The 115,343-nt window shown below is 29.2% G+C and carries 95 protein-coding genes and 9 pseudogenes (2 of these 104 running past the window's edge); 8 read left to right on the top strand and 96 right to left on the bottom strand.

The genetic code is table 11. The annotated features are described in order from the left end of the window. The 52 genes and pseudogenes from I6H46_RS06025 to I6H46_RS05775 all read right to left on the bottom strand — a co-directional run. Nucleotides 1-773 carry the 5' portion of a sensor histidine kinase gene (locus I6H46_RS06025; protein WP_019118536.1) on the bottom strand. 136 nt of this gene lie to the left of the window's left edge, so 773 of the gene's 909 nt are visible here — the first part of the coding sequence; the start codon lies at nt 771-773; its stop codon lies beyond the left edge, outside the window. 3 nt (nt 774-776) lie between these two features. Then, nucleotides 777-1,475 (bottom strand): response regulator transcription factor, encoded by a 699-nt coding sequence (locus I6H46_RS06020; RefSeq protein ID WP_004835594.1) that lies wholly within the window; start codon nt 1,473-1,475, stop codon nt 777-779. A gap of 20 nt (nt 1,476-1,495) precedes the next feature. Next, nucleotides 1,496-1,708, bottom strand: coding sequence for a helix-turn-helix domain-containing protein (locus I6H46_RS06015; RefSeq protein ID WP_004838415.1), 213 nt, complete (start codon nt 1,706-1,708; stop codon nt 1,496-1,498). Nucleotides 1,709-2,031: 323 nt separating this feature from the next. After that, complete coding sequence (locus tag I6H46_RS06010; protein ID WP_200225595.1) at nt 2,032-2,691, bottom strand: DNA-binding protein; 660 nt, start codon at nt 2,689-2,691, stop codon at nt 2,032-2,034. 43 nt (nt 2,692-2,734) lie between these two features. Further along, nucleotides 2,735-8,572 (bottom strand): annotated as a pseudogene (locus tag I6H46_RS06005) (helicase-related protein); the annotation flags it as partial. Between the two features lie 1,888 nt (nt 8,573-10,460). Further along, nucleotides 10,461-11,279 (bottom strand): hypothetical protein, encoded by an 819-nt coding sequence (locus I6H46_RS09795; protein ID WP_234287272.1) that lies wholly within the window; start codon nt 11,277-11,279, stop codon nt 10,461-10,463. A gap of 95 nt (nt 11,280-11,374) precedes the next feature. Then, the gene (locus I6H46_RS09790; RefSeq protein ID WP_234287271.1) at nt 11,375-11,614 is read right to left on the bottom strand and encodes a hypothetical protein; all 240 of its coding nucleotides are present in this window, start codon (nt 11,612-11,614) and stop codon (nt 11,375-11,377) included. Between the two features lie 712 nt (nt 11,615-12,326). Continuing rightward, nucleotides 12,327-12,668: a hypothetical protein gene (locus I6H46_RS09785; RefSeq protein ID WP_234287270.1), complete on the bottom strand. Its 342-nt coding sequence runs from the start codon at nt 12,666-12,668 to the stop codon at nt 12,327-12,329. A 35-nt stretch (nt 12,669-12,703) separates the two neighbouring features. Beyond that, complete coding sequence (locus I6H46_RS05995) at nt 12,704-13,666, bottom strand: DNA cytosine methyltransferase (protein WP_200225593.1); 963 nt, start codon at nt 13,664-13,666, stop codon at nt 12,704-12,706. After that, nucleotides 13,659-15,380, bottom strand: a complete 1,722-nt coding sequence (locus I6H46_RS05990) for a DNA topoisomerase 3 (RefSeq protein ID WP_019118541.1) — start codon at nt 15,378-15,380, stop codon at nt 13,659-13,661. The genes I6H46_RS05995 and I6H46_RS05990 overlap by 8 nt, the downstream gene beginning before the upstream one ends. A 62-nt stretch (nt 15,381-15,442) precedes the next feature. Beyond that, complete coding sequence (locus I6H46_RS05985; RefSeq protein ID WP_200225590.1) at nt 15,443-16,309, bottom strand: CD1107 family mobile element protein; 867 nt, start codon at nt 16,307-16,309, stop codon at nt 15,443-15,445. A gap of 14 nt (nt 16,310-16,323) precedes the next feature. Continuing rightward, nucleotides 16,324-18,675 carry a leucine-rich repeat protein gene (locus tag I6H46_RS05980; RefSeq protein ID WP_200225587.1) on the bottom strand — a complete coding sequence of 784 codons (2,352 nt, stop codon included), beginning with the start codon at nt 18,673-18,675 and terminating at the stop codon, nt 16,324-16,326. Further along, nucleotides 18,662-18,901: a hypothetical protein gene (locus I6H46_RS05975; RefSeq protein WP_001080402.1), complete on the bottom strand. Its 240-nt coding sequence runs from the start codon at nt 18,899-18,901 to the stop codon at nt 18,662-18,664. Before I6H46_RS05975 ends, I6H46_RS05980 begins: the two co-directional genes overlap by 14 nt. Nucleotides 18,902-18,915: 14 nt before the next feature. Beyond that, complete coding sequence (locus tag I6H46_RS05970) at nt 18,916-21,495, bottom strand: C40 family peptidase (protein ID WP_019118545.1); 2,580 nt, start codon at nt 21,493-21,495, stop codon at nt 18,916-18,918. Between the two features lie 7 nt (nt 21,496-21,502). Beyond that, nucleotides 21,503-23,905, bottom strand: coding sequence for a VirB4-like conjugal transfer ATPase, CD1110 family (locus I6H46_RS05965; RefSeq protein WP_407648126.1), 2,403 nt, complete (start codon nt 23,903-23,905; stop codon nt 21,503-21,505). Then, nucleotides 23,817-24,227 (bottom strand): PrgI family protein, encoded by a 411-nt coding sequence (locus I6H46_RS05960; RefSeq protein WP_004812226.1) that lies wholly within the window; start codon nt 24,225-24,227, stop codon nt 23,817-23,819. Before I6H46_RS05960 ends, I6H46_RS05965 begins: the two co-directional genes overlap by 89 nt. Before the next feature lies 1 nt (nt 24,228). After that, nucleotides 24,229-24,519, bottom strand: coding sequence for a hypothetical protein (locus tag I6H46_RS05955; protein WP_000914151.1), 291 nt, complete (start codon nt 24,517-24,519; stop codon nt 24,229-24,231). 9 nt (nt 24,520-24,528) lie between these two features. Further along, entirely contained in the window at nt 24,529-25,392 is an 864-nt protein-coding gene (locus I6H46_RS05950; protein ID WP_000466917.1) for a VirB6/TrbL-like conjugal transfer protein, CD1112 family, read from the bottom strand. A gap of 10 nt (nt 25,393-25,402) precedes the next feature. Beyond that, the gene (locus tag I6H46_RS05945) at nt 25,403-25,618 is read right to left on the bottom strand and encodes a Maff2 family mobile element protein (protein ID WP_012797151.1); all 216 of its coding nucleotides are present in this window, start codon (nt 25,616-25,618) and stop codon (nt 25,403-25,405) included. Between the two features lies 1 nt (nt 25,619). Further along, the gene (locus I6H46_RS05940; protein WP_200225584.1) at nt 25,620-25,931 is read right to left on the bottom strand and encodes a single-stranded DNA-binding protein; all 312 of its coding nucleotides are present in this window, start codon (nt 25,929-25,931) and stop codon (nt 25,620-25,622) included. A gap of 191 nt (nt 25,932-26,122) precedes the next feature. Continuing rightward, a complete protein-coding gene (locus tag I6H46_RS05935) occupies nt 26,123-26,398 on the bottom strand; it encodes a hypothetical protein (RefSeq protein ID WP_019118563.1) in 276 nt (91 codons plus the stop codon). An 18-nt stretch (nt 26,399-26,416) separates the two neighbouring features. Next, nucleotides 26,417-27,232: pseudogene (locus I6H46_RS05930) on the bottom strand (VirD4-like conjugal transfer protein, CD1115 family); the annotation flags it as partial. Nucleotides 27,233-27,243: 11 nt separating this feature from the next. Then, nucleotides 27,244-27,429: a transposon-encoded TnpW family protein gene (locus I6H46_RS05925; protein WP_002842105.1), complete on the bottom strand. Its 186-nt coding sequence runs from the start codon at nt 27,427-27,429 to the stop codon at nt 27,244-27,246. Between the two features lie 109 nt (nt 27,430-27,538). Further along, nucleotides 27,539-28,545 (bottom strand): annotated as a pseudogene (locus I6H46_RS05920) (ORF6N domain-containing protein). A 71-nt stretch (nt 28,546-28,616) separates the two neighbouring features. Further along, a complete protein-coding gene (locus tag I6H46_RS05915) occupies nt 28,617-28,940 on the bottom strand; it encodes a hypothetical protein (RefSeq protein ID WP_004830093.1) in 324 nt (107 codons plus the stop codon). 132 nt (nt 28,941-29,072) lie between these two features. Further along, a pseudogene (locus tag I6H46_RS05905) lies at nt 29,073-29,863 on the bottom strand (phage replisome organizer N-terminal domain-containing protein). A 2-nt stretch (nt 29,864-29,865) separates the two neighbouring features. Beyond that, nucleotides 29,866-31,514: pseudogene (gene mobQ, locus I6H46_RS05900) on the bottom strand (MobQ family relaxase). Between the two features lie 242 nt (nt 31,515-31,756). Continuing rightward, nucleotides 31,757-32,086: a DUF3847 domain-containing protein gene (locus tag I6H46_RS05895; protein ID WP_009346081.1), complete on the bottom strand. Its 330-nt coding sequence runs from the start codon at nt 32,084-32,086 to the stop codon at nt 31,757-31,759. Between the two features lie 83 nt (nt 32,087-32,169). Further along, nucleotides 32,170-32,586: a sigma factor-like helix-turn-helix DNA-binding protein gene (locus I6H46_RS05890; RefSeq protein ID WP_001074477.1), complete on the bottom strand. Its 417-nt coding sequence runs from the start codon at nt 32,584-32,586 to the stop codon at nt 32,170-32,172. 265 nt (nt 32,587-32,851) lie between these two features. Continuing rightward, nucleotides 32,852-33,436, bottom strand: a pseudogene (locus I6H46_RS05885) (MptD family putative ECF transporter S component). Nucleotides 33,437-33,446: 10 nt separating this feature from the next. Then, nucleotides 33,447-34,151, bottom strand: a complete 705-nt coding sequence (locus I6H46_RS05880) for an energy-coupling factor transporter transmembrane component T (RefSeq protein ID WP_025194627.1) — start codon at nt 34,149-34,151, stop codon at nt 33,447-33,449. A gap of 1 nt (nt 34,152) precedes the next feature. Further along, complete coding sequence (locus I6H46_RS05875; RefSeq protein ID WP_002842626.1) at nt 34,153-35,658, bottom strand: ABC transporter ATP-binding protein; 1,506 nt, start codon at nt 35,656-35,658, stop codon at nt 34,153-34,155. A gap of 2 nt (nt 35,659-35,660) precedes the next feature. After that, nucleotides 35,661-37,370 (bottom strand): ABC transporter ATP-binding protein, encoded by a 1,710-nt coding sequence (locus I6H46_RS05870; protein WP_004838399.1) that lies wholly within the window; start codon nt 37,368-37,370, stop codon nt 35,661-35,663. Further along, complete coding sequence (locus tag I6H46_RS05865; RefSeq protein WP_002842637.1) at nt 37,363-39,102, bottom strand: ABC transporter ATP-binding protein; 1,740 nt, start codon at nt 39,100-39,102, stop codon at nt 37,363-37,365. The genes I6H46_RS05870 and I6H46_RS05865 overlap by 8 nt, the downstream gene beginning before the upstream one ends. Nucleotides 39,103-39,242: 140 nt before the next feature. Next, on the bottom strand, nt 39,243-39,761 hold the full coding sequence (locus I6H46_RS05860; protein WP_000708365.1) for a ClbS/DfsB family four-helix bundle protein: 519 nt from the start codon (nt 39,759-39,761) through the stop codon (nt 39,243-39,245). Nucleotides 39,762-39,811: 50 nt separating this feature from the next. Then, nucleotides 39,812-40,384, bottom strand: a complete 573-nt coding sequence (locus I6H46_RS05855) for a TetR/AcrR family transcriptional regulator (protein WP_000079884.1) — start codon at nt 40,382-40,384, stop codon at nt 39,812-39,814. 75 nt (nt 40,385-40,459) lie between these two features. Then, nucleotides 40,460-42,298 carry a recombinase family protein gene (locus tag I6H46_RS05850; RefSeq protein WP_001243447.1) on the bottom strand — a complete coding sequence of 613 codons (1,839 nt, stop codon included), beginning with the start codon at nt 42,296-42,298 and terminating at the stop codon, nt 40,460-40,462. Nucleotides 42,299-42,394: 96 nt separating this feature from the next. Continuing rightward, nucleotides 42,395-43,390: pseudogene (locus I6H46_RS05845) on the bottom strand (type IV secretory system conjugative DNA transfer family protein); the annotation flags it as partial. Next, nucleotides 43,383-44,117, bottom strand: a complete 735-nt coding sequence (locus I6H46_RS05840; RefSeq protein ID WP_019118579.1) for a phage antirepressor Ant — start codon at nt 44,115-44,117, stop codon at nt 43,383-43,385. The gene I6H46_RS05840 and the pseudogene I6H46_RS05845, both read right to left, overlap by 8 nt. Beyond that, nucleotides 44,114-44,599, bottom strand: coding sequence for a PcfB family protein (locus I6H46_RS05835; protein ID WP_000606600.1), 486 nt, complete (start codon nt 44,597-44,599; stop codon nt 44,114-44,116). Before I6H46_RS05835 ends, I6H46_RS05840 begins: the two co-directional genes overlap by 4 nt. Then, nucleotides 44,592-45,419 carry an ATP-binding protein gene (locus tag I6H46_RS05830; protein ID WP_200225575.1) on the bottom strand — a complete coding sequence of 276 codons (828 nt, stop codon included), beginning with the start codon at nt 45,417-45,419 and terminating at the stop codon, nt 44,592-44,594. The genes I6H46_RS05835 and I6H46_RS05830 overlap by 8 nt, the downstream gene beginning before the upstream one ends. Continuing rightward, entirely contained in the window at nt 45,416-46,189 is a 774-nt protein-coding gene (locus tag I6H46_RS05825; protein WP_200225573.1) for a replication initiator protein A, read from the bottom strand. The genes I6H46_RS05830 and I6H46_RS05825 overlap by 4 nt, the downstream gene beginning before the upstream one ends. Nucleotides 46,190-46,273: 84 nt before the next feature. Next, nucleotides 46,274-46,555, bottom strand: coding sequence for a CD1845 family protein (locus I6H46_RS05820; protein ID WP_001267200.1), 282 nt, complete (start codon nt 46,553-46,555; stop codon nt 46,274-46,276). 63 nt (nt 46,556-46,618) lie between these two features. Continuing rightward, nucleotides 46,619-48,532 carry a lysine--tRNA ligase gene (gene lysS, locus I6H46_RS05815; RefSeq protein WP_200225571.1) on the bottom strand — a complete coding sequence of 638 codons (1,914 nt, stop codon included), beginning with the start codon at nt 48,530-48,532 and terminating at the stop codon, nt 46,619-46,621. Nucleotides 48,533-48,540: 8 nt separating this feature from the next. Further along, complete coding sequence (greA, locus tag I6H46_RS05810; RefSeq protein ID WP_019118023.1) at nt 48,541-49,014, bottom strand: transcription elongation factor GreA; 474 nt, start codon at nt 49,012-49,014, stop codon at nt 48,541-48,543. 4 nt (nt 49,015-49,018) lie between these two features. Then, nucleotides 49,019-49,984: a tRNA dihydrouridine synthase DusB gene (gene dusB / locus I6H46_RS05805; protein WP_200225569.1), complete on the bottom strand. Its 966-nt coding sequence runs from the start codon at nt 49,982-49,984 to the stop codon at nt 49,019-49,021. After that, nucleotides 49,962-50,753 carry a type III pantothenate kinase gene (locus tag I6H46_RS05800; RefSeq protein WP_004838390.1) on the bottom strand — a complete coding sequence of 264 codons (792 nt, stop codon included), beginning with the start codon at nt 50,751-50,753 and terminating at the stop codon, nt 49,962-49,964. The genes dusB and I6H46_RS05800 overlap by 23 nt, the downstream gene beginning before the upstream one ends. 72 nt (nt 50,754-50,825) lie before the next feature. After that, a complete protein-coding gene (locus I6H46_RS05795; protein WP_004838389.1) occupies nt 50,826-51,317 on the bottom strand; it encodes a DUF5673 domain-containing protein in 492 nt (163 codons plus the stop codon). A 100-nt stretch (nt 51,318-51,417) separates the two neighbouring features. Further along, nucleotides 51,418-51,969, bottom strand: a complete 552-nt coding sequence (hpt, locus tag I6H46_RS05790; protein WP_019118025.1) for a hypoxanthine phosphoribosyltransferase — start codon at nt 51,967-51,969, stop codon at nt 51,418-51,420. Next, complete coding sequence (tilS, locus tag I6H46_RS05785) at nt 51,966-53,354, bottom strand: tRNA lysidine(34) synthetase TilS (RefSeq protein WP_019118026.1); 1,389 nt, start codon at nt 53,352-53,354, stop codon at nt 51,966-51,968. The genes hpt and tilS overlap by 4 nt, the downstream gene beginning before the upstream one ends. Further along, on the bottom strand, nt 53,326-53,643 hold the full coding sequence (locus I6H46_RS05780) for an FtsB family cell division protein (protein ID WP_019118027.1): 318 nt from the start codon (nt 53,641-53,643) through the stop codon (nt 53,326-53,328). Before I6H46_RS05780 ends, tilS begins: the two co-directional genes overlap by 29 nt. Then, on the bottom strand, nt 53,636-53,881 hold the full coding sequence (locus I6H46_RS05775) for an RNA-binding S4 domain-containing protein (RefSeq protein WP_004838385.1): 246 nt from the start codon (nt 53,879-53,881) through the stop codon (nt 53,636-53,638). The genes I6H46_RS05780 and I6H46_RS05775 overlap by 8 nt, the downstream gene beginning before the upstream one ends. Nucleotides 53,882-53,982: 101 nt before the next feature. Between I6H46_RS05775 and I6H46_RS05770 the strand changes: the two genes are divergently transcribed. Next, nucleotides 53,983-55,026 carry a DNA polymerase IV gene (locus tag I6H46_RS05770; RefSeq protein WP_019118028.1) on the top strand — a complete coding sequence of 348 codons (1,044 nt, stop codon included), beginning with the start codon at nt 53,983-53,985 and terminating at the stop codon, nt 55,024-55,026. 66 nt (nt 55,027-55,092) lie between these two features. On the opposite strand, the gene recA is transcribed toward I6H46_RS05770, so the two are convergent. The 20 genes and pseudogenes from recA to I6H46_RS05670 form a co-directional block, all read right to left on the bottom strand. Continuing rightward, on the bottom strand, nt 55,093-56,163 hold the full coding sequence (recA, locus tag I6H46_RS05765) for a recombinase RecA (RefSeq protein WP_200225567.1): 1,071 nt from the start codon (nt 56,161-56,163) through the stop codon (nt 55,093-55,095). Nucleotides 56,164-56,236: 73 nt separating this feature from the next. Then, nucleotides 56,237-56,767: a CDP-diacylglycerol--glycerol-3-phosphate 3-phosphatidyltransferase gene (pgsA, locus tag I6H46_RS05760; RefSeq protein WP_004838382.1), complete on the bottom strand. Its 531-nt coding sequence runs from the start codon at nt 56,765-56,767 to the stop codon at nt 56,237-56,239. Between the two features lies 1 nt (nt 56,768). Beyond that, a complete protein-coding gene (locus tag I6H46_RS05755) occupies nt 56,769-59,030 on the bottom strand; it encodes a DNA translocase FtsK (RefSeq protein WP_200225564.1) in 2,262 nt (753 codons plus the stop codon). A gap of 188 nt (nt 59,031-59,218) precedes the next feature. Beyond that, nucleotides 59,219-61,327 (bottom strand): polyribonucleotide nucleotidyltransferase, encoded by a 2,109-nt coding sequence (locus I6H46_RS05750; protein ID WP_019118031.1) that lies wholly within the window; start codon nt 61,325-61,327, stop codon nt 59,219-59,221. A gap of 48 nt (nt 61,328-61,375) precedes the next feature. Beyond that, on the bottom strand, nt 61,376-61,642 hold the full coding sequence (gene rpsO / locus I6H46_RS05745; RefSeq protein ID WP_004838379.1) for a 30S ribosomal protein S15: 267 nt from the start codon (nt 61,640-61,642) through the stop codon (nt 61,376-61,378). A 161-nt stretch (nt 61,643-61,803) separates the two neighbouring features. Then, on the bottom strand, nt 61,804-62,319 hold the full coding sequence (locus tag I6H46_RS05740) for a YbaK/EbsC family protein (RefSeq protein ID WP_019118032.1): 516 nt from the start codon (nt 62,317-62,319) through the stop codon (nt 61,804-61,806). Between the two features lie 103 nt (nt 62,320-62,422). Continuing rightward, complete coding sequence (locus tag I6H46_RS05735; RefSeq protein WP_019118033.1) at nt 62,423-63,364, bottom strand: bifunctional riboflavin kinase/FAD synthetase; 942 nt, start codon at nt 63,362-63,364, stop codon at nt 62,423-62,425. Further along, nucleotides 63,354-64,238 (bottom strand): tRNA pseudouridine(55) synthase TruB, encoded by an 885-nt coding sequence (gene truB / locus I6H46_RS05730; RefSeq protein WP_019118034.1) that lies wholly within the window; start codon nt 64,236-64,238, stop codon nt 63,354-63,356. The genes I6H46_RS05735 and truB overlap by 11 nt, the downstream gene beginning before the upstream one ends. After that, nucleotides 64,231-65,211 carry a DHH family phosphoesterase gene (locus I6H46_RS05725; RefSeq protein ID WP_019118035.1) on the bottom strand — a complete coding sequence of 327 codons (981 nt, stop codon included), beginning with the start codon at nt 65,209-65,211 and terminating at the stop codon, nt 64,231-64,233. The genes truB and I6H46_RS05725 overlap by 8 nt, the downstream gene beginning before the upstream one ends. Further along, nucleotides 65,189-65,572, bottom strand: a complete 384-nt coding sequence (gene rbfA / locus I6H46_RS05720; RefSeq protein WP_004838374.1) for a 30S ribosome-binding factor RbfA — start codon at nt 65,570-65,572, stop codon at nt 65,189-65,191. Before rbfA ends, I6H46_RS05725 begins: the two co-directional genes overlap by 23 nt. A 1-nt stretch (nt 65,573) precedes the next feature. Further along, nucleotides 65,574-67,694: pseudogene (infB, locus tag I6H46_RS05715) on the bottom strand (translation initiation factor IF-2). 13 nt (nt 67,695-67,707) lie between these two features. Next, nucleotides 67,708-67,965: an RNase P modulator RnpM gene (gene rnpM, locus I6H46_RS05710; RefSeq protein WP_019118037.1), complete on the bottom strand. Its 258-nt coding sequence runs from the start codon at nt 67,963-67,965 to the stop codon at nt 67,708-67,710. 24 nt (nt 67,966-67,989) lie between these two features. Beyond that, entirely contained in the window at nt 67,990-69,237 is a 1,248-nt protein-coding gene (nusA, locus tag I6H46_RS05705) for a transcription termination factor NusA (protein ID WP_019118038.1), read from the bottom strand. Between the two features lie 8 nt (nt 69,238-69,245). Continuing rightward, complete coding sequence (locus I6H46_RS05700; protein WP_019118039.1) at nt 69,246-69,686, bottom strand: ribosome maturation factor RimP; 441 nt, start codon at nt 69,684-69,686, stop codon at nt 69,246-69,248. 171 nt (nt 69,687-69,857) lie between these two features. Next, a complete protein-coding gene (locus I6H46_RS05695) occupies nt 69,858-70,760 on the bottom strand; it encodes a DMT family transporter (protein WP_019118040.1) in 903 nt (300 codons plus the stop codon). A gap of 215 nt (nt 70,761-70,975) precedes the next feature. Then, entirely contained in the window at nt 70,976-75,172 is a 4,197-nt protein-coding gene (locus tag I6H46_RS05690) for a PolC-type DNA polymerase III (protein ID WP_200225562.1), read from the bottom strand. Then, the gene (gene ispG / locus I6H46_RS05685; protein ID WP_019118042.1) at nt 75,153-76,211 is read right to left on the bottom strand and encodes a flavodoxin-dependent (E)-4-hydroxy-3-methylbut-2-enyl-diphosphate synthase; all 1,059 of its coding nucleotides are present in this window, start codon (nt 76,209-76,211) and stop codon (nt 75,153-75,155) included. The genes I6H46_RS05690 and ispG overlap by 20 nt, the downstream gene beginning before the upstream one ends. An 11-nt stretch (nt 76,212-76,222) precedes the next feature. Further along, nucleotides 76,223-77,236 (bottom strand): M50 family metallopeptidase, encoded by a 1,014-nt coding sequence (locus I6H46_RS05680; RefSeq protein WP_019118043.1) that lies wholly within the window; start codon nt 77,234-77,236, stop codon nt 76,223-76,225. Nucleotides 77,237-77,248: 12 nt separating this feature from the next. Beyond that, entirely contained in the window at nt 77,249-78,025 is a 777-nt protein-coding gene (locus I6H46_RS05675) for a phosphatidate cytidylyltransferase (RefSeq protein ID WP_019118044.1), read from the bottom strand. After that, entirely contained in the window at nt 78,012-78,716 is a 705-nt protein-coding gene (locus tag I6H46_RS05670; protein WP_019118045.1) for an isoprenyl transferase, read from the bottom strand. The genes I6H46_RS05675 and I6H46_RS05670 overlap by 14 nt, the downstream gene beginning before the upstream one ends. Before the next feature lie 137 nt (nt 78,717-78,853). Between I6H46_RS05670 and I6H46_RS05665 the strand changes: the two genes are divergently transcribed. Genes I6H46_RS05665 through I6H46_RS05655 form a run of 3 tightly spaced genes read left to right on the top strand, consistent with a single transcriptional unit; the run spans nt 78,854 to nt 82,360 of the window. Continuing rightward, entirely contained in the window at nt 78,854-79,753 is a 900-nt protein-coding gene (locus tag I6H46_RS05665; protein WP_019118046.1) for an RluA family pseudouridine synthase, read from the top strand. Between the two features lies 1 nt (nt 79,754). Further along, a complete protein-coding gene (locus I6H46_RS05660) occupies nt 79,755-81,284 on the top strand; it encodes a YifB family Mg chelatase-like AAA ATPase (protein WP_019118047.1) in 1,530 nt (509 codons plus the stop codon). Further along, nucleotides 81,284-82,360 (top strand): GspE/PulE family protein, encoded by a 1,077-nt coding sequence (locus tag I6H46_RS05655; RefSeq protein ID WP_234287269.1) that lies wholly within the window; start codon nt 81,284-81,286, stop codon nt 82,358-82,360. Before I6H46_RS05660 ends, I6H46_RS05655 begins: the two co-directional genes overlap by 1 nt. Nucleotides 82,361-82,528: 168 nt before the next feature. Here the strand turns inward: I6H46_RS05655 and mnmA are convergent, their stop codons facing one another. From mnmA to I6H46_RS05610, 9 genes are all read right to left on the bottom strand, one after another. After that, a complete protein-coding gene (mnmA, locus tag I6H46_RS05650) occupies nt 82,529-83,638 on the bottom strand; it encodes a tRNA 2-thiouridine(34) synthase MnmA (RefSeq protein WP_019118050.1) in 1,110 nt (369 codons plus the stop codon). Then, nucleotides 83,622-84,707: a cysteine desulfurase family protein gene (locus I6H46_RS05645; RefSeq protein WP_200225560.1), complete on the bottom strand. Its 1,086-nt coding sequence runs from the start codon at nt 84,705-84,707 to the stop codon at nt 83,622-83,624. Before I6H46_RS05645 ends, mnmA begins: the two co-directional genes overlap by 17 nt. Before the next feature lie 43 nt (nt 84,708-84,750). Further along, nucleotides 84,751-84,972, bottom strand: coding sequence for a YdbC family protein (locus I6H46_RS05640; RefSeq protein WP_004838352.1), 222 nt, complete (start codon nt 84,970-84,972; stop codon nt 84,751-84,753). 8 nt (nt 84,973-84,980) lie between these two features. Next, the gene (locus I6H46_RS05635) at nt 84,981-85,412 is read right to left on the bottom strand and encodes a hypothetical protein (protein ID WP_019118052.1); all 432 of its coding nucleotides are present in this window, start codon (nt 85,410-85,412) and stop codon (nt 84,981-84,983) included. A gap of 132 nt (nt 85,413-85,544) precedes the next feature. After that, a complete protein-coding gene (gene msrA, locus I6H46_RS05630) occupies nt 85,545-86,030 on the bottom strand; it encodes a peptide-methionine (S)-S-oxide reductase MsrA (protein ID WP_019118053.1) in 486 nt (161 codons plus the stop codon). Next, a complete protein-coding gene (locus tag I6H46_RS05625; RefSeq protein ID WP_200225559.1) occupies nt 86,027-86,500 on the bottom strand; it encodes a threonine/serine exporter family protein in 474 nt (157 codons plus the stop codon). The genes msrA and I6H46_RS05625 overlap by 4 nt, the downstream gene beginning before the upstream one ends. 9 nt (nt 86,501-86,509) lie before the next feature. Beyond that, nucleotides 86,510-87,277, bottom strand: coding sequence for a threonine/serine exporter family protein (locus I6H46_RS05620; protein WP_200225557.1), 768 nt, complete (start codon nt 87,275-87,277; stop codon nt 86,510-86,512). A gap of 63 nt (nt 87,278-87,340) precedes the next feature. Continuing rightward, the gene (locus tag I6H46_RS05615) at nt 87,341-88,105 is read right to left on the bottom strand and encodes a J domain-containing protein (RefSeq protein ID WP_200225555.1); all 765 of its coding nucleotides are present in this window, start codon (nt 88,103-88,105) and stop codon (nt 87,341-87,343) included. Between the two features lie 51 nt (nt 88,106-88,156). After that, a complete protein-coding gene (locus tag I6H46_RS05610; RefSeq protein WP_019118057.1) occupies nt 88,157-89,926 on the bottom strand; it encodes an ABC transporter ATP-binding protein in 1,770 nt (589 codons plus the stop codon). Between the two features lie 116 nt (nt 89,927-90,042). On the opposite strand from I6H46_RS05610, the gene I6H46_RS05605 reads away from it, so the two are divergent. After that, a complete protein-coding gene (locus tag I6H46_RS05605) occupies nt 90,043-90,885 on the top strand; it encodes a sulfide/dihydroorotate dehydrogenase-like FAD/NAD-binding protein (RefSeq protein ID WP_019118058.1) in 843 nt (280 codons plus the stop codon). Further along, nucleotides 90,872-92,263, top strand: a complete 1,392-nt coding sequence (gltA, locus tag I6H46_RS05600; protein ID WP_019118059.1) for an NADPH-dependent glutamate synthase — start codon at nt 90,872-90,874, stop codon at nt 92,261-92,263. The genes I6H46_RS05605 and gltA overlap by 14 nt, the downstream gene beginning before the upstream one ends. Nucleotides 92,264-92,425: 162 nt before the next feature. On the opposite strand, the gene I6H46_RS05595 is transcribed toward gltA, so the two are convergent. The 4 genes from I6H46_RS05595 to pdxR form a co-directional block, all read right to left on the bottom strand. Beyond that, on the bottom strand, nt 92,426-94,732 hold the full coding sequence (locus I6H46_RS05595; RefSeq protein ID WP_200225553.1) for a hypothetical protein: 2,307 nt from the start codon (nt 94,730-94,732) through the stop codon (nt 92,426-92,428). A gap of 9 nt (nt 94,733-94,741) precedes the next feature. Then, on the bottom strand, nt 94,742-96,796 hold the full coding sequence (locus I6H46_RS05590) for an efflux RND transporter permease subunit (protein ID WP_019118060.1): 2,055 nt from the start codon (nt 96,794-96,796) through the stop codon (nt 94,742-94,744). Then, complete coding sequence (locus I6H46_RS05585) at nt 96,793-97,386, bottom strand: TetR/AcrR family transcriptional regulator (protein ID WP_019118061.1); 594 nt, start codon at nt 97,384-97,386, stop codon at nt 96,793-96,795. The genes I6H46_RS05590 and I6H46_RS05585 overlap by 4 nt, the downstream gene beginning before the upstream one ends. A 157-nt stretch (nt 97,387-97,543) precedes the next feature. Next, entirely contained in the window at nt 97,544-98,929 is a 1,386-nt protein-coding gene (gene pdxR / locus I6H46_RS05580) for a MocR-like pyridoxine biosynthesis transcription factor PdxR (protein ID WP_019118062.1), read from the bottom strand. Nucleotides 98,930-99,018: 89 nt separating this feature from the next. Between pdxR and pdxS the strand changes: the two genes are divergently transcribed. Further along, nucleotides 99,019-99,870 (top strand): pyridoxal 5'-phosphate synthase lyase subunit PdxS, encoded by an 852-nt coding sequence (gene pdxS / locus I6H46_RS05575; RefSeq protein WP_019118063.1) that lies wholly within the window; start codon nt 99,019-99,021, stop codon nt 99,868-99,870. A 67-nt stretch (nt 99,871-99,937) separates the two neighbouring features. Here the strand turns inward: pdxS and I6H46_RS05570 are convergent, their stop codons facing one another. Further along, nucleotides 99,938-100,777 carry an aldo/keto reductase gene (locus tag I6H46_RS05570; protein ID WP_200225552.1) on the bottom strand — a complete coding sequence of 280 codons (840 nt, stop codon included), beginning with the start codon at nt 100,775-100,777 and terminating at the stop codon, nt 99,938-99,940. 51 nt (nt 100,778-100,828) lie between these two features. Here I6H46_RS05570 and ymfI point away from each other — a divergent pair, with 51 nt between their 5' ends. Continuing rightward, nucleotides 100,829-101,557, top strand: a complete 729-nt coding sequence (gene ymfI, locus I6H46_RS05565; protein WP_019118065.1) for an elongation factor P 5-aminopentanone reductase — start codon at nt 100,829-100,831, stop codon at nt 101,555-101,557. Here ymfI and I6H46_RS05560 read toward each other — a convergent pair. The 10 genes and pseudogenes from I6H46_RS05560 to I6H46_RS05515 all read right to left on the bottom strand — a co-directional run. Continuing rightward, complete coding sequence (locus I6H46_RS05560; protein WP_019118066.1) at nt 101,538-104,933, bottom strand: UvrD-helicase domain-containing protein; 3,396 nt, start codon at nt 104,931-104,933, stop codon at nt 101,538-101,540. The two genes, ymfI and I6H46_RS05560, sit on opposite strands and share 20 nt — an antisense overlap. Next, a complete protein-coding gene (locus I6H46_RS05555; protein ID WP_200225550.1) occupies nt 104,926-108,285 on the bottom strand; it encodes a PD-(D/E)XK nuclease family protein in 3,360 nt (1,119 codons plus the stop codon). The genes I6H46_RS05560 and I6H46_RS05555 overlap by 8 nt, the downstream gene beginning before the upstream one ends. Next, nucleotides 108,282-109,427 carry an SbcC/MukB-like Walker B domain-containing protein gene (locus tag I6H46_RS05550; protein WP_200225548.1) on the bottom strand — a complete coding sequence of 382 codons (1,146 nt, stop codon included), beginning with the start codon at nt 109,425-109,427 and terminating at the stop codon, nt 108,282-108,284. Before I6H46_RS05550 ends, I6H46_RS05555 begins: the two co-directional genes overlap by 4 nt. A 68-nt stretch (nt 109,428-109,495) precedes the next feature. After that, on the bottom strand, nt 109,496-110,041 hold the full coding sequence (locus I6H46_RS05545) for a hypothetical protein (RefSeq protein WP_200225546.1): 546 nt from the start codon (nt 110,039-110,041) through the stop codon (nt 109,496-109,498). 99 nt (nt 110,042-110,140) lie between these two features. After that, nucleotides 110,141-111,343 carry an AAA family ATPase gene (locus I6H46_RS05540; protein ID WP_200225544.1) on the bottom strand — a complete coding sequence of 401 codons (1,203 nt, stop codon included), beginning with the start codon at nt 111,341-111,343 and terminating at the stop codon, nt 110,141-110,143. Further along, nucleotides 111,340-112,433, bottom strand: a pseudogene (locus I6H46_RS05535) (exonuclease SbcCD subunit D). The gene I6H46_RS05540 and the pseudogene I6H46_RS05535 overlap by 4 nt, the downstream one beginning before the upstream one ends. Then, a complete protein-coding gene (locus I6H46_RS05530) occupies nt 112,430-113,152 on the bottom strand; it encodes a YaaA family protein (protein ID WP_019118068.1) in 723 nt (240 codons plus the stop codon). Before I6H46_RS05530 ends, I6H46_RS05535 begins: the two are co-directional and overlap by 4 nt. A 73-nt stretch (nt 113,153-113,225) precedes the next feature. After that, a complete protein-coding gene (locus I6H46_RS05525) occupies nt 113,226-114,020 on the bottom strand; it encodes a metal ABC transporter permease (RefSeq protein WP_019118069.1) in 795 nt (264 codons plus the stop codon). Further along, the gene (locus I6H46_RS05520; RefSeq protein WP_026074046.1) at nt 114,013-114,678 is read right to left on the bottom strand and encodes a metal ABC transporter ATP-binding protein; all 666 of its coding nucleotides are present in this window, start codon (nt 114,676-114,678) and stop codon (nt 114,013-114,015) included. Before I6H46_RS05520 ends, I6H46_RS05525 begins: the two co-directional genes overlap by 8 nt. Then, nucleotides 114,679-115,343 carry the 3' portion of a metal ABC transporter substrate-binding protein gene (locus I6H46_RS05515; RefSeq protein ID WP_019118071.1) on the bottom strand. Its footprint extends 448 nt past the window's final position, so the window shows 665 of its 1,113 coding nt (coding positions 449-1,113); its start codon lies beyond the right edge, outside the window — the gene reads right to left on this strand; the stop codon is at nt 114,679-114,681.

The following is a 115,343-nucleotide window of genomic DNA, read 5'->3' as shown; positions in this document are numbered from 1 at the left end:
TCTGCCTGATACATCCTATCAAATATATATGGTAAGTCCTTTTCACTTATACCATTTCCATTATCTAAAATCATCAAAGTAGCTTTTGTATCCGATTCTTCTAATTTCAAGTGTACTCTATCACAATTACTGTGAATAATAATATTGTTTATAATATTGTTTAAGCTCCTAAAATAGGCATTTTCATCTATCTTTATATAGAATTCCTGTTCCGGAATTTCAATTTCATAACTTATATGTTTTTCTTCAAAAATAGGAATCCAGTCGCTTATCACATTTCTTGTTAATTCATTCAGGTCTTTATCTACAAAAGAAAACTTCCATTCTCCTGAATCCAACTTTACCCAATCAAAGAGTTTTTCTACAAAATCCTTCAAGTAATGTGCCTTACTTAAAGAAATTTTTATATATTCTTCCTTCTCATCTCCCGTAACAATTCCCTCTTGCACTGCTTCCAAATACCCGACCATAGATGCTAAAGGAGTTTTCACATCATGAGACAAACTTGTCATAAGTGATTTATACGCCTGTTCTGACTGCTTTTGTTCTATTAGCTTGTTCTGACTTTGTAGAGTTATCTCATTTATATCATGACAGATCTTTTCTGTAGTTTCATTTTTCTTAATTAAAATTCTGCGATTGTAATCACCATTTTTTATATCAACGAGTACTTCCTGAATACTGTTTATTTCTTTTTTTATGTTGGTAATTTTTTTTAACAAACAAAAAATTACAAATATCAATAATAAGATTATGATGATTTTTACATCCATATATCATACCCCCTTACTAAAACGATAACCCACGCCCCTAACTGTCAAAATATAAGTTGGTTCTTCAGGGTTAGGCTCTATTTTTTTTCGAAGCTTACTGATAAAAGACATGATATTACTATCATCAAAAAGATAATCTTCTTCCCAAACATTCGTATATATTTGTTTTTTTGTAAAAATCCTCCCTTTATTAGACGCAAGAAAATACAATAAATCAAATTCTTTATTTGTTAATTCTATGTTATTATCACTTATTTTTACAATTCTATTTTCCTTATCTATTTGCATACCATCTATTGTGAGTATATCAGACTGGTCTGTGCTTTTCTGATTGAAATCTATATATCTACGAACCATAGCTTCAACTCTTGCCTTAAGTTCATTTATATTAAATGGCTTTGTCAAATAGTCATCAGCACCTTGTTTAAGTCCATAAATTTTTGAATCATCATCAGACTTCGCAGTCAGCATTAAAACCGGAATAGTGCATTCTTCCCTTATCATCTCCAGAACTTGAAACCCATCAAAATCAGGAAGCATAATATCTAATAAAATCAGACACAAATTATTTGCATTTCGTATTTTCTTATATCCGTCTAATCCATTATTGGCAATATCAACAGAATATCCATCAGTACTTAAACACTTTTTAATTAAATTACATAATGCAATATCATCATCTATAATTATTATCTCTCTCATATCTCATAACTCCATACTTCTTATTCAATATAATTATCATCAAAGGAAAATACATCATTCGGTGTACAATCTAAAGACTTACATATTTTTTCTAAGTTTTTAAGTGTTATAGGCTTATTTTTTCCCATCTGTGCCATAACATTAGTGGTAATCCCTGCCATAACTATTACATCTGTTTTCTTCAAACTTTTCTTCGCCAATAGTATCCATAATGGTTTATAATTCAATGCCATACTAATCCTCTTTTCTTTGTAACGATTTTCGGAGTAATTATATCACTTTTATTGATTATATTCAATTTTTATTTGATTTTTAAAAGATTGTTTACAACCATTTTTTACATTTTGTCTTTATACAGATTTAATAAACTGAACAAAAAAAGAATACCCTTATGCGAGAGTATTCTTCCTCAAAAAAACAATGGACGATCTTTACAGGATACGAAAAAACTAGGAATTTATATGGGCAAGGATATGGAGAGATAGTGTTCTCTCCTCTTTTTTCCTCCAAACAAAAAAAGAGTCGGTGCAGTACTAAGACCACACCGACCATAAGTTTATCTTTCAGCTTCTTTTGATGTTTCTTTCTTTTCTTTAGGCTTTCCCTTATCTTCAGTCTGATATTTTTTGATTTCTCCAAGCACAGACTCTTTCTTTTTTTCTTGTCCTTTCATTTGTTCTTTTGCTTTTAAAAGCTTATAAAACAAAATACGGACATTCTTATGTTCCTTTCCGTTGTTGTCAATGCTTGTTTTTACTTGACCAAATATTTTAACAAAATCTCCTTGTTTTAAGTTCTCTAAATCTTTTGTCTTATCTCCATAGGCTGAACAATTGGTATAAACTTTATTCCCATCGTCATCTTTTGAAACAATTGAAAAGTTGCTTACCTTGAACTTTTCTCCATTAGCATTTTCTCTTTCAAGATTTTCTACTTTTCCAGCTATATTGCCAACGAGATTTATAAGATCGTCTTTTTCTTCAATATCACTGACATTTTCAACAATCTTACCTTGTTCTTTCATATCATCAATCATATAGTCAAAGTCATCACTTAGTAGACCTGTTGTGTCATTGTTCATATATAAAACATAGACTTCTTCAAGTGCCTTTTCATCATTGACACCTTTTTCTATGCTCACAAGTGCTTTTATAAAATCCTTGTAGTTATCATTCATCATTTCTTCTAAGTTTTCTCTAATATCTTTGTATTCCATAATTTCCTCCTTGTATTAAATAAGGAGAGCTTTTAGCCCTCCTCTATCGTTCTTGTCCTTTTTTACTTTTTTCTTGATTTCTATCTTTTTCTTCTTCTGATTTTAATTTTGATATTTGTCCCAATATTGATGGTTTCTCTTCTCTTGCGTGAAGATTATCCTCTACATCATAAGTTGATTCAAAGTAATCACTATCTTTAAAATCATTGTCATACCTATCTGGTATTCCATCATTGTCAAGATCTTTTGCTAGTGGATCATAGAAGTTTCCATCATCATCTATTTCTAGTCCTAGTGCTTGTTTTAAATCTTCTTCATCTACTGATACCAGATCATCAAAACTTGACATCTTTATGGCTTCAGTCATATCTTTAAGAGCTTGTGAATTGGATATATCTTCTTCTACAAAAGATTCTGTTCTAATAGCTACATTATCTACATACTGAGTCCATGTTTTTTCTTCCAAATTTACCTCATATTGAATAGAGTGCTTCCCATCAGGTGTTTCTGTATAAGCAAGTCCTATATGGCTTAAATCAGGGTATAGTTTGTCAAAGTCTTCATAACTATTAGATTCTGAAAACTCGTAGTTAGAATAATCGACTATCGCCCTCTTTAAATTTTCTAATAATGGTGATTGGTTTTCTAATTCTTCGACTTCTCCCATATCTAAAAGTTTATTAATCTCAGCTAGTCTTAGTATCTTATCCCTTAACTCATCTGCTCTTTCAAATGGTTTTGTCAATTCTACTTTGGCATTTTCTAAAGATTCTTTATAGTTTTGAAGATTTTGATTTAATCTTTCAAGTCTTGCAGGCATTTTTTCAATGGCATTATCAAGCCTTGTTATATTACCATCAGTAGAGTTTGAAAACTCTCCGAAGTATTCGGCTTTTCCTAAAAGTTTAAAGGTATGAGTATTAGTCATAAAGTTATATGAAACTTGTAAGTCTAAATTTCTATATTTACCAATAACCTTGCTATCATTTATCTTTACCTTTTTTATTTCTTCTAATAGCTTCTCTCCAGCTTCTTTCTTATCTAAAATTTTATTTGTCCCAAGACTGATTGAAGTGAATTTACTATCTCCTTCTCCTAATTTCTCAACACTTGCAATATCTTCTTTAACTGCTTGTATTTCCATTTCAGTTTTTAAAATACTTTGAGGATAAATTTTATTTACCTTATCTTCAAGCTTATATTTATTAGACTTGTAGTTTGATTCCAACATTTTTAGTTTTGTAACTTCGTTATCTAAATCCATCTTTTCTTTAATTAAAGGATTACCAGTAGCTAAAGCCTTAATTTCTGAATAAGATAGACTTGCCTCATCAACATCTTCAGCAACACGCACAGGTGTCTTGCTTGTCATTATTTGTGATATGAATTTCTGCTTATTCTCTATTGTCTGCCACAAATAAGAATCAAAGGTATTCTCTGTGACATATCTAAAGATATTTACCTTATCATTATCATTACCTTGACGAACAATTCTACCACTTCTTTGCTCTAGGTCAGACGGTCTCCATGGGACGTCTAAATCGTGTAAGGCTATTAATTTGTTTTGTACATTTGTACCTGCTCCCATTTTTTGAGTAGAGCCTAATAATACTCTTACTTCTCCTCTCCTTACTTTGGAGAATAATTCGTCTTTTTGTTTGTCTGTATCTGCTTCGTGGATAAAGGCTATTTCATCTTTTGGTATTCCCATATTCACTAGCTTATTTCTAATATCATCATAGATATTAAATTCTCCATCTCCTTTTGGTGTGGACATATCCGAAAATACTAATTGAGTCGATGAATTTTCTTTTGTCTTATCCCAGATCGAAAAGATATTTTTAACGCATACATTAACCTTTGAATTAGGATCATCGGGAAGTAGTGGATTTATTAATCTTTGGTCAAGAGCAAGTTTTTTACCATCATTTGTAATCTTTAACATATTATCTTCTGTTGGCTCGACCTGGTTATTTCTAACTGCGTCAGCTCTTTCTGAAATAGCTTCTAATATTTCTTTTTGTTCCTCAGTAGGTTTCGTTTTAATAACTTCAAAATTTGCTTCTGGCACTGGCAAATTTAACATATCTGAAGTCTTTATATCTGCTACTTCTTTAAACATAGACATCAACTCTGGCAAGTTATAAAACTTTGAAAATCTTGTCTTTTGCCTATATCCTGTGCCTTCTGGAGATAATTCAAAGGTGTTTTCTGTTTCTCCAAAAGTAGAAGCCCAAGCGTCAAAATGTTCTAATCCCCTTGCCTTTAAATCATCATACTGAAGGTATCTTTGCATGGTATAAAGCTCTGTCATTGAATTTGATATTGGTGTACCAGTAGCAAATACAACGCCCTTTCCATCTGTCATTTCATCCATATACCTACATTTCATATACATATCCGAAGACTTAAAGGCTTCACTTTGACCGATACCCGCAACATTTCTCATCTTGGTATGCAAGAATAAGTTTTTGTAATTATGAGCTTCGTCTATAAATAACTTATCTACTCCTAGTTCTTCAAAGGTTATTACATCGTCTTTTTTAAAGTCATCATTTAATTTTTCAAGTCTTACCAAGAGTTTCTTCTTTGTCTTTTCCAGTTGTTTTACTGTGAAATTTTCTCCTCTATTTCTTTTGTTCTCATCAATAAAGGAAACTATATCATCTATTTGGTCTTGTATATGCCTTACCTGGTATTCCTTGGACATTGGTATTTTTTCAAATTGAGAGTGTCCTATGATGACTGCATCATATTCTCCTGTTGCAATCCTACCAATAAATCTTTTCCTATTTTTTGGTTGAAAGTCTTTTTTATCTGCCACCATAATATTTGCTGACGGATATAATTGCATAAACTCTCTCCCGATTTGAGTGATTAGATGGTTAGGAACTACAAATAATGATTTACTTGCAAGTCCTAACTTTTTAGATTCCATAGCAGAAGCTACCATTTCAAAAGTTTTTCCTGCTCCTACTACATGGGCAAGTAGTGTATTTCCACCATAAAGAGTCCTTGCAATGGCATTTTTCTGATGTTCTCGAAGTCTGATTTCAGTATTCATTCCATCAAAAGTTAAGTTAGAACCATCAAATTCTCTATTCCTAATTGAATTGAATTTTTCATTGTAAATTTTTTCTAGCCTATATCTTCTATCAGGATCTTCAAATATCCAATTCTTAAATTCTTCTTTAATCAGCTCTTGCTTTTGACTTGCAAGCATAGTTTCTTTTTTGTTTAATACAGAAGTCTTAGAACCATCATCATTTATTACTTGGTCAAATACCTTTGTATCTTTTAGATTAAGAGCATTTTCAATTAGCTTATAGGCATTCACTCTACTTGTACCATAAGTCATGTTAGCAAGGTCATTAGTCGAGTCAACACTTTTACCTTCAATATTCCATTCACTTGTATGTGGCGAAAACCTAACATTTATATTCCACCTATCATAACCTGGCGTTTTTAAAAGATTAAAAGTAAAGTCTTCTATATCTTTTTGAGGTATCCAAGTTGCTCCTAACCTTACATTTATATCAGAAGCAGTGAGTTCTTCAGGCATAACTTCTTGTAATTTTTCTCTTTGATATTTGAGCTTGCCTAACTCGTTTAATAATGTATCTTTCTTTTCAGAAGGTGCTAAATCTATTACATTTTCAATTTCTCCTATATATGAATTGAGATAACCAATCTTTTCTCTAATATTGCCACTTAGATACTCATCAGCCGATACATATGAAAAGTGAAAGGGATCGTCATTATTAAAGTTTTCAAAGGGCATTCTGTTATTTATTAGGTCTGTGTCCTTAATATCTAAAAAAATCTCGCCCTCAAGCTCACCAATTAAAGTATCCCTATCTTTATTAGTGATAGATTCCATATATTCAAAATCTACATATCCTTTTTGTGAAACTGATAAAACTAAAGCTTCAAGAGAAGTATCTACATGGTCTACTACCTTTGCCTTTGTTATTGTTCTTTTTGAGAATATATCACTCTTAGCTTTGAAATTATCCTCATCATCAAGTATTTCTATTGATGAAACCAAAGAAAAGTTTGAGTCTTCCTTTAAGGCTCTAGTGTTTGATAAGGAGTTAATAAAGCCATGTTTCTTTGAAAAGTTATCATAGACCTCATTTAACTTTGCTTGTGACTCTTCTATTTCTTCGTCTGAAAAATCGTCCTTTTGCTTTTCTATTACATCTTTTAAAGCATTCATTACATCAAGATAATCTTTTATCTTTTCTTTATTTTTATCTGATATATTCTGCTTAATTAATACTGAGTTTTCTCTTAGGTAGACTTCTTCATCAATGATGGTATAGGAAAAATTCTTAACATCATCTGTTGCTGGAAGACTTAATTCTTCATCTTCCAATAGCTCGACTTCTTCATATTTTGAGTTTGAAGATATTTCCTTACTTGCAAGATCCATTAAATCTTTTAGATTTTCGTCTTCTTTTTCATCACAAGTAATAGTATTTCCAAATCTTCCAGATATTTCTTTCATATCCCCTAATACCATCTGAGGATTATCTACAAAGTATTTATTGTAGGTCAAACCTTTATTATCAGTTGCTAGATGAATCCAATCGTCATCTCTTTCTATAACTGAATCTCTCTTTTTTAAGAAAATAATATCTGAAGTAACTTCTGTGCCAGCAAGTCCTTTAAATGTTGTATTAGGAAGCCTCATAGCTCCTAAAAACTCACATCTTGCATTAATATATTTTCTAACGGATTCATCTTTTTTATCCATAGTTCCAGATGAGGTTATAAAGGCAATAATTCCTCCATTCCTTACCTTATCTATTGACTTTGCAAAAAAATAATCGTGAATCAGAAAATTATTTCTGTTATATTCACGATCGTTAACTTTAAAATCTCCAAAGGGAACATTTCCTATTACCAAGTCAAAGAAATTATTTGAGAAGTTTGTTTCTTCAAAGCCTTTAATTTGAATATTAGCTTCAGGATAAAGTTCTCTTGCTATTCTTCCGCTTAGACTATCTTTTTCTACTCCATAGACTTTAGAGCCTTGTATTTCACTTGGCATATTACCAATGAAGTTACCAACTCCTGCAGCTGGTTCAAGAATATTTCCAGTCTTAAAACCCATATCTGTTAGAGTCTTATATATTCCATCCATTACCTCTCTAGGTGTATAAAACGATGTTAAGGTAGACTCTTTAGCATTTAAATACTCTTCATTTGTTAGATTTTCTTTTAAAATGTTTCTTGCTTCAAGCCATTGCCCTCCCTTTTCTTCATCGAAGACATCGGCAAGACCTCCCCAACCCAGATAATCAGCCAGATATGCTTGTTCATACTCTCTTGGACTCCTATTTTCATTTTCAAGTCTTTTTAGCATTTTAATAGCTTTGATATTTTTATCTAGTCTTTCTGATGGTGTAAGGTATTCTGAGTAGATATGATTTTTCAAGTCATAATTTCTAGCAAAACTTAGTCTTTCCTTATTAGGTTCATAGCCTAGATTCTTTAAATCTTCTTTACCCCTCAATAAGTTTTCGGCTGCTTCTCTTGGAACATTGTATCTATCCATCATTTGGTCAATTTCAAGATTGTGGTTATCTATAAAGCTTTCTTGCTCTACTTGTCTTTCAATTTGTTTTTCATGCTCAGATAATTTGTATATCTCATAATTTCCACTATCTAAAAGGTCATCAATCTTTCTACTTTCTTCAAATGTTTCACCCTTATATAAAGGATATTCTTCCCCATTAATTTCTACTTTAGTTCCAGTTTCAATCAAGTTAATTCCATCAAAGATCTTCTCATCTTCTAAAATAAATTCTTTTCCAACTTTTACTGCTAGTTTTTCTGATGTTTGACTTAGATTTTCAAAGATTTCTTCAAGGTATGAATCGTTTCTATATGGAATTACTTCCGAACCCCTAATCATACCTCCCATGTATTCCATATTATCTCTAATGGTTACAGTTTTAAGTCCTCCACTTAGTTCATCAAAATCTGTAATTGTAAAGTCCTTATCTTTATATCTAACCTGATCGCCTATCTTAAATTTAGGCTCTATCTTTTCCTTAATTTCTTCTTGTAGAAATTTTTCCTCACTTAGGGCAACTTGTTCTTCTAAATATGAAAATTCACGCTCATTTACTTCTTCACCATCACCAAGATCAATCCTATAGTGTTCGACAACTTCGCCGTCTACATAGTGGTCAAAATAGAATTTGAAATATCCGATATAATCATCTGTCATTTCTCCAAATTCATTTTCTCCAAGAGTTTGATTATGGTCTTTAACATCTATATCTTTTTGTCTTAGGACATTTATTAATTCTTTGGTTACTATCTGTCCACTATAATCAGGAACTAATTCGTGGTTTTCATTAAATTCTACAATCCAATAATCTTTTCTATCTTCAGTGTTTTTGCCATCAAAAAAAGAAGCTTCATCAGCTTCCTTTTCTTGGCTTATTTCATTTTCTAAGCTTCCACGTATTCCTTGATTGCCATTCTCTTCACTGTTGCCATCAAGTTGTTCATCTGTCCTTGGTATTGCTCTGGATTCTCTCTCATCATCTTCTCTGTCAATCCTTGTGCTTTCATCATCTTGACTTTCTCTCTCTTGATAAAGTCCACTGCCTGATTCTGAATTTCCTTCAGGTGGTTCAAAAGTGTTTTCTCCTCGTACATTTTCTGAAGTTTCTTCCAGTTCTCCATGTCCTCGCTCCCTACTAGGTAAGACAGTCTTAGAACTGCGTATGTTGGATTCGGAAATCTCTCCATAAATTCCAGATCCTTCTCCATCATGTCCAAGGTTTTCTCTTCGATCTTCATCGCTATTTCCTCTGTCGCTTCCATCTGTGAAAACTCGTCCATCTCTACTTCTTGACCTATCATCTCGTCTATATAAATCATCTTGACCTCCTCTATCTTCATTTATATTTTCTATATCTCTATTATAGTCGGCACCGGCCCTTTCTGTCAGCAGCCTAGCACGATCCATTTCCTTAGATTTTTCTATTGTGCTATCTATAATATCTTCGCTAACCCTTGATATTACAAGACCTATCTGTTCTAAAGAAATTGTATTTATCCTAGAAAAATTATTTTTTAAATTTTCCATATCCATAGGATAGACTGTATTAAACCTATTAGCTACCGCATAGGATATTGAGTCTCTAATAAATTTTTCAAAGCTAAGTCTATCCTCTATATCTATCCTCAAATCAGCAAGAGCCAATTTAATGTATTCATCTCCATAAATTCGACTTAAAGAAAATATATTTTCATTAAGTGAATCACTAGATTCAAATGAAAAATCTCTTATTATTTCTTTTAAAGCCTCGTTATGGTTTTCGTGGTCAAACTGCCATAAGCTAACCTCATTAATATTCCTATTCATTGATGTGGTCTGACTAATATCAAAAATGTATGAAACTTTTTTGTTTATATCACTTCCAACTAAAATTGGAATACCCTTTTGCCCCCTCATAACAACTCTACCAAAATATTTCTTCCACATATCAAAGGTCGCACAAGCTCTAGCTTCAGGTTCCTTGTTATATATACTTAACTGGCTTGAAAAATCATATTTCTGATTATTGCCTATAACTTTTAATAGCTTTAAATATTCTTTTTCATCTTGTAACACTTCATACTTTATAGCTTCTTGTATATTCTTAAAATCATTTACTTGCATTCTCTACCTCCTTTTTAGAGTAATAAAAAAGACGATAGATTTTAAATAATCTACCGTCTTTAATGTAATATAATTAAATGACCTATATTAATTTTTTAAGTTTTTTATATAAGTTCAATAATTCGTTAATATCCATATCCATTATAGGCTCATACATAAAAGAGTTTATATGAATATTTTCTGGAGTCATTATATTAACTTCATTAACAATATTAATTTGTTCTTCATTCGCAATCTGCTTATATGCATCAAATAATACCCTGGTCATATTATTAGTTTTATCTACATGATTCAGAAATTCCGCTTTATCTCCTGTTTTCAAATTATTTTTCACTTTCCAATTGAGCATCCCATTATAATTATTAATTTTATCTAACATTATTTCCTCAGCTTTAAGTCTACAAGCCATTGATAATAAAACTTTATGCTCGAGTAAATTTAAGTTATTACTTAAGTTTTCAGTAGTTTCATAAAGCTTTTCTATAACCAGATCATCCTCTTTAAATTCACTTGGTATATCAAATTTCCCTAAATATTCTTTATATACTTTCCCTAAAGTTTTAAAAGTAATAGTTCCTGAATTATCTTTATTGTGTAGTAAATTAGTTAATAGCTCATAATCGCTATCATAATAATTTGAATCATTAACATATTTATCATAACTATATTCAATTAGATTCCTAACAAATGGTATAAGTGCAAATAAAGAATATTTATCTGGTTTACTTTTCCATGTTATAAAAGGTTGCTTTTGATATTTTTCTTCTATCAAATTTAAATCCTGTTTGTTTTCAACGATAAATCTAGATTTACGAGGTACATTGAGTCTAGAAGAAATTGTTCTATAAAAATCAAAATTATGAGATAAAATTATCATTCTAAAATTATCAATTGTTGCCATTTCATACAAATATTCTACAATAGCATACTTATTTTTATAATCAAAAGAATCTGCTATATCGTCTACTATAAATAGGATTTCATTGCTTTCTTTTCTTATTTTTCTATGTCAAATATTATATTTAACAAATATAAAGATCTTTTTTCTCCTTGACTTAACACGTCTAATTTTTCTAAATTTGATCTATCTAAGCTTGCTTGATTTTCACCCTTCTCAAATATAAACTCCACACGTGGGAGGTTTTCTCCTATTATCGCTCCCTTTAAATTTGATATTTTCATCTTATATGGAACAGTAAACCTATCTTCAAATATTTCTAAAGAACGATTCCACAATGTATTGTCTATATTGAGATTTTTAACATTCTCCTCTAATTCTTTATATATCTCTAATAAATCATCAAAAGATTTCTTTTCTTTCTTTATATAGGAAGTCCATAATTCTTTTTTAAATTGTCTAAATTTTCTATTTTTAAAAACTCTATTAGCTCAGGATTATTTTCTATTGTATCTCTTAATAATATGCCTTTTGTATCACTTAGTAACTTTTCTATCTGTTGAAACTCTGGAATATCTTTAATTTTCCCTTCTATTTCATATAATTTCTCTTGTAGTTCATCATTATTACCAATTACTATGCTATTATTTAAATTAAGTTTATTATCTCTTACAAAAAATTATCTGAATCTAAATTTTTTGCAACGTTTTTCAATTTTGGAAATGTGAACTTACCTTTTTCAAAAAAAGTATAACTACTGTATATAGTTTCAGCAGCTTCACAAAACTCTTTTATTTTATTTTGAAAACTACTGTCCTTTATTTTTTTAATTACACTATTATCAAAATTGTCGAGTATTTAACATTAGGTAAATACGTTTTATTTTCAACTTCACCTAATTCTTTCAAGCTTAATAAAAAGCTTTTTCACTTAAATTCATTTCAGAAACTATTGTAGGCTCTAATTCATAAATTTTTCTTCCTTGTTGTGTTTTTTCAATTTTTAGTCCTGAATATTGCACTAACTTTTTTAAAAAATTATTTTTTTGCTTTAATAAAGTTGTGATAGATTTTTTGTTTTTTCGTCTACTAATAAATCCGCTATACTATTAGATTCATAATAATTTTCAAAGCTTTTTATTACAAACACTTGCTCTTTTCTTATATCTTGTCCATCTACGCTAACATTAACTTCTGCTTTTATATCGAATATTTCATCACGTATTTCGTCAGCTTTACCATCTTGAATTTTCTTAAAAGTTTTTGCAAAAGAAGTTTTCATTAATCCATTTTTTGCATATACTGTAATCACATTTGTATTTGTAAAATCGAATTCATGGTTAAACTCATCTATTCCATAACAATTCTTTAATTTACATTCTAGAATATCCATATCATGCCCTCCAGTCTTTTATTTTATTATATCATTTACAATAATAAGTTTGCACTAACATGCATTAGTGAACTAATAATGCACATTAAAACATCAACCACAATAGAATTGCCGGCCTGCTTATATAGTTTACTTGAAGTACAATTTTTTCTTCTTGGATGCACTTCTTCTAATTTATCCATATCACTATCATCAAAACCCATGAGTCTTAAACATTCTCTTTCTGTTAAATACCTATATTTACCATTTCCAATATCTATTATTCCTGAATTAGGAACTCTCATCTGTTTTGTAGAAATAGTATAAGAAAAATCTTTAATCACTTTGAGTCGCCCTCTAAAACTATTATCTATGCCTTTATTTAAAGATTTCAGCATATAAGGTTGGGTCATTGTATAAAGTTCACTTACATCCTTTTCTAAAAAATCACTTAGTGGTCTTGTTTCTTTCCTCTCCAATTTATTAAAAGAAAAGTTATTTGCTCCAAGACATGAAACAACAAATATCCTCTCCCTTTTTTGAGGTATCCCAAAGTCCATTGCATTTAAGATTTCATACTTGCTTTCATATCCAAGGTCTTCTAGATCCTTTAGATAAATAAAAAAGGAGTCCCTCATATTTCTATCAAGGACTCCCTTTACATTTTCCCAAATTATCCATTTAGGTTTTTCTTTCATTTCTTTAATTATTCTAATGGTTTCAAATAGTAGGCTTGATCTAGTTCCTGAATTCTTTACTCCTCCTTGCTTTTTTCCTATTCTTGAAAAGTCTTGGCAAGGACTTCCATGCATAATTAAGTCTATCTTTTCATTAGGACCTTTATATCCTACTACTGATTTTGGCTTATAATCTTCTCCATAAAGTGCGTTGTATGATTTAACACAAGCCTTATCTATTTCTACATAATCAACAACTTCATAAGGTATCTTTAAATTAACAAAAGCCTTTCTAATAGCACCTATGCCACCGAAAAGCTCTAGTATTTTTACCTTATTCATTTAGATTATTCTTGTACCTATCTACAAGCTCCCTTATACTATCTTCTATTTCTCTTAAAAAGTCTTCTTTATCAACTTCGCCAGAGCTAATATTTGCAAGTTTCATTTCCCATTCAGATGTTGTTTCTGCCGACTTAAACTTATCCTCTACAATTGATACAAGCCTATTGCCTTTTTCTGTTACAAGTAAATTTTTCTTATCTCTTCTTATAAGGTCCTTATGGATAAGATTTTCAATAATTCCTGCTCTTGTAGCTGGTGTTCCTAAGCCTTTTCTCTCTACTTCTATATCTTTATCCAAGGATTCTACTCCTGCATTCTCCATAGCCTTTAAAAGTGTATTTTCATTATAATGACTTGGAGCTTTGGTAAATTTCTCCGATATATTTTTAGAAGTTAGCTTAATTTTATCTCCAGTCTTTACATCTGGTAATTCATTTTCTTGTCTTTCCTTTCCATAAGCCTTTAGGTACTTTGTATAACCTTCATCGATTATAGTCTTGCCACTTGCATTGAAGTTAAACTTGTCATATTCATATCTGATTTTTCTACTAGATTCCTTTAAGTTATCCGAGCATGAAGCAAGTAATTTATCCTTAATTAGATTATAGATTTTGCTTTCTTTATCAGATAAATCTTTGGATTTTCCAATGCCTGATATAGTAGGAATAATTGCATAGTGGTCTGTAACTTTAGATGAATTAAAAATAGACTTGAAATTTGATTCATTGATTTTAAAATCTTTTTCAAGTCCTTCTAATAATTCTTTCATAGTATTAACCATGTCATCGGTTAAATATCTACTATCTGTTCTTGGATATGTGATTAGCTTCTTTTCATATAAAGCTTGTGCCAGATTTAAAGTGTCATTTGCTGAATATCCAAAATATTTATTTGCTTCTCTTTGTAAGGTAGTGAGATCATAAGGCTTATCTGGTTTTATAATTATTTCTTTATCTTCTACCTCTGTAATAACTATTTCATCTTCTAGCAAGTTTAAAAGTTGCTCTGCAACTTCAATTCTATCAATCCTATCTGATACAAGCTTCAATCCTCCATAAGATAGGTCAACTGTATAATATTTTTGCTTCTTAAATAGGTTTATTTCACTATCCCTTTTAGCTATCAAATATAGAGTTGGTGTTTGTACTCTACCAACTGAATATGTTTCCTTGTAAATGCAAGAATAAAGCCTACTTAAATTCATTCCTACCAGCCAATCAGCAATTGCTCTTGCACTTGCTGATCTATATAAGTCTTCAAAGTTTTCCCCGTCTTTAAGATTTCTAAAGCCATCTTTAATAGCTTTGTTTTCCATTGAAGATATCCAAAGTCTTTGAATCTTCTTCTTACATTTAGCTTGATTATATACAAGCCTGAAGATAAGTTCTCCTTCTCTTCCAGCATCACAAGCATTTATAACTGTGTCGATGTTCTTATCGTTTAAAAGTTTTTTCAAAACTCCATATTGTTTTTTAGTGTTTTTAGATACTTCATAAATATATTCCTCTGGGATTATAGGAAGAGTGTCTATTGTCCATTTCTTCCATTTTTCGTCTATCTTATCTGGACTTGCCATTTGAATTAAATGACCTACACACCAAGAAACAATGTATCCATTCCCCTCATAATATCCGTTTTTTCTTGTTCTTGCTCCAATTACTTTTGCAATTGTAACTGCTACACTTGGCTTTTCTGCTATTACTAATTTCATTCATACCTCCATAAATAAAAAAAGAGCGAAAGATTTCTCTCTCGCTCAAGCTTTTAAAATTATTATAATAGTTCATCGTCATCATCATCATCTAGTGATTCTTCATTACTTTCTTCATTGTCAGATTCATCTTCTGACTCACTAATATAATCCTCATCATCTTCTTCAAAGTCTTCCAACATTTTATCTTCCTTAGCTTTGACTACTTTAAAATAATATCCTGCTCCTACAACTCCTCCAATTACAAGTGCAACAATTAGAAATGAACCTATCCCGCTTTTCTTTTCTTCTTTTACTGGAACAGTCTTAGGTTCTTCTTTTTTTACTTCTTCTTTCTTAGGCTCTTCAACCTTTATAGTATTTTTATCTTCTGATTCTATCATATTAAGTAGGTCTTGTTCTCCTACTTCTGTCAATAGCCTTACATTATCTTGGTTTGATGAGTGATCCACTATTAAGTGCATAGTTTTTCCACTTTTAGTTTGAAATGTTAAAAATTGTCTTACATCTACTGGATTTTCTTTATCTTTTTCTGTATCTCCACTTGGTGTAATATCTTTTCCATTCTTATCTACATTTTCAATTACTGAACCTCTTGCCTTATTTTCCCCAGTCGCAAGATTATTTACTGCCTTTGTATTACCACCTTTTACAAGTGGTGTTTTCTTAGGAGGATTATTTGAATGCTTATTTGCTTCACTTGTATTTCCTGGTATTCTTGGAACATCTTGATAAGGAATCTCTTCTTTTGATGGTGTAAAAACATCATCTTTCAACATTTTTTCAAATTCTTCTTTTTGTGGTTCATAGATTGATTCGTTTTGACTTTCTATTTGCCCTTCATTTGTCATTGCAAATGTAGTTGCTGGTACTGTAAATGTAAAAAGGAGTAACGCTATGGCTACTCCTCGTTTAATGCTCATATTCATTTTTCTATCCTTTCTTATTTTACATTTTTAAATACATAGACTGCTTTTCTAGCATTGTCCCATTCTATTGTTTGGTTTTTACCATCTTTAATATCTCCATGACTTGCTCCAAAAGCTTTAGCAATATTTGAAATTGAAGCATGAATTCTTCCATTTATAATCACTGGCTTAACATCTGAATTGTAGACCTTTCCATCTGAATCTTTCATAACACCAGTATCAATATTTAGTCTTAATGTCTTTTTAGCTAGGATATTATTCTCTTTATTGGAGAAAATAGCTTCACGAGTAGAGTTGTCATACTCAACATTAAAACCTAGAGTATAGGCAATATATCTTACTGGAATCATAGTTCTTCCTTGGTCTACATAAGTCTTCACATCCATATAGACTGTTGTCTTACCATCTTTGTTGATAATGTTATAAAAGTTTTTATCTACTTGAAAAACTGCAAATTCTTTTTCATCTTTAACTTGTTTTTTATCTCGTCTTTCTTCTTGCTTTTTCATCTTGTTAAGATCAAATTGATTTAGAATGTTCTTGTCATCAGCTTTCAAAAGTTCGTCCCACTTCTTATCTTGAGATTTCTTATCTTCTTTCTTCTCTTTGTTTTCTTTTTGGAGTTTTAGAAGTTCATCTAATTTCTTAGATAAGTCTTGGTTTAGATTTTTGTCTTTTTCATCTTTAGATTGTTTTTCAAGTTCTTCTTTCGATTTTTTATTTACTTCCTCGATTAACTTCTTTGCTTCTTCGATTTTCTTATCTAATTCTTCTTTTAGCTTTTTAATTTCTTCTTCAGAAGCTTTTTGTTTTTCTTCTAGTTCTTTAATCTTCTCTTCTAATTCTTTTTTTGTATTTTCAGAAGATTCTTTTAAACTATCAATAGCCTTTTGAAGCTCTTCAATTTTCTTACAGCATTCTGACTTAGAATTTTCTGTCTCTTTCTTTTTAGACTCGAGGTCTTTTATCTTAGCATCTTTTTCATCAAGAGTTTTTTCTAAGTCCTTAATTTTATTATCTTTATCCTCAATTACTTTAGTCTTCTTTGCAAGCTCCCCTTCTAAAGACTCAAGCTTTTCTTGCATTTCTTTGGTTTTATTTTCGTTTTTATCGGTCTTTTCTTTCTCAGCTTCTAACTCCCATTTTGTAGATGAATAATCCTCTTTTAGTTTTGCATTTTCATCTTGCAATCTTTTTAATTCATCTTTAAGCTGAGTAATTTCTGCTATTAGTTCATCATTATTAGAATTTTTAAGATCCTCAATTTCTTTATTCAATTGAGCAATCTTATTATCTTTATCTCTAATCTCTTCTTCTAACTTAGATTTTTCTTGTTTTAAGTTCTCTCCATTATCTTTGCAAGATTCTAACTTTTTCTTTAATTCATCTATCTTTGATTGGTCTTCTTGTTTCTTATCATTTAAGTCTTTGATCTGATTTTCTAAATCATTAATATTTTTAGTTAAATCATCAATCTTATTGTCCTTTTCATCAATATCTTGACCTGTTAAATCAGTTTGAGTATCAATGGAATATTTATTTGGATTGTAAATAGTCATCTTTCCTTGATACATATCATTGTTATAATCAAATTCAAGTTCTACACTATCTACATTCTTATCAAAGACAAACTCTCCATTTTCATACCTCAATCCATTAGGAATAGATTTGAATCCTTGATTTCCCTTGAAACCAAAATGATTTTCGTAAAATGGATTTTGTTTTGGTCTATATTCAACTTCTTGATTATGGAATACTCCCTTACTGTTAATATTTGGATTGCCTAAAACTTTTATAGTGTGCAATTTATTTCTTGAAAAAGCGTATTGTTCAATTGTCTTCACAGACTTCGGTATAGTTATTTCTTGGAGGTTATTTCTTTCAAAAGTATTATGTTCAATATTTACCAAAGTATCAGGTAAAGTCACTTCTCTAAGTCCACAATTGAAAAATGCTAAACCACCAAGATAAGTTAGACTATTTGATAGTTTTACCTCGTCTATACTTGCATCGTAAAAGGCAGCATAGCCTAAATGCTTAACAGAATCAGGAATAATTACTTTATCCCAATGTTTGCCACGTCCAAATTCTCTTTTAAATCTAAGTTCATCGTTTGAATGACTTAAAGAATAATTTCCATTTATAGACTTCGTTCCTTCAGGAAATACTAGAATATTTGTCTTTTCTTTCTTTTCTAAGCCCTTATCACTAAAAGCGATTATATTTCCCTCAGAGGAATACATAAAATCATCTTCCGTCCAAGTAACATCAGACTTTGCAAATACACTTGTATGCACAGTTGATGTTAAAACTAATAAAAGAGCCATAAAAAAGGCTCTTAGTTTGTTCGTATTAAATTTCTTCATTATGAATGTTCTCCTTTTCTTTTAATTTTTCTTCTCTTTTTCTATCATTGATTTTCTCCATTAATTCTTCCAAGCTAATATTGTTCCTCCTAAGAGTTACAATTATTTCTTCATTTTCAACTTGTATTTCTTCATCGCAAATTTCCTTGTATTTTGCATTTAAATCTTTTAATTTCTCTTCTATTTTTTTCTTTTTGTTCCTAATACTTATAAGTTTTCTGTTCACATAATATCTCCCTTCTATCTTGGTCTTCCAAAACCATAAAAGTGTGATTTCCAATATTTTGAATTTATTGATGTGTATTGAATTGGATCTCCTGCGTGAATCATCATTCCGTTACCTGCGTATATTCCTACATGAGATATTGGAGTTCCACTGTTATATGTTGAGTGGAAAAATATAATATCTCCAGGTTGAGCTTCACTTGGACTTACTGGATTACAATAGTCTTTGTATATTCTCCATGCAGTTGTTCTTGGCATTCTTTTTACACCAGACTTTGTAAATGACCAACATACAAATCCTGAGCAGTCAAAGTTAGATGGTCCACTTGCTCCAAACACATATCTTTTGCCTATATGTTTTTCTGCTTCATTAAATAAGGCTTTGGCAGTAGCTGAATCAAAAGCAAGACCAGGATTTCCAAAGTTTGGATTATCTACTATTTCTCCTAAGTCCCCACTACCTGATCCAAAAACATCTCCCATATTTCCTTTAGCTTCAAGAAGAGCTTCATAATGAACTACATTGTCTGGATAATCTTTAAATATTTCCCTAACAACTTCATCCATTTCTTTTTTCTTTAAAGTTACAATTAACTTTTTATATTCGTACTCTTCTTTTTCATAGCTAGTATAAGGATTGCCACGACTATCATATCTAGTTCTTGCTACTGTTCTTGTTCTAATCTCAATTTCTTCTTTAAAATCAAGCTTATACATCTTATCGAAAAGTTCTTTTAAAATTCCTTTTACTTCAGATGCTGATTTTACTTCTCCACATCTTGAAGTTATATAGGATAAAAGTTCATGGGTATTATGACCAATTTTTCCTTCTTTGTTTATGATATATTCGTCATATCCAGGATGACTTGTTTTTACACTTTCGATTTGTGATTGTAGGTCATATTCCATTGATGAAAATTCTTGATTAACTTCACTTAGAACTGTGTCTTGTGATAGGTATGTTGTTGTCATTACTGAGTTTACTGAATTGCTTAGTCCACTCATACCAACACTTCCACCACCAACCATGATTGATAGCATAAGACCTAGTCCTATTACTAAAAATAGAATTATCTTACTTTTTCTTACTATTAGTTCTTTAGAAGCCTTACCTAAACTTAAAATAGCTTTTTTAACCCTATCTACAAGTCTTGTTTCGTGCTTTTTAGCTATCATGCTTTTCATTTGTTTTCTTTGGTAAAACTTCTTAAATCTATTTTTCTTTATATAGGAGTCTGACTTTTTTAAATCTTCCAATCCACTTTTAAACTCCAACTTGCTTTTTCTCTTTCTTATTTTCTTATCAAGTTTAGATAGCTTTTTTAAGGACTTTTTCTTTTTATCTAGCTTATACTTCCTTATTCCATGCTGGAGTTTAGAGCTTACATTAGCGACTTTTTCTCCAGATTCTACACCAGTATTATCAGATCCTGAACTTAGATAATCTCTCACTAACTCTGATGACTTAGCTCCAGATAATAAAACCCCAGAAGATAGGCTTCCTTTAGTTTTATTCTTTAAGATATTATCCTTTAGCTTACTTTTAGACTTTTCAAGCTCTCCAATCTTTTTATCTGAGATAAAATCTTTAACATCTTGTGATTTCTTAGAATCTTTCGGTGTAGCTTTCTTAGATTCATTTTTTAAGTTATCAATTTTCTTTCGAGTGAATTTATCACTTTCATAATTTTTTCTCTTGTAGTAAGTCTTCTTTTTATTAACTTTCTTTTGTTCTGAAGTTTTAAGGCTTGTTTCTTTTTCATCTTTTATAAATTCTTGATTATTGTCTTTAAACTCAGGATTATCAAAAGTCTTATCTGTATCAACTCCGCTTAGCTTATTTTCTTTATCTATTTCATTAGAAATTTTTTCCTTATCCCTAAACTTCTTTTCTTGATAAAGCTTCTGCTTTTGCTTTTTATCGATACTAGTATTACTCTCGTTATTGCTTACTTCATCTTTAACAAGCTTATCTTTTCTATATACTCTCTTGCTTTTCTTTGCTTCGATAGGTTTATCTTCGCTTGTGTAGATTCGCTTAGACTCTTTCTCGTTGATTTTGTCTTGGAATTTATCCTTACTATGGATAAGTTTATCCTCATAATTTTTAAGAACTTGTCTTTTACTTGATGGCTTCTTATTGCTTATTACTTCAGAGTTAGCTGGAATATCATCTGTTGTTAATTTATTAGAATTAATATTTCTACTGTTTTCACTACCAAAATTCACCTTTTTGAAGTCTACATCTAACTCTTCATCAAGTTTAAAGCTTTCATCTGTCCTTATTTCAAGATTAGTTTGTTTTGTTTCTCCAGCCTTATCCTTATTATTTAAAACTTCTTTTCTGATTCTTTCCTTGTTTTTAGCCTTCTGAAAATCTTTTAGTTTATCTTGTTTTTGATCTTTAGCTAATATATTCTCATGGATAAGTTTAGATTCTTTTTCTGAAATTTTATCTCCGAACCTATCCTTAGTCTTAATAATCTTATTGGTATAATCATCTGAATGAACAAGTTTACTATCTATATTCTTTTCAGGAGCGTCCCTATTTCGGATAATTTTCTTTTGAAAATCTTTTTTTAGTTTTTTATCCATATCACACCTACTTAGCTTCTTCTGGTTTTGTTGTCATCAGCTTATATAGCATGGTGTCTTTAGGGAATTTATCTATAAAGGGAACAATGGTATTTCCAAAGAATAATAGTCCCTCACCTGCGTTTGAATTAGTAATATAGTTTAACTGATAAGGCGATATTTTTAATTTCTTAGCAAGAATATCCCTATCTCCAGATGCTTGATTTAACATTAGAACAAAGTCTGTATTATCAAAGATATTTTCAATTTCCTGACTTGTTAAAAGGTCTTTTACGTTTTGAGTTATACCTGTTGGAATACCGCCCCATTTTCTAAATCTTTTCCAGATTTCTACTGAATATGAAGCAGTTTGTGGGTCTTTTAATAAAAGATGGAACTCATCTATATAGTATCTAGTAGACTTGCTTCCTCTGTTTAGGGAAACCTTGTTCCAAACTTGGTCTTGAATTACAAGCATACCTATTTTTTTAAGTTGTGTTCCTAGCTCTTTTATATCAAAGCAAAGCAGTTGCCTATTTAGGTCAACATTTGACCTATTATTAAATACATTAAGACTTCCCTTAACATAAATTTCCATTTCTGTTGCGAGTTTTCTACCAACTCCCTCTTCTTGGGATAGGAGCATATCGTATAAATCTCCTAATATTGGCATATTTTCTGGTTTTGGGTCTTCAAAATATTTTTGGTATATCTTTGGTAAGCACCTATCTATAACAGATTTTTCTGCAGCAGTAAGACCAGATCCTCCTACCACGAGTTCAAGCATAGACATTATGAAGTTTGCCTTATCCTTTAAAGGTGCGTCCCCATCTCCATAGTTCATATTAATATCTAGTGGATTTAGATAGTCCTTTGACTTTGCTGAAACTTTAATAACTTCTCCATTAAATTGTTTTACAAGGTTTGAATACTCGCCTTCAGGATCACAAATAATTACATCATCATCTGTGACAAGAATTGCATTTGCCATCTCTCTCTTTGCTGAGAAAGATTTACCAGAACCTGGTGTACCTAATATTAATCCGTTAGGGTTCTTTAGTTTCTTCCTATCTGCCATTATCAAGTTTTGACTAAGGGCATTTAATCCATAGTACAAAGAATTTGCCGAATCAATAAATAGCTCTTCTGTTGTAAAAGGCATAAAAACTGCCGTTGATGATGAGGTTAAAAATCTTTTTATCTCGACTTGATTAACTCCTAAAGGTAAGGCAGAAACAAGTCCTTGTTCTTGTTGGTGAGATAATCTTTTTACCTGACAATTATGTCTATTTGCAATTGATGATATTTGAGCAATGGTGTTTTCTAATTTTTGATTAGTCCTAGCAAAATTCATCATTACTATGGTAACTACAAAGAGCCTTTCATCTCTATTTTGTAAGTCAGATAACATGGACTTAACATCAGCCCCAAAAGTATTTATATCTGATGGAATAATATCCATATCATATCCAGCACGAACTGCTTTCTTTTGTTCTTCAATTTTCATTCTGTCTAGGTCTGTGTTCTTTCTCTTAATAAGTTTTATAGCTTCTGCTTGTTCAACTACATCTATATGAAAAGCTACATAAATATTGTCATCAATATCTAAAAACTCAGATAACATTCTGTCTGATAACTCGCTTGCTAGTATTTGAAAATGACTTACTGCTCCAATGAATTTGCCAAATTTAAAATTATTTGCTGGTGCAAAATTAAAGATATTGGGAGTTATATGTGATTTTGTAGACTCTTTTTTCTTCAAATCTTTATATGAAAAATCAAAGTTTTTGTCTGGATTTAACATATCGTGAACAAGTCTTAGTATTTCTTCGCCATCAAGGCTCTCAGCTCTTACTCCCATAGATTTAAAGTTGGATAAAATATCTACTTCAAGTCTATTTAGCTTTGCCCTTGCTTGCTCTAGGTTATCGGCTTCTGTGGTGAAGGTTATATACTTCATCTTTTTAAGTCCGTTATTGCCCTTTGCAAGTTGAAGCTTTAACATCTCCCTAAACTCTTTTCTTACATCGTCATAGAAGTCTCCCTTATCAGCAATTTTAATTGCATCTTGTAGGTCTTTATTTCTTCCTAATTGATTTACATACGAAAGTTCAATGTGGACACTTGGATCAAAAGAATTTAAAAAGTTGGCAAATTGGTTAAAGATTAAATCTCTATCTTCTTCCAATGCCAACTGGTAATTTATATCTTGAAATGAAATTGTCTTTGAATAATTTTTTTCATCTAACTGGCAAATGCCCTCTGGTAACATTCTTATATAGGGAATTGTATCCTCAACAGTAAATCTCTTTTTCTCTTTATTTAAAATTACACTTAGAAGACTATTTGTTGGATCTTTCTTTGTTTTTAGCTTTCTTACTTCCTTTCGGTCTTTTTTTAATTGTTTTTCCCTTAGATTTAAGTCGCTGATTTGCTTTTTTCTTTGCTTCAAGGTATGCCTCCTTTCTTATTCTCTTAGTTGGTTGATAAAACTTATGAAGATAGAAAAATCTAAAATATTTTTCAAAAGTTAAAGTGTCTTTTTCATATAAGGTTATAAAAAAGATTGGTAGGGTTACTATTAGCATTACAATAATTGAAACATCATTAGGTAGATATTTCTTCATAAATAAATAGATTGGTATGCCAATTAGTCCTGCCACAGAAAAACCTATAAGTTGTCTTTTAGTTAAGTTAAAGGCAACCTTTGTTTTAATCTTGTCCAAATCTTTTGGTATTGGTACATACGCCATTTTAATCTCCCTCTACTTCTTCTTTAGAAAGTTCAAGTATATGGTCATAATTAGATGTTGTTTCCTCTTCTAGGTAGTTAATTCTTTCTTCTAATTCTTCTTGTTTTTCTTCATTTCTGTCATTGTATTCTCCTTGATACATAACAAATTCATTGTGACATCTTCCGAGTCTATTTATTCTCCTCTTTAAGTTTCTAATCTCTTCATTTCTTTTCTTCTCTTTTAAGATTTCATAAGTTCCTCCCAATAAAATTCCAAGTCCCAATAAAGCACAATTTTTCTTTTTTAACATTTATTCCTCCTAGTGCGTATTCATAATACTTTTTGCAACTGTTCCACTCTTAAACATCATAAGTCCAAGTAGTAGAGCATATCCTAATATACTAAACAAGCTTGCGTGAATATCTGTAATCTGTACCGTTCTTATTAAAACGGTGTAGATACCTAAACATATCATCAAAAACAAACCTTGTAGTCCCAAGGCAAAAAGTCCCTTGATATAATTTGTTCCAATCTGACCCCATTCTTTATTTCCCATAGTCGCAAATGGTATGGATGATACTGATGAGTAGACATATATTTCAAACATACGCCCATATACTATTAAGGTAATAGTTAAAGATATACATTGAATTGCAATCCTTACAAGGCTTGTTTCAACTAATATCATTAAAAGCTCACCTATTTCTTTTTCTTTTAATGTATCAACCATTGCAACTATCTGATCTCCTGAAACAGTGGCAGAAGTAGTAATTACCCCTGCCGCTTTGTTTACAAGATTTTGTGCCACATCAAAGACTGCCATTGAAAATTCAAAGGCATGGCTTGCAAGGTAGACTGCTATAAACATCTTTATAATGTATTTGAAAAACTCAAAAGTATCTGTATCGTGCATATTATTCTTTTGCATAACCATATTTATGAGTTCAATACATAAAACTGCTGTTATGATAAGACCTGCTATTGGAACAATCACATTATCATTAATGTTTTTTATGAAGTTGTATACTTCTCCATTCCAACCCATTGGTGTCTTCCCAACATCAGTTGCAATAACTCCTACCTTGTCATTTATATCTAAGAACATGGACTCAAGATTTGCTTTGATACCTCCGAGTAGCATATCCTTAAAAAATTCAGTTAGCTTGTCAAAGATACCAAACATAGACTTTCTCCTAATTTAAAACATTTGCAAGTAGTGGAATTAATTTAATACCGATTAGTACAATTCCTCCACCAGCCATAAGCTGCTTAATACCTTGAGATTTAGCACCAGGGTTATCATTACCATAACCTTCCATTAAGTTAATAACTCCCCATGCACCTAAACCTGCACCAATTGCAGTTACAAGTGTCTTTAAAACTCCAACTCCAGCTGTAAAAAATTCCATATTATTCCTCCTCGTTTTCTTTCTTATTTTCTATTTTATTTAGTGATTTAACTATAAAATTCTTGTAGACCTTATCTCCTTTTTGATTTTCTTTGAAATATCCAAAGACATGGATTAGATCTCCTTTTTCAAATTCTTTTACAATTTCTACCTTTTCTCCATATACTGAGCAATTTGTATATTCTTTGCCCTTGCCATAATTTTTTACAAGAGCAAAATTTGCTACTTGAACACTTTCTCCATCTTTTTCAAATTCTGAAAATTCAGCTTCCTTAACTAAATTTGCATTAATATTTATCATTTCTCTATCCATTAATTTCTTCTCCTTAATCTATAAATTTCAATTAAAAAAGCGACTGAACAGTTAATTCCAACCGCTAAATGCCTTATATATTAAATTGTTTTAAGTGGGACTTCTTATCCTTATCATTTTAACCTCCTAATTTTGAGTATAAAAAAAGACGATAGAGTTTTTAATTTCTATCGCCTATTAATACCTTCTTTCTAATCTTCTAAAATCGATACTTCAAGATCTATCGCTTTAAATTTAACATTTATTCCTACTTCTTCTTTTACTGTTTTTTCAAATAGATCAGCTATATCATATGGGGACATATCATATATATCTTCATACCATTCATTGTTTTCATCGTACATTGTCTCACATATTGCTTCAATATAATTTTTCTTATCCCTTGTGAGTTCCGTATCACTTTCTAGAATAAACTGCTCACCATTTATATTTAATATAATTAAAGATGATTTTCTATTTTCACACATTTTACTTTCTCCATAAACTCAAATGTTTAACCTATTTATTTTATAACTTGATTTTAACTTTACCTTATCTCTATTTGTTAGATACTCTTCCACATCAAACAAGTTCTTCTTATCATAATCTTCTAACAACTTGTAATTCTTATGCTTTGTAATATCAAATTTATCAGACAAGAAAGGTCTTACTCCTCTCAGCTGGTATATACACTTTCCACCATCCATTACAGTTATTTCATCTTGGCTCATAAGTTCCTTTCCAGTCTTTTGGTAATTTAGACCAAAAGATTTTTGATTTGATCTTGTTTCTGATGTGTTATATAGGTCTATGGTTTCTTTTCCTAAGGTTTCTGATAATTCTTTTACTGTTGTTTTTTCTTTTCCTCCTAAAAAGAGTGTGGAGTCACAGTTACCAACTATTGTATCTGCATGGTCTTTGTAAATTGCTTTTAATTGAGATTGTGCTTGCAGTATTATGCTTGCTGATATTTCTCTTGAACGAATTGTTGCTATTAATTTTTCAAATTTAGGAATTAAGCCAATATTTGCAAACTCATCAAGTAGACACCTAACATGAACTGGAAGTCTTCCACCATACACATCATCTGCCTTATCACATAGTAAATTAAATAATTGGGAATACATTATTGAGACTACAAAGTTAAAAGTATCATCAGTATCTGATATTATTACAAATAAAGCAGTTTTTCTATCTCCAATTTTATCGAGTTCTAATTCATCTTCGCTCATTAGTTCTCTAAGCTCTCTTATATCAAAAGGTGCAAGTCTTGCTCCACAAGATATTAGAATTGACTTGGCAGTTTTTCCTGTAACAACTTGTCAAGGACTTTCTAATCATTTTTATGAGGTTTTTTATCTTTTTCTCGCTCCATTTCTCTAAGCATTATCCTTTTCAATTTATCTTGCATAGTTTCAGTCGCATTTTCATTAAAGTGAACAACAACCTCATAAGTTGCTTTACCAATTTTCTTTATAGTTTTTATCCCTGTATTCTGTTCATTTTTATTTTCGTGCATATTATTTTCCTCCTATTAGTTGCAATTAAAAAAGACGATAGAGTTTTATTTCTACCGCCTTTCACAAGTTTTATAGCTATTCACTGAATAACGCTTTACCATTTACATATTAAATTTTCAAATCCTTATTGTTCAGCATTCCGCCAAACATCGTATGATACATATCTTTAGAAGATTCTTCTATCTTGGTAATACTTGATATTTTATTTCCCGCATCCTTTGACGAAGCTCCGCAAAGATAAAAGGCTTCATTTTCTGTTCCAAAGTCTATTGCTATATATCTATCGTGATATTTTTCCCCTGCGACTTTCATCTTAAGATTGATATTAGGATAGTCTTTTCTAAAATCATCTAAGATGTTTTTTGTAAGCATATCCTTGTTCTTAACATTATCACTAAAGACTATGATTTGAGTCTTATCTCTTGCAGCTCTTAAAAGTTCCAATGTTTTAAGTCCTATATAGTTATCTATAACATAAATGCTTTTCTTTGCTGATTTATATATTTTTGTATAGGCAACATCAGCTTCTATCTTATCTCCATTCATCAAGAGGAAATGTTTATATGTTTCCGGGTCTATAAAATTATCCATTACCTTTTTCAAATCTTCTTTAGTAGCCATTTGCGACTTTATTTCAGCTATATCATTTGTGTTTTGATTTGTTTGAATTGCTATTTGTACTAATTCTTTTGAACCGATAAAATCTTGGTTTTCAATGATGAAGTCTTTCATCTGCTTAAACATTCGTATTAAAGCCTTGCTCTGTTTAACGGCAAGTTCTCCCCTTAATACAGTCATAAGCATATAAATACCCTGCTCTGTAAAAGCATAAGGATTGTATTTAATATTACTTCCTCTACCAGTCCCTCTGTTCAAGGTGAAATTTTTGCACCTTGAAAGTTCTACCATTTCTTCGTCCGTTAATTGGAACATGAAGTCTTCACCTTCAAATTTTTCTGCGTTGTTTTTCACCTGTCTATTAAAGTTTTTGTTTCATAACCATATATTTCAGCTAAATCTGCATCAAGCATTACTTTTTGCCCACGAATAAGATATATTTTTTCTTGTATAGTTTTATCATCTACAATAACTATCTCTTTATTTTCTTCTGCCATGAAATGCACCTCCAACATTATCTAAATTCTTTTCCAATTCGCCACGCACTGCGTAGCTTTTTGAATAAGTCTTATATTCTTTTATATTTTTCTACTCCGCCTTCAGCTTTTCCGATGTGTTCCACATTTTTTACAAGTCCCTTATTTACATTTTCATAAAACCATCTGCCAATCAATGCCGGCGGTGTTGCGATTAACTCTCTCAAAACAAATTCTTTGCCCTTCGGTAAAGAGCTAATTTTGTTTAATAAGGTAGTATATAGGTCAGCATAGCTTGTATTTTCTTGTAAACTGCTACACTTACAATATTCAGTAACGCTTGGGAAACCTCCCTCTATTGCTTTTTTAGTTAAAATTTCAAGTTCTTCATCGGTTACAGTAAATTGAATTCGCATTTATATATCCTCTCCTTATAACTGAGTTTATTACCATATCACTATCATTTTATCATAAATACGATATTTTTTTCATACTGCAATTTTAAGCCCTATTTTACACTTAGCTATAGTCTGATACCTATTTTATCATTAACGCTCTAAAACACCTTTCCACCGTCTTATACGAGGTCTACAAGTGTTCCCCTTGTCATAATCTTCAAAGGTATATACTTTTGATTTATGGCTTTCTTTTAATTTACCTTTATCTTGCTCATACCAATGAACTAAGGTCGCATAATGATCTTTATAGTTTCTTCCCGTGCTTTGCATATAGGTTGACAGCTTCTCTATCATTTCTTCCCTATGACCTTGCATTTTATCCTTTAACTTCCCATATTCTTCATCGGTTAAGGAAACATTTTTATATTCTCCATAAAGGGAGGGGATATTTTTTCTATCTCCCCCTCTTTCTCTAACTCTATATCTATCTCTTTATCTATCTCTATATCTCCGTTGCAGTTTTGTTGCAAAAGGTTGCAAGGTGTTGCACTGGTGTTGCATTGCAACGCTTTTTGTCCTCTCGATTTTCTTGAACGCCTTGTAGAAGCTGTTTCTGAACCTATAAGACTTGGGATTTCTGTTAAAAAATACTCGTCATTTTCTGTGATTATCTCCATCAATCCTTGTGCTACAAGATAATTTACTGTAACCATTACATCATCTTCCGTTTCATCAATCGTTAATGCAAGCTCCTTGATAAAGTCTGTTTCTACTCCGTCATAATACAGCTTCCCACTATCTTTTAAGCTAAGTAAAAGCAATTTGAGGTAAATGATTGTATAGGTATCTCCTCCTGATATTTTTCTTAGCCTTTTGATTCTCTTATCTGTAAAAAAATCTTCTTTCAATTTTAACCAATAGTATCTTCTGTTGTCTGCCATTTTTATCTTTCCTCCCCTTTATTTTTATAATTTTCTTTAGCCTTTTCCTTGGCTTTTTGTTTGTACTGCCTCTTTATTTCCTCTTGCTCTTGGAATTTTTTCAGTTGTGCAATTACGCTTGGTTTATCTCCTCTCTTAATCGCCTTGTCAATCTCTATGGATAAATCTATTCCATACTCATCATTGACAATCTTTACTGCATATTTGATATGGTCTATCTGCTTAAATTCATCTTGTACTTTAGCTTTATCTTCGCTTAAGTCTTGTATCTCTTTTTCAAGGCTTGATATTTCTTTTTGCCAATCACTTAATTTTATGGCTGATGTCCCGGTAAATTTTTCTATAATCTTTCTTGCTCTTTGGTACTTATCTATTTCCTTTTTATGGGAATTGTAAAAGCTGTCTTTGAATATGGTTTTGCTTTTGTATTCCTGATAGACTTCTTTATTTTCTTTGATAGAGTCTATGCAACTTACACATTGATTTAGGTCTTTTATTCTTTGTGTTTTATCTTGAATATCACCACTTATTTTTTTACTTTGCTTTGCCAGTTCAAAGACTTTTTCTTGTAGGTCGGCTATGGTTTTAAGATGATTATCTTTCAAATAGTAGATTGCTTTTACAAATCTCTTTAGGTCTGCATTTCCCTTTTTTATCTGTCCATAGTAGGATAGATTTTTTGTTTTTCTCCCTGTATTTCGTTGTAGATAGAAATATACTCATAGAGATTAAAGAGTTCCGCCTTGTTCTCCAGTTCATCTTTTTTGGTCTGTTTATACTCATCATATTTTACTTGCAGACTTCCAAGTAACGAGCCTATCCAAAAAGTGATTTCTTTTATCTTGTTCTTAATGGCTTTTACTAAGGAGTTATGCTTTTTAATTTCTCTATTGATATTTCCCTTATCCGTTTCAATGCCTTTTCTTTCTAAGGCACTTGCACTTGCTCCCATATGAATGGTTGGAATTTCTTCTATCCCTTGTCTTTTGTAGGAACGATGATCCACTCTCTTTTCCTGATGATTTTTTCTAAATACTGATTACAAAGACTTGCAAAATTCTCTCTCCATTTCTCTGCGTTTCCTTTATTGTTCCAGTCTGTCAGCTCTACTTTTCTTGATTTATAGTTTCCGCTTTTCAGTTTTATCTTTTCTCCGTTTTCATCAAGGATATATTCTTTTTTGCTTTTTGCCTGCCACTCTCCTTTTCATTGATTGGTCTAAGAGTAGTCATAATATGGGCATGGATATTATTATTTTCTTCATCACTTTCATCATGGATTGCAAGGTCTGCTATCATTCCTTTTGATACAAAATGTTCTTGTATGAAGTCGGTAATGAGTTTCTTGTTTCTTCAAAGGATAATTCTTTTGGTAGAGCAATGATAAAATTTCTTGCAAGCTGTGCATTGCTTGCTTTCTCATTTAGTTCAACGCTGTTCCATAATGTAGTTCTATCTTTTAATGCTATGGGAACATTCTCCGGCAAGAAGATTTCTGAATGTAAAAGTCCCTTTTTATTATGGTAATCGTGAACTTCTCCGTCCCATTCATTTTTGATTTTCTCACAAGAGATATATGCTGCACTTGCAACTGCCGATTTACTTTTTCCTCTGCTTATCATAGAAATATTAAAGTGAAATGTTTCTGCCACTTTTAAGCTCCTTTCATTTTTGTTTGTTTTCAGGTAAAGGAAAAAGCAGACAGGTTATTTTTTGTATCTTTTCCTATCTACTTTATCCGTATGTTTTTATTAAGTTTTGGATTTTAAAGACTTGCTAAAATCCCTTAGTTTTTCAAAGGGCGCAATTATACACCCTAAAGGGTGCTTTGCGTTCTGCGAAGCTTTTTGCCCTTGCAGGGAGCTTCTGAAAAAACTAAGGTCTTTTATTTTATCTACTCTATGTCTGTTTCATCTTCCATATCTTTCCCATTTATCATTTCTTCATAGGCTTGTCTGTATTCTTCTGTGTGAGTAGAGATATTTAACAGTTTTTCTATCTCCTCATTGGTAAATATTAGAGGATTTTTAATGACCCTTTCTACTATCAATCCCCTTTGTATGAGCCTGTGATTTCTTCTTTTTCGTTCCTTTTCATTTGCCAGTTTTTCTAATTTTTTGCCTTGATTTTGTAATTGTTTCAGCTTTACATCGCACTTTTCTCTTTCTTCCTGAAGTTCAGAAATTTGTTCCTGTACTTCCTGTAATGTTTTTTCTTTCTTCATTTTTAATTCCTCCGTTTTGGTATCTGCTTGTTTCCATAAAGAAAGGTTAAGCACCTTTTTTGACACTTAACCTTTCCAAGTTTTTAGATTTTATCTTCTAAAATCTTTCTCAGTTTTTCTAAAATCCTATCCCTCCTCCCACTGATTGCTTGATGTGTAACTTTCTCTCTTCTGCTGATTGACCTTAGACTTTCTTCTTTGTAGAAGATGGCTTCCATTAGTTCTCGTTCTTCTTTTGTAAGAGTATTTAATGCTTTATGAAGTTCTTCAATTCGCATTTTTACTTCTACAATTTTTTCTAAGTCTATCTTTTCATCTATGATGTTATCTACAAAGTGTCCATCATGATCCAGTGCCGAAAATGGTATTACATTATGCTTCCAATCTTTTCTTTGGAGATACTTTTCATGCTCTGTTATCTTCCAATAGGCTTTGTAGACTTCTTCACTTACAGGTACGGCTTTGCCTTTTACATAAAGGTAATATTCTTTCTTTGCCACTTAGTCATCCTCCTTTTTAAGTTCTCTGTTTTGGTTTTGAGAATAAAAAAGGAGGACTTCTACACTTTGGCGTAAAAAGTCCTCTCGGCTTAAAAACTAATGTTTTATATAATTTTCTATTTGGTCGTTTCTGGTAAAGTATTATTGCTATGTGTAAGCAATTCCAAGAATAAAAAAGGATAATTATATCGTTCTGTGAAAACCGAAACTATAAGTTTTGACATAATTATCCCTCCATTATTTTCCCTCCTAAGTAAATTTATTATTAAATCACTCCTGCTTTTTCAAAATGCTTTTTGAGTATCTTTGTTGCAACGAATGCTCCTATGCAAGCAAGAACAAATGTTATCAAGGCAAAGCCTACTGCCCATGAAACTTTGAAATAAGATAATGCTTCATTTATTTGTGCTTCACTCATTTTCCATTTTGATGCTCTTTCCACAAAAGAAGCTGTTCCGAATAAAATCACAGGAATTACTGTCCCTAAAAAATCCGCTAATGCAAATATCCCCTATCCAATAATCATTCGTCCCTTGCTCTCATAATTTCCTATAATCAAATCACATATAATTCCACCGATTACAGCAAAGACTGCATGAGGCAAATGTCCTCCTGACAATGCAATTAAACCAAGAAGCGTTCCTGATATTGTAAATACGCCCTTCTTTTTAACTTTCAAAGCCATAAGGATATAAACGGTAGCAGCTACCATAAAGCTAACTCCTGAAGCAATAAATCCTCCAATCACTGTTGTTGCCATAGCAAATGCAACCGCCATGTATATGACAATTCCAATTGCATTAAAGATTCCGATTGTAATAAAATCACGACCATTTAATTTGTTTTTCATAAAAGTCCTCCTAATAAATTTTCTGTATTACTATCACAAGAGCAATCATCAAAGCTCCTAATAGTCCAATCAACAAATCCGTTGTTCTAAACCTCAATTTTGTTAATGTAACCCTGTTCTCATCACTATCAAGTCCTCTAATGAGTGCTGAAGCTGACAGTTCATCTGAAATCTTAATCATTCTCATTAAAAGCGGAACAAGCGTATATTCAATATATTTAATTGGATGTAGCAAGGGAAAAAATCTACTTGTTACGATTCCTCGAATCTTCATATTCTCTTTTAATGCCTTGAGTTCTATTTTTATAGTTGGTACAAACCTAAGCAAAACACTAAAAGGTATACCAATGCTTCTTGGTACTTTCATTCTATTTAATGCTTCAAGCATTTCACTTACACTTGTAGTCTTTGTTATATATCCACCAAACATAGCAATTAAGGTCATCCTTGATGCAAAGTAAATAAACATATATATTGCAAATACGATACTTGCTTCACAAAACTTTCCAAGCCATAACTCTATGCAGTATAAAATCACAAAAAACAAAATAAAGCGTAATGCTCTTTTCCACATACTGCTGTATACATACAGAAAAAAGGCAAAGAGAATCAGTCCGAAAAGTAGAATTGTATCGCTTATAAAAAAGCTCGTAAATCCAACAATTGGAAGTAGAGTAAGTTTTATTCTCGGATCGACTGTTTTTCTATCCATCAAGTTATCTACCTCCTCTCATCTTGTCCAATATGAGAATTTTATTACTTTCACTCATATTCAAAACACTTTCTATTTTTCCATCTCCCATTACCCAGAGCTTACTCACTGTGTTCGCTAAAAACTCAAAATCATGACTTATCACCAAAACTGTTGTTCCATTTTTTAATTGTTCTTCAATTAATTTTGCCACTGAAAGCATTGAGTCTTTATCACAACCTGATGTTGGTTCATCATAGATAAAAACTTTTGCCTGTTTCATCATTCCACAAGCTATTGTGAGTCTTTGTTTTTCTCCTCTTGATAAAGCAAACGGATGCTTATCAATGTATTTATCTAAGCCAAGTACATTCAAAATAGACTTTGCCTTTTGAGTATTTTCTTTTTTATCTTTACTTGAAATACCAAGCAGCATTTCATCAAGTACACTTTCCGAAAACAACTGATAGTCTGAATCTTGAAAGACAAAATATGACATATCCATTAAATCTTTATGATTAAGCGAATTATCTTTCCCCGTCCATATCTTCCCCTCTTTTATCTTCTCAAGTCCTGAAATCACTCTTGCAAAGGTAGTTTTTCCGGTACCATTTAAGCCGATAAGACCAATGGCTATTCCGCACTCCATATTGAAATCAAGATGATTTAAGATGTATTGATTTTGCTTATTTCCAACCTTAGTTGCACTTGGGTAACAAAATTTCAAGCCTTTCCCACTGATACTTTCATCATTTAATTGATATAAATCTTTCTTCTCACTTATCCTGTATTCTTTTAATTCAAGAGTTCTTAGTCCATTATCATCCCAAAACTTCCCTTCAAGATGGATAACTTCTTCCCGACTCAAGTCCTGTGCAATCTCTCCATCTTTAACCAAAAGAAAACGGTCAAATAAAGATTTTACATAGTACAAACGATGTTCAATTAGAACAACAGTTGTTCCCTTTTTCTTTAATTTTTCCAAAATTAAAAATAGGTCAAATGTTGCTTTCATATCCAAATTTGCTGAAGGCTCATCTAAAATTAAAACTTTCGGATTCATTGCATAGATGCTTGCAATAGCTATCTTTTGTTTCTGCCCGCTTGATAATTCAAAAACAGATTTTCCTTTCAGTTCCTCAATATCCAGCTCTGCATATACTTCTTCTACTCTCTGTTTGATTTCATATCTTGATTTGCAGATAGTTTGAAGCCCAAAAGCTATTTCTTCATCTGTCGTTGTCGTGAAAAATTGACTTCTTGGATCTTGAAATACAGTACCTACAATACGCCCTATTTCATGAAGCGATAATTTGCTTATATCTTTTCCGGACGCAAAGGCTTCCCCTTTCATTTTGCCTTTGTAATAATGTGGAATAAGACCATTCATCACACTTCCAAGAGTACTTTTACCACTTCCACTTTTCCCTGAAATTAAAACAAATTCACCTTTTCTAATTTCAAGATTGACATTTTTTAAAGCAGTTCGTCCATCTTCCCATTCATAATAAACATTTTTTAGCAAAATCATGGTTATACCTCATACTGAGCTTTCCATAATTTTGTGTAGTAACCATTTTTTGCAAGAAGTTCACCATGCTTTCCTTTTTCAAGTAAATTTCCTTTTTGAAATACGAGAATTTGGTCAGCTTTTTGAATTGTTTTTAAATGATGAGCCACTACAAGTACAGTTCTATTCTTTGCAAGTTCTGTAATAGCATCCTGTATCAAAGATTCATTTACAGGATCAACATTACTTGTCATTTCATCAAGAATTAAAATCGGTGCATCTTTTAGAAAAGCTCTTGCAATAGATATTCTTTGTCTTTGTCCACCTGATAAAATTCCTCCATTTTCGCCAATATCAGTTTCATAACCTTTTGGTAAACTCATAATGAAATCATGTATTCTTGCTTTCTTTGCAGCTTCAATGATTTCCTCTTTTGTAGCTCCTTTTTTACCTACTCTGATATTTTCTTCAATCGTGTTATCAAACAATTGAACATTCTGCATGACAATGCTAATACGGTCTAAAAGCTCATCATAAGGAATATCCCTTATATCAATTCCTCCGAGTGTAATTTTTCCTTTATGCACATCATAAAATCTTAGAAGTAAGTTGGTTATAGTGGTCTTTCCACTACCTGATTCTCCAACTAAGGCTGTCATTGTTTTTTCAGCAATAGAAAAGCTCAATTTTTCCATTTTAAATTCATCTTTTTCATAGGAAAATCCAATGTTATCAAAAGCTATATCATTATCTTTCGGAACAATTCCATTCACTTTATCCGGGATTACATCTGCATATAAAATTCTTGAAAGTCTTTCGTAACTATCTACCGCCGAAACATAGTTCATATAGTGTTGTTCCATAGAAGCGAACGGCTTATAAAACTCTTTTGAAATTACCGCAAAGATAATAAAATTAAGCACATCGAGATTTCCCTTTATAACAAGTATTGCTCCTGCAATTAAAAGAACTAAATATCCAATATCCAGTAAAAAACCAAATATAGATAACTGTTTTGCCTTGAATCTTGAAGCTGCTTTACTTGTTTCTCCGAACTTTTTCGTTTTGTTCATAAGCTCATTATCTAAGCTCTTATTGTTTGAAAAACTCTTTAGTACAGGTATTCCTCTAACATATTCAACAAATAAGCTAACCATATCAAGAAGTGCTGAGTTGTTCTGATTTTCTATTTTTTCAGATTGCTTAATTGTCAGATATAGAAAGATAAGTGCAATCGGAACAGATACAGCCATAATAATAGCAAGTTTGAAATCAATACTTGCAAGACCAACAAATACGACTGCACCTATCAAAAAATCACCAAACATTCTTGACCACATGTGTCCTACAACAAGGGACATATTATCAACATCTTTGTGTAAAATTGTATTGATCTCGCCCAGTCTTTCGTTGGTATAAAATCCTAAGCTGAATTTTTTTAATTTGATAATCATGCGTTCTCTGATTTGCTGAACAATATCAAAACCTGCACTATGCTTTTTCATATCTGCAACCATATTACAAATACCTTTGAACACTACAAGTAATCCAATCGCAATAAAATATTTATATAGACTTGCTAAGCTCGTTCCATCGAATATTTGGAACAGTATAGAAAATACGATCACAATCATAGCTATGGAGCTTAGTCCATAAAGGGCAAAGAATACACTCGATATAATCAAATCTCTCTTGCCAGTTTTTGTAAGTAGTTTTAACATTTCTCTAAACATTTTCTGTTACCACCTCTTTCAAATTCCATCTATCTACCTTGTTCTGTGCTTCAACCATATCCTTATAAAAATCACATCTTTTCATCAGCTCTTCATGGCTTCCTGCATCAAGAACAACACCCTTATCCATAACAATAATTTGGTCTGAATCTCTAATCGTATTTAGATGATGAGCAATTGTAATGATGGTTTTATCCTTGCTTAAATCGTCAATTGCTTCGCCGATAAGTCTTTCATTTTCACTATCAACAGCCGCCATTGCTTCATCTAATATTAAAATCGGTGCATTTTTCAGTATCATTCTTGCTATAGAGATTCTTTGTTTTTCTCCACCGGATAACTTAACTCCCATTTCACCTACTCGTGTTTCATATCCATTTGGCAATGCTGAAATAAAATCATGGCATCTTGCTTTTTTAGCAGCTTCTATGACTTCTTCTTTTGTTGCATTTAGTTTTCCAATTGCTATATTTTCAAAAATACTTAAGTCAAAAAGGATAACTTCTTGTTGCACACTACCAATCAGCATTGAGATATTTTCTTGACTATATTCTTTTATATCTTTTCCATTTATCAGTATTTGTCCTTCATCTGCATCCCAAAATCCCATAAGCAAATTAGATACCGTACTCTTTCCACAACCGCTTGCTCCTACAAAGGCGTTCAAACTATTTTTCTTAAAATTCAAATTGATATTTTTAAGCTCAAAGCTATCTTTTCCGTATGCAAAATTCACATCTTTAAATTCTATGTTTCCAAATTCTAAACCTTGTTCTGTCTTTTTGTTTGGAAGTGGAACTGTTAATACTTTCCCTATCGCCTTTAACGCTTCCTTAAACACAATAGAAAAATGTTGCAATGTAGCTGTCTTACTTATAGAAGCAGTAAAAGCAGACGATAAAATAATGGCAAGGATAAAATTAGGCGTTGTAATATTTCCATGATAAAGAAATATGCTTCCCAAAATCATGACAATAACCACTCCAATTTCCATAAATATGTCAATGAGTCCCATTGGAATTGTAACCATCCCCATGCTCTTTTTAACCCAGTAAATATATTCTCTTGCCGTTTTTAATGTTCTTTCACTAATTTCCTCTTCTTTAGCAAAAGCCTTAATCACAGAAATATTTTTTACATATTCCATTAGCTCTTCTCTCATTCTGTTTTCATGATTGAAGTAAATCGCAAAGTTTTTATCCATTGTTTTCTGTGAAAGAACTTTTACCAAATACATGAGTGGAACTCCGGCAATCATCCCAAGAGCAAGACGCCAATCCACAAAAATCATAGCTACAAAAATAATGGTAGGCAGAAGTGTAACTGCCATTATTTCAGGAAGACCATGGGCAAGGTATACTTCCACTTGCTCTACATCATGTTGAACAATGTTGGTAAGCTCTCCTGTATTATGTTCTTTAAAGAATCCCAAACTTAGTTTTTTCAGATGACCGATAATATCTAACCTAAGTTCTGTTAATTTTTCGTATGCTTTCTCATGGGCAACCTTTGTTGCAAAATAATAAAACACTCCTTTTAATACAAACGATATAAAGATTCCCAAGAATATATACTTTAAATTACCTTCGTTAATATTGTTTGTGATTAAAGAACTAATCAAATATACAAGTAAGATTTGTGGTATCAAATCAAATACTATTTTTAAAGCAAGAAGTGAATTGGATAAACTATTTTTCCCAATCACTTTTTTCCTTAATTCTTTTTCCGGCATGAACAACTCTCCTTTCAAAATTGAATAATATTGAATTTTAATTCAGTATTAAGGTTTAAAGTAAGACTTTGCTGATTACGCAAAGTCTATTTTATCCGATCACTATATTTTTTTAAATTACTGTATCAGCAAATCAAAAATTATAGCACAATCTTTTTCCATTTTCTAATCTTAGTTCTAAACGTTCCAAAAGGGGCAACCGTATTAACATGAATAAACTTATAAACTTCCCATGTCGCTGTTTTAGTAGCTTCATCAGCCCATTTTCTCATATGCGGTTGAAATAATTCTTCTTCACTTAGTGTATCAATCATTGTATAGATAGATATAATATTTTCTTTCAATCGTTTCTTTAATTCTTCTATCGATAAATGAGCATAAGTATCGGTAAACCACTGATATAATTCTCCAAGTTGATTCCATTTAAACATATCCGACGGTGTCTTTACTTCAAAACCGTTTTTCTCATCTTTTTCCCATTTCAAAACTAATGTTGTCCATCCGAGTTGATAAGCAAGATTTTCTGCTGGTGTTCTGTCAACTTCAGGGACTCTCTTATCTTTGAGAGATTCAGGAATAATATCAAATTCAGAAATATACTTTTCAAAACTTTTATTTATCTCAGATTTCAGTTCTTCTTTATCTTTATATATCTTCAAAATATCTCCTCCAAAAATTTAAATTTATCGCATTTAAATATCAAATCAACTTACAATGATTCCACTCCCTTGTAATAACACTTTGCAATAAGTTTTAGCATATCTTTTGCCCACTTTTCACTTTGATAATGCCTTGCTATTTCAAGAAGTCCCTCTGTAAAGTTACTGGCTAAAATATGGGCAAGCATTGGATCATATTCCTGTTTCGATTGTCTTTTTAAACTTACTTCAATATGAACCTGCATTTGCGATATGAGTTTTTGTTTTGCTTCTGTATGCTTTGTACCTGAGCTTTTATCCATTAAAATAATTAACTTCTTACGATCTTTTAAAAGTTCATGAATATAATTTTCTCCAACTTCATCAAACCTTTCAGAAGCAGAACCTTTTTCCAAAGATTCTTCCTCATTAAAAGCTGACTCGAAGTTTATATAAACAGAACTTACTACTGCATCAAACAAAACTGCCTTATTTTTGAAATAGGTATAAATTAGTGCCACAGGAATATCTGCTTCTTTTGCAATTTCTGTTAATTTGGCACCTCTATAATCCTTTTTATAAAATACTTTTTCTGCTGCTTCGAGTATTCTATTTCTAACTTCTTCTTTTAATACTTGTGCCATAGCACACCTCTTTCTATTCCAATACTGAATCTACATTTAATAATAAATTAAAATTCAATATTTGTCAAGATAGATTTAAATATTTGTTTTTATATACTCACTCACCGGTATCCCCACTCTTTTCAAAACCTTTATTTTCTCCTGTTTCTTCTGTTCTCTTCTTGCCTTATATTTATCTTCATACTCTTTCTGTTTTCCACTCGCTTTACGCTTTAGGTAATTTTGATGTAGCTTGTCTTTTCTTTCTTCGATTTTTCTTTCTTCTTCCTCAAGTTTTTGTTTTTTTTCTTCGCTTAACTCCGCCTGTGGTAGTTCGTAATTACCTATGAAATTAAAGTAAATTTCTATCTTTTGCTTTGATGTCTGACTTCCTTTTCTATCTCTTTCATGTACGATAATCTTTTCTACAAACTCATTTATCATTGTAGTTGTAAGTTCATCAAAGTTTTCATAACGACTGATAAGAGATATAAATTTTCTTGCTCTGTCTGTTTCTTTTTCATATCTTGATACCTGCTGCTCTAAATCTTTGATCTCTTTGCTTAAAGTTATCTGCTCTGTTTCATATTGATTGTTTAGTATCTCATATCTGCTATTTGGTATTTTGTTAAGGATCATATCTTCGTAAATTCTGCACATAAGTCGTTCGAGTTCCCTAAGTCTGTTTTGGCTTTCCGTTAATCTTACCTTTTTCTTTTCTATCTCTATTTTTTCTTTTTCTTCCATTTCATTTTGAATGGAACAGATAAAGGCTTCATTATCTTCATCAAGGTATTTTTTAATATCTTTTAGTGTGTCTTGTATTAAATTTAAGACTACTTCCGCTTTTATTCTGTGTGCTGATGGACAAAGCATGCCACAAGGTGTTTTAGTATAGGCACTGCAAGTGTAATAGGGTATATTTTTGTAATTGCTTGTTCTATGAACATACATTTTACTTCCACAATCTGCACAATACATCAGTCCTGTGAGTGGGTGATATTCTCCCCAACCGTCAGGATACCTTTTTACATTTCCTCTTATCCTTTGCACATTGTCAAAGGTTTCTTGATCTATAATTGGCTCGTGTGTATTTTCAAAAATAAGCCAGTTATCCTCGGATACATATTTGCTTTTCTTGTCCTTGAAGTGTTTTCTTGTTTTGAAATTGACTGTATGTCCCAAGTATTCCTGTTTCTTTAAAATGCTTGCTATGGTTGAGCTGCACCAACGATAGGGATGTTCAAAGTTTTTGCTTTGATATAGTCCATAGCCTAATTTCTGTTGATGATAGGCTGGTATATCTACTTTTTCACTCTCCAATATCTTTGCTATTCGATACGGACCATTTCCTTGCATGGTCAGGTTAAATATTCGCCTTACTATCTCTGCTGCTTTTTCATCTACTATCCACTTGTTTTTATCTTTTTCATCTTTGATATAGCCATAAGGCGGTGTACTTGCAGTATGTTTCCCACTTTCGCCTTTTGACCTGAAAGTCGATTGGATTTTTCTTGATGTATCTCTTGCATACCATTCGTTCATGATATTTCTAAAAGGGGTAAAATCATCTTCTCTGTAAAAACTATCTACATTGTCATTGATAGCGATTAGTCTTACGCCCTTTTGTCTTAGTATCTCCATACATTGACCGACTTTGAGATAATCTCTGCCAAGTCTGCTCATATCTTTTACAATGATACAACCAATATTTCCTTGATTGACTCCGTTCATCATTGCCATAAATCCCGGTCTGTCAAACTGCGTTCCACTGATTCCATCATCTGTAAAGTGAATGATGTTTGACAAATTATTTTTGCTTGCGTATTCTTCCAATATTTTTTTCTGATTGATGATAGAGTTACTCTCTCCTTGCAGTTCATCATCACGACTTAATCTCTCATAGAGTGCTGTTATCTTTTCAAAATTCCTCATTTTTACCCCCTTTCTCTTAATTTTTCAATAAAAAAAGAATTAAGAAGTACATATTTCACTAAAATAGTGATTAAGTGTTCTCCTTAATTCTATTACTCCTGCTGCCAGCTTATATTTCTTATATTGCTTAACTGCAAAATGAGTAGGATCTTTCTTTTCAAGAGCTTCAAAGAGCCTATCAATTGGGTTCATATAGGTTTCGTCATCTTCTCTTACTTCACTAGCGTCAATCATATCCAAAAGTGTCTTAAAGTTCTTTTCTTCTTCTGGTGCTTCATAATATATATAACCGATAAGGGCAGTGTAATATAGCTTTTCAGCTTTTACCCAGAAATCTTCTCCTGCCTTTTCTCCATCTCCCTTAGTATTTGCAATTATAGTTTGAACAAGCTTTAAAATATCTTTTTCACTTCTCAAATATGCAAAGGGATTGTATTTCATAGACTTTTTGAAGTTTATTGTGTTTAAAATCTTTATGTCATACCCATTTTCATAAAGCATTTTTCCACACTCTAACACAAGTGTCCCCTTAGGGTCTGTTACTACATAGGAAGAGTGCATTTGCATTAGGTTTGGCTTTACATAAAATCTTGTTTTACCTGATCCAGAACCACCTATTACTAGTACATTTTTATTTCTAGCGTACTTAGGATTTTTAGGTCTTGAATTCATTGTTAGTCTTTCGGTATTAGTTATAAGAACATTGTTTTCAAACTTCGGATCAATGTATGGAGCAATATCCTTGCTTTCTCCCCATCTTGCAGATCCATATTCTTTACCTTGCCTATATTTCTTTTTATTTTTACCTTTACTATAAACAATTAGCTTAACAAGACCAGCAACTGAAATACCTATTAACAAGTCCCTTGGATTAATACTTGGTATATAAGATAAAGTTCCTATATCAGAAATTCCCACCATTATTCTATCAATAATATCTCCTCCAACATAAGAATTGATGTGATTAGAAAAGATATTTCCAATGTAGAAAAAGGATAGATAAGGAATGTTTGATAATATAAATTTCTTTGGGTTGTCTATTTTAATTAAGTTTTTAATATCAGAAAGAATGGCTTCTAATACCTTATTCATCGTAGAAACCTTCGCTATCTAATAAAATTAGTAGGTAGTGTCTTCCCTTTGGTGTTATAAATGTTTGTATGCCTACAAGTGTACCAAGTGGATCAACCCATTCTTTTACTTCAAAATATCCCTTGTTCTTATCTGCATAAGGTAAGAGTTTCTTTTTCTTATCTCTATAAATTAATCCCTTATCCATTAGAAAACTTATAAATTGATTTTGTGGTATTCCTAACTCTTTGGCAGTATTTCTAAAGTTTGTAAGTAGATTATAATCTACTAATTTGTCATAATAATCTGCCTTTGGTCTTAATTCTTCAATTTCTTCTTCTCTTTCGGAAATAATTCTATTGGCTACCAGAATTGCATTTGCTAGTAGCTCTTCGTTAGTTTTCTTTTCTTGACCAGCTATATATCCTCCATTTTTTCTAATACTTGGTAAGACTTCTCTAGTTACCCAAGCTTTGAATATTTTTGCTTGTGGTAGTTTTGATGAGAGGATAAGTGAATACAATCCTGACTCATTAATTATTGAAATATTCTGTATTCCTCCAGGGGTGTTCCATTTCGTTACACCCTTATCTTCTTCATCTACATGATCATAAACAGCTTTTCTTGGATTGACATATCCTAACATAGCTGCTACTTCTTTAGCTATAAAGAAAAACTCACCGTCTTTTTCTATAACAGTGAGTTTCCCAAAATTCTTATTTTCAAATGTTTCTAAATTACTTATCATAAGCTTTGCTCCTTATGTTTATTTTTAACTTTATCTTTACTAATTGTGTCCTTAGCCATATCTTTAAACTTATTTATTGTCTTCGTTATTGAATCTTTCCTATCGGCTTTTCTTTCAGAAGCCTTAACCGCTTTTTTAAAGGCATGTTCCATTACCTTTATATCCTTAGATTGAAAAAACACAGAGTGGTTACCAGTTTCCTTATCTTTCATAACAGAAAACTTCACTCCGTGTTTATTTAAAATTTTCTTTAATTCTTTTAACTCAGGATCTTTTAGGTTGATTTCTTCTAACTGTCCTTTTTTAACCATATCTTTTAGCTTTACTTCTTCTCCGTTATTTTTTATTACATTTTTCAAGCCTCCTTGTTCCTCTATTTGCTTGTGAACTTTCTTTAAGGCATCAAGAATTGCTTTACTTGTTGCTTTTGCAAGTCTTACTTCAAGATTAAGACTTGACCTAGATACTTCTTCATTAATCATCTATTCCACCTCCATATAAAAGTAACTCTTTGTATTTTCTTAACTTCTCTTGATGGATTTTTCTTCTAAAATCTTCTCCCGTAACTTTAACTGGTATTGTCATTTCAAGTATTCTTGAATATATCCTCTGATACTCAAGGTCTATATTAGGATTTTGAATAATTTCCAATGATAAGTTTGTAGTAAAAATTGTCGGCCTGCCTTTTAAGTATCTTGAGTTTATAATGTTATATACCTGTTCTCTTGCATAAGATGTATCCCTTTCAATTCCAAGATCATCTAAAATTAACAACGGAATGTTTGATAGGTTATCTATAATTTCATTTGAATCTAGCTTAAATGCTGATTTTTGTATTTGGTTTATAACCTGAGATAAATTCATAATCTTAACTTTAACTTGTTCTCTTTCAATTAATTCATTTGCAATAGAACAAGCAAGATAAGTCTTTCCACTGCCAACATCTCCATAAAATAAAAGTCCAACATTGTCCTTCTTCATTTGCTCAAAACTTTTGGCATAATTGTAAGCAACCTTGTAATCTTGTCCCTTTTCATTTAGGAATTTCTCAAAAGTATATTGGTGTTGGAGCGGCGATGAGAAGCAATCTCTTTTCAATGACGATATTTTCATCAGTCTTTCTCTTTCTTCATTTTCCTTATCTCTCTTTATTTCACATTCACATTTAATTCTGGGAATAAACTTTGTAAAGCCAAAGTCAAGTAATTCTCCATCGACTCTTTTACCACATACCTTGCAATAGATATGTCCATTTCTTTCAATATCATTTTCTCTTAATACAAAATCTTTTAAGTTCTTCATAAACTCTCTCCTATATCGTAATTCATTTTCCTTGTTGTATTATCATTAATGTTTTTTGCCTGATCATTAAGATACCAATTAATTATCGTTGCCTTGTGATCTTGATACACTCTGTTATTTGCTTTCATATATGACGACAACCTATCAATATACTCACTAATCCTGCTTCCTAACTCATTTGTTAAGTCCTTATATTCTTCATCAGTCAAAAATATGTTTTTATATATTCCATAAGGTTTTTGCCCTTTGCTAAAATCATTCTTTCTTAACTCATTATTATTAATATTGTTATAGTTACCTTCCGATTTTCGAAAATCTTGAAGTCTGTTATTCGGAGTTCTTGAATTCCGATTATCGGAATTCTGGACTTCTGCTTTTCGGAAATCTGGATTTCTATTATTTGAATCATAGAAAACACTCATAAAGTCTTTAACATAAATTCTGTTAGGCTTTCCAAGTCCTTGTCTTTTCTTTTCAATCAGTCCTATTCCTGATTTTGTATCAAGCTCATTTATAATCTTTAAGGCTTTATCATTAGCACAGTTAAATTGCTCTTTAATAGCATCCATTGTGTAGTAAATAAAGACTTTTCCATCTTCATCTATCCAGCCATTTTTATATGAAAGCCCCATTCGATTAAGCATATATGAATACAAAACTTTAGCTTCAATAGAAATGCTCTCAAAAATCTCATCTTCCATTAATACCATAGGTAACCTAATGAAGTTATACATCTCAGATTGCCTATTATAAAAATAATCAAAATTCATTCTTACCTCCTTTCTTTGAAATAACAAAAAGACGACAGAATTATTGCTTTCTATCGTCTACGGTTGTCTTATATTTATTTTTCTTCAAATTGATTTTATTGTATAGTTTAATAATTCTAATAATCCAATAACATATATACCTAATTTAGGTAATCCAAATGGACTAAATAAAAATGCTAATATTAGTGCTTCAATTACAATTTGCTTGTCTCCTTGAAAAATGCTAGCTATTCCAATTATAAAAATCAAAGTAGAAACTACGCTTAACAACGCAGTACTCAAACTTAATATGAAGGTTAAAAAAGCTATGAGCAAACTCAACACTAATCTTATCGGTAATAAAATTATTCTAATTATCCATCTCATACATACTCCTAAAAATTAAACTGGGATTCATAACAAACCCCAGTTTCATAATTAGCGTGTCCTTTAATATAATTTTGATCCTGCTGGAATATTATCATCCAGCATTATTAAGTTAAGTTTTTCTTCACCGTCATACTCACAAATTGCAGATATAATCATACCTTCTGAGTCGATTCCCATCATCTTACGAGGAGGAAGATTACAAATTGCAAGTAGTGTCTTTCCAATTAAGCTCTCTGCGCTGTAATATTCCTTAATACCAGATAAAATAACTCTTTCTTTTTCAGAACCATCATCTAATGTAAATTTCAAAAGTTTTTTTGACTTAGGAACTTCTTCGCAGTTCTTAACCTTTACAACTCTAAAATCAGATTTTGAGAAAGTTTCAAAGTCTACCATATCTTCAAATAATGGTTCAACTTTCACTTTTGAAAGGTCAATTTCTTCTGTCGTAAGTTTGTCGTAAGTTTCGTAAGTTTCTTTTGACAAACCCCTATTTTCTGCCTTTTCTAAGCCTATTGGCTTCATTGTTGGGAAAAGTAATACGTCTCTTATTGAACGTTGACCTGTTAATATCATTATTAATCTGTCAATTCCAATTCCAAGTCCACCTGTTGGAGGCATTCCTACTTCAAGAGCATTTACAAAATCGTAATCCATCATGTGTGCTTCATCATCGCCTGATTCTCTTTTTGCAACTTGATCTAAAAATCTTTGTTTTTGATCAACTGCATCGTTTAATTCTGAGAAGGCATTTGCAATTTCTGCTCCGTTTACAAAAGCTTCAAACCTATAAGTTAAGCTTTCGTCATCATTTTTTCTTTTTGCAAGTGGAGATATTTCTACTGGATAATCAATTACAAATGTAGGTTGAATTAATTTATCTTCAACGAATTCATCGAAAAATTCTGCAATTATTTCGCCTCTTGTTGATTTTACTTCTACATTTTTTTCTTTAGCAATTTTTACTGCATCTTCGTATTCTGTAATTTCATTAAAATCTACTCCAGAATATTCTTTTACAGCATCAATCATAGAAATTCTTCTCCAAGGAGTTTTTAATTCAATTTCTTTGCCATCAAATTCTACAAGGGTAGTTCCTTTTACTTTGTTTGCTACTTCTTCTACCATTGTTTCTGTAATTTCCATCATGTCTTCAAAATCGCCATAGGCTTGATATAATTCCATTGTTGTAAATTCTGGATTATGAGTTGCATCCATGCCTTCGTTTCTAAACATTCTACCTATTTCATAAACCTTATCGAATCCACCAACAATTAATCTTTTTAAATAAAGCTCTGATGCAATTCTTAAATACATTCCAATATCCAAACTATTGTGGTGGGTTATAAATGGTCTTGCACTTGCTCCACCTGCAATTGTATTTAATATTGGTGTTTCAACTTCCAAAAATCCTCTATTCTCTAAAAATTTTCTAATTTCAGATATTATTTTACTTCTAAGTACAAAAACATCTTTTACTTCTGGATTTACAATTAAATCTACATATCTTTGCCTGTATCTTATATCAGGATCTTTTAGTCCATGCCATTTTTCTGGTAAAATTTGCAAAGATTTTGTCAAAAGATCTGCGTGTTCTGTTTCTATAGAAATTTCGCCTTGATTTGTTTTGAAAACTTTTCCTTCTATTCCTATTATATCTCCAATATCATATCCTTTTGTTTCTTTGAAATTATCTCCCATGATATTTTTACGGTTTACAACTTGAATTTGTCCAAGAGAATCTTGAACATCCATAAAGCTCATATTTCCATGGCCACGTCTTGCCATAATTCTTCCAGCAACTCTTACGATTTTTCCTTCAAATTCTTCAAAATTATCTTTTATATCTTCGGATAAGCTTCTATTTCTAAAATTTACAATAGCGTGAGGGTTTTTTCCTTCAGCTTTTAATTTTTCAAGCTTTTCCCTCCTAATTTGAAGCATTTCATTAAGATCTTGATTTTTATTAGCCATATTTACTCCTATTTTATTTCTTTAATAGTATAGTAGCATTTTCCATTTGGTGTAACAACTTCTACTTTATCGCCTTTTTTCTTTCCAAGTAAAGCTTCTCCGACAGGAGATTCATTTGAAATAAATCCTTCAAGTGGATTTGATTCAGCTGTTCCTACTATTTTATATTCCAAATCTTCATCAAATTCTTCATCGTGAATTAAAACTTTACTTCCTACGCTAACTTCATCTTTATTTGTAGAATCTTCAAAAGTTTTGGCATGTCTAATCATATCTTCAACTTTTGCAATTCTTGATTCGACTTCGCCTTGTTCGTTTTTAGCTTCATCGTAATCAGCATTTTCTGAAAGATCTCCAAAAGATCTTGCTTCTTTAATTTTTTCTGCTATTTCTGGTCTTCTTTTTGTTTTTAAATATTCTAGTTCGTCTTGTAATTTTTGTAGGTATTCTTTTGATAGAATTACTTCTTTTTGTTCTGTCATTTTATCATCCTTTCAGTGTGGATTTATATTTTTCTAAGGCATCCATCACTTCTTCAATTGTATTTAATTTATTAACCAAATCACGGATTTTGCTTGAGTTTTTAAGTCCTTTTATATACCATGATAGGTGTTTTCTCATTTGCGTTACTACTAATTTTCCTTTTTTATATTTTAATTCTAATTTGTATTGTTCTATAAGTTGGTCAATTATTTGTTTGGAAGATGGCTTTTCATAAAATCCCTTATTTATATAATCTTTTATTTCTTTAAATAAAAAAGGATTGCCCATTGCTCCCCTTGCAAGCATTACCCCATCAGCTTTTGTTTTATCAATTACTTTTACAAAATCTTCTACACAAAATATATCTCCATTTGCTATAACTGGAATTGAGAGATTTTCTTTTAATATTTTTATATGATTCCAATCAGCCTTTCCTGAATACATCTGTTCTTTTGTTCTTGCGTGCAAAATCACATAATCTATTCCAGCATCTTGGGCAATTTTTCCTATTTCTAAATAATTTAAATTTTTGCCATCAATTCCTAATCTAAATTTGATATTTATTTTTTTGTCAGTAGATTTTCTCAAAGTCTTACAAATATCTTCAACTAATTTTGGCTTTGCCATAAGGGCGCTTCCTTCGCCGTTTTTTGTGATTTTTGCTACAGGACAGCCCATATTAAAAGAAATTTCTTTTGACTTTTCAATTGGATTTATTTTATCTTTTACTACTTTTTCAATTATGTCAGGTTTTGAACCAAAAATTTGTATGTTACAATTTTTTTCGTTTTCTGAAATAAATAACAAATCGTCAGTTTTTTGATTGTCATAATAAAGAGCATTTACTGAAACCATTTCTGTAAAGGTTTTGTCTGCTCCGTATTTTTCTGCAATCAACCTAAAACCAACATCACTCACTCCAGCCAAGGGTGCCAACATTATTTGTTTATTTTTTAATTGTTCTCTCATAAATCAATCTTAAACCTTCTAAGGTTAGGTCATTTTCTACGATTTCGATGTATCTGGACTCTGATGCCAATAATTCAGAATATCCTCCAGTTGAAACTATATTTATTTCTTCTTTTGTGATATTTTCTTTTTTAATAATTTCTTTTATCAACTGTTCAATTATTCCATCAATCAAACCAATATATCCAAAAACCATTCCAGCATTTATTGATTCTGATGTATTTTTTGCAATGGCTGATGATGGATCATGCAATTCAATTCTTGGAAGTTGAGCTGTTCTATCTATTAATGCATCAAGACTTGTTTTGAGTCCTGGTGCAATAGATCCTCCCAAATATTGTCCATGTTTATTTACAACATCGAAGGTTGATGCAGTTCCAAGATCAACTACTATAGTAGGTCCTCCATACATTTCGTAAGCTGCTACAGCATCTACTACCCTGTCAGCACCAACTTCTCTTGGATTATCATATTTTATATCAATTCCAGTTTTTGTGCCTATTCCTACAATCATAGCTTCTCTTCCAAAAAATTTTCTATTTGCAGATTGCCATGAATATAAAACATCGGGTGCTACTGATGATATTATTGTATCTTCTATATTATCTTTATCAATTTTATGAATTGCCAAAAAATTATATAGAATTTGAACTATTTCATCGCTTGTTACAATTTGATTTGTTGTAATTCTAAATTTTGTTTTTAATTTCTTTTTATTGTAAACGCCAATCACAGTGTTTGTATTGCCGACATCTACTACAAGTAGCATATATTCTCCTAAATTTTTATAATCTCAACATTAACTCTAATATGATACATCATCTTGTTTGATTTTTCAAGATTATTTACCTAATTTATATTTTCTTATTAGGGTATTTATTTGTTCAATATCTTCAAATTTTACTTGAACTGATTCTTGATTATCTTGATGGTCTTTTCTAGTAATTACTACCAAATTTCCACGTTCTTTATCAAATCCCCATTTTTTTAATTCTTTGTAAGTATAAAATGAATCGTTTAATAAGATTCCATTTTCTCCAATATAAATTTTTGTTTTTGTATTTAGGAAAAATACTAATCCCATAACTATCATTACAGATGCTGTCATAAGACCTGTTTGATTTTTCATTCTGATTCCTTGAAATAAATTTATAGCTCCTGTTACAATTAAAAGCCCAAACAAAATATATTCCATAGTTGATGATCTTTTTCCAAAACTTTTTACATCGCCTTGTAAATTTTTAACTGATTTTTTGCTTTTAAATAATTTAAATCCAAGCCATGCTATAAGTCCTACATAAATTAATATAATAAATTTGTCAAATTGTTTCATATTACCTCCTATTTTTATTTAAACTCAAAAAATAAGGCTTTTTTCAAAAAATGAAATAAAGCCAAATTTAATAAGATTTTAACATTTTTCTATCTTTATTTTACTCATAAACTTCTCTTTTTAAAACCCCAATAAAGGGTAGGTTTCTATACATTTGCATATAATCAAGTCCGTAGCCAACTACAAACTCATTTGGAATTTTAAAGCCAGACCAATCTGGTTTTATTTCTATTTCTCTTCTTTCTGGTTTATCAAGTAAGGTTATAATTTTTACAGAATTTGCTCCTCTTTTTATTAAAGACTCTTTCAAGGCATCTAATGTTCTTCCTGTATCAATTATATCTTCAACTAATAAAACTTCTTTTCCAGTAATATCTGTATCCAAATCTTTTATTATTTTTACATTTCCTGAAGATTGTGTGCCATTTTCGTAAGATGAAACATCCATAAATTCTAAAGTACAATCTAATTTAATATTTTTGGCAAGTTCAGCCATAAACATAATTGAACCTTTTAGAATTCCCACAAGTACAAGCTCGTTTTTGTCTAAATAATATTCGTTTATTTGACCTGCAAGCTGTTTTATTCTTTTATTTAAACTTTCTTCATCAATTAGTACTTGGTCTATTACATCTTCTAAATCAATTTTCATAACTCCTCCACACTTACCATTAAAATATTCGTATCGTCATATTTTACTTTAAAATCCTCACTTCTTCTTTTCCCAACAATCCATGCTAGCTTGTTGTTTATAAATAAAAGTGGAATTTTGTCCCTATCTTTTCTATCAATTTTTTCATCAATAAAGAAATCTTTGAGTTTTTTTCTTTTTCCATTTTTCATGGCGGTAAAATAATCGCCATTTACTCTATACCTGATTTTTATTGAAATATCATCTAAATTTTCCAAACTATAAAAAACTCTATTTTTTTTGCTAGAATTTTTATAAAAATCATAAGAAACAAGAGCTGTTTTAAATTTATAATTTCCAAAAATTTTCTTATCATTTGAATTCATATAGATTTCTTTTAAATTTTTTTCAATAGTTTTTCTTTTTATGTAAAAATCATAAGACCTATAATTTTTTTCAAAGATTAAATCATCTTTAATAATTTTTTTCCCATTTTCTAATGACCTTATTTTTATAAAATCGTCTATATTTGTTTTAGAAAAATCATTGATATTTCCATATAAAAATTCTATAGTCCTTCTTATAAGCCTTGCCTTCAACGCATCTGAAATATCTTCAAATTCATTTTTATCAAAAGAAATATGGTTTGTATCTTTTTTTATAAGAATTTTTTCTAGATTTTTGTCTTCAACTTTTCTTAAAATTTTATAATCACTTTTTGCAATTTCTGATAAGGAAACTAAAGAGTTTTTGAAATTCGGATTTATTTTTTCGATTTCTGGTATTATTTCAAGTCTAATTTTATTTCTGGTATAATCAGTTTCCAAATTTGTATAGTCTATGTGATAGGAAATTTTATTTTCATCTAAAAATTCCAGAATTTCACTTTTAGTAAAGTCCATCATTGGTCTAATTATATCTTTGTTCTTATAATCCATTGCCCTAAGTCCATCAAGACCTGATCCTCTTATTATTCTCATAAGAACCGTTTCTGCCTGATCGTCTTTGTTGTGGGCAACTGCTATTTTTGCATTTTCGTATTTATTTTTTATTGACCTAAAAAAATTATACCTTAAGATTCTTCCAGCATTTTCCGCTGAAATTTTTTCTTTTTTTGCGTAATCATCCATAGACTTATGGTCTATAAATGTTTTAAATCCCAATTTCTCTCCAGTTTTTATAACTAATTTTTCATCTTCATTTGCATCAAGCCTATGCAGATGATTTAGGTGGGCAAGAACTATATTTATTTTGTAGCAATCTTTTACTTCATTTAACAAATAAATTAAAAATTGGCTATCAGGACCACCGCTTGCTCCAACAATTATGGTATCATTTTTTTCTATTAGATTATTTTTTTCTATTGTGGACTTAAACTTATTTATTATTTTCGTCTTTGTACACATATTCGTCTTTCTTAATCATACCTAATTTTTCTCTAGCTATTTTTTCCTTGTACTCATCTGTATTTCTATTTTCATAGTCTTCTTTTATAGAGTCAATTTCTCCTCTTATGCTAGAAATTTTGCTGTTTGTTGTTTTAATATTAGCATTTAAATCCACAATTTGTGCATTTACTTTGCTATTAAATGATTTTGACAAAATAAATACCAATACAAAAACAAGGATACTTCCCATCAAAAATCTTTTATTCTTTTTTGACCTATTTTTAAGGTATTTTTCACATTTATTCATCTATAACCTCATACATTTCACTTGCGTCATTTTTTTTAGCACCATCAATCAAGTCAAGAACTTTTACTTTTAAATTACTTTTTCCAAAGCAAATTTCAACTATATCTCCACATTCTACATCACTTCCTGCCTTGGCAATATTCCCATTTATTTTTACTCTTTCATTTAGGCAAGCGTCTTTTGCAACCTGCCTTCTTTTAATTATTCTTGAATTTTTTAAAAATTTATCTATTCTCATTAAATCACCTTAATTAATTATAACAAATAAAGACCCATTTAGTCCATAATAAAACAATTTCATTTATTTTTTATTATGAGTATAATTGTAATGGTGATATTATGAATAAAATTTTTCATATAGACTGCGACGCCTTTTACGCATCATGCGAAGAGCTTAGAAATCCAAATTTAAAAAATTTCCCAATGGCTGTCGGCGGTCTTTCAAATAAATCAATAATTACAACAGCAAATTATAAGGCAAGAGAGTATGGAATCCATTCTGCCATGCCAGTTTTTATTGCCAAACAACTTTGTCCAGATTTAATTATGGTAAAAGTTGACAGAAAATATTACAAGAAAAAATCAAAAGAAGTTTTTGATATTATAGAATCTTATTCACATACAATAGAACAGGTTTCAATTGATGAGGCATATATTTTTATAGACAATAATGAAGATAAAAAAATTTTAGCACAAAAAATTCAAAATCAAGTTTTAAAAGAAACGGGAATTGGAGTATCAATTGGAATTTCTTACAATAAATTTTTGGCAAAACTTGCAAGCGACTGGAATAAACCGATGGGCATAAAAGAAATAAGCAAAGAAGAAGTGCCTGAAATTTTAAAAAATTTAGATATTAAAAAAGTTCACGGACTTGGAAATAAGTCTGTTCAAAAATTAAAAGATATTGGAGTTTATAAAATCAAAGATTTATTAAAACTTGACCAAGAATTTCTACAATCACTTTTTGGCAAGCAAGGAAGATATGTTTATAAGGTTATAAGAGGCGAAGATAATAGAAAAGTTCAAACAAATACAAAAAGAAAATCAATAGGCAGAGAATTTACCTTTAGAAAAAATACCAAAGATTTAAAAATTTTATACGCTTATATAGACGAAATTTCCCAAAAAATCGAAGAAGATTTGAAAGCAAAAGATATAAAAGCCTACACTGTAAATTTAAAAATAAAAACAGAATATTTTAAAACTCATACAAAATCCTACACCCTACTTTCTCCAATATCAAAAAAAGAAGATATTGCAGAAATTGCCAAGGACTTGTTAGATCAAATTATTTCAAACGAAAATTTAAGGCTTATAGGAATTTCCCTATCAAATTTATCAAAAAAGAATCATACTCAATTAAGCTTATTCGATAAATAATTTTTTAAGAATTTATAAATAAAAAATCGCAAGATAATAGAATTTTCTACTAGCTTGCGATTTTTTTTATTCTTCTTCGTTTTCAAAATTTTCTTCAACATTTTCAGATTCTTTTGAATCTTTTTTGTCAGAATTTATATTTTCTCTTAATTTTTCTTCAATTTCGTGGAGAATGTCTTCGTTTTCTTCAAGATATGTTTTTACATTTTCCCTACCTTGACCAAGTTTTTCTCCATTATAAGAATACCAGCTTCCTGCTTTTTCTACTATGTCTTCATCAACTGCAGAATCCAAAATTACTCCAGATTTTGAAATTCCTTGTCCATACATAATATCAAATTCTACAACTTTAAAAGGAGGAGCCACCTTATTTTTTACAACTTTTACCCTAGTTCTATTTCCTATATAATCATCGCCTTGTTGGATTCCTTTTATTCTTCTAATATCAAGTCTTACTGATGAATAAAATTTAAGAGCCTTACCTCCAGTTGTTGTTTCAGGATTACCAAACATAACTCCAATTTTTTCTCTCAATTGATTTATAAAAATAACTGTGGTATTTGTTTTTGAAATAATTCCAGTCAATCTTCTCAAAGCTTGGCTCATAAGTCTTGCTTGAAGACCCATGTGGCTATCTCCCATTTGTCCTTCAATTTCTGCTTTTGGAACAAGAGCTGCAACTGAATCGACAACAATCAAATCAACCGCACCAGATCTTACCAAAGATTCTGCAATGTCTAGCGCTTGTTCTCCTGTATCTGGTTGAGATAAAATTAATTCGTCAATATTTACTCCCAATTTTTTTGCATATTCTGCATCCATAGCATGCTCAGCATCAATAAAGGCACAAGTATTTCCCAATTTTTGATCTTCAGCAATACAGTGAAGAGTAAGAGTTGTTTTACCAGAAGATTCTGGTCCAAAAATTTCTATAACTCTTCCTCTAGGAAGTCCACCAACTCCAAGAGCAATATCAAGATTTATTGCGCCAGTTGGAATTACAGTTACATCAACCTTTGGAGCTTCGCCCATTTTCATAATAGCACCCTTACCATATTTTTTTTCAATATTTTTAAAAGCTTGGCTTAGGGCTTTTTCTTTATCATTATCTGTGTTTTTTTCTTTTTCTTTAGCCATATATTTTCCTTCCTATTTTATAAATTAAAAAATAAAACTTGTCTTCAAAAATCTAAAAAATTTTCTTTAAAATTTATATATCGTCTAAATTTAAAACTTTTTTATTTTTAACTAAATAATCAATTCCTGAAAGCACTGTCAATACAACTGCTACATAAAATAAAACAAGACCTATTGAATTTAATGTAGGATTATTTAATAATAGCATTACAGTAGATACGCATTGGCTCATTGTTTTTGCTTTTCCGCCCTTGCTTGCTGCAATTGTTATATTGTTACTTGCTGCAAGAGTTCTAAGTCCTGTAATAATTAGCTCTCTTGAAATTATTAAAATAACTGCCCAGCTTGGGATTATATTTGTTGCTGTCAATAAAACAAATCCTGCCATAGTCAAAATTTTATCTACTAATGGATCCATAAATTTCCCAAAAGTTGTAACCAAATTTCTACTTCTTGCAAGATGTCCATCAAGAGCATCTGTCAATGATGCAACTGCATATAAAATTGCAGCAACATTATACATTCTACCAAAAATTAAATATAATACCACAAATACTGGCACCAAAATCATTCTTACGGTTGTAACTTTATTTGCTATATTCATATTACTCTCCTTCTAAATAGCTATGATCTACCAAAACTTTTCTAGGCTTACTGCCCTCGTAACCACCGATTACGCCACGAGCTTCCAATTGGTCAATTATTCTCCCAGCTCTAGCATATCCTACTTTTAATTTTCTTTGCAAAAGAGAAACTGAAGCAGTGTTTTCATTTATAATAATTTCTATTGCCTCATCAATCAATTCATCTTCATCATCATTTTCAACAATTTTTGTTTTTTCCTCAACAGTTTCCATAGCTTTTTTATCGTATTCTTCTTCGCGAGTTTGTTTTATATAATTTACAACTCTCAAAACTTCAGAATCCGATACAAAAGCTCCCTGAATTCTCATAGGCTTCATTGCATCTGATGGAGAAAATAACATATCTCCTTTTCCAAGCAAAGTTTCTGCTCCGCTCATATCAAGAATTGTTCTTGAATCAATTTGACTTGTAACTGCAAAAGCAATTCTTGATGGAATATTTGCCTTGATTGTTCCAGTTATTACATCAACTGTTGGCCTTTGAGTTGCAATTATCAAATGGATTCCACAAGCTCTAGATTTTTGAGCAAGTCTTGTAATATAATCTTCAACTTCACTTGCAGCTGTCATCATTAAATCTGATAACTCATCTATTATTATAACAACATAAGGAAGTTTTTCTATATTTTCATCAATTTCTGATAAATCTCTGTATGATGAAATATCTCTTACATGATTTTCTTCAAATAATTTATAACGTCTTTCCATTTCCCTAATTGCCCAAAATAATGAAGACGATGCTTTTTTTGGATCAGTTATAACTGGCATAATTAAATGAGGAATTCCATTATAAATTGAAAGCTCTACGATTTTTGGATCTATCAAAAGCAATTTAACTTCATCTGGCGAATGCTTATATAAAATTGACATTATAATCGTATTTATACAAACACTTTTTCCAGATCCTGTCGCACCCGACACAAGAAGATGGGGCATTTTTTCTATTGCAGAAACTTTTGGCAAGCCTGATATAGATTTTCCCAAAACAAAAGGAAGTTCTTTAGAGCTTTTCATAAACTCTTCGCTTGCAATCATTTCTTTTAAGCCAACAACTTCTTTTTGTGAATTTGGAACTTCTATTCCAACGTGGCTTTTGCCAGGAATTGGCGCTTCAATTCTTATATCGCTTGTTGCAAGTGCAAGGGATAAATCATCAGATAAATTTAAAATTTTTGAAACTTTTACACCTCTTTGAGGTTTTAATTCAAAACAAGTTACGCTTGGTCCAATATTAATTTGAACAACTTTTGATTTTATACCAAAAGAATCCAAGCACTCCTCAATTCTTCTTGCTTTATCTTTTATATCATTTTGGTCAAGCTCGCTATCATCATCCCTGTCATCAAGAAGATCTAGTTTTGGGAATTTATAATTTAAAGTATATTCTTCCTTAAAAGTTTGGTCAAAATCTGATAAATCGACTTGTTTTGATTTGTAGGAATTTATTTTTGCCTTTTCAAACCTTTGGTCAAAATCATCCTTATTTTCTTTTTCTACTTCTTCTTCAATCTTTATAATTTTATTTTTGCTTAAATCTTCTTCTTTGTCTATTTCTTCTCTTTTTTTGTTTTCTCTATTATTTCTAATTTTTTTAAGCTTTTTTTCTCTAAAATAAGTTTTTATTTTGTTGGAAATTTTCATATAGTTTTTTCCCATAAAATTTCCAAAAATTACAGTTTTTTCTTTGGTCTTCGTAATTAAGTCCTTATAAGATATGCCTAATAAATTTTTAATTAAAGAAATCCAAAAAATAATATATAAAATTATTATTCCTGCACTACCTATAAGCCTTTCTAGATAAAAACTAATATTTACTCCCAAAATACCACCAGATTCTCTTATCATTTTTTCAGCATTTTTAATTGATAGGGACAAAGTTTTATCCAAAAATTTCATAGATAAAATTGCCATGGTTAATAAAATCAGGATAAATAAAATATTAAATATCCTAAGATTTTTTTTGAATTTATCCATAAATACAAATAAAAAACTTATAAAACTAAAAATAAAAACAAAGTAAGACATAAATCCAAAAATTCTAAAATTTGTATATGTAATAAAATCTCCCAATCTTCCGGTATTTGGAAGAATTAAAAATATAAATCCTATTAGAGAGATAAACATAAAAAATATAGAAAATGATTTCTTATTAAATTTTCTATTTGCAGATTTTTTTGAATATTTAGATTTTTTTCTTTTTCTATTTGAATTTGTATTTGCCATATTCACCTCACATAGATTATATAACAAAGGAGAAAATAAATAAACTGCCTAATAAATGGCAGCCTTCTTTTAACTTCTACAAAATTTTATTTATGGTACAAAATGAATTAAAAATTTTCGCACAAGAAAAATAATTAATTCATTTTAACCATAATTTTTTGTAGTTAGTTTATAAAATCTTTTAAGACTTAGTCTTCTTTAGATTGTTTTTTTTCTTCTTCAATTAATAGGGCTTTTCTTGAAAGATTGATTCTTCCTTGCCTATCAATTTCTGTAACTTTTACCCTTACCTTATCTCCAATTTTTAAAACATCTTCAACTTTTTCAGTTCTTTTTGTATCAATTTGAGATATGTGTAAGAGTCCTTCTTTGCCAATTGCAATTTCTACAAAGGCACCAAAGTTCATTATTCTTTTTACTTCGCCCTCATAAATATCGCCAGCTTTTGGATCAGTTACAATTGATTTAATCATTTGGATAGCTTTTTTTCCGCTTTCTCCATCATTGCTTGCAACTGTTATGTGTCCATCGTCTTCAGTTTCAATTTTTACACCAGTTGCATCAATTATTTTGTTGATTGTTTTTCCGCCGGCACCAATTACATCCCTAACTTTTTCTGGATCAATATCTATTGAAAAAATTCTTGGAGCATATTTTGATAAGTCTTCTCTTGGCTTGTCGATTGCTGATGTTATTACATCAAGAATTTTAAGTCTTGCCTTATGAGCATCAGCCAAGGCTTCTTGTAAAACTTCTTTATTTATTCCAGAAATTTTCATATCCATTTGAAGAGCAGTAATTCCATCTTTTGTTCCAGCAACTTTAAAGTCCATATCTCCAAGATGATCTTCAAGTCCTTGAATGTCTGTAAGAATTGAAATTGAATTTTCTTCTTTGATTAAGCCCATAGCAATTCCTGCAACAGGTTTTTTAATTGGAACTCCTGCATCCATTAGTGATAAAGTCGAACCGCAAATTGATGCTTGTGATGATGAACCGTTTGATGATAAAACTTCACTTACTACTCTTATTGTGTAAGGAAAATCATTTGTATCAGGCAAAACTGGAATTAAAGCTCTCTCAGCCAAATGTCCATGTCCAACTTCACGTCTTCCAGGTCCTCTTAGTGGTCTAATATCTCCAACGCAAAATGGTGGGAAATTATATTGATGAATATATCTTTTTGTAATTTCTTCTCTGTTCATTGAATCAATTACTTGTTCTTCCCCAGGAGATCCTAATGTTAGAACTGATAAAACTTGAGTTTGACCTCTTTGGAATAATCCAGAACCGTGAGCTCTTGGCAAAAGTCCAGCTTCTGCAGATAAAGGACGAATTTCATCCATCTTACGTCCATCAGGTCTAATTTTATCAATTGAAATCATTCTTCTAACTTCTTTTTTCATAATAGAATCTACAGTTTTGTGAATTTCATCTTCACTTTCTGGAAATTCCTCTAAGAAATCTTCCCTACATTTTTCTTCTATTTCGTTAATATCATCTTCTCTTTGAACCTTATCAGTTGTTCTTATAGAATTTTTAATATCTTGTGTGTATTTATCTTTAATTTTTCTTTGAATTTCAGTTTCAACTTCTTCACAAACTTCCATTTTTTCCTTGCCAATATCATCAATAATTGTTTGGATAAAAGCGCAAATTTCTTTAATTTCTGCATGAGCTACCATCATAGCTTCAAGCATTTCATCTTCTGATAATTCATTTGCACCAGCTTCAACCATATTAATAGCATCAGCAGTACCTGCTACTGTTAAATTCAAAGAAGTCTTTTCTCTTTGGTCTTTATTTGGATTTACAATAAATTTTCCATCAACATATCCAACAGAAACAGCAGCAACTGGTCCATAAAAAGGAATATCAGAAATTCCAAGAGCAATAGATGCACCAATTGTTGTCATACAATCAGGTTCATTATCTTCATCTACAGAAAATGGTGTAGCAATTACTTGAACATCATTGTAAAAATTTTCTGGAAACAAAGGTCTTAAAGGTCTATCCATTTGACGAGAAATCAAAATAGCCTTGTCTGATGCCTTACCTTCTCTTTTTATAAATCCGCCAGGAATTTTTCCAACTGCATAAAGTTTTTCTTGATAATCACAAATAAGTGGGAAAAAATCAATTCCCTCTCTTGGCTTGTCACTTGCAACAGCAGTAACTAATAAAATTGTATCGCCTGTTCTAATTAAACATTCTCCATTAGTTTGCTCAGCAACTTTTCCGATTGTTATAGAAAGATCGGAACCATTTTGTGACTTATATTCATAAGTTTTTTCCATTTTTTCTCCTAACTACAAAAAAGACGGGATAAGTCCCGTCATATTTAACTATTTTCTTAAACCAAGTTTTTCAATAACTTCACGATATCTTTCAATATCATTTTCCATTAAGTAATTTAAAAGTCCTTTTCTACGTCTAATCATTTTGAAAAGTCCTCTTCTTGATGAGTGGTCTTTTTTGTTTGCTTTTAAATGTTCAGTAAGTTCTTTGATTCTTTGAGTAAGAATAGCAATTTGAACTTCTGGTGAACCAGTATCTTTTTCGTCTTTTTGAAATTGTTTAATAATTTCTGTTTTTTGATCTTTATTTAACATAAAATCCTCCTAAAATTTATTCGCCATAACCATGAAATAGTCCGAGGAAACTTAGTCCATAGTTAAGGTATCTTTGATATTATACCAAATATCTTTATTTTTGCAAAGAAAAAATTACATATTAATTTTTCTTATTTAAAAATAAAATTAATCCCAATTTTTTAAAAATCTAATTCATTAATTCCTGCTTTAAAATCAAAAATTTCATAATCATATCCAGAATCTTTTACTAATTTGAAAATATCTTCATTTTTTATAAAAAGAGTTTTGGTGTTGTCGTCTGGATGAAAGGTCATAAGATCATTTTCTTCTATCATATCTTTATCAAAGAACACTTTTATATTTTCATTTGTATTCATCAAACCAAAAACTGATATAATTCCTACTTCTTGCTCCATTATTTCATAAACTTTTTTCGGATCAAGAAAGTGCATTCCTTTTTCATTTAATAATTTATTATAATCTTTTAAGCTAATCATTTTTTTATCATCCATAACTATCAAATAATATTGTCTATTTTTTCTATTAGCCAAAAAAAGATTTTTTGTCCTTGCCCCTTCTTTTCCTTCAATATATTTATCAGCTTCTTCTGTAGTTTCAGCTGGAGGATGTTCTACCATATCATATTTTATATTTAATTTATTAAGTCTATCAAATACTTTTTTGGAACTACTCATAATAATCTCCTTTTTAAAATTTTCAAATTACAATTTTAAATTCTATATTATAAATACCCAATAGGATTAAAAATAAATTTGAGCACAAAAAAAGAGCAGTTTCCTACTCTTTTCTATATTTTTCTATTAATTTTCTTCCTGTTTTTTTATCTTTTTCCATTTGTGCGATTAATTCTTCAGGAGAATTAAATTTATAATCAGGTCTTAGAAATTCTAAAAATTCTATGCTTATATTTTTCCCATATATATCTTTTGAAAAATCCATTATATAGGTTTCGATTTTCATTTTTTTATTTTCAAATGTTGGATTTGTTCCTATATCTGTTAGGGCATAATAAAAATCCCTGTCTATATTTACTCTGGTAAAATAAACTCCAGATTTTGCTGTAACATATTTAAATGAGGGCTTTAGATTTGCTGTTGGGAAATTTAAAAGTCTTCCTCTTTGGGCGCCTTTTATAACTTTTCCTTGCATTTTAAAAGGATGTCCCAAGTCTTTGTTGGCTTTTTCAATTTTTCCTTCTCTTACCATTTGTCTTATGTCTGTGGAATTTATAATTTTTCCATCATCAAGCTCAAAATCTACTACTTTTGTTTTGTAGGCAAAATCTTCCTCGCATTTTTTTAAAGTTTTTATATCTCCTTTTGCCATTTTCCCAAACCTATAATTATCTCCAACTATTACATATTTGGTATTTAATTTTTTATATAAAATTTTTTCAATAAATTCGTAAGGAGATAGATCTTTAAATTTATCTGAAAATTCCAAAAGACAAAAACATTCTATGCCCAAATTTTTCAAAATTTCTATTTTATCTTCAAGACTTGTAAGATATTCTCTTTCTCCATTTAGGATATTTTTGGTGTTTTCTTTAAATAATAATACAGATGGCATTAGATTTTTTGCTTTTGAAATTTTTATATTTTCTTTCATAAGTTTTTGATGACCCTTGTGGACTCCATCAAAATTTCCAAGGCTTACTGCTTTTGGCGATAAGTCAAATTCATTAAAATCCAAGTCGAATATTTTTATATTATCCTTCATAAAACACCTTCTTTAACTTCAAAGTCTTGTTTTTATTTTTATATTCTCCAAGACCAATGAATAAATCTTCTACATAAACTCTAATAAGTCCATCAAAATTTTTTCCAAGATCAATTTTCATAGTCATCCCATTTGTAGCTTGTTTGTAATAAGACTTATCCAAAATTATTTTTTCATATTGATTTAGGGCATCATCAATTGGAATAAGCTTTTTTATAAGCTCATCAACATCTTTATTTTCAAAATCTTCAATTTTTATAGCATCTTTTACATCAAAATTTCCAACTTTAAGCCTTCTAAGTTCTTTTACCGTAGCAAATGTTTTTAAAACTTCTCCCAAATCATTTACAAGACTTCTTATATAAGTTCCTTTTGAACAAGTTATTTTAAATCTTGCATAAGGAAAATCAAAATCTAGGATTTCAAAATCATAAACTTTAATTCTTCTTTGTTTTCTTTCTACAATTTTTCCTTCTCTTGCAAGCTCATATAATTTTTTGCCATTTTGTTTTAAAGCTGAATACATGGGAGGAGTTTGTAAAATTTCTCCTAAAAAATTTTCTTTTATTGCCTTTTCCAAATCTTTTTTTTCAAAAGTTTTTGAAGATTTTTCTAAAATTTCCCCTGTAATATCTTGTGTATCTGTTTTTTGCCCAAAAAATGCAAGAGTCTCATAGATTTTAACCTCATCCATTAAAAAATCTGAAACTCTTGTTGCTTTGTTAATTAAAAGTGGCAAAAGACCAGTTGCAATAGGATCAAGAGTTCCTGCATGGCCTATTTTTTTTATGCCTAGTTTTTTTCTTGCTTGATATACACATTTTCCTGATGACATTCCTGTACTTTTATCAATTAACAAAATTCCGCTAGTCATTTATTGCCTCTTCTAAAATTTTTCTCATTATATTTATAGCCTTATCCATTGAATCTGTATTTATTGTAAATCCAGAAGCTCTAATGTGACCACCGCCACCATTATCTCTTGCAATTTTAGAAACATCAAGATAATCTTTGCTCCTTAAAGAAATTTTAAATTCATTTTCTCCATATTCTTTTACAAGACAAGCTACTTCAATTCCTTTTAAATCTCTAAGCATATTTACAACCGATTCACTATCACCCATTTGTACACCAAAATCCTTACATATTTTTTGGCTTACTCCAACAAGGGCATAAGGCTTTTTAAATTCTACCTTGTTTAAAAGATGATTTTCAAATTGTAATTTTGAAATTTCTTTATTTTGGTAAAGATTTTTATAAATCATTTCAAAATCTGCTCCGATTTTATACAAATCTGCTGCAGTATAAAAAGTTAATTCACTTATATTTGAATATAAAAATCTACCAGTATCCGTAACCAAGCCAGCATACAAAAGTGTAGCTATTTCTTTATCAATCGGAAGCTTCAATCTTTTTATAATTTCATAAACAAGCTCACAGCTTGCAGGAGAATCTGAATGAATTATATTTAAATCCGTTTTGATTGAGCCACCTTCATGATGGTCAATTACAAGAACTTTTTTAGATTTTTTACAAATTTCTATTGCCTTATCAATCCTATCAAATTCTGAACAATCAACAATAATAAACAAATCATATTCTTTTTTGCTAGGATTTTTATAAAAATCAATTTGTGGTAAAAAATTTAAATAATCATCCACTTCACTTATTTTTATTACATCAGATTTTTTTCCATAAAGCTCAAGAGATTTCCTAAGACCAAGAGCTGATCCTAGGGCATCTCCATCAGGATTTATATGGGCTGAAATTGCAATTGTATCAGCCTCATCAATAAATTTTTTAAAATTTTCTAATTCTTTTTGGCTAATCTTCTCGATTTTTGGCATTTTTTTCATCCCTTTTTATGGTTTCAGCAATTAGCTTATCCATATACACGCCATGTTCGATAGAATTGTCATATTTAAACCTAAATTCTGGCATAGATCTTAATCTCATTCTCTCGCCAATTAATTTTTTCATATATCCTTTTGCTTGATCGAGAGCTTCTATTACAGATTCTTTTTTGTTTTCATCTCCCAAAACTGAAACAAAAATATCAGCATAGGATAAGTCATTTGTAACTTCTACTTCAGTTATAGAAACTATTACATTATCTGATAATCTTGGATCATTAATATCTTCTGCCAAAATTTTTGATAATTCTTTTTGCATTTGTGAAGATATTTTTAAGGTTCTTCTTTTGTCCATTCTATTCTCTTTCTTTTTCTATCATTTCGTAGGCTTCAAGCTCGTCGCCTTCTTTGATGTCGTTGAATTTTTCAAGGCCAATTCCACCTTCGTAGCCATTGTTTAATTCTTTGGCATCATCTTTAAATCTTTTCATAGATTCAATTTCTCCATCAAAGATAACAACATTGTCCCTTAATAATCTTATTTTTGCTCTTCTTGGAATTGAACCACTTGTTACAAGAACACCTGCAACCATTCCTGCATTTGGAATTTTGAAAGTTTCTTGAACTTTTGCACGACCTAAAACTTTTTCTTCAAATTCTGGATCAAGCATTCCTTTGAGAGCTTTTTCTACATCTTCTATCGCTTCATAAATTACAGAATAAGTTCTTATTTCTATATTATTTTCTTCTGCCATTTGAAGAGCACCTTGAGTTGGACGAACATTAAATCCAATTATTATAGCATTTGATGCTTGAGCAAGAAGAACATCTGATTCTGAAATTCCTCCAACAGCTCCTGCAATTACATTTACAAAAACTTCTTCGTTTGAAAGTTTTGAGAATGAACTTGAAACTGCATCTACTGTTCCTTTTACATCAGTTTTTACTATAATATTTAATTCTTTTAATTCTCCATCTTCGATGCCTTCATACATATCTTCAAGGTTAGTATTAGATTTTTGAATTAGTCTTTCTTCTCTTTTTTGCTCTTTAGCTCGATCTGCATAAGCTCTTGCAGTTTTTTCATCTTCTACAGCAAAAATTTTATCTCCTGCTTCTGCCACATCGCTTAGTCCTAAAATTTGGGCTGGCATTGATGGACCTGCTTTTGAGATTGGCTCTCCTTTTGAATTAAACATAGCTCTAATTCTTCCTGATGACGAACCAGTAACTACATAATCTTTATCGTGAAGAGTTCCTTTTTGAACAAGAACAGTTGCAACAGAACCTCTTGCCTTATCAAGTTGAGCTTCAATTATAATTCCAACCGCAGCTCTGTCTGGATTTGCTTTTAATTCTCTCATTTCTGCAACAAGTAAAACCATCTCCAACAAATCTTTAATTCCATTGCCAGTTCTTGCAGATACTTCTACCATGATTGTATCTCCGCCCCAGTCTTCTGAAACTAAACCATATTCTGTAAGTTCTTGTTTTACTCTATTTGGATCACTTTCTTCTTTGTCCATTTTATTTATCGCAACAATTATTGGAATTTCTGCAGCTTTTGCGTGATTAATCGCCTCAATTGTTTGTGGCATTACTCCATCATCTCCAGCTACAACCAAAATTGCTATATCAGTTGATTGAGCTCCTCTCATTCTCATTTGAGTGAAAGCTTCGTGGCCTGGTGTATCCAAAAATACAATTTCTTTATCATTTATTTTTACAGTTGAAGCACCAATGTGTTGAGTAATTCCTCCAGCTTCTCCAGATGCAAATTGTGTATCTCTAATTGCATCTAGAATTGAAGTTTTTCCGTGGTCAACGTGTCCCATTACTGAAACTACTGGTGGACGAGTTTGTAAATCTTTTTCGTCATCTTCGAAATCTAAATCTTTTTCTTGAATTTCAATTTCATCAAGCTTAACTTCTTTTGCAATTTCCTTATTAAATTCAAGAGCAACAAGCTCTGCTTGTTCAAATTCTATTTGATCATTTAAACCAGCCATTACTCCAAGTCCCATAAGTTTCATAATAACTTGGTTGGCATTTTCATCGATTTTTTCCGCAAAAGATTTTACTGAAATTGATTCTGGAATATAAATATTTCCATCATCATTATTTTCTGCTTTTACTTCTCTTTTGGTTGATTTTTTTGATCTTTTATTTTGCTTTTTATTTTTGTTTTTCTTTTTTCCTTTTTTCTTTGATGACTTTTTGTCTTTTTAATTTTTTGAATTTTTATCTTCCAAAGATTTTTCTTCTGATTTTTTTTCTGCTTTTATTTCTTTTTTCTCTTCTTTTATTTTTTTATCTTCCCCAAAATATTCTTCAACTATTGCAAGTTCATCTCCACTTAAAACTGACATGTGGGATTTTATTTTTAGTCCAAATTCGTCTTTTAGTAGACTGAGCATTTCTTTCGTACTTTTTTTGTGTTCTTTTGCTAATTCATAAATTCTTAATTTTTTAGCCATCTAATCACCTCTTTTATTTCATAGCAATTATCTCCTCATAAAGATCATCACTAATTTCAGTTTTAAAAACTTTTTCTAATTTTCTTTTCTTCTTGGCTTCGTTTATGCAAATTTCATTTTTACAAATATAAGCTCCCCTACCATTTTTTTTGCCGGTAGGATCTAGGATAATTCCTTCTTCTTTGTTTTTTACTATCCTAATCAATTCGTGTTTGTCTTTGTTTTCTCCACAAACTATACATTTTCTTTGTGGTATTTTTCTTTGTTTCATCTTTTCACCATTATTAATAAGTTATTATTCATCACTTTCTTCAATATCTTCTTTAATAATTTGGTCAAGGTCGTTTGATAAATCTTCTATATTTTCTTTATCTATATCTAAATTTTCGCCTTGTTGTGCATTTTCATCTTCTAAAATATCTTCTTTTGAATTTTCTTCAATATTTTCTAAATCTTTGTCTGTTTGTTCGTTAAGCCCAAGTATTTCATCAATTTCTTCTTGGCTTAATTGGTCGAATTCTTCTTGACTTTTTATATCAATTTTCCAGCCTGTAAGTCTTGCTGCAAGTCTTGCGTTTTGTCCTTCTTTTCCAATGGCAAGAGATAATTGATCTTCTCTTACAACAACCAAGGATTGTTTTTTCTTATCATTTATATAAACTTCATTAATTTCTGCAGGAGATAAGGAATTTTTTATAAATACTTTTATATCTTTATCGTAATTTATAATATCAATTTTTTCTCCTTGCAATTCTTCTACTATTGAATTTACACGACTTCCTTTAAAGCCAATACAAGCTCCAATTGAATCAATTTCTGGATCATTTGAGAACACTGCAATTTTTGTTCTTGAACCTGCTTCTCTATCTATTCCATAAATTTCAATTATTCCATTTGTAATTTCTGGAACTTCTAGCTCAAATAATCTTACAACCAAGGCCTTATCTTTTCTTGATAAAATAATTTGTGGCTCTTTTGTTGTATTTTTTACTTCTTTAATTAAAACTTTTATTCTTTGGTTTGGAGTATAAGTTTCATTTTCTACTTGCTCTTTTAATGGAATAATTCCTTCAATTTTATCAAGATTTATATAGACATTAAACTTATCTTCTCTTTGTACAACGCCTGTTATAATTTCATTTGCCCTATCCAAATATTCAGAATAAACTGAATCTCTTTGGGCATCTCTAATTTTTTGGATTACAATATTCCTTGCAGTTTGAGCTGCAACTCTTCCAAAATTTTTCGGTGCAATCTTGACCCTACAAATATCTCCAAAATCAAGTTTAGGGTCAATTTCTTTTGCTTTTGTCTTAGAAATTTCAGCTATCGGTTCATTTACTTCATCAACTACATTTTTTAGAGAATATACTTCGATTTCTCCAGTTTCATCGTCAATGCTTACATCAACATTTTCATTATTATCGTAGTTTTTTTGGTAAGATTTCACCAAAGCTTTTTCCAATGCTTCAAGGATTATTCTCTTGTCAACATTTTTAGTTTTTTCAAGCTCCTCTAAGGCAATTATAAATTCTTTATTCATTTGTCCCCCTAGAAGACTATCTCAATTTTAATAGTCTTAATTTCACTCTTTTCAATTTCTTTTTCTTCATTTTCAAGTGTAAAAATTAAGGAATTTTCTTTTATTTCTTTAATTTTTCCTATAAACTTCTCGCCATTTTTAAGCTTTATTTCTAAAAGCTCATCTTTGTTTCTTTCAAGATCTCTATCAGTCTTTAATGGTCTTGAAAGATCAGGAGAAGATACTTCCAAATAATAAAAAGATTTTATAAGATCAATTTCATCTAATCTTTCGCTTAAAAAATTAGAAGTCTTTTCACAATCATCAATTGTGATTCCTCCATCTTTGTAAATAAAAAACCTTAATATTTTATTTTTACCCTCATTAACAAATTCAATATCAACAAGCTCATAACCAAGCCCATTAATATCACTTTCCAAATTTTCTTTTAATTTGCGTATTATATCCATAACTTCCCCTTTACATATTAAAAGAGTGGATTTGTCCACTCTTCGCTTAAAATTATTATACTATAAAAGACTTAACTTTCAATTTTAAAATAAATTTACAAAATAAAATTTAATAAAAATACAAAATTAAAATCTCTAGCATTTTATTTTAAATAACTAGAGATTTTTGCATTACTTTTTAAAAAATTTTTTTATTTTTTGTTCAGGAATTTGAGATAAAATTATTGCAATAAACATAATTATTCCACCAAAAATTTCCCTATCTACTGGTCTTTCTTTCAAAAATAAAAATCCAAAAAATGCAGCAAAAACTGATTCCAAAGATAAAATCAAACTAGCAATCGTAGGATCAGTATCTTTTTGGGCGACAATTTGGAGAGTATAACCCAAACCTGATGAAAATATACCCAGATACAAAATAGCAAGCATGCCTTTCATTAATAAATCAAAATTTGGTTTTTCAAATAAAATCATAAGAAGCAAAGATACTAAACTTGCTACAAAAAATTGAATCATAGACATTTTTACACTATCAGCTCTTATAGAAAATTTATCAATAAATAAAATATGAAAAGCAAAAAATAAGGATCCAACAAAAATTAAAATATCTCCCTTATTTATAGAAAATCCATCATCAACTCTTACAGTTAATAAGTATAAACCAACTAGAGCAAGTATTATAGAAATTGCAGTTTTTTTGGAAACTTTTTTTCCCATAAAAATTGCAAAAATCGGAACTATGACAACGTAAAGTGATGTAATAAAACCTGCCTTACCGCTTGTTGTAAAATAAACTCCAGTTTGTTGAAAGCTAACTGCAACTGCCATAACAAGACCTGTGGCAATTCCACCTCTGATTGTTGCAGTTTTTGTAATACTATCTACTTTTTTTCTCGATTTATTTTTTCTAAAAAATGAATAAGCCAATAAAAAAATTCCAGCTGTCAAATTTCTAAAAAAATTAAAGGTAAATGGTTCTATGTAATCACTTCCTAATTTTTGGGCAATAAAAGCAAATCCCCAAATAAAGGAAGTCAATAGTAAAAGTAATTCTCCCCTATGTTTATTTTTCATACTTACTCCTAATAGATTTTTTTCCGCTTGCTTGTATTATATCAAAAATTTTAAATTTTGTAAGATTTTTTAATAAAAATAATAAAAATCCTACACAAGTCGCTTAACTTTGATAATTAGTTAATTTTCATTGTTATATATATGCATAAATTGTTATTTAAAAAAATATAATAAAAAAACTCTAATAAAGATTTAATCTCTATTAGAGTTTTAATTTATAAATCAAATAAAGACATTTGATTTTCTTCTTGCAATCCATCAATTATGTCCAAATTTTTTAAAGAATTCAAAGCATTTTTGTTTAGTGAAGTTCTTTTTTTCAAATCTTCAACCGAAATAAATTTCGCTTTTTCTCTTTCAATAACTATATCTTTTGCCATAGCTTCTGAAACATCATCAACTGCTGAAAGCGGAGGCAAAATTTCTCCGTCTTCATCCAAAATAAATTTAACAGCTTCTGACTTATATAAGTCTGCTTTTTTAATTTTTATATCTCTTGCAGCCATCTCCTCAGCAACTTCCAACAAAGATCTTAGATTTTTTTCTCTTTGCGTTGGTTTTTCTAATTGATTAATTTCATTTAAAGCATATTGGATTGATTTTAATCCTTTTACAATTACTGAATATTGAAAATCATTTAATTTTGTAGAAAAATATGTTGCATAAAAAGCTTTTGGATAATAAACTTTGTAATAAGCAATCCTATAACTCATCAAACAATAAGCAACTGCGTGAGCTTTTGGGAAAAGATATTTTATTTTCAAACAAGAATCAATGTACCAATCAGGAACCTTATTTTCTTTCATATAAGCCAAAGTTTCTTCTGATAAAGTTTTTCCCTTTCTTACTTTTTCCATTATTTGGAAAGATTTTTTCTTATCAAGTCCAAGATTAATCAAAGAATTCATTATGTCATCACGAGTTGAAATTATTTGATCAAAACCTGCTGTTTTTGATTTAACTAAATCTTGGGCATTATTTAGCCACACATCAGTTCCATGAGAAAGTCCAGAAATTCTTGTCATTTCAGAAAATTTGGTTGGGAAAGTATCTTTTAACATTCCCCTTACAAAAGAAGTTCCGAATTCAGGAATTCCTAAAGTCCCAATTTCGTTATTTGAAAAATCATATTTTATATTTAATGGTTTTGTTGAAGAGAAAATATTCATTACATTTTCATCATCCATTTGAAGCTTCAAAGGATCTGTATTTGTTAAATCTTGAAGACTTCTAATAATTGTAGGAACATCGTGGCCCAATAAATCGAGTTTTAAAATTACTCCATGCATCATATTGTAAGTAAAGTGCGTTGTTTTAATATCGTCTTTTCCATCGTCTGCCGGATATTGGACTGGAGAAAAATCGTAAATATTTTTATCATTTGGCACAATCATAAGACCACCTGGGTGTTGACCTGTTGTTCTTTTTACATCGTAAAGTCCTCTTTGATATTTTCTAATTTGTGCATTAGAAAGATTTAGGTCATTATCTTCCATATATTTTTTGATATAACCAAAAGCAGTATTATCTTTTATAGTTCCAATTGTTCCTGCCCTAAAAACTTTTCCTTCTCCAAATAATTCTTCAGTATATTTGTGAATAGTTGGTTGATATTCTCCAGCAAAATTCAAATCAATATCTGGTTCCTTATCTCCTTCAAAGCCCAAGAAAACTTCAAAAGGAATATCGTGGCCGTCTTTGTTCATCTCTGCCCCACATTTTGGACAAGTTTTATCTGGCAAATCTATTCCAGCTCCAACGCTACCATCTGTTATAAATTCTGAATGCTTGCATGATGGACAAACATAATGAGGAGCAAGCGGATTTACTTCTGTAATATTTGCCATGGTTGCTGCAAAAGATGAACCAACAGAACCTCTTGATCCAACCAAATATCCATCCTCATTTGATTTTTCCACGAGCTCTTTTGCAATTATATATAAAACTGCATAACCGTTTGAAATTATAGAATCAAGCTCCTTATCTAGTCTTGTTTTTACAAGATCAGGAAGAGGATCTCCATAAATTGAGATTGCTTTTTCATAAGTTGTATCTTTTAATTTTTTATCAGAGCCTTCAATTTTTGGTGGAAAAGTTTCGTGAGGAATTGGCATAATACTTTCCAAACTATCAGCAATTTTAATTGTATTATCAATTACTACTTCAATTTTCGTTTGATCATCTAAATAATAAAATTCATCAAGCATTTCATTGGTTGTTTTTAAATAATAAAGAGGATTATTTTCCTTGTAATGGAAAAATTGTCCCTTGTGAAGAATATTTCTAAGAATATAATCTTTCTTTTCCATATATCTTACAGAGCCAGTTGCTACAACCAATTTATTATATTTTTTTCCAAGCTCAATTATTTTTTTATTTATTTCTATAATTTGATTTTTATCTCTTATAGATCCATTTTCCAAATCATCAGCAAAAACTCCTATCGCCTCTATTTGGAAAAAATCAAAAAATTCGCAAATTTTTTCTATTTTTTCTTCAGAAAAATCATCTCTTATAGCCTTAAACAAAAGACCATCTTTTCCACCAGATCCTATTATCAAACCTTCTTTGTTTTCTTTTACCAAATCAAAAGGCGTTTTTGCTTCCAAATTAAAATATTTCATCCTAGATTCTGAAATTATTTTATAAAGATTTTTAAGTCCATGATAATTTTTGGCAAAAATAATTGATGAGAAATTTTCGTGACGAGCTATAGGCCATTTTGTTTTTATTGAATTAATTTTTTCAAGGCTAAGGTCTTTATTTTTGTCCTTAATTTTTTCAAATAATTTAATAAAAATTTTGGCAGTTGTCATTGCATCATCGCTTGCTCTGTGATGGTTAAAAGGTCCAACTCCTAATTTTTTTGCAAGTTTATCAAGAGAAAATCTTCCCATATATGGAAAAACTGCTCTTGCCATTGGCAAAGTATCCAAATAAACTGGCTCAAATTTATAAGATAATTTTTGACAAGCTTCTGTTATAAAACCAATATCAAAATCTGTATTTTGTCCTACAAAATATGAATCTTTTGAAAATTCTAAAAATCTTGGCAAAACTTTATCAATTTTTGGCTTATCCATTACCATTTCGTTTGTAATTCCTGTAAGCTCTACAACCTTTTGAGGAATCATTTTTTCTGGATTTACAAGCTCATTAAAAACTTCAACAATTTCTCCATTTTCAATTTTTACCGCACCAATTTCTGTGATTTTATCTATATATTTTGAAAGTCCAGTCGTCTCCAAGTCAAATACAATAAATCTTTGATTTTTTAAATCGCTTATATCATTTATTTTTTTATTGTAGTTGTTAGTTAAAATTCTTAAATTTTTATCAACCAACAAAAGCTCTGCACCTGCTAGCATTTTTATATCATTTTTTCCAAGCTTATCATACATATCTGGAAGAGCTTGTAGGGTTTCTGTATCTGTAATTCCACAAGCACTATGGCCCCAAGCTTTTAATTTTTTTGCTAGCTCATCCATATCAACAAATCCATCAAGGTTTGTCATTTTCGTATGAATTTCAAGCTCAACTCTTTTTTTAGGATAAGTGTCAAGTCTTTCTTTTTTTTCACATTCCACCATAGAGTTTACAGTAAAAACATCTTCATGTGAAAAGCTATCATAGTTTAGAACACCTTGAACTTGAACTATCATATTTTCTTTAAAATTTTCAAGTTTTGATTTATTTCTTGGTTGAACAAACATCTTGCAAGCTATGGCATCAGATTCATCTTCAAGGTCAAAAGAATAAATAAAGTTTCCTCTTTTTGATTCAAAAACATCAATGCCAAATATTTCTCCCTTTATAGAAAGATTCATGCCTTTTTTGTCATAAATTTCTTCAATTTTAAATAAATCTCCATTTATATTTCTGCCATATTTTAAAATTTCTGCTTGATTTATTTCTTTTTTTTCAGAATTTTTCTTATTATTTCTAGCATTTTCAATCATATTTTCAAGCTCGATTTTTTCTAAATCTCTAAGGCTTGATGCTTTTTCTTCTTCTTGATTTTTTGAAGGTTCTTTCTTTTCTTCTTTAATTTTTGGCAAATCAAATATATCTTGATTGTTTAATGAAGACTCTTTACTTTCTTGATTTTTTTCTTCATTATTTTCGCCCAAATTTTCTGGATTTTCATAACCTGTTTCATAATAATCTGGAAGAGGTTGGCTTTCATAAAAATCATCTATGGAATTTGTTTCTTTTTTATTTTCCTTTTCAAATTGCAATGACAAATTAACATAAGAAAAATATGATTCAAGTTTTTTTTCAATATTTTCATCATATTCTCCTAGAATATTTAATTTCAATTTATTTAATTTTTTTGAATAAATCGCCTTGTTTATATAATAATCTTTGTCAATTTCAATAATAGATTTTAGATTAATTTTCATTTTTTTCATCTTTCAAAATTTCTTCAATCAAACTGTCAACTATTTCTTCTTGTTTTACTTTTTTTATTGTAATTCCTTTTTTAAATAAAAATCCATAGCCTTTTGCACAAGCTATTCCATAATCTGCTTCTTTTGCCTCTCCTGGTCCATTAACAGGACAACCCATTATGGCAACTTTTAAATTTAAATTCAATTTATCAAGTCTTTCGCTTGCCTCGTTTACAATTTCATCTAAATTTACACTTGTTCTTGAACAAGTTGGGCAAGAAACCAAATCTACTCCATCTCGTCTAAGTCCTAGAGATTTTAAAATTGTTTTTCCAGCCTTTACTTCTTGGAGTGGATCTCCAGTTATTGAAACCCTAATTGTATCTCCAATTCCATCTTTTAAAAGTGATCCCATGCCAATTGATGATTTAACCAAAGCTTGATAAAGAGGACCTGCTTCTGTAACTCCCAAATGAAGTGGATAATCGCAAAGGTAAGAAATTTTTCTATTTACATCAATCATTGTATTTACATCTGATGATTTTATAGAAATAACTATGTCGTGAAAGTCTAAATCTTCTAACACTTTTACTTCATCAAGGGCAGAATAAACAAGGCTATCAACATTTACTCCCTTATATTTTTCAATCATATCCTTATGCACAGAACCAGAATTTACACCAATTCTTATTGGAATATTTTTTTCCTTACATTTTTCAACCAAAATTTTTACCTTGTCACTTCCTCCAATATTTCCTGGATTTATTCTTAAACAATCACAGCCATTTTCTACAGCCGCAAGAGCAAGTTTATAATCAAATTGTATATCTGCGACAAAAGGAAGATTGGTTTTCTTTTTAATTTCAGAAATTGCCCTTGCATCTTCAAGAGAATTTATAGCAGATCTTGAAATATCACAACCTGCCTTTTCAAAATCATTAATTTGTTTTACGACTTCTTTAATATTTTTCGTTTCTTTTGTTGTCATTGATTGGATAGAAATAGGAGATCCTCCTCCTATGGCAACATCTCCTACATAAACTTTTCTAGTTTTTTTCAATTTTTACTCCTTTAAAATAAGCTAATTAAATCCTTAATCGTAACCAAAAGAATTAGTCCTAACAAGAGAACAAATCCTCCAATTGTAAATTTTTCTTCAATTTTTTTATTTACTGTCTTTTTTGTAATCATTTCGAATAAGGAAGTAAATATTTTTGACCCATCAAGAGCTGGTATTGGAAGCAAATTAAAAAATCCCAAATTTACACTTATATATCCCAAAAAGAATAATAAATTCATAATTCCAAGATTTGCTTGTCTTCCCATTTCTTTTACAACACCAACAGGCCCTGACAAAGCAGAAAATCCTAATTTTCCTGTAAATAAACTTTTAAGAACATTTATCATCAAAACAATCATTGAGCCAACTTCTTTAAAACCAATTTTAATTGATTCAAAAAATCCTACGTCTTTATTTTTTGGAATAAAACCAAGAAGAGGTCTTTTGTTTTCAAATTTTACTTTGACATTTTTTTCTATATATTTATTATCTCTTTTTACTTTTAATGATATTTTGTCATTTTTCCCATGTTTTTGATAATAATTTTCTAAATTTTTTGAAATATCATTAAAATTATTTATTTTATTTCCGTCAATTTCTACAATTTCGTCATTGACTTTAAAGCCTTGAGCTTTTATTGGCGAATTTTTTGTAAAATTTCCAATACTTGTTGATGCAGTTCCTGTATTAAAAGATACAAAAGCAAATATTAATCCTGCAAAAATCAAATTTGTCAATGGTCCTGCAAGAATTGTAAAAAATCTTTTGTAGGCTGGTGCCTTGTCAAATGATCTTTCGTCATCACTTTCGCTATCTTCTCCTTCCATAGCACAATATCCACCAATTGGAAAAAGATTTACAGAATAAAGAGTTTCTCCTTTTTGTTTTGAAAAAATTTTAGGGCCCATGCCAATGGCAAATTCATTAACCCTAATTCCACTTTTTTTTGCTATAATAAAATGTCCAAATTCATGAATTAAAATCAAAAATAAGAACATTATAATCGATATAATAACTGATTTCATTTTTCTCCTAACTTATATTAATGTAAATAAATAAAGGCAAGGGCTGATAAATAAGATTGAATCAAATCTATCCAAAATCCCTCCATGACCTGGAATTAAATTTCCATAATCTTTTATATTACATTTTCTTTTTATAAATGATGCTACCAAATCTCCAGTTTCTGACAAAAATGCAGCAATTATTGTAAAAATAATTACTAATAATATATTTTTGTCAAGCTTTACATAATTTACATAAATCAAATTTAAAATCACAGCTCCACAAACTCCACCAATAAATCCCTCTATGGTTTTGTGAGGAGAAATAGATTCTAATGATTTGATTTTGTGTTTGCCAATAGTTGAGCCTGTAAGATAAGCAAAAGTATCTGAGCCCCAAGCAATTATATAAAGCATATAAAGATATATTTTATTATTAATTCTTATCGCACTTGACATAAAAATAGAAACATAGGTTACTACAAATAAAAGTGCAAAAAAGTCTTCCATCCTATATTTTTTATTAAAAATCATATATACAAAAATTGCTATGAGTATAGATGTAAAACCAAACATAAATAAATTTTGATGATTGCTAAAGGCATTTATAACAAAAAATAAATTTATTACCATAGCAAATTTTAAAGGAACATTGTATGACAAATTTTTTAATGCATTTACCAATTCTTTTACAGCAATACACGAAAAAATCCCAAAACCAATTGCAAAATAAATTCCACCAAGATAAGTAATTGCAATTAATATAAAAAGAATTATTCCTCCACCAAATAATCTTTTAGCTAAGTTCATTTAATCCACCGTACCTTCTATCTCGTCCAAAATATGAATCAACTGCCACATCCAAATCTTTTTTTGAAAAATCTGGCCACAAAATATCTGTAAAATAATATTCTGTGTAGGCCATTTGATAAATTAAAAAATTTGAAATCCTAAGATCTCCTCCTGTCCTAATCAAAAGATCAGGATCTGGCATATTTGCCGTATACAAATAATTTGAAATATCATCCTCATTTATATTTTCAAAATCTATTCCATCTTTTGCCATATCTTTGAAGGCTTTTACAATTTCCATTCTGCCCCCATAATTTATAGCCATATTTAAAACGAGCTTGTCATTATTTTTTGTAAGCTCACAAACATCAAGGCAAGCTTTTATAGTTTTTTCTGGAAGTTTTGATATATCTCCAATAATATTTAATTTTACTTCATTTTCCATGAGTAATTTTGTCTTATCTTTTATAAATTTTGCCAATAATTTCATTAAATAATTGACTTCTACTTGTGGTCTTTTCCAATTTTCTGTAGAAAAAGCATAAAGAGTTAGATATTTTATGCCTTTTTCTTTAGCATATAGCGCAATATCCACAACATTTTCAGAACCTTCCTTGTGGCCCATAGATCTTGGCAAATTTCTTTTTTTAGCCCACCTACCATTTCCATCAAGAATAATGGCAAGATGATTAAGTTCTTTCTCTTTCATACACCCTTCTTTCTAATTTTATCTCTATATGATTATACCATAAGAATTATTCTTAAATATAAAAAGCTAAAATGATTTTTTCTTTGTAAATAAATTAGGATTTTGTATATATTTTTTCATAATGCTATAATTTAATTATGAAAATTAAAGCAAATAAAGAAATTAGAATTGATAAATATCTTTCAGATATTTTTGAAGAAATTCCAAGAGAAAAGGTAAAAGATTTTATCAAGGATGAAAAAATAAAAGTAAATAATAAAAAAATAAAACCTTCCTACAAATTAATTTTAGAAGATGAAATAGAAATTTCTGACAAATTATTTGAAAAAGAAAAAATCGAAGCTGAAAAAATGAATTTAAAAATCATTTATGAAAATGAAGACTATGCAATTATTGATAAGGATGAAAATGTAATTGTTCATCCAGCAGGTTCAATTGTAAGTGGAACTTTGGTAAATGGGCTTTTGGATTATTTTGGCTACGATAATTTATCACATATCGGAGGCGATGACAGACCAGGAATTGTTCACAGACTTGATAAGGATACAACGGGTCTTATGGTAATTGCAAAAAATAATTCATCTTACAAATATTTGAAAAATCTTTTTGAAACAAGAAAAATTGACAAGGAATATTTGGCAATTTGCAATGGAATTTTTCAAAAAAAATCTGGAACAATTCAAACTTTTATGGATCGTGATCCAAATAATCGCAGAAAAATGGCAGTAAGAAATTCTGGTCGTGATGCTATTAGTAAATATGAGGTTATTTCAGAAAATAATGGATATTCCTTGGTGAAAATAAAAATTTTAACTGGAAGAACTCACCAAATTAGGGTTCACATGACCCACATTAATCATCCACTTTTGGGAGATCCTGTTTATGGAAATGTAAAACACAAATTTAATTTAGACCATCAACTACTTCATTGTCACAAATTAGGATTTACTGATAAAAATGGAATTTATAGAGAATTTTGTGCAGATTGTCACGAAGATTTTAAAAAATATCAAAAAATTTTGGGTTTAGGAGAATAAAATGTATTCAAAAACAAATACAGTAAGTCTATTGGGACTTGATGGAAAGGCAATTGAAGTTGAATCTGATATAACTTCTGGCATGCCAGCTTTTAATATTGTCGGTCTTCCCGATTCATCTATAAAAGAATCCAAAGATAGAATTAGGGTCGCTCTTATAAATTCTGGTTTTAAATTTCCCCAAGGAAGAATTACCATAAATTTATCTCCAGCAGATATAAAAAAAGAAGGAACTCAACTAGATTTGCCAATTGCAATTTCTCTTTTAAAAAGTATGGGAGTGATCGAAAATTCAAAAGATGATTTTATTTTTATAGGAGAGCTTTCTCTTGATGGGAGAATTGTTCCTATAAAAGGCGCTCTTGCCATGGTAATTTCTATGAGAGAAAAAGGCTTTAAAAATTTTATAATTTCAAATGAAAATAAGGACGAATGTGCAATAATAAAAGATTGCAATATTTTTCCATTTTTAAATTTAGAAGAATTAGTTTCATACCTTAACGAAAATACAAAAAAATCTCCCTATAAAATAAAATTATCAAATACAAATGAAAAAATTACATATCCTTTTGATTTTTCTGATATAAAGGGACAAGATTCATTAAAAAGGGCCCTACAAATTGCAGCAGCTGGCGGCCATAATTTATTGATGATTGGACCACCTGGAAGTGGAAAAACTTTTTCTGCCAAACATTTACCATCAATTTTACCAGATATGGATTTTGAAGAAAAAATTGAAGTTACAAAAATTTATTCAGTGATGGGACTTCTTGAAAGCGGAAAATTGATAAATAATAGACCATTTAGATCTCCCCACCATTCAGCAAGTGAAGTTTCTTTGATTGGAGGAGGAGCAAATATTCCAAAAGCAGGAGAAATAACTCTCGCCCACAAGGGAGTTTTATTTTTAGATGAATTTCCAGAATTTTCCAAAAAAACCATAGAAGCTTTGAGAGAGCCTTTGGAAAATAAGGAAATAAATATTTCAAGGTCAATGGCAAGTATAAAATATCCGTCTGATTTTATTTTAATTGCTGCCATGAACCCTTGCCCTTGCGGCAATTTTGGAAACCCTTTAAAAGAATGCACTTGCACTCAAAATGAAATAAGAAGATATTTATCAAAATTATCTTCCCCAATTCTTGATAGGATTGATATTCATATAGAAATAAAACCTGTAAAATACAAAGATTTGGACGATAATATAAAAACAAAATCTTCAAAAGAAATGAGAGAAGAAGTACAAAGAGCAAGAGAGATTCAAATAAAAAGATATGAAAATGAAAAAATTTCAACAAACGGCTCTTTGTCTACAAGACTTATGAAAAAATATATAAAACTTGATAAAAATGTAAAGGAAATCGGACAAAAAGCCTTTGAAAAATATAATTTTTCTGTAAGATCTTACAATAAAATTATTAAAATGAGTAGGACAATAGCAGATCTTGATGGTAGCGAAAAAATCGAGGCAAGACATCTCCTTGAAGCTGTAAGATATAGGTCTTTGGATGATAAATATTGGAGTGTGTGATGGATAATAATTTGATAAATTCAAATATAGATTTGTATATAAATGAGCTTGTAGAAAAAGCTTTAAAATTAAATGCAAGTGATATACACATTGAGCCAATGGATGAAAAATTTTCAAGAATAAGATTTAGAATAGATGGAAAACTTAGGATAATAAGTGAGATGGACTATCCTTCTTATATTAAACTTTTAACTAGAATTAAATTATCTTCCAAATTAGATATTTCAGAAAAAAGAAGACCTCAAGACGGTTATTTAAAATTAGAAAAATTTCCAGAAATTGATTTTAGAATCTCCACTTTAAATACTATAGTCGGAGAAAAATTGGTTCTAAGAATTTTATCGATTGAAAATTTTAAAAAATCTCAAAATTTATTGGGATTTTCTGATGATTCAAAAAAAATTTTGGAAAATTCAATCAAAAATAAATCAGGAATGATAATTTTTTCTGGTCCAACTGGTTCTGGAAAATCTACTTCCCTTTATTCTTTATTAAATAAATTAAATGATGAAAAAAGAAATATTATTAGCATTGAAAATCCAGTTGAAATAAATATTTTGGGAATTAATCAAATTTCAATTAATGAAAAAATCGGTCTAACTTTTCAAAATGCTCTCAGGTCAATTTTAAGGCAAGATCCAGATATTATTATGCTTGGAGAAATTAGGGATAAAGAAACTGCAAAAATGGCAGTAAGGGCTGCCATAACCGGTCATTTAGTTTTAACAACTCTTCACACAAACAATAGTTTTGCATCAATAAATAGACTTCGTGATTTGGGAGTTGAAGATTATCTAATAAAACAATCTGTAAATACCCTAGCAAGCCAAAGGCTTGTTAGAAAACTTTGTTCATGCAAGAAAAAAAGAAAAATTTCCAAAAAAGAATATAATTTTGTAAAAAATTATTTTGATATAGATGAAAACACTTATATTTATGAAGCGTCATCTTGTGATAAATGTCACGATGGCTACCTAGGAAGAGAAGCCGTTGAAGAAATTGTAGATTTGATGATGACTACAAAAATCTTTTCTTTGAAAATAAAAATTTCAGCAAAAATGATTTGGATATTTTAAATAAAGAAAAAAATTTCAAGTCCATGACCTACAATGGAATAAAAAAAGTTCTAGAAGGAGTCACAAGCTTTGAAGAAATTTTAGATTCAATTTATTATTTTAATTAAAATTTTTAAAAATATTTTTAAATACAAACTAAAAAATCGGAGATTTTTTACTCCGATTTTTTTAAACTTTTAATCTTTTTTCTCCATTATAAACTTCATCTATAATGCAAGATCCCAAGCAAACTTCTCCATCATAAAAAACTGCAGCTTGACCTGGGGTTACAGCTTTTGTTTTATCGTAGGTTATTTCCACTCTTCCATCATCTAAAATTTTTACATGAGAATTTATATCTTTTTGCCTGTATCTGAATTTACATGTGCAATCAAATTCTTTTTTTAGTCCCTTAGCTGAAATTGATGATAAATTTGATCCTATTAATCTATTTGAAAATAATTTTTCGTTATTTTTTCCTTGGCAAACTATTAGTTCGTTTTTTTCTAAATCTTTTCCACAAACAAACCAAGCTTCACCTTCTCCACCAATTCCAAGTCCTCTTCTTTGTCCAATTGTATGATACATAAGTCCATAGTGTTTTCCCATAATATTTCCATCAGTATCAACAATATTTCCTTCTTTTGCTGGAAGATAGTGAGATAAAAATTCGTTGAAATTTCTTTCTCCTATAAAACAAATTCCTGTTGAGTCTTTTTTATCGGCTGTTACCAAATTATTTTCTTTAGCAATTTTTCTAACTTCTTTTTTATCCAAATCTCCTACTGGAAATAAAACATCCTTTATTTGATCTTGGGATAGTTGGGACAGAAAATATGTTTGATCCTTGTTTGAATCGACTCCTCTTAGCATTTTTGTTTCATCAGATGACCTATCAACTCTTGCATAATGACCTGTTGCAAGATAATCTGCTCCCAAATCTTTTGCATAATCCAAAAAGGCCTTAAATTTTATTTCCTTATTACACATTATATCAGGATTTGGAGTTCTTCCTTTTTTATATTCATCAAGAAAATATGAAAATACCCTGTCATAATATTCTTTTTCAAAATTTATTGAATAATATGGAATTCCTATTTGATTGCAAACTTTAACTGCATCTTCGTAATCAACTTCTGCAGTACAAACTCCATTCTCATCTTCCTCGTCCCAATTTTTCATAAAAATTCCGCTTACATCATAGCCTTCTTTTTTTAATAAGAGGGCAGCAACAGATGAGTCAACTCCACCACTTACACCAACGATAACTTTTATATCTTTTTTATCTTTCTTTTCCATCTATCCCCCTTAATTTTTTCAAAACTTCAAATGTATAGTCAATTTCTTCTTTTGTATTTGTAAAACCAAAAGAAAATCTTACGGAATGTCTTGCTCTATTCTCATCGTACATATTTTTTATAACATTACTTGCTTCAACACTTCCAGCCCTACAAGCAGAACCAACGGAAATGCAAATTCCATTCATGTCCAAATATGTAAGAAGAAGTTCATTTTTAACATTTGGAAAATATAAATTTAATATATGGTCAGTTGAATTTTCCAAACTTCCATTTATTTCATATAAGAAATTTGATTCTTCTAATTTTTTTACAAAATAAGATTTTAATTCTTTGATTTTTTCTCTTTCGCTACAAGCTTTTGGAAAAGATTTTGCCATAGAATAAGCTCCCATTGTAAAAGAAGTTCCTGCGCGCCTATCTTTTTCTTGCTCACCGCCTTTAATAAAAGGCTTGATTTTTTTATTGCAATAAAGAACACCAAAAGAATTAATCCCACCAATTTTGTGCCCTGAAAGAGAAAGAGAATTGCAATGAAGTTTTTCTACATCAATATCAACATGAGAATAAGCTTGAACACAATCTACGTGAAAAAATACATTTTTGTCTTTTAAAAATTCTCCAATTTCATAAACTGGCTCAATTGCCCCTATTTCATTATTTACAAACATCAAAGAAACCAATTTTACATCATCTGTAAGTTTTTCTTTCAATTCATCAAGGGAAAAATATCCATCCTCATCAACATCAAGAAAAATTGTTTTTTCTTTATTTACAGTATTTAAAATAGAATCATGTTCAATTTTTGAAGTAATAACAAAATCATCCTTAAAATTTGACAAAATTGTATTATTAGCCTCACTTGCAGATGCAGTAAAAATTATATGGTTTGGATTTGCATTAATAGATTTTGCAATTTCTTGTCTTGATTCTTCCAAAACTTTTTGTCCAGCCCTTCCCAAAGCGTGCAAAGAATCAGGATTTCCATCAAAATCATCCATATTTTCAAAAATATCTTTCAAGATTTCTTTTCTTTTTATTGATGTAGCTGCATAATCAAAATATATCATTAAAATTTCCTTTTAATTTATAAAAGACCTAAAAATTTAGGTCTTAGTCGTCAAATTCTTCTTTTAAAATTTCTTTTAAAACTTCAGCTTCTTCCTTTGTAAAAGTAATTCCCTTACTCATTCTTGTATGATCTTCATTCCAATCTCTCAAATCATATTTAGGATCCCTATCATTCCAAGAAACAAGATTTAATTCCTTTGTCCATCCTTTTGCATTTGTTGAAAGAACTCCCAAATTTTCTACTATATCATATTTTATTGCCATATAAACTCCTAACTATAATAATTTCTTGGCAAAGACCCAAGCAAAACATATTCAATCTCACTTGTCGCCATTTCCATTTTACGAATTCTGTTTTTTATTCTACCCTTTTGTTTTATAATCTCATCATCATCTAAATTTTTAATATCTTCTAAACTTTTAAGAAAATTTTGAATTTTCCTATCGTCAGTTTTATAGGAAAAATCACTTTCTTTAATTCTATCGATTTTTTCAACAAAATCATAGAGATTATGGTCTCTCAATGAAACATAAGAATCAACAAAAATCCTATCAAGTTTTTCCTTGTCATCATAAAATTGACTAAGATTTTCATATCCAGTCAAATAAAAATTTAATTCATACTCAGCCTTGATAAGACGAATTTTTAAATCCAACAAATTTTTTTGATTTTTAGTTAAATTATTTTCATCAATAAGATCCATATTATCCTCTCCTTTGAGTATAATATCATAGAATATTTTCTTCTACAAGGATTGTATTATAAAGTTTTTAAAAATCAATTTATAATTTTCATATTATATTTTTATAAATTTTTCCAAAAGAAAAAACCTAGTTTAATCTAGGTTTGGTTTATCTAATAAATCAATGTGGCAATAACCGTTTGGATTTTTTTCTAAATAATCTTGATGGTAATCTTCTGCTTTTACAAAATTTTCTAATTTTTCGACTTGTATTTGGATTTTTCTTTCTTCGTTTTTTTGTTTTTCTTCCAAAAATTTTTTTGAAAATTCTAAATCTTTTTCATCTTTTGAAAAGATTCCACTTCTGTATTGACGACCTACATCATTTCCTTGCTTATTTATTGAAAATGGGTCGATTATATAATAAAAATATTCCAAAATTCTTTCTAATGATTCTTCTTTCCCATCGTAGCTTATTTCTACAGTTTCAGCGTGGTCTGTTAGGTATAAATTTTCGTAAGTTGTTTTTTCACTATTTCCGTTTGCATATCCTACAAGAGTTTTTTCTACTCCTTTTATGTCTTTAAAATATGCCTCAACTCCCCAAAAACATCCGCCTGCTAAATATATTTTTTTCATTTTTTCTTTCTCCAATCATATCTTCTACTTGGTTTTCTAAATTTAAATCCTCTAAGTGATTTTGATAAAACTGATGCCAACAAAATTCCAAATGAAATTGCTGATGCAACTGCAAGGGTATCAAATAAATTTATTAAAGCCAAAGATTTTTCTCCGTCAACAAAATAGTATAAGGTGTTATATATTCCTTTTCCTGGTACTAAATTTATAATTCCTGGTACTATAAATAAAATCGCCGGCATGTGACATTTTCTTGCAAAAACTTCTCCCATTATACCTGTAAAATACGCACCTGCTAAGGCTTTTAAAAAAACTCCATCTCCAATTAGATCTCCAACTACTTGATAGATTACAAATCCTATTGCACCAGCAAGTGATGATAATTTTATTGATCTTTTTGGGCAAGAAAAAAACATAGCAAAGCCTACGGCTGATAAATATGAAGATATAAAACCTATTATTAAGTGCATACTTCCTCCTTATAAAATAGTTATGGGTACTGCAACGCCAATTGCAAGAGCTAATGAAATAAATAAAGACATTGTAAGTCCTACAAGACCACTTGTTGCATCGCCACTCATAAGATCTCTTATAGAATTTGTTAGCATGAATCCTGGAACATAGGGCATCATTGATGAAACAATTACATTTGCCATATTAAATCCACCAAAAAATTTTCCAATCATCAAGGTTAAAAATGATACCATTATTCCAGCGACAAAATTATCAATAAAATATCCGTACATTTTCTTTTCAATATTTCTATATACAAGAAAAGTTAACAATGATACAAGAAATGTAACTGGAAGATCTAAAAAAATTGGATCTTTTGGATTTACCAAAATTGGAAAAGCAGTAGATGCAAGAACTGCACCGATAATTGCAATTTTCGGATCAATAATTGTAGTATTTCTAATATTGTCAAGTTCAATTAAAGCTTCATCCAATGTTAATTCGTGATTACAAAATTTTCTAGAAAATGAATTAACCCTATCTACAACTATTAAATTATTTCCCCTATTTTTTACTCTTTTAACATTTGCATAAGTTTTACCATCAACATTAAAGGAATACATTAAAGCATTAAAGGTCGCAAAAACATCTATGTCGCTTGCATCATAAATCGATCTTATTATTCTTTCGACTGTATCTTCAACCCTATAAATTTCTGCTCCATTTTTTAACATCATAGCTCCCGCCCTTGATGTTATTTCAAGTAATTTATTTATATCATCTTCTTTATACATTTTATTATCCTTTTTAATACAAAAGTAACTTTCCAAAATTGAAGGAAAGTTACTTGAAAAAATTTACATATTTTTGTATTTATTTATATTATCTGATGAAAGAAAATCGTAAGCATCATTTATTTTTTGAAATTTTTCAGTTGCATTTGGATCTTGACTTATGTCTGGATGATATTTTTTTGCAAGTTTCCTGTAGGCAAGTTTTATTTCATATTGATCGCTTGTATATGATACTCCCAAAGTATCACAAGCTTTTTGATATTTTTCTTTAAAACCAAGGTCATTTACAAAACCGCCATTTTGATAAGAACCTGTATTGTATCCTCCATTATAATTTCTTTCGTCAAAATCAAATCCCGAAAAATTAAAGCCTTGAAAAAATTCCTCAAATCTTTGATTCATTTCTTCTTGTCTTCTTTGTCTTTCTTCTTCAGCTTGTCTTCTTCTTTCTCTTTCTTGGTCTAGCTTATATTTTTTTGCATAATCTGATAAATTATCAAAGCCTTTTTTCTCTCCAGAAATTAAAGTATCAGCTTTATCGTACATCCATTCTATCAAAGTATAATTTCCATATCTCAAAAGAGAAATGAAAGATTTTCCTAGAAATGGAACTACTGCTATTATCAAAAAAATAGTAAAAAGTTCAGGCGGTATAGCTATAAAAATCAAAGGAAGTACAAATATTACTGAACATCCAATCAACATTATAACTTGGCTTAAACCTTCAAAGACTGTAACTATTGCATTTAAAATATTTATTAAAAAATTAAATATTGAATTTAATACGCTTGCTAGTCCATGGATAAATTTTCCAAATATTTTTTTCACGTTTTTTCTCCAATCTATTTTGATTATACCCAAGTTATTTTTATCTGTCTACTAGCCAAAAAGCTCCTCATTATTAGAATTGTAAAGCTTATAATAAATTCCTTTTTTATCAAGTAAGTCTTTGTGATTTCCTCTTTCAACAATCCCATCTTCTGTTAAAACTAAAATTGAATCTGCATTAATAATTGTAGAAAGCCTGTGGGCAATTGTTAAAGTTGTTCTTCCCTTTGATAATTTTTCCAAAGAATCTTGAACTATAGCCTCACTTGTATTATCCAAAGATGAAGTCGCCTCATCCAAAATTAAAATTGGAGGATTTTTCAAAAATACTCTTGCAATAGAAATTCTTTGTTTTTGACCTCCAGAAAGTTTTACTCCTCTTTCTCCAACATAAGTGTCAAAGCCATCTGAAAGTTCCATAATAAAATCATAAGCTCCTGCAAGCTTACTTGCTCTTATTATTTCTTCATCACTGGCATCTTTTTTACCATAAGAAATATTTTCTTTGATTGTAGCTCCAAACAAATACACATCTTGTTGAACAATTCCAATATTATCTCTCAAAGAATCTAGAGTTAAATCATTTATATTTTTGCCATCGATTAATATTTTTCCCTTATTAATTTCATAAAACCTTGGAATAAGTTTTGTAACAGTAGTCTTGCCTGCTCCAGATGGGCCAACAAGAGCTACATTTTCTCCAACATTTATGTTAAAATTAATATCTTCCAAAATCCAAGAATCTTTTTCATCTTGGTCTGGATATTTAAAATAAGCGTGGTCAAAGGAAATTTCTCCCTTAACATCTGTAAGTTCTTTCGCATTTTCTTTATCAAAAATATCAGATTTCAAATTAATCACTTCATAAAATCTTTCAATTCCTGTAATTCCTTTTTGATATTGGTCTGTAAATTCTACAAGCCTGTTTACAGTTGCAATTATTGTATTTAAATATAAAACGAAAGCAACAAGATCTCCTGGACTCATTAAATTTTTTATTACAAAATTTCCTCCAATAATAATTAAAACCGCATACATACTTCCCGCAAATAATTGGTTAATCATATTATAAGATGCCATATTGTAATATTTTACTTTTTTAATATCTACAAACTTGTCGTTTCCCTTTTTAAATTTTTCTTTTTCTAAATTTTCATTTGCAAAAGATTTTACAACGTCTATTCCCAAAAGAGAATCCTCAATGCTTGCATTAATTTCTCCAATTTGTTTTTTCTCACTTTTAACAGATTTTGAAAAAGCTCTTCTTTTAATTCTTGCAGCATAAACCATAAGTGGAATTATTATATACAAAACTAAAGTCAAAGGAATATTTATAGTCATCAAAACTACAAAAGAAATCGTAAGTTTTATAAAACCGATAAAAAATTCTTCAGGGCAATGATGAGAAAATTCTGTAATATCAAATAAATCTGTCGTCATCCTACTCATAAGTTGCCCAATTTTTGTTTCATTGAAAAAAGCTGTAGACATTGTCAAAAAATGTTTGAAAATATCACGTCGCATATCTTTTTCAATGTGAGCTCCCATTATGTGGCCGTAAGATTGCATAAAATATCTTCCACAAACTTCTACAAGTTTTGTAAGAGTATATATTAAAGTTAATTTTAAAATAATTGAATATGTTAGGCTAGAATTTGATGCGTGATCTGTAAGTGATGATAAAATAATTGGTAAAATCAATTCACAAACAGTTGTTAAAAATGCAGAAAATAAATCAATAGCCAAAATATTTTTGTAATCCTTGTAATAAGGAATAAATTTTTTAATTAATTCTTTATCAGAATAAGTTCTTTTTTCCATTTCTCCTCCTTATTAAAATTTTTATACTATAGTATTTTACTATTAATTTAAACTTATTCACTTGATTTTTTTAGATTAATTGTTAAAATATTAATAAAGACACATAAGGAGGAATAATGGCAAGAATAATTGAAAAAACAAATCTTAATGACTCAACCATTAAATTTGTTGTAAATTCTCCAGATATTGCAAAAAGAGCAAAACCTGGTCAATTTATAATTTTAAGGATAGATGAAAAAGGCGAAAGAGTTCCTTTTACAATTTCAGAAACTGATGATGAAAATGTAACAATAATTGTTCAAATTGTTGGTGGAACAACAATTAGAATGAATGAATTAAAAGCAGGCGATGGATTTTTAGATTTTGTTGGTCCTTTAGGAAAACCAACTGAACTTGACCAATATAAAGGAAAAAATGTTTGTGTAATTGGTGGAGGTTTGGGAACAGCTATTGCCTATCCTCAAGCAAAATATTTACATAAAATTGGAGCCCACACAGATGTAATAATGGGCTTTAAAAATAAAGACATAGTAATTCTTGAAGATGAATTAAAAGAAGCTTCTGACAATTTATACATCACAACTGACGATGGTTCTTATGGCAAACAAGGATTTGTTACTGAAGTTTTAAAAGAAAATATTGAAAATGGAAAAAAATATGATCTTGTTTTGGCAATTGGCCCAATGATTATGATGAAAAATACTGCCCTTGTAACAAAAAAATATGACATACCAACTATTGTTTCATTAAACTCAATTATGGTTGATGGAACTGGCATGTGCGGATGTTGTAGAATTACAGTTGGTGGCGAAATGAAATTTGCTTGTGTTGATGGACCAGATTTTGATGCTTTTGAAGTTGATTTTGATGAAGCCATGAACAGAGGAAGAAATTACCAACAAGAAGAAAGAGAACACATTTGTAGACTAACAGGAGATATGAGAAATGGCAAAATTTAATATGAATAAACAAAAGGTTTCTATGCCTGAACAAGATCCAAATGTTAGAAATAAAAATTTTGAGGAAGTTGCTCTTGGTTATGATTTAGAAATGGCTCAAGAAGAAGCACTTAGATGTGTTCAATGTAAAAATAAACCTTGTATGGGAGGCTGTCCTGTTTCTGTGAGAATTCCAGAATTTATTCATCAAGTAGTTGAAGGAGATTTGGATAAAGCTTACGAAATTATTTCATCAACAAATAACCTTCCAGCAATTTGTGGTAGAGTTTGTCCACAAGAAAATCAATGTGAAGGAGTTTGTACAAGAGGAAGAAATGGCGAGCCAGTTGGAATTGGTCGTCTTGAAAGATTTGTAGCAGACTATCACATGAATAAAGAATATAATAAACCAACAGAAGTTACAGGACAAAATAAAAAAGTTGCCATTGTTGGATCTGGTCCTTCAGGACTTTCTTGTGCAGCTGATCTTGCAAAATTAGGTTATAAAGTTGTAATGTTTGAAGCTTTCCACACAGCAGGCGGAGTTTTGATGTATGGAATTCCAGAATTTAGACTTCCAAAAACATTAGTTCAAAAAGAATTAAAAAATGTAATTGGTCTTGGAGTTAAACTTCAAAGAAATACAATTATCGGAAGAACAAAAACAATTAATGAATTATTTGAAGAAGGCTTTGAAGCAGTTTATGTTTCAACTGGAGCGGGTCTTCCAAAATTCTTGGGAATTGAAGGAGAAAATTTAAACGGAGTTTATTCAGCAAATGAATTTTTAACAAGAATGAATTTGATGAAAGCATATAAATTCCCAGAATATGACACACCAGTTCATATAGGAAAAAAAGTTTGTGTAGTTGGTGGTGGAAACGTAGCAATGGATGCGGCAAGAAGTGCAAAAAGAATGGGCGCTGACGTAACTGTTGTTTATAGAAGAAGTTTTGAAGAAATGCCAGCAAGAGCTGAAGAAAGTCACCACGCAAAAGAAGAAGGAATTAACTTTATGAACCTCCATAATCCTGTAGAAATTGAAGGAGAAAATGGTTGGGTTAAAAAAGTTAAATTAGAAGTAATGGAATTAGGCGAAGAAGATAAATCTGGAAGAAGACGTCCTGTTCCAACTGGAAAATATGAAGAAGTTGATTTTGATTCTGTAATTGTTTCAATAGGACAATCTCCAAATCCACTTATTAAACAAACAAATGATGATATAAATACTGAATCTTGGGGTGGAATTATAATTGATGATTCTACAATGACAAGTAAGGATGGAGTTTTTGCAGGAGGAGATGCCGTAAGTGGTGCTGCAACTGTAATTCTTGCAATGGGAGCTGGTAAAAAAGCTGCTGAAAATATTGATAAATATATAAAAAATAAAGCAAAATAAATTTAAACCTAGCTTATGATGAAATCTTAAAATCCAAATTAAATTTTTAATTTTATATCATCTCTAGATATTTTAATTTTAAAATTTTTTAATGATATTTTAGAAAAAATAAAAATCCGATTCACAGATTATTTATCGTGTAATCGGATTTTCTTTTATATTTTATTTGATTTTTTCGATTATTCTTGATTTTGTTTCGAAATTATCACTTGTTCCTGTTATTGATTTATTTTCTTTTGCTATTTTTGACATTTGGTCTAGAATTTCGCTAATTTCTGTTACATCTTCTGATTTATCAGCTAATTTATCTATTCCTTTTGTCTTGTAATCGCTAAGTCCTTCTTTGAACTTTCCAAATGATGAAACATATTCATCACTTCCATTTTTAAGTTGACCTGTGGAATTGCTCAATTTATTAATTCCATTATCTAATTGTTTGATTCCATTTGCCATTGGATTTATTGCTGTTTCATTTATATTTGCAAGTTGAGAAAGAGATTTTGATCTTTCTTGGAATTGTTTTAAGCCACTAGAAAGAGATGCTGATCCATTTCTTAATTCTTCTGAATTTGAGTCTAATTGGCTAATTGCATTAGAAAGTTTATTAACTCCATCTTGATTTTGTTGTGTTCCATTTTTTAATTTTTCTGATCCAGCTTTAATTTGTTTTGTTGACTCATCAAGCATTACTACTGAATCTTGTAATTTTTTAATATTGCTTTTTGACAAAGCTTCGCCTATTTTTTTACTTCCTTGTGCAAGTTTTTCTGATGATGTTTGTATTTTTGTTTTTGAATCATTTAATTTAGTGTTTACTTGGGATAATCCATCATTTACTTGTCCAATTGATGTTGTAAGATCTGATGAGCCTTTTGCTACTTGTCCAAGTCCAGCTTTTATAGCAGTATTTGCTTGATTATTTGCACTTAATGAAGCTACATCATTATTTAATCCTTGTTTTACTGCTTTTAAATTTTCAATCTCTGCTGAAAGTGAGCCATCTTCATTTTTTGCTTGTAAATTTGCTATAACTTGGTCAATTGAGCTTGCTTGAGCATTTATATTTTGAATAGATGAATCAATGCTTGGCACATTTTGAGCACTTTGGTTTAGATTATTTATTCCTTGATTTAATGTTTTTGAAGATTCTTCAATTTTTGAAAGTCCCCCACTTAATTGATTAACGCTATCTGCAAGTGGACTAATTCCTTTTGACAATTCTTCAAGTCCATTTGATAATTGATTCATTGAAGCTGTTAATTTTCCTATATCTTCTCCATTTGTTGCTTGTAACAAAGTATTTCTTAGGCTTGTTGTTCCTTTATTTAATTTCAAAAGTGACGAATCTAATTCGTTTGCTCCATTATTTAAACTTACTGATCCATCTTGTAATTTTGCCATATTATTATTTATTTGTCCAACAGCCATTGTGTATTGGTTTACTCCTGTATAAAGTTTTGAGCTTCCGTTATTTAGTTGGTTTACTGCTGAATTTACTATTTGAATTTTTCCTGGCAAACTTGAAAAATCACTTGATAATTGGTCAAATGAGCTTACTATTTTGTTTGAGCCTTGGGATAACTTTTCTGCTCCGTCATTTAATTTTCCAATTCCATCATTTAATTTTTTACTTCCTTCATCCAATTTGTTTGAACCATCAACAAGTTTTGCTGCATTTTCTTCTAATTCGTTTATTCCATTTTTTAATTCATCTAAGGAATCAAGTTTTGCATCTTCTTGGAAAAATTCGTTAGTTATAAGAGCGTATACTTCTGTTGGTTCATAATCTTTAACATCCATTTCCATTTCTACTTTGTCTTTAAAATTATCAAGTTTATCTGCCTCAATAATTCCTTGGAAATTTTCTTTAAGCCCTGGTGTTAAAATCGCTGCAACTATTTCATTTTTACCATCTTTTACAAGTTTTCCATCTTTTGTTGTAAGATTTTTTACCTTATCTGAATTGAAATTCATTTCTGCAAGGGCAAGATATGGAGAATATATCTCTTTATTTTTGCCATCAATTTTTACCTTTGTTTTTTTCTTATTTACAGCTTCAATTTGTATTTTTAAATGTCCAGATTTTCCTTTTAATTTATCAAAGGTCATTTCCTTTCCATCTAAAAAATATTTTACATTTATATCAACTGGCAAATCTTCATTTGTTTTTCCTTGATAGTAAATATCTTTGCTGTCTTCATTCCAATTAATATATCCATTCTCTAAATTTACTTTTTTGTCTGTTTTTAAATTTTTGATTTCTTTTAAATTGGTTTTATCTTTTACTTTGATATTATTATCGGAATTTATCCAAATTGAACCAGTTTTATCTTTTATTTTATCAGCTTCTTTTGTAACATATATTGTCTCATTTTTTTTAACATTTAAATCTTTGGCATAAGCCACATTTGTCATCAATAATGAACTTGCAAGAACTAATGAGAATCCTTTCATTAATTTATTTTTCATATTTTCCTCCTAATTTAATCCTTTTGTTGTCTTTTTAATAAATGGAAATGCTATTTTTATTATGGCTGGAAGGAACAATATTATTGCAAGCATACTTATTATTGCTCCTCTTGCCAAGAACATACAAATAGTTGAAACAATTTCCATTTTTGAATATAAACCAACTCCAACAGTTGCTGCCATAAATGACAAAGCAGATGTTACAATTGATTTTGATGTTTCTTTTACTGTCAATTTTAAAGACATATCCACATCTTTAGTTTCTTTATATTCTGCAATAAACCTATCCATCATAAGAATTGAATAATCTATAGTTGAACCTAATTGAACTACTCCAATAATGATTGATGTTACGAAAGGAATAGTTTGACATAAATAAAATGGAATTCCCATATTTATTTGAATAGCAAGCTCAATTACTGCAATTAAAACCACAGGAATAGCAAATGATTTAAACACTATTGCAATTATTAGAAAAACTATAATAATTGATGCAATGTTTACCATTTTAAAATCCCTATCTGATAAAATCGTAAGGTCTTTTGTTAAAACAGCTTCTCCCGTTAAATATCCATTTTTATCATGTTCTTTTACAATTTTATTTATTTTATCTACTTGATTATTTACCTTGTCAGATGCTGTTTGATATTTTGAATTTATCATAATCATTTGGTAGCCATTTTTATTGAAATTATCTTTTATTTTATCTGGCAATACGCTATCTGGTAAAATAAGTCCTGTAAATGAATTTAAACTTAAAACACTATTTACTCCATCAACATCTTTTAATTCATCTACAAGTCCATTTACATTTTTTTTGCTTAATTTATCATCAACAACTACGAAATGTGTAGAAGCCATATTAAAATCTTTTTTCATTTTATTTAAAGCAACAATTGAATCCAAATCTTGTGGCAAAGACCTATCAAGATTGTAATAAAGATCTGCGTTTCTTGCTCCATATATAGCAGGAATAAACAAAATCAAAAATGCAATAAATAATCCATTTTTATGACCTAGTACAAAATTTGATGTCTTGTCGAATGATGGCAAAAATATTCTATGATTAAATCTTGCAACTATTTTTTCTACAATCAAAATCATTGGTGGTAGAACTACAACAGTTGAAATTAGTCCCAATAAAACACCCTTACTCATAACAAGGCCTATATCTTTTCCAAGTCCTAAACGCATTAAAATTAATACAATAAATCCTGCAAAAGTTGTAAGTGATGATGCAAAAATTGATGATATAGTTTTTTGAATAGCTATATCCATAGCATCATTTTTATCATCATTAGTTTTCTTTTCTTCAACATATCTATGATATAAAAATATAGAATAATCTGTAGTTACAGCCAGTTGCAAAACAGCCGCAATAGCTTTTGTTATATAAGAAATTTCTCCCAAAAATAAATTTGTACCAAAGTTATATAAAATTGCATATCCAATATTCAAAATAAATAAAAATGGTATGATAGTAGATTCATTTGTAAGAGATAAAATAATCAAAGCCAAAGCTACTGCCAAGGCAACATAAATTGGCGTTTCGTGATCTATTAAATCTTTTGTATCTTTTACAAGTGAACTCATACCACTTAAAAATTTTTCCTTGGATTCTATTTTTTTAATATTTTCAATAGCTTTCATAGTCCTAAAAGATGATGAGCTTTCTTTAAATTTAACCATGAGCAAAGTACAATCCTCAGAATAAAAAATATCTTTTATCTCATCAGGTAAAAACTCATTTGGAATGCTATCTCCAACAATTGATGATTTTGAAATTACATCTTCAACACCATCAACCTTTAAAATTTCATTTTTAAGTTTATCAGCATCATAATCATCGCCTTTCAAAAGAAGCATGCCCGTGGCAGCATTTTTAAAATCTTTATCAAGAATTTCTTGCCCTTGAGTTGATTCTAAGTCAGCTGGCAAATATGACAAAATATCATAATTTACGCCAGTATTCTTGTATCCAAACCAAGAAGGTATTAATAATAAAGTCATTATTAATAAAACAAGTCTAGGATGATGCGAAATAAATTTCGTTATTTTTTTCATTTATTCTCTCCTATTCTATCGAAAATTTTTCTAATAATAGCAAATAAAACTGGTTTCATTTCATCAATTGATAAAATCGACTCTTCCAATACAGCACTTTTACAAGTAGACATCATAATTTCAAGAGTTAGAGAAAGTATATAAAGTTTTTGCGACTCCGTATGATTTGTTAAAAATAGATTATCATATTTATTTAAAATATATTTTAAAGTCGAATCCGCTTCGCTAAGACCATAATCATTTTCAATTTTTGTATAAAGAGTCCAAGTAATATTTTTGCTCAAAAGATCTAGCTCAAAAGGATGAGAAATTAAATAATCAATTATATAGTTTACAAAAGAAATATATCTTTCAATTGGATCAGTTTCCTTGCACATTTTTTCAGCATTTAAAATAATTTCTGTCCCAATATTTAAAACCATTTTTTCTTCCAAATCATTTTTATCTGTGTAATACAAATAAAAAGTACCTAAACCATATCCAGCTTCTGTCATAATATCTCTAACAGAAGTTTTTTCAGCACCTTTTTCTTGAAAAATTTTCAGGGCTGCATCCATAATTTTTTCTTTTTTATTTTCTACATCACTCATAAATTAATCTACTCCTATATAATAATATAAAATGAACACCGTTCATTCGTTGCTACATTTATATGATACAACTTTCTGAACAATGTTCAACTTTTTTTGTAAAAAATTTTAAAATTTTTTTATTATTACATAAAACATTATGAAATCAAGCTTTTGTTTAATACATTTTTGATTTTTTTATGGCAAATTTAATAATTTCTATTCCTTCATCAATTTCTTTTTTATTTAAATTCGCAAACCCTAAAATAAAATAATTCTCTTTTCCAGCCTTTCTAAAAGAAAATCTATTCAAATTAATTAGTCTTAAAGATTTCTCATTTAAAACTTCATTAAATTTTCTTATATCTACAGACTCATCAATTTTTATAAGCAAATTTAAAGAATCTGCCTTTGTTGGAAAAGAAATTTCTTCAATTTCTTCTAATTTTTTTACTATAAAATTAAATTTCTTATAATAAATATTTTTCATTCTGTTTATGTGCTTTTCAAATTCCCCGCTTTCTATAAAAGCTGCCAATGCTTTTTGCAAAAAATTTGAAACTGTATTTGATAAATCCTTAAAATTATTTTCATATTTTTTTAATAGATCATCAGGTAAAACCATGTAAGAAATTTTCATTGATGGAGCAATCAATTTTGAAAAAGAACCGAAATAAATTACATCAGAATTTTTATCCATTGCTTTTAAACTTTCTATTGGATAACCCTTAAATTTAAATTCGCTATCATAATCGTCTTCAATTATATACCTATCTTTTGACAGCGAAGCCCAATTTAATAATTCAATTCTTCTTTGTATCGACATAACTGTACCCATCGGAAATTGATGAAAAGGGGTTACAAATAAACACAAAGCATTTAGGTCTGTTAGCTTATCAATTTTTACCCCCTCATCATCCAAATCCAAAGGAATTGGATTTTTTAAATCATAAGTATAAAATTTATTTCCAAAAGCATAACCAGGATTTTCAAAGGCAAAAAGAGTCTGGTCTGTGAGAAGTTTTTTTATCATAGAAAATAAATGTTCAGTTGATGATGAAATAATTATATTTCTAGAATTTGTATTTATATTTCTAGAATTTTTTAAATAAGTCTTTATAGCCTTTCTCAAAGGCTCGTATCCTTTATAATAGCCTTTGTCCAAAATTTTTATATCATCCTTATCTATTGCCTCTTTCATATATTTTTGCATAACTTTATAGGGAAAATTATCATAATCTACACCGCTAATTGAAAAATCATATTTTATTTTTTCATCATCTATTTTATTATTTTTCAATTCCTTCTTGTTCAAAATAATTAAATCATCAATTTTTCGACAATAAAATCCACTTTTATCTTTTGCATAAATGTAGCCTTCTTCTTCAAGTTTATAGTAAACTTTTTTTATTGTATTTTTTGAAACATTAATATCTTTTGATAAATTTCTAATTGATGGGAGCTTTTCGTCTTCTTTTATTTCTCCATTAATTATTTTATTTTTTATAATTTCATATATTTGTTCATATAAATATTTTTTGTCATTTGGTAAATTTAAATACATCTGTAACCCTCATTTTTTTATTTTTTGTTACTTTTATTAGTTACAGTTTATCATATAATAGAATCAAGATAAATATTAAGGAGAAAAAAATGATTGAAAAAAATATAAATGCTAAATTTGAAAAAAAAGTTATTATGGATGTAATGAACGTTGAACAAGCAAAAATCGCAGAGGCAGCTGGTGCAAGTGCTGTTATGGCTCTTGAAAGAGTTCCTGCAGATATAAGAGCTGCTGGTGGCGTTTCAAGAATGAGCGATCCAAAAATGATTGAAGAGATAATGAATGCTGTAAAAATTCCTGTAATGGCAAAGGTAAGGATTGGACATTTTGTTGAGGCACAAATTCTTGAAGCCTTGGGAGTTGATTACATAGATGAGTCTGAAGTTTTGACTGTGGCTGACGATTACAATCACATCGACAAAAAGAAATTTAAAACACCTTTTGTATGTGGAGCAAGAAATATTTCTGAAGCTTTGAGAAGAATTTCTGAAGGAGCTTCAATGATTAGAACAAAAGGAGAAGCTGGAACAGGAAATATTGTCCAAGCTGTAAGACACATGAGAGAAATTAACAGGGAAATCCAAAGAATTTCTGTTTTAACTGATGATGAAATTTTTTCATACGCAAAAGAATTAGCTGTTGATGTAAATCTTTTAAAATATGTAAGAGATAATAAAAAACTTCCTGTAGCAAATCTTTCTGCTGGTGGAGTTGCAACTCCTGCCGATGCTGCTTTGATGATGCAACTTGGAGCTTACGGTGTGTTTGTGGGAAGTGGAATTTTTAAATCTGGAAATCCAGAAAAAAGAGCAAATGCAATTGTAAAAGCCGTAGAAAATTTTGATAAACCAGAAATTTTTTTAGAAGTTTCAAAAGATTTAGGCGAAGCTATGGTTGGAATAAATGAAGACGAAATAAAAGAAATTTTTGAAAATAGATAAAATAAAAATCAGACAATATGCCCCATAAAAAAATTCTGCATTAAACTGCAGAATTTTTATTTTTTCTTTATATTCTTTTTAATAAATCTTTTAACCAATTTTCATCTTCAGGATCTGATGAATATCTTTTTTTAAGGTCAATTGATTTTATTGCTTTCAAATCTTTTTCGTCAAGTGAAAAATCAAATATTTCTATATTTTCTTTTATTCTTTTTGGATTTGTTGATTTTGGAATTGGCATTGAGCCTCTTTCAATGTGCCAACGCAAAACTATTTGAGCTGGAGTTTTATTGTATTTATTTGCAAGTTTTTTTATTACAAATTCTTCTAATAATTCACTTCTTCCCCTAGCAATTGGCGACCAAGATTGATGAATAATATTATTTTCTTTTAAAAATCTTACTGTTTCGTCATTTTGAAAATGTGGACTAGATTCTAATTGGTCGATTGCTGGTTTTTCTCCAATTTCTAAAAGTTTTTTTAATTGAGAAATTTCAAAATTTGAAACTCCTATTGTTTTTACAATCCCTTGTCTTTTATAATCTTCAAAAACTTTCCATGATTTTTCAAAATCTTTTCCAAACCAATGGAGTAAAACCACGTCCAAATAATCTGTTTGCAATTTTTCCAAAGATTCGTCAAGAGATTTTTGAGTTTTGTCATAGCCAAAATCACTTGGCCAAACTTTGGTTGCTATTTTGTATTCATTTCTTTTTTTGCCAGAATTTTTAAGTTCTTCTCCTACCATTTTTTCGTTATTATAAATTTTTGCTGTATCTAAATATTCATAAGAATTTTCAAAAAATGCCTCAATTGCATTTGCCATGTCATTTCTGTCAGTAATTTTATAAGTACCAAAACCCAAAGCTGGTATTTTATTTCCGTCATTTAGTTTGTAATATTTCATATCATCCTCCTGTTTTAAGTTTTACCCTTAAATATATGATATAATCATTTTATGAAAACTGTATTAATAACGGGCGCATCAAGAGGAATTGGTGCTGCCATTGCAAAAAAATTAAATAAATCCTACAATTTAATCTTAACTTATAAGGAAAATAAGGATAAAGCTTTAAATTTATTAGAAGATTTGAGAAAAGAAAATCCAAATGTAATTGCTGTAAAATGTGATGTTAAAAATGAAGATGAAATAAATAGTTTATTTGATCTTGCTGAGAAAAATTTTTCTCATGTTGATATTTTAATAAATAATGCAGGCATTTCTTATTTTGGTTTAATTCAAGATATGACTTTGTCCGATTGGAATGAAATTTTAAGGACAAATTTATCCTCAATTTTTTTAACTTCAAAAAGAGCAATTCCAAATATGGTTGGTCAAAAATCTGGAGTTATTATAAATATTTCATCAATTTGGGGAAGTTTGGGAGCAAGTTTTGAAGTTGCTTATTCTGCAAGTAAGGGCGGAGTAAATTCTTTTACAAAGGCTCTTTCAAAAGAACTTTTGCCATCAAATATTAGGGTAAATGCAATTTCTCCAGGAATTGTTGATACTGATATGACTAAATTTGATTTGTCTGAAGATGATAAAAAATCTTTGAAAGAAGATTTAATAGAAAAAAGATTTGCAAAATCCGAAGAAATTGCAAATCTCGTTGAATTTTTAATATCTGAAAAAGGCTCTTATATTACAGGTTCTATTTTTGATATTAACGGTGGTTTTTATTAACTTGTTCAAATTCTTTAAAATTGTACCAATAAATATAAGATGATATAACTTTTTTTCCAAGAGCTTCTTCTATGGAGTCCTTGTAAATTTCAAGTTGCTTATCATAAAATCCTTCTCTTTTTAAAGAATCTGTTTTAAAATCCATAAGTACAACTTCATTTTGGGATTCAAACATTATATCAATCTGACCATTTACATAAAAATCATCAATTTTTCTAAGGAATGATTCTTCCTTTCGAATTTTTGGTGATTTTTTCATTAAATCTTGAATGATTTTAGAATTAAAAAATCCTAAAATATTTTCAAAATTTATATATGGGAGATATTCTTTTTTTATTTTTCCTAAATCGACTAATTTATTTATTTCTTTTTCTAATAAATTTAAATCGTAAGATTTAAATTCTAATTCTTGGAAAATTTTGTGGATTAAAGTTCCCTTATCAGTTGCTGATAATTTTATTTCTTCAAAATTTGGCTTTCTAAATTCATAAAAATCTTCATTTCCTTCAAAAGAAGATTTTTCGTAGCCATCTTTTGATAAATCATAATTTTTTGCAATCTCTGTTACAGATTTTTTCAAAGATTTATTTATATTTTGCTTATTTTTGTAAGAAAAATTATAAATTTCCTCTATATCATTATAAATTTTTTGATTATAATCAGCTGTCCCAATAAGTTTTTCAACATCTGTATAATCTTTTTTATAATCTTCTTTGAATTCTTCAATATATTTTATTTCCAAAAATCCCTTATTAAAAGCATCTGTCCTATAATCTATATCTACAAAATCACTCATTATTTTATCATCGCACAAAATTTTTAAAATCCAATCCATATAAGATGATAAATCCAAAACTGAGTTTGCATTTAAAATTTTTTCAAGCCCTTTTTCATTTAAATCTTTTTTTCCAATTATAGAAATTTTTCTTTCAGCACGAGTTAGCGCAACATATAAAACTCTCATTTCTTCTTTTTTATCATTAAGATTAGATTTTTCTAAAATCAAATCTCTTTTTATAGACGAAATTTTTATTTTATTTTCCCAATCGGCAATATTAATTCCAATTCCCAAATCCTTATCCAAAACCATATCTTTTGAATTGTCGCGAGTATTAAACCTTTTAGAAAAATCTGGTAAAATTACAGTCTTAAATTCAAGACCTTTTGACTTGTGAATTGTCATAATTCTCACTAAATTTTCATCGTCGGATAAATTTCTTGAAGCTTTTAAATTATCTTTTTTTTGATTTTTCAAATTATCAATGTAAGCTAAAAATCCAAATAAAGAATTTTCATTATTTTTATCATAATCATCCATCAATTCAATAAAAGCCTCAATGTTTTTTACTCTTTCTTCTCCCCTGTCCCTTGCTTTCAAAAAATCATAAAGACCAGATTTTTCAAAAATAATATTTGCAAAGTCATACATGGTTGAAAAATTTAAAATATAAGAAAAATCTGTAAAAATCGTATTAAAATCAGAAATTTTTTGAGAAAGATTATTTTCATTTTCTTTCTCATACTCCTTAAATTTTTTGTAAAAATGAGATTTTTCGGATGATAAACTAATTTCTGCCAAATCATCTTCAGAAAAATTAAATATTTCACTCCTAAGAACTGAAAGAAGGCTAATGTCATCGTTTGGATTGGCTATATATTTTAAAATATTTATGAAAAATTCTACTTCAACTGTTTCAAATGAAATTTTTGAAATATCAGATGAAAATGGAATTCCTGCTTTTTTTAATTCATTTTCAAATAAATATGCTTTTGATGATGCTCTAAGTAAAATTGCAATATCCTTATATTCCAAACCCGAATTTATTAAATTATTTATTTCTTTTGTCAAATAAGCCTCTTCGCTTACATTTTTTGCAAGAGCCTTGATTGAAACTTTTGGATATTTTTCGTCAAATTCAAAATGATAATTTAATCTGTGGTTGTCGTCTTTGTAAGCTATATCAGAATTTTTTCTTGTCATAAGCCTATCAAATATATAATTATTAAAATCAATCAAGTCCTTATCAGTCCTAAAATTTTTGGACAAATTAATTCTTAGGCAATTTGAATCTGTGTCATAATCTTCAAGCTTTTTTAAAAATAATTCTGGCCTTGCATTTCTAAAACCATAAATTGATTGTTTAACATCTCCTACAAAAAATAAATTATTTTCATTTTTTAATTTTTCTACTATATAATTTTGAATGTCGTTTGAGTCTTGATATTCATCAAAGAAAATATATTTAAATTGCTTTTTTAATTTGCTTTGTAATTTCTCATTGTCCAATAATTTAATAAATTCATGTTCCATATCAGAAAAATCCAAATAATTTTCTTCTCTTTTTTTATTTGTATAAATTTTTTCAAAAGAAAACACAAGATTTTTTAATTCATTTAAAATTTTTTCTTCCAAAGGATTAAAAAATCCCCTAGTAATAGAATCTGTATTTTTTACAAAATCTTTTACAATATTAAATTCTTCTTTGTAGGCATTTTTTTTTGCTTTTACATAGGCATTTTCATTTGGATCATCTAATTTTTTTGAAATTGTAACCATATTAGCTAATCCATTTTCAAAAATTTCTATGACCTCATCCCAAGATTTTTCTTCTATGGCATTTTTTATTTTTTCTAAATAGGATAAATCTTTTTCAATCATTATAAAATACTTATCCCTCATTGATTTTTCTTTTATATAATTTTCCAAATCTCTTGCATTTAAAATAATTGTTTCGATTCTTTCTTTTATATAAAATTTAAATTTTTCAAAATCAAAATTATTATTTGTATTATCACAAAGCCATTGATGTGGATTTATTTGACTTTTTGAAAAATCATATAAGTCCAAAATTATATTTTTTGCATCCTTATCATCTTTTGATGAAGCAAAATTATGCAAAAAATTTATAAAATTTGAATCATTTTTTTCGTATTCATCTTCAAAAAGCTCATCAATAGCATCTTTTCTCAAAAGTGCTTGTTTAGAATCAGCAGCAATTTTAAAAGAAGGAGAAAGATTATCAGACAAATAAAAATTTTCCCTTAGCATATCTGCACAAAATGAATGGAGGGTTTTTATAAAAGCATCATTTATAGATTTTATTTGATTTTTTATGAAAATTTTGTCAGAGTTTCCCTCTTTCATAAGCTCATTTAATTTTTGTCTTATTCTATCTTTCATTTCAGCAGATGCCTTGTTTGTGAAAGTTACGATAATCATATTTTTTATGGGAATTTTTTCTTCAAGCATAATTGAAACAAGCCTATCAACCAAAACTCTAGTTTTTCCACTTCCTGCCGCAGCAGAAACAATAATATTTTTTCCTCTTGATTCTATTGCTTTTTTTTGATCATCAGTTGGCTTAAATTTACTCATCTGATTGCTCCTTTTTAATATCATTTATGGAAATATTTTTATTTATATCATGAAATTTGTCTTGATCTCTTGTGTAATCAAATTTGCAAATTGATTTATAAGGGCAATTTATGCATTCATAAGAATTTTGATTTATTCTAAGTGGATTTAATTTAATATTTCCATTTTTAATTTCACTTATATAAGAAGAAATTAATTTTTTAATAAATTTTTCAACTATTTTTTCTTCTTCAAGAGAAAAAATATTATCTTTACTTCTTGTGATTTTAAAAATATCAGATTTTTTGCCGTCAAAATTCTTATCCAAAAGATTTAAAATTTCCTCATCAATTTTTATAATAAGTCCATTCATTTTTGTTTTGTCATCATAAATTTTTTTAATCTCATCCTTATCATAATTTTTTTCAAGTTTTTTAACCTCGTCTTTTAAAGGAAAATAAAAACTAGCAACAGGAAATAAATTTTCGGATTTTTTTTCTTTTGCAGCCAACATATATACAAATAATTGAAGGTCTAAGCCATTTAATAGATTATAAATTTTGATTTCTTTTGAGCCAGTTTTGTAATCAATAATTCTTAGTAAATTATCGCACTTATCAATCCTGTCAATTCGTCCTTCAAGATAGTTTTTATCATCCACATAAACTTCTGGATATTTTTGTCCCTTTCCATATTTTTCTTCTACACTATCAATTTTAAAATTTCCTTCTTTGATTTGGTTGATTATTTTTTTAGATGATTTTTGAGTTGACTCATAAATATTTGATAAAATAAATTTATTTTTATTATCATTTGCCCTTCCCAAATCAAGAGAGTTTTCGATTGCTTTTTTGAAACTTTCTTTTACTAGATTTTCTATTTTTTCATCATCAAATTCTTTAAGATCCATATCAATCAATTTCTTTGAAATATTTTCCATATTATAGTGAACAATATTTCCAATTTCTAAATTATCAACATCCAACTTTTTATTTTCTTTTGCCCTAAGCCCATAATTTATGAAATGTTTGTAAGGACATTTTGCATAAGTTTCAATTTCTGAAACTGAAAATTTATTTTTATCATAGAGTTTTTTTGAAATTTCAGAACTTAATAAATTTTTATCATTAGAATAAGTAAATCCTTTTATAAATAAGTCATAAGAAGAATTTTTTGAATAATTGTAATTTTCTACCTTATCTTTTTTAAATTTAATATATGATTTTACAAATTCCTTTTCTGATTTTTTTGTATCTTCTTTGTTTTTTATATTCCATAAAATTTGATATGCCTTTAAGTCCAAAAGATCTGTGGAATATTTTATAAAATCAAATTTACTTTGGGCAATTTTTTTGTAAGAAATATTTGGAAAAATATTTATAATATCAGAAATACTTGTTGCCCTATTCATTGGGTCGTTTTCTTTATTTATTAAAGAATATGAAAAAATAATTTTTTGCGATGATGTAAACATCCTAAGTAAATTTAAAAGAATTTTATCATCCTTTTTTTCTTTGTAAATTTTAAGGTCAATGCCTTCATTTTCCAAAGCAGTTTTTTCATTTTCTGATATTAACATCTCACTATTGTTATTTCCTGGAAAATAAATATCTGTCATTCCAACAAAAATTTTAATTTTTCTATCATTTATCCTATCTCTAGAAAAATCTCCAATTAAAACTTGATCGATTGCAGGAGGAATTATGCCAATTGATGTTGCCTTACAAGAATTTTCTATTAATTTGTAAATTTTTTTAAGCTTTGTAGGACTATCATTCAAAATTGTTGCTATTTGTTCTAAATTCGTCAAAAATTTATCCCAAACTTGTTTGTTTTCTTCAAAAATTTCAAGCCTATTTTCCCTTATATTTTCTTGATAATGATTAAAACCTGATTTTATTATTTTTTTATCAAAACTCTTATAAATTTCTTTTACAAGATCATTTGCCTTAATCTTTTCATTTCTAATTTTATATAGGTCATACAATAAGTCGATTAAAATTTTTCTTATTGAATTTACATTTTTAAGCTCAGCTTCTTTTTCTTTTTTTAATTTCTCATCATTTTCATAAAATTTTTCATCTAAAACAAAATACTTATCCTCAAAAATCATAGCCCCTTTGATTTTTCTATTTTCAATATAATTTTGAAAATCTAAAATCCTTTCGTAGGCATTTTCTCCAAAATCAATTATATTTGATCTTATAAAAGCCTCAAGGTCTGTTTTTCTAAAATCAAAAACGACAAGTCTAATCATAGAAAGCCATGTTTTTAAAATATGATTGTCGGATAATTTTTTTGTTTTATCAACAAAAATAGGAATCTCGCTCCTTGCAAAAATTCTTTTTACAAGATTTTCGTACTCATCACTATTTGCCAAAACCAAAGAAATTTCTGAATATCTATGACCTTCTCTAATCAATTTTTCTATAATCAAGCTTATATTTTCAATTTCATTTGTTGATGAAATTGATTCAACAATATTTATATTTTTAGTTTTTTCTTGATAAATTTGGGGATTATATTTTTCAAAATTTTCATAGAGGTGCTTAATATCTAAAAGATCATTTTCTTTTTCTAAATTTATAATTTTTATTTTGTCTATATTTTTTAAACTTTCGACAAAGCGAATTGCTTGATCAAATATATCCATATCGCCTGCCATATTATTTTCATAATATTTCCAATCAAGGCAAATTGAAATCGTAACTTTTGCTCCGATTTTTATTAACTCTTTTATAAAATCTATTTTAAGGTCAGACAAAAAATCAAATTTATCGAAATAAAAATTAACATTTTTAAAAAAATCGCAATATTTAATATTATCTTTTATAATTTCAAGCTCATCTTCTTTGTCAATATAAGAATTTTCAAGCTTTTTTATATAAGAATCATAAATCAATTTGATTTCTTCAAATTTTAATTTTGTCATTGGATCTAAATTTTCATTTTTATTAATTTTTCCAAAAAATTCATCATCAAAGTAATATTCCTTAATATTTGAGAAAAAATCAGAAAGATTATTTACAAAATCTATATCAAATGATTTATTTGAAAAAAGTTTTAATTTATCATCTATTTCATCAAGTACGCTTGTAAGTAAAATTGCCTTAGAAACTTGATTTAAATTTTCATTTTTTTTAAGACTTAGCCTTTGAGAAATATATGAAATTAAAGATGAAAATGATAAAACTTTTGCATCCATAACCGACTTATATTTTATTGAATCAATAAAATCCATATCACTTTCAAGTGTATATTGTTCTGGAACTATAAGAAATGCTTTTTCTTTTTTATCCAAATTTTTTTCAATGTCTTTGTAAATATAAAATGAATTTTCTTTAGGAAATTTGCTCATTATAATTTTTATCATACAACCACCTTCAAACTTGACCCTTCTGTTTTTGAATATGAAACTTCAATTTTTGCATCAATAGCATCTTTTAATTCCTTTACATGAGAAATTAAACCAATAAATTTATTATCATAGGATAATTTTTCAATTGTTCTTATTGCTTTTTCCAAATAATCATCTGATAGAGTTCCAAAACCTTCATCAATAAAAAGCGTGTCGATTTTTATTCCACCATTTTCCATACTTATTTCATCAGAAAGTCCAAGAGCCAAAGCAAGTGATGCAATAAAACTTTCTCCACCAGAAAGAGAAGCCTCGCTCCTTATCTTTCCCGTATTCGCATCCAAAATCTCTATATCAAGACCATAATTTTTTCTCTTATCGCTAGTTTGTTTTTTTCTAATCATTGTAAATTGACCATCGGTCATTTCTTTAAGCCTTATATTTGCAAGAGCTAATATTTTTCTAAAATAATAAGAAAGAACAAAAGTTTCAAAATTTAATTTTTCCCTTCCAGAAACATTTGACAAAGAACCATCAGCTATTCTTGAAAGTTTATATAAAATTCCATCCTCATTTTTTAATTTATTGAAGTTTTTTTCTATCGAATATATTTCATTTTTGCTATCATTTAATCTTGTTTCGTCTAATTTTAGAGAAAAAATGGAATCATTTGTTTCTTCCAAAATATTTTTTAAATTTTCAATTTTTTCTTTTATTTTTTCCGTTTCAAATTTTTCTTTGTTTGCGTAATCTTTAAGACTTGTTAGCCTTATAGAAATATTGTTTAAGTTTTCAAAATATTTTTGAATTTCTTCTTTTCTATCAATTAAGTCCTTGGATTTTTCTAAGTATTTCAAAAATTCATCTATACACTTAAAATTTTCCCTAATCTTATTTTTAAAAATATTTTCAGCCTTTAAAATTTTTTCTTGATTTATTTTTATATAAGAGCTAAGTGATTCCACCTTTGAATTTGATGAAGATTTTTCTTTTTCTAAGTTTTTTATTTTCTCATCAATCTTTTTAATTCTTTCTTCTTCATTTTCGACAAATTTTTTGTCAAAATTTACATTTTCAATAACTTTTTTTTCATCAAAATCATCAAGCTCTTCTTTTTTTATTTTAAATTTATTTTCAAGCTCTTCTATATTATTCAAATTACCTAAATTTTCTAACTTATTCTCTAAATCTCCAATTATTTTTTCAATCTCAAAAACTTCATTTTCTAAATCTTTTTGTTTTTTATTTCTTCTTCGTATTCTTCCCTAACTTTTTCATAAGATTTTTTCAATTTTTTATGTTCATTTTTATAAATTTGAAGATTTTTTTCAATATCTTCCGCCTTTTCCATATTAAAATCTATTGATTTTTCCAAATCTGAAATTTTATCTTTCGAACGATTTATTTTTAATTCCAAATCAAAATAATCTTTCTCAATTTTTTCTATATCAAGTTCAAAAGATTCTAAAAACTCAATTTCTCCCTTATAAATCCTTCCGCAAATCGGACAAATTCCTTTTTCTTTTAAATCTTTCCTAAATTCATTTATTTGTATAGATTTTTTGTTCTCTTTTGCCCTATCTAATAAGATTTTTGCCTTTTCATAAGCTTTATTTGCCTTATCAAATTGAATTTTTTCATCATTTAAATTTTTAATTTTTTCATCATTAATTAGCGCTTTTTCATAAAAATTTTGACATTCAAAAACTTTTTGGTAGGCATTGTGGCTTTTCTTTGTAATTTTTTCAAGATTTCTAGAAAAATCTAGCAATTCATCTGATTTTTTTCTTATTTTTTCATTTATTTTTTCTTTTTCTTTTAAATTATTTTCTATGGATTTTTTATAATTTTTTCCATCTTCAAATGCTTTTTAATTTTTATCTAATTCATCTTTAATTTTTTGTAAGTTTTCAAATTTATTTAATATTTCAAGATTTTTTACTATATTTTCTTTCTTTTGATCGATAATTTTTAAAAGCTCATCCTTATTTCCAAGATAAGTTTTATTTTCTTTCAATTCTTCTTCAATGGTCTTTAAATTTTTATTTTCAAAATCTAATTTTATTTTCAAATCCTTTTGGCTTTTATTTAAGTCAAGAAAAGATTCGTAATATGGTTTTATTGCTATAGATTTTTCTGCGTAAGCCAAATCTTTCTTTAAATTTTTATAAAAAGATTCATCTTCTAAAAGCTTTTCTTTTTCTTTAAGTAAATCTTTGTAATTTTCTATTTGTTCATTTTCTTTTTCATAGAAATTTAGCTTGGAATTTTCACTTTCTAGATTTTTATTTAAAGATAATTTCTCCTCATTTTTTATTTGAAGATTTTTTTCACTTTCTACAAGCAAATCTTCTATAATATCTATAATTTTTTGAAAATCTTTAAGCTTTATTAACTCATCATCAACTTTATCTTCTAAGAGTTCATTTTTTACAATTTCATTTTCCAAGCTATTAGAAATAATATCCAAATTTCTCTTTGAATTTTTGCTTGCTTCTTTCAATTTTTCTTCTATTTCCTTGTAAAGATAAGACGAAAAAATTTTTGACAAAAGCTCAGCTTTTTCATCTGAATTTGATTTTAAAAATTTTGAAAATTCTCCTTGTGCAAGAATCATAACCCTATTTAATTGATTATAATCAAGTCCAATTACTTCAATTATTTTTTTATCTGTTTTTTGTGGTCCATCAGATATTAGAATTTCCTTTTCATTTTCGATTTTATAAAATTCTACGCTGTGAGAAACATTGACATTTGCTCTTGTTTTTTTTGCTTTTTGATTTGGAATTCTTTTTATCCTATAATTTTTTCCATCAATTTCAAAATAAAAATCTACATAAGTTATAGGATCATCTCCACCTAGAAAATCACTTCTAATATCGTTTGAATTAAATCCTTCTCTTTGAATTTCTCCAAAAAGTGCAAAGCTTATAGCATCAAAAATTGTAGTTTTTCCACTTCCAGTATCTCCTGAAATTATAAATATTTTAGAATCATATATTTTTGTAAAATCTATAAAAGTTTTATTTTTGTAGGTCATAAATCCATACATTTCAAGTTTTACAGGCTTCATTGTATCACCTTTTTAAGTATTTCTTTTTCTAAATCTGTCATTTTTTCATTCATTTTAAACTTATAAAATTCTTCAAATATTTCCATGCTTGATAATTTTTCAAAATCAATATCAATATCCTCATCCTTTTCAATATTTATTGATTTTTCGTACTTTATTGAAACTGCATGAGGAAATTTCATTTTTAATTTTGCCATCGGAGAATCTATTGGCTTATCATCTTTTAAAGTAAATTCTATATAAGCATTTGAATTTTTCATTTTTAAAATATTTTCAAAATAATCACAAATTTTTTCAAAATCATTTAAAGGTTTAATTTCAATTTCTTTTATTTTTAAATCCTCTTTTAAATCAATAACAGTTACTGATTTTTTTGATTTATTTCAGAAAATGAATATTTCATAAAAGTCCCACAATACCTAATTTTTTCATCAAGGACAAAGTGTTTTCTGTGAAGATGACCTAAAGCTACATAATCAAAATTTTTAAATAAATGGGCATCCATAGCATCATTTCCACCAATTGTAAGAGGTTTTTCCCCTTCTATTTTTTCATCTTCAAACGGCTTTTCATTTGCATAACAATGACTTATCAAAACATTTCTATCCTTATAATCTATATTTTTTAATAAAACTTTATAAAGGTCAGTAAAATTTTCTATATTTGAATCGATTTCATTTTTTGCCCTTGCAAGGGAAATATAAGGAATCGGATAAAAATTAACCTTTCCGTACTCATCATCAAAAGAAATTTTTTCATCAGAAGAATTTCCATAAATATAATAAGAATTTTTTTCAAAAAAACTTTTAGAAATTTCAAGCCTTTTTCCAGAATCGTGATTTCCAGAAATTGCTATAATTTTTTTCTTCAAATTAAAAATAATTTCATCCACAAAATCAGAATAGACCTTCATGGCTTCATTATTTGGAATAGATGTATCAAAAATATCTCCTGCAATCAAAACAATATCTACTTTTTCATCTTCAATAATTTTTAAAATTTGTTCAAGACAAAATTTTTGATCTTTTAGCAAAGAATATGAGCCAATTGATTTTCCTATATGAAGATCTGATAAATGTAATAATTTCATTTATTTTCCCTCACAAAAATATACTCATCTTTTGTTGAATTAATTGGATCATAAATATAATCACAAAGATTTATTTTTTTAATTTCTTCAATATCTGAAATTTTATTATTAATTAAATATTTTAACATTCTCCCACGCATTTGTTTTGTATATGAAACAATTGAACGGATTTTTCCATTTCTATCTTCTTTGAAAGTCAAGGTCAGAAATTTTTGATTTTTTTTCAAATATTTTTTTATGAGCTTAGCGTATTCAGCACTTGCTAAATTTATAATAAAATTTTCATCCTCAAAGGCTTTTTTGTAAATTTTGTCAGCCCAAAATTCGTGCATATTGATTCCTTTTGAATCCATATAAAGTCTATAATCAGAAATTCCTGTAAAAGGCTTGCACAAACCATATAAGGCAGAAATAATATAAACATGATCATTCAAATAAGCTAAGTCATTAAAATCTTCTTTTTTAAATTGCTTAAAAACGAGTCCATCATAAGAAAAAATCGCTGGATTTTTTAAATTTTTAAAATCGAAATCCTTGTAATCATAATAAGCTTTTATAGCAAGATCATCATTGCAAAAAAACATATTTGCTAAATCATTTATTGAATATTTTTTTAAATTTTCAACTAATTGTTTTGTTTCGTCTTCAAACAAAAGCCCCTCTGTTTTTTCATTTTCAAAATGTTTAAACCTTTTTGCAGGCGAAATTATAATTTTCATATCAAACCTTTCTATTTTTCATTCTAAATTAATTATATCATAGAAAATTTCCACAAAAAAAAGACAGGCGAACCTATCTTTTTAAAATTTTTTGAATTATTAGAGAAATTATCATTCCAAAAACTGCAATAACCACTATGGCACCACCTGGTTTTATTCCAAGATAAAAACTTGCACTAATTCCTGCCATCATATAAATTATTGCGATTATAATTGATTTTATAAAAGTTTCTTTATAAGATTTTGAAATCAAAAGCCCACTTGCAACTGGCAAAACCATTAATGACGAAATCATCAAAGCTCCCACAGTTTTTGTAGAAATTGCCACGGTAATAGCTGTCAAAAATGTAAAAATGCTAGAAATTAATTTTGAATTAATTCCAGCAAGATTTGCCATCAAAGGGCTAATTGAATTATACAAAAGCGGATAATATAAATAAAGGCTAAAAAATAGAACAAGAATGAAAATTACACTTACAATAATTACATCATCACTCGTAACACTTGTTATTGAACCAAATAAAAATGATTCAAAACTTGTGCCACCCGGTGTGAAATCTGACAAAATTCCTGCAAGTCCAATTCCAAGACTCATAATGATAGCCGTTGCCATATCGCCAAAACTTTTAAATTTTTTCCTAATTATTTCAATTGCAAAACTTGCAACAATACAAATTATTATTGAAGTAAAAACAGGATTTATTCCAATAATTAAACCTAGAGCAACTCCAGAAAGAGCTGTGTGAGATAAGGCATCTCCAATCATAGAAGTTCTCCTGTTTACCATAACAATTCCAATCATAGGAATTATTATTGCAAGCATAAGCCCAACTAAAATTGCCCTTTGCATAAATTCATAACTAAGCATCAACTATCCTTCCATTTTTTATCCTTATTTCTCTTTTAGAAAATTCTCTAACAACATCCATTTCATGACTTATCATCAAAATTGAAATTTTGTGTTTATCATTTAAGTGAGCTAGAAGTTTAAGAAAGTCTCTTTTTGATTTTTCATCAACGCCAACTGTTGGCTCATCCAAAAGCAAAACCTCTGGATTATTTACCATTGCCCTTGCTATCATAACTTTTTGAGCCTGCCCTCCTGAAAGTTGATTGAAAGGAATATGCAAAAGATTTTTTATATTTAAAATTTCAAAAATATCACGAACCTTTTGATAACATTTTTTGCTTGGTCTGTTAAAAATATTAAATTTCTTATACAAATTTAAAATTACAAATTCTTCTCCCGTTACTGGAAAGGCAAGTTTGTTTAAATCATTTACTTGTGGTACATAGCCAATTTTTGAATAAGCATTAAAATCTTCTATATTTATCCCAAATAATTTAATCTCTCCCGAATCTTTTTTCAAATCCTTTAAAATTAATTTTATTAGAGTTGATTTGCCAGAGCCATTTTCTCCTTGAATAGTCAAAAAATCGCCCTTATTCAAATCAAAACTAACTTTGTTTAATACTTCATCCTTGCCATAAGAAAAGACTACATCTTTAACTTCTATATCTTTAATTTATTTTAAACTACTTTCCATTATTTCAAAATTTTCTCTTATCAATTCTTGATAAGTTTTTTCATTTTTTAAATCATCATCACTTGCATATTCTATAGTATTTATAGCTTTTGCGTCAAGAGATAATTCATCTGCCAAAGTCTTTACATTTTTATCAGACTCGCCTTTTTCATAAAAAATTGCAGTAATTTTTTCTTTTTTTACATAATCAATTGCATTTTTCATAGTTTTTGCATCAGTTTCACTTGTTGAAGTTATTGATGTAAGCGGAACTTGAATTAAACCATAATCACGAGCAAGATAAGAAAATGCCTCGTGGTCTACTAAGAATTTTTTATTTTCTTTATTTTCTAATTTTTTTTCATATTCTTTATCAATTTCTTCAAGCTCTTTTTTTATTTTTTCAAAATTTTTCTCATAATAATCTTTATTTTCCGGATCAATTTCTGAAAGTTTTTCTGCTATATTTTTTGCTTGAATTATTCCATTTTTTGGAGATAACCAAACGTGAGGATCATATGCTCCATGATGGTGGTGTTCTTCTCCATCTTCATGTTCGTGTTCTTCTTTTTCGCTATCTTCATGTTTTTCATTATCTTCATGATTATCTTTGTCCTCTTTTTCATCTTCATCTAAAGATTCGTGATAATGAGGAGCATCACAAC

Origin of the sequence: Anaerococcus obesiensis (genome assembly GCF_016599815.1) — a bacterium.
Classification (GTDB): Bacteria; Bacillota; Clostridia; order Tissierellales; family Peptoniphilaceae; genus Anaerococcus; species Anaerococcus vaginalis.
This window is presented reverse-complemented; position numbering and strand designations above follow the sequence as displayed.

What these genes read in the sequence shown, in the direction of transcription:
- I6H46_RS05945 (WP_012797151.1), bottom strand. Translation starts at nt 25,618, where the DNA reads ATGGAATTTTTTACAGCTGGAGTTGGAGTTTTAAAGACACTTGTAACT.
- I6H46_RS05725 (WP_019118035.1), bottom strand. Translation starts at nt 65,211, where the DNA reads ATGCCAAAAATCGAGAAGATTAGCCAAAAAGAATTAGAAAATTTTAAA.
- pdxS (WP_019118063.1), top strand. Translation starts at nt 99,019, where the DNA reads ATGATTGAAAAAAATATAAATGCTAAATTTGAAAAAAAAGTTATTATG.
- I6H46_RS05985 (WP_200225590.1), bottom strand. Translation starts at nt 16,309, where the DNA reads ATGAATATGAGCATTAAACGAGGAGTAGCCATAGCGTTACTCCTTTTT.
- I6H46_RS05865 (WP_002842637.1), bottom strand. Translation starts at nt 39,102, where the DNA reads ATGCCGGAAAAAGAATTAAGGAAAAAAGTGATTGGGAAAAATAGTTTA.
- I6H46_RS05770 (WP_019118028.1), top strand. Translation starts at nt 53,983, where the DNA reads ATGAATAAAATTTTTCATATAGACTGCGACGCCTTTTACGCATCATGC.
- I6H46_RS05970 (WP_019118545.1), bottom strand. Translation starts at nt 21,495, where the DNA reads ATGGATAAAAAACTAAAAAAAGATTTTCAAAAGAAAATTATCCGAAAT.
- I6H46_RS05955 (WP_000914151.1), bottom strand. Translation starts at nt 24,519, where the DNA reads ATGTTAAAAAAGAAAAATTGTGCTTTATTGGGACTTGGAATTTTATTG.
- I6H46_RS06020 (WP_004835594.1), bottom strand. Translation starts at nt 1,475, where the DNA reads ATGAGAGAGATAATAATTATAGATGATGATATTGCATTATGTAATTTA.
- I6H46_RS06010 (WP_200225595.1), bottom strand. Translation starts at nt 2,691, where the DNA reads ATGGAATACAAAGATATTAGAGAAAACTTAGAAGAAATGATGAATGAT.
- I6H46_RS05570 (WP_200225552.1), bottom strand. Translation starts at nt 100,777, where the DNA reads ATGAAATATTACAAACTAAATGACGGAAATAAAATACCAGCTTTGGGT.
- I6H46_RS05960 (WP_004812226.1), bottom strand. Translation starts at nt 24,227, where the DNA reads ATGGCGTATGTACCAATACCAAAAGATTTGGACAAGATTAAAACAAAG.
- I6H46_RS05605 (WP_019118058.1), top strand. Translation starts at nt 90,043, where the DNA reads ATGGCAAGAATAATTGAAAAAACAAATCTTAATGACTCAACCATTAAA.
- gltA (WP_019118059.1), top strand. Translation starts at nt 90,872, where the DNA reads ATGGCAAAATTTAATATGAATAAACAAAAGGTTTCTATGCCTGAACAA.
- I6H46_RS05700 (WP_019118039.1), bottom strand. Translation starts at nt 69,686, where the DNA reads ATGGATATAATACGCAAATTAAAAGAAAATTTGGAAAGTGATATTAAT.
- truB (WP_019118034.1), bottom strand. Translation starts at nt 64,238, where the DNA reads ATGACTAGCGGAATTTTGTTAATTGATAAAAGTACAGGAATGTCATCA.
- I6H46_RS05755 (WP_200225564.1), bottom strand. Translation starts at nt 59,030, where the DNA reads ATGGCAAATACAAATTCAAATAGAAAAAGAAAAAAATCTAAATATTCA.
- I6H46_RS05925 (WP_002842105.1), bottom strand. Translation starts at nt 27,429, where the DNA reads ATGCACGAAAATAAAAATGAACAGAATACAGGGATAAAAACTATAAAG.
- I6H46_RS05585 (WP_019118061.1), bottom strand. Translation starts at nt 97,386, where the DNA reads ATGAGTGATGTAGAAAATAAAAAAGAAAAAATTATGGATGCAGCCCTG.
- I6H46_RS05915 (WP_004830093.1), bottom strand. Translation starts at nt 28,940, where the DNA reads ATGCGAATTCAATTTACTGTAACCGATGAAGAACTTGAAATTTTAACT.
- I6H46_RS09795 (WP_234287272.1), bottom strand. Translation starts at nt 11,279, where the DNA reads ATGGCAACAATTGATAATTTTAGAATGATAATTTTATCTCATAATTTT.
- I6H46_RS05655 (WP_234287269.1), top strand. Translation starts at nt 81,284, where the DNA reads ATGGATAATAATTTGATAAATTCAAATATAGATTTGTATATAAATGAG.
- I6H46_RS05850 (WP_001243447.1), bottom strand. Translation starts at nt 42,298, where the DNA reads ATGAGGAATTTTGAAAAGATAACAGCACTCTATGAGAGATTAAGTCGT.
- I6H46_RS05935 (WP_019118563.1), bottom strand. Translation starts at nt 26,398, where the DNA reads ATGTGTGAAAATAGAAAATCATCTTTAATTATATTAAATATAAATGGT.
- pgsA (WP_004838382.1), bottom strand. Translation starts at nt 56,767, where the DNA reads ATGAATATAGCAAATAAAGTTACAACCGTAAGAATGATTTTGGTGCCA.
- I6H46_RS05990 (WP_019118541.1), bottom strand. Translation starts at nt 15,380, where the DNA reads ATGAAATTAGTAATAGCAGAAAAGCCAAGTGTAGCAGTTACAATTGCA.
- nusA (WP_019118038.1), bottom strand. Translation starts at nt 69,237, where the DNA reads ATGAATAAAGAATTTATAATTGCCTTAGAGGAGCTTGAAAAAACTAAA.
- I6H46_RS05870 (WP_004838399.1), bottom strand. Translation starts at nt 37,370, where the DNA reads ATGTTTAGAGAAATGTTAAAACTACTTACAAAAACTGGCAAGAGAGAT.
- I6H46_RS05675 (WP_019118044.1), bottom strand. Translation starts at nt 78,025, where the DNA reads ATGAACTTAGCTAAAAGATTATTTGGTGGAGGAATAATTCTTTTTATA.
- I6H46_RS05835 (WP_000606600.1), bottom strand. Translation starts at nt 44,599, where the DNA reads ATGATTAATGAAGAAGTATCTAGGTCAAGTCTTAATCTTGAAGTAAGA.
- I6H46_RS05780 (WP_019118027.1), bottom strand. Translation starts at nt 53,643, where the DNA reads ATGAATAAATGTGAAAAATACCTTAAAAATAGGTCAAAAAAGAATAAA.
- I6H46_RS05840 (WP_019118579.1), bottom strand. Translation starts at nt 44,117, where the DNA reads ATGATAAGTAATTTAGAAACATTTGAAAATAAGAATTTTGGGAAACTC.
- I6H46_RS05665 (WP_019118046.1), top strand. Translation starts at nt 78,854, where the DNA reads ATGAAAATTAAAGCAAATAAAGAAATTAGAATTGATAAATATCTTTCA.
- I6H46_RS05680 (WP_019118043.1), bottom strand. Translation starts at nt 77,236, where the DNA reads ATGAAATCAGTTATTATATCGATTATAATGTTCTTATTTTTGATTTTA.
- I6H46_RS05690 (WP_200225562.1), bottom strand. Translation starts at nt 75,172, where the DNA reads ATGAAAAAAATGAAAATTAATCTAAAATCTATTATTGAAATTGACAAA.
- I6H46_RS05895 (WP_009346081.1), bottom strand. Translation starts at nt 32,086, where the DNA reads ATGAAGAAAGAAAAAACATTACAGGAAGTACAGGAACAAATTTCTGAA.
- msrA (WP_019118053.1), bottom strand. Translation starts at nt 86,030, where the DNA reads ATGAAAAAAATATATTTAGCAGGCGGATGTTTTTGGGGAGTTGAGGCA.
- I6H46_RS05530 (WP_019118068.1), bottom strand. Translation starts at nt 113,152, where the DNA reads ATGAAAATTATAATTTCGCCTGCAAAAAGGTTTAAACATTTTGAAAAT.
- I6H46_RS05635 (WP_019118052.1), bottom strand. Translation starts at nt 85,412, where the DNA reads ATGGATCTTATTGATGAAAATAATTTAACTAAAAATCAAAAAAATTTG.
- rnpM (WP_019118037.1), bottom strand. Translation starts at nt 67,965, where the DNA reads ATGAAACAAAGAAAAATACCACAAAGAAAATGTATAGTTTGTGGAGAA.
- I6H46_RS05625 (WP_200225559.1), bottom strand. Translation starts at nt 86,500, where the DNA reads ATGCACTTAATAATAGGTTTTATATCTTCATATTTATCAGCCGTAGGC.
- rpsO (WP_004838379.1), bottom strand. Translation starts at nt 61,642, where the DNA reads ATGTTAAATAAAGATCAAAAAACAGAAATTATTAAACAATTTCAAAAA.
- mnmA (WP_019118050.1), bottom strand. Translation starts at nt 83,638, where the DNA reads ATGGAAAAGAAAGATAAAAAAGATATAAAAGTTATCGTTGGTGTAAGT.
- I6H46_RS05525 (WP_019118069.1), bottom strand. Translation starts at nt 114,020, where the DNA reads ATGCTTAGTTATGAATTTATGCAAAGGGCAATTTTAGTTGGGCTTATG.
- I6H46_RS05670 (WP_019118045.1), bottom strand. Translation starts at nt 78,716, where the DNA reads ATGAAAGAGAAAGAACTTAATCATCTTGCCATTATTCTTGATGGAAAT.
- I6H46_RS05735 (WP_019118033.1), bottom strand. Translation starts at nt 63,364, where the DNA reads ATGAAGGATAATATAAAAATATTCGACTTGGATTTTAATGAATTTGAC.
- I6H46_RS09785 (WP_234287270.1), bottom strand. Translation starts at nt 12,668, where the DNA reads ATGGATATTCTAGAATGTAAATTAAAGAATTGTTATGGAATAGATGAG.
- I6H46_RS05620 (WP_200225557.1), bottom strand. Translation starts at nt 87,277, where the DNA reads ATGTATAAAGAAGATGATATAAATAAATTACTTGAAATAACATCAAGG.
- I6H46_RS05855 (WP_000079884.1), bottom strand. Translation starts at nt 40,384, where the DNA reads ATGGCACAAGTATTAAAAGAAGAAGTTAGAAATAGAATACTCGAAGCA.
- I6H46_RS05940 (WP_200225584.1), bottom strand. Translation starts at nt 25,931, where the DNA reads ATGGATAGAGAAATGATAAATATTAATGCAAATTTAGTTAAGGAAGCT.
- I6H46_RS05875 (WP_002842626.1), bottom strand. Translation starts at nt 35,658, where the DNA reads ATGATTTTGCTAAAAAATGTTTATTATGAATGGGAAGATGGACGAACT.
- I6H46_RS05590 (WP_019118060.1), bottom strand. Translation starts at nt 96,796, where the DNA reads ATGAAAAAAATAACGAAATTTATTTCGCATCATCCTAGACTTGTTTTA.
- I6H46_RS05825 (WP_200225573.1), bottom strand. Translation starts at nt 46,189, where the DNA reads ATGAATTTTGATTATTTTTATAATAGGCAATCTGAGATGTATAACTTC.
- I6H46_RS05795 (WP_004838389.1), bottom strand. Translation starts at nt 51,317, where the DNA reads ATGAAACAATTTGACAAATTTATTATATTAATTTATGTAGGACTTATA.
- I6H46_RS05610 (WP_019118057.1), bottom strand. Translation starts at nt 89,926, where the DNA reads ATGGAAAAAAGAACTTATTCTGATAAAGAATTAATTAAAAAATTTATT.
- I6H46_RS05820 (WP_001267200.1), bottom strand. Translation starts at nt 46,555, where the DNA reads ATGAGATGGATAATTAGAATAATTTTATTACCGATAAGATTAGTGTTG.
- I6H46_RS05950 (WP_000466917.1), bottom strand. Translation starts at nt 25,392, where the DNA reads ATGTTTGGTATCTTTGACAAGCTAACTGAATTTTTTAAGGATATGCTA.
- ymfI (WP_019118065.1), top strand. Translation starts at nt 100,829, where the DNA reads ATGAAAACTGTATTAATAACGGGCGCATCAAGAGGAATTGGTGCTGCC.
- I6H46_RS05750 (WP_019118031.1), bottom strand. Translation starts at nt 61,327, where the DNA reads ATGGAAAAAACTTATGAATATAAGTCACAAAATGGTTCCGATCTTTCT.
- I6H46_RS05995 (WP_200225593.1), bottom strand. Translation starts at nt 13,666, where the DNA reads ATGAATAAGGTAAAAATACTAGAGCTTTTCGGTGGCATAGGTGCTATT.
- pdxR (WP_019118062.1), bottom strand. Translation starts at nt 98,929, where the DNA reads ATGTATTTAAATTTACCAAATGACAAAAAATATTTATATGAACAAATA.
- I6H46_RS05800 (WP_004838390.1), bottom strand. Translation starts at nt 50,753, where the DNA reads ATGCTACTTGTAGTAGATGTCGGCAATACAAACACTGTGATTGGCGTT.
- lysS (WP_200225571.1), bottom strand. Translation starts at nt 48,532, where the DNA reads ATGGCTAATAAAAATCAAGATCTTAATGAAATGCTTCAAATTAGGAGG.
- hpt (WP_019118025.1), bottom strand. Translation starts at nt 51,969, where the DNA reads ATGAAAATTGATTTAGAAGATGTAATAGACCAAGTACTAATTGATGAA.
- rbfA (WP_004838374.1), bottom strand. Translation starts at nt 65,572, where the DNA reads ATGGACAAAAGAAGAACCTTAAAAATATCTTCACAAATGCAAAAAGAA.
- tilS (WP_019118026.1), bottom strand. Translation starts at nt 53,354, where the DNA reads ATGTGTACAAAGACGAAAATAATAAATAAGTTTAAGTCCACAATAGAA.
- I6H46_RS05660 (WP_019118047.1), top strand. Translation starts at nt 79,755, where the DNA reads ATGTATTCAAAAACAAATACAGTAAGTCTATTGGGACTTGATGGAAAG.
- recA (WP_200225567.1), bottom strand. Translation starts at nt 56,163, where the DNA reads ATGGCTAAAGAAAAAGAAAAAAACACAGATAATGATAAAGAAAAAGCC.
- I6H46_RS05740 (WP_019118032.1), bottom strand. Translation starts at nt 62,319, where the DNA reads ATGAGTAGTTCCAAAAAAGTATTTGATAGACTTAATAAATTAAATATA.
- I6H46_RS05555 (WP_200225550.1), bottom strand. Translation starts at nt 108,285, where the DNA reads ATGATAAAAATTATAATGAGCAAATTTCCTAAAGAAAATTCATTTTAT.
- I6H46_RS05595 (WP_200225553.1), bottom strand. Translation starts at nt 94,732, where the DNA reads ATGAAAAATAAATTAATGAAAGGATTCTCATTAGTTCTTGCAAGTTCA.
- greA (WP_019118023.1), bottom strand. Translation starts at nt 49,014, where the DNA reads ATGACAGAACAAAAAGAAGTAATTCTATCAAAAGAATACCTACAAAAA.
- I6H46_RS05645 (WP_200225560.1), bottom strand. Translation starts at nt 84,707, where the DNA reads ATGATATATTTTGATTATGCAGCTACATCAATAAAAAGAAAAGAAATC.
- I6H46_RS05775 (WP_004838385.1), bottom strand. Translation starts at nt 53,881, where the DNA reads ATGAGAATAGATAAATTTTTAAAAAATTCAAGAATAATTAAAAGAAGG.
- I6H46_RS05830 (WP_200225575.1), bottom strand. Translation starts at nt 45,419, where the DNA reads ATGAAGAACTTAAAAGATTTTGTATTAAGAGAAAATGATATTGAAAGA.
- I6H46_RS05695 (WP_019118040.1), bottom strand. Translation starts at nt 70,760, where the DNA reads ATGAAAAATAAACATAGGGGAGAATTACTTTTACTATTGACTTCCTTT.
- dusB (WP_200225569.1), bottom strand. Translation starts at nt 49,984, where the DNA reads ATGAGAGAACAATTAAAAAATAAACAAATAATGTTGGCACCCTTGGCT.
- I6H46_RS05560 (WP_019118066.1), bottom strand. Translation starts at nt 104,933, where the DNA reads ATGAGTAAATTTAAGCCAACTGATGATCAAAAAAAAGCAATAGAATCA.
- I6H46_RS05540 (WP_200225544.1), bottom strand. Translation starts at nt 111,343, where the DNA reads ATGAAGCCTGTAAAACTTGAAATGTATGGATTTATGACCTACAAAAAT.
- I6H46_RS05640 (WP_004838352.1), bottom strand. Translation starts at nt 84,972, where the DNA reads ATGGCAATAAAATATGATATAGTAGAAAATTTGGGAGTTCTTTCAACA.
- I6H46_RS06015 (WP_004838415.1), bottom strand. Translation starts at nt 1,708, where the DNA reads ATGGCATTGAATTATAAACCATTATGGATACTATTGGCGAAGAAAAGT.
- I6H46_RS05980 (WP_200225587.1), bottom strand. Translation starts at nt 18,675, where the DNA reads ATGAAGAAATTTAATACGAACAAACTAAGAGCCTTTTTTATGGCTCTT.